This window comes from Stenotrophomonas sp. DR822 (assembly GCF_019793815.1).
GTDB lineage: Bacteria > Pseudomonadota > Gammaproteobacteria > Xanthomonadales > Xanthomonadaceae > Stenotrophomonas > Stenotrophomonas indicatrix.
The window spans coordinates 1481282-1594337 of the sequence record NZ_CP081826.1; the positions used below are offsets into that span (position 1 = coordinate 1481282).

Genomic DNA, 113056 nt, shown 5'->3' on the forward strand with positions numbered 1-113056 from the left:
GTTCGCGCCGACCATCACCCTGCGCCGCAGCAGCACTGCATTGGCAAACATCGATTTCGATGCCGTGCCACGGGTGACGCAGGCCCTGCAGCAACAGCGCAATGCCCTGATGCGTTCGCCGGCCGACGTCGGTCATGTGTATGTGGTCATCCGCAAGGGCGGCAAGCTGGTGTGGTTGCCGGATGAAGTGGCCGGCGACCGCCAGACCGTACGCCTGCGCTACGACGCCAAGGGCAACCTGCAGTAGAAAAAGGGCTATCTCACCGAGCGGGCGATGGCGTACTGCGCAGCGTAGTAGGTGGACAGCACCAGCAGGCTGGCCATCGGCAGGCCACCGCCGAAGCGATCCCACGCCAGCAGGGAATCACTGGCCACGAACAGCAGTGCGCCAGCGGCAGCCCAACGCGCGCTGCCCGCTTCCAGTGCGTCGACGTGTGGCCGCTTCCAGTAGCGGGCCAGTGCCAGCACTGCCATCAGCGCCAGCACCACGACATAGGCCAGCACCGGAACCCGCATCGGCAGCGGTAGATGCGGCCACAGGCCGGTTACGTTGATCGCAGCGAATGCGGCCAGCAGCACGAAGGCTGCGAGCAGTCCGCGACCCGCGCGCAGGCCGGCTCGGAACGCGGCGATGTAGCACAGATGCGCCAGCAGGAAGGCCACCAGGCCCGGCACGAACGCGTCGAACGGCAGCATCAGTGCGATGTCGCCCACGCAGGACAACAGCATGCCGGCCAGCACCACGCGTCGATAGAACGCATCGGCCGCCGGCGTCGCCTGCCAAGCGACGGCGGCGATCAGCAGCGTGGTTGCCGGTTTGGCCAACCAGTGCAGCCAGCGCCCGTCGCCGTCCAGGTAGGCGCCGATGATGGCCAGCACGGCCACCACCAGGATCAACCCATCGCGCGTGCGCAGCTTCATCGTGCCTTCCACAGCTCTGCAAGGCGATCCGGGCGGCCGGCGATGCGCTCCAGCACCGGATACTGCAGGCCGCCGTGGTAGTCGATCTTCATCGTGTCGATGCGGTCGAACTGCTTGACCAGCAGCGTGACCGGGGCCTTGTCAGTGGCGGCTGCAGCCACCGCATCCTTCAAGCGCTGGCTGCTGTATTCGCGACCACCAACGGCGATCACCTTCATGCCCGGCGCCAGGCCGGCATTGAACGCCGGGCTGTCCCAGACCACGTCACCGACCACGCCACTGTCGAGCACCGTCGCTCCCAGCGAGTAAGCCAGCAGCGCTGCCTTCGCGCGCTTTTCCTGCGCCTTGTAGGCCTCGTTCGGCGCATCGCGGTAGACCAGCTTCCAGCCCGCCAGTTCCAGGCCGCCGGTCAGCGATCCGTGCCCGTCCAGGCGCTGGCGCAGGAAGCTCGCCCAGTCGTACGGCGCGATGCCGTTGAGGGTCGCCACCACGTCATCGAAGGTGTACGGATTGACGTCCCAATCGCCGTTGCCGACGCCGAAGAAGGCACGCGCGAAGTCATCCAGGCTGCGCCGGTTGCCGGTCAGACCACGCAGCTTGCCCTCCACCTCCAGCCACAGCATCTGCCCGCCGGAGTAGTAGTCCTCGCTCATCTGGTAGTTGCGGTACGGCAGGGTGCGACGCTGGGCGATGGTCGGGTCGTTGGTGGTGTCCTGCAGCGGGCGCCAGGCCAGGCCCGGGCGACCACGATCATAGGTGGCCGCCACGTTGGCCAGCATGTCGCGCGCCTGCTCGCTGGACCACAGCCCCGAACGTGCGGCCAGTACCTGGCCCCAGAACTGGGTCTGCCCTTCGTACACCCACAACAGGCTGTCGCCCATCGGTGTATTGAAGTTGGCCGTGGCCAGGTCGGCACCGCGACGGTACTTGCCGTTCCACGAGTGGGTGTACTCATGCGGCAGCAGGTCGCGCATCCACGCGTTGCTGTCCCACTCGGTGAAGTAGCCCGGGTCGGCGCTGTTCTCGCTGGAACGATGGTGTTCCAGGCCGATGCCGCCGAGGCGATCGGTCAGCGCAAGCAGGAACTCGTAGTGGTCAAAGTGGCGCGCACCGTACAGCTTGTCCGCCTGCTGCACCAGCGCTCGGTGCGCCTTCAACTGCGCGTCGGTCGGCTTCAGCGATTTGGCATCGTCGGCGAAGACGTTCAGATGCACCGGCGCCTTCGCGCCCGGGTCGAGGTCGATGCGCTGGTGATGCTCACCGGCAAACAGCGGCGAATCGACCAGGTGGTCATAGGAAATCGGCTTGAACACCACGGTGTCGCCATCGCGGCGTGCGGTTTCCAGTGCCGTCGCGTAGGCCCAGCCCTTGGGCAGGGTCACGCTGGCCTGCGCCTGCAGGTTGCGCGCGTCCACGCCGGCCGGATACAGCGAATTGGCGTTCCACTGCAGGTTGAGCATTTCCGGGGTCATCACCACCCGGCCCTGGCTGCCGCCCTGCGAAGACAGGAAATCGAAGTGGGCGACGATCTCGCTCACGCCCGCCGGCACATCCACCTTGAACGCGTACACGTTGTACTGGTCGCGCTGCCAGGCCAACGGCTTGCCGTTGGCGGTCACCCGAAGGCCGGCCAGTTTGTCGATCGGGCCGGTGGGCGAATGGTTGCCGGGAATCCACTGCGGGTACAGCAGGGTCAGCGGGCCGGGCTTGGCCGGTACGGTGGCAGTCACCTTGAAGATGCGCCGGGCCAGGTCGCGTGCATCGACGTCGATGCGCAGCAGGCCGGGGGCGGCGGTATCACCCGGTGGCGGAGTCTGCGCCAGCGCGGGCGTGGTCGCCAGCGCGAACAGCACGGACATCACCAGGGCACGGGTTTTCATCGGCGACTTCCAGCAGTGAAGGATTCTCCGATGCTAGGCCTGTGAGATGCCGAGCCCCATGGCCGAAGGTCATGGTCAGTGGCGCATCGACCAGATGCGGCAAAGCCTCATCGGAGCGTTGGCGATGACTGACAGCATCCACGCATGGCGTGGAACTACTGGAAAGCAGAGCAGTACCGGGTAGATCCACGCCATGCGTGGATGACGTACAGCCGACAATGCGAACCAGGGTTCGCATCCACCCGCAGCGCTGTCACTCAGTCGACCAGACGCAGGCGCAGTTCCTTTGGCAGCGCGAACACCATCGATTCCGGCTCGCCATCCAGCTCGCCCACGCCGGTCGCGCCCAGCTCGGCCAGACGCGCCAGCACGCCATCGACCAGCACCTGCGGTGCCGAGGCACCAGCGGTCACGCCGATATGCTGCTTGCCCACCACCCAGGCCGGGTCGATCTCGTGTGCACCGTCGATCAGGTAGCTCTCCACGCCTTCACGGCGAGCCAGCTCGCTCAGGCGGTTGGAATTGGAGCTGTTCGGCGAACCGACCACCAGCACCAGGTCGCAGCGCTTGGCCAGGTCGCGCACGGCGTCCTGGCGGTTCTGCGTGGCGTAGCAGATGTCGTCGTTCTTCGGCCCCTGCATCGCCGGGAAGCGCTCGCGCAGCGCATCGATGATGCCGCGCGTGTCATCCACCGACAGCGTGGTCTGGGTGGTGTAGGCGAAGTTTTCCGGCTGGTTGATCTGCAACGTGGCCACCTGCTCCACGTCCTCGACCAGGTAGATCTGGCCGGTGCCCGCTTCGCGGTTCCACTGGCCCATCGTGCCCTCCACTTCCGGATGGCCGGCATGGCCGATCAGCACCACGTCACGGCCGGCACGGCAGTGGCGGGCGACTTCGAAGTGGACCTTGGTCACCAGCGGACAGGTGGCATCGAACACCTTCAGGCCACGCCGCTCGGCTTCCTGGCGCACGGCCTGGGACACGCCATGGGCGCTGAAGATGACGGTGTTGTTGTCCGGCACTTCGTCGAGTTCCTCGACGAAGATCGCGCCGCGCTGCTTCAGGTCATCGACGACGAATCGGTTGTGCACCACTTCATGGCGGACATAGATGGGCGCGCCCAGCGTTTCGATCGCGCGCTTGACGATCTCGATCGCACGATCGACACCGGCACAGAATCCACGCGGGTTGGCGAGCAGCACATCCATCAGTTCAGTCTCCCGGCAGCGGCCGGCTTACGGTTTCGGATTGGCATTATCCGCCTTTTTGGCGGACTTGCCGTCGAACAGGCCGAACAGGGCGATGCCGACGGCACCCACCACGATGGCCGAATCGGCGATGTTGAACGACGGCCAGACATGCTCGCCGACGTACCACTGGATGAAATCCACCACGTGGCCATGCACCTGGCGGTCGATCACGTTGCCGATGGCGCCACCGATGATCAGCGCATACGGCACGGCGGCTTTCCAGTTGCCACGCGCCGTAGCGCGCAGCCACCAGGCCATCAGGCCGCTGATGGCGATCGCCAGTACGGTGAAGAAGTGCTTCTGCCAGCCACCGGCATCGCTCAGGAAGCTGAACGCCGCACCGGTGTTGTAGGTGCGGTACCAGTTCCAGAAGCCGTCGATGACCACCACCGGCTGGAACTCCGGCAGGCTCGACAGCACCCAGGCCTTCGACCACTGGTCCAGGCCGATGATGACTGCCGACAGCAGCAGCCAGACCAGCGCATTGGGATGCGGGCGCGCGGCGGCCATCAGAACCAGCTCCGCACTTCGCCGGCACCGGCGACGTTGGTCACGCAGCGGCCGCACAGTTCCGGGTGGTCGGCACTGCTGCCGACGTCGGCACGGTGGTGCCAGCAGCGCACGCACTTGGCTTTCTGCGTCGGCTGCGCGCTGACGAAGACCTCGTCGGTGGTCGCCGGGCGCACCTGCACGTCACCGCTAATGAACAGGAAGCGCAGTTCATCGGCCAGCGGCTGCCAGCGGGTCGCCTGCTCTTCGCTGGCGGCGATGGTGATCTCCGCTTCCAGCGCGGCGCCGATCGCACCATTGGCGCGCATCGGCTCCAGCACCTTGGCCACCTGCTCGCGCAGGGCCAGCAGCTGGTCGAAGTCGGCCGCGTTGAGCTGTGCGTCGGCCGGCAGCGGAGCCAGGCCCTCGTACCAGGTGGTGAACAGCACGTGGCCGGCACGGTCGCCCGGCAGATACCCCCACAGCTCATCGGCGGTGAAGGTCAGGATCGGCGCCACCCAGCGGGTGAACGCTTCGGCGATGTGGTACATCGCGCTCTGCGCCGAACGACGGCCATCCGAATCGGTCGGCATCGTGTACAGGCGGTCCTTGGTCACGTCCAGGTACAGCGAGCCCAGGTCCACGCTGCAGAAGTTCAGCAGCAGCTGCACGATCTCGGCCATGTCGTAGTTGTCATACGCCGCCTTGATCTTCTCCTGCAGTTCCCAGGCGCGATGCACGATCCAGCGGTCCAGCGCGACCATCTCGTTGAGCGGGCGCAGGTGCTGGGCCGGATCGAAACCGTCGAGGTTGCCCAGCAGGAAGCGGGCGGTGTTGCGCAGGCGACGGTAGGCGTCGGCGGTGCGCTTGAGGATTTCCTGCGACAGCGACATCTCGTTGCTGTAGTCGGCCGAGGCGATCCACAGGCGCAGGATGTCCGCGCCCAGCTTGTTCATGATTTCCTGCGGCTCGATGCCGTTGCCCAGCGACTTGGACATCTTGCGGCCATGCTCGTCCACGGTGAACCCGTGGGTGAGGCACTGCTTGTACGGCGCGCGCTTGTCGATGGCCACGCCGGTCAGCAGCGAGGACTGGAACCAGCCGCGATGCTGGTCCGAACCTTCCAGGTACAGGTCGGCCGGCTTGCCGAAGCCACGGGCAGCCAGCACCGCTTCGTGGGTCACGCCCGAGTCGAACCAGACATCGAGGATGTCGGTGACCTTCTCGTAGTCGGCCGCTTCAGCGCCCAGCAGTTCGGCCGCGTCCAGCGAGTACCACACGTCGATGCCTTCGGCCTGGACGCGGTCGGCCACCTGCTGCATCAGTTCCACCGAACGCGGGTGGATCTCGCCGGTCTGGCGATGGGTGAACAGTGCGATCGGCACGCCCCACGTGCGCTGGCGCGAGATGGTCCAGTCCGGGCGGCCGTCGACCATGCTCTGGATGCGCGCCTTGCCCCACGTCGGGAACCAGCCGACAGTGTCGATGGCGGCCAGCGCATCGCTGCGCAGGTTGGCCTTGTCCATCGAGATGAACCACTGCGGGGTGGCGCGGAACACCACCGGCGTCTTGTGCCGCCAGCAGTGCGGGTAGCTATGGCGGATCTCGACGAAGGCCAGCAGCGCGCCGCTGTCGCGCAGCACCTGCACGATCGCCTCCTGCGCCTTCCACAGGTGCTGGCCCGCCAGCACCACCTCGCCTGCCGGCGGGGTCGATTCCAGGTAGACGCCACGGCCATCAACCGGGGTCACCTGGCCGGCGTTGTACTTGTCCAGCAGGCCGTACTTCTGGCTGACCACGTAGTCTTCCTGGCCGTGGCCGGGGGCGGTATGCACCGCACCGGTACCGTCCTCGTCGGACACGTGTTCGCCGTTGAGCACGAGGATCTCGCGCTCGGGGTAGAACGGATGGATCAGCAGCTGGTTTTCCAGCGCCGAACCTTCGGCCTCACCGTGCAGCACCACCGCGTCCACGCCGTAGCGCTGCAGCGAGCGCTCGGCCAGTGCAGCGGCCAGCACCAGCCAACGGCGCTTGCCGTTGTGCGCCGGGCCTTCGGCCAGCACGTAGCGGATGTCCGCGCCCAGCGATACCGCCAGCGAGGCCGGCAACGTCCACGGGGTGGTGGTCCAGATCGGCACGGCCACTTCCACGTCGGCCGGCAGGCTGACGCCGAACGCCTGCGCCACCGCCTGTGCATCACGCGCGGTGTAGGCCACGTCGATCGCCGGCGAGGTCTTTTCCTGGTATTCGATCTCGGCCTCGGCCAGCGCCGAACCGCAGTCGAAGCACCAGTACACCGGCTTGGCGCCGCGCAGCAGGTGGCCGTTGGCGATGACCTTGGACAGCGCGCGGATCTCGTTGGCCTCGAAATCGAAGCTCAGGGTCTTGTACGGGTTGTCCCAGTCGCCGGTGACGCCCAGGCGCTTGAAGTCGGCGCGCTGGATGTCGATCTGCTCCTCGGCGAACTCGCGGCACTTCTGCCGGAACGCGACCGCATCGAGCTTCACCCCGACCTTGCCCCACTTCTTTTCCACCGCGATTTCGATCGGCAGGCCATGGCAGTCCCAGCCTGGCACATAGGGCGCATCGAAGCCGGCCAGGTAGCGCGACTTGACGATGATGTCCTTGAGGATCTTGTTGACCGCATGGCCCAGGTGGATGCGCGCATTGGCGTACGGCGGGCCGTCATGCAGCACGAACAGCGGGCGGCCGGCGGCGTTGTCGCGCAGCTGCTGGTAGAGCCCCTGCTCTTCCCAGCGCGCCAGAATGCCCGGCTCGCGCTTGGGCAGGTCGCCGCGCATCGGGAATTCGGTGGCCGGCAGGTTGAGGGTGGTCTTGTAGTCCTGGCTCACGCAGTGGCTCGCAATCTATGTTCGGAAAGGATGGCACGCGCCTGTTCGGCGTCGCGGTGCATCTGGTCGGTCAGCGCCGCCAGATCGTTGAATTTCTCTTCGTCACGCAGTTTGGCAACGAATTCGACTTCGATGTGGCGCCCATACAGGTCGCCCTGGAAATCAAACAGGTGCGCTTCCAGCAGCGGCTCCACGCCGTCCACGGTCGGCCGGGTACCGAAACTGGACACTGACGGCCACGGCTGGTCGAACACCCCGTGCACCCAGGTCGCGTAGATGCCCGACAGTGCCGGGGTCTTCGGGAAGCGCAGGTTGGCGGTGGGGAAGCCCAGCGTACGGCCGAGCTGACGCCCACGCACGACGCGCCCGCTGATCGAGTAGGGGCGACCGAGCAGGTCGCCGACGCGGGCGAAGTCGCCTTCCTGCAGCAGCTGGCGGATACGGGTGCTGGAGATGCGGTCACCATGCAGGTCGACCGCTTCGATCTCGCCGGCGCTGAAACCGAGCTCGGCGCCGAGCGCCTGCAACAGGGCCAGATCGCCACGGCGACGGTTGCCGAAACAGAACTCCGGCCCGATCCACACCTCGCGGGCGTTCAGGCGCTGGGCCAGCAGCTGGCGCACGAAGGTTTCGGCGGGCATCGCCGCCATCGCCGCGTCGAAACGCAGCAGGCCGATCGCATCGACGCCCAGTTCGTGCAGGATCTCGACCTTGCTGCGTGCCAGGGTCAACCGCGGCGGCGGCGTACCCTGGGCGAAGAACTCACGCGGCAAGGGCTCGAAGGCCACCGCCACCGCAGCCACACCCAAGGCGCGCGCACGCGCGACCGCGTGCCGCACCAGCGCACGATGGCCCAGGTGGAGGCCGTCGAATGCACCGATGCAGACCACGCTTCCGTTGGGGAACAGCTCCCCGCCCTCGACGCTTCTGAACAGCCTGCTCATCAACTCTCGTTCCGGCCGGCCGAAGCCCGCCGTTTCAATGGTGTAACCCTGAAGTATAGCCGCCGGGAGCCGCGATCAATGCCCACGCAGGTCGCGCGGGCGGAAGCCCATCGCCACCATCGCCAGCAGGTAGGTCAGCCCGCCACCGCCGACCAGCAGGCCGAGCGCGCCGATCCGTTCCCACACGCCCATGGAGGAGAAGCCCGGCAGCCAGTACCGCAGGGCCAGCAGCACGCCGACCATTGCCGTGCACGCCAGCAGCAGGCGCAGCAGGTAGCCGCCCCAACCCGGACGCCGCTGGTAGACATCGGTCCTGCCCAGCCAGTACCAGAGCAGCCCCAGGTTCAGGTAACTGGACAGCGCACTGGCAATGCCCAGCGCCAGGTGCAGGCCGGGTTGCTTGCCGATGGCTGCCATTACGCCCTGCGCCTTCAGCTCGTCGGGCACCATCACCTGGTACAGCACCGCCAGCAGGGCGAAGTTGAACACCATGTTGGCCACCAGCGCGGCGACGCCGGCGCGCACCGGCGTCCTGGTGTCCTGGCGCGCGTAGAACGCCGGCAGCACCACCTTCAGCAGCGCGAACGCCGGCAGGCCGAAGCTCAGGCCGTACACCGACAGCGCCGTCATGCGGGTGTCGAAGGCGGTGAACTGGCCGTGCTGGAAGATCGTGGAGATCAGCGGTTCGGCCAGCAGCAGCAGGCCGAGCATGGCTGGCACCGAGATCAGCAGGGTCATGCGCAGGCCCCAGTCCAGCGAGCGCGAGAAGCCTTCGCGGTCGGTGCTGACGTGGTGCCGTGCCAGCGCCGGCAGGATCACCGTGCCCAGCGCCACGCCGAACACGCCCAGCGGCAGTTCCAGGAAGCGATCGGCCAGCGACAGCCAGGACTGCGAACCGTCGGTCAGCTTGGCGGCGATGACGGTGTCCAGCAGCAGGTTGATCTGCGCTACCGACGAGCCGAACAGGGTCGGCACCATCAGCGTCATCACCTTGCGCACGCCCGGATGGTTCCAGCCCCAGCGCGGCAGGGTCAGCAGGTCGATGCCCTTCAACGAAGGCAGCTGGAACAGCAGCTGCAGCAGGCCGGCGGCCAGCACCGCCCAGCCCAGGGCGAGGATCTGCTTTTCCGGGGTACCACCCAGCCGCGGCGCCAGCCACAGCGCGCCGGCGATCATGCACAGGTTGAGGATGACCGGGGTCAGTGCCGGCATCGCGAAGCGCTGGAAACTGTTCAGCGCGCCGCCGGCCAGGGCGGTCAGCGAGACGAACAGCAGGAACGGGAAGGTCAGGCGGAACAGGTCGACCAGCAGGCCCTGCTTGGCCGGGTCGGTGTCCACGCCACTTGCGAAGACCGATGCCAGCTGCGGGGCAAAGATCAGCGCCAATGCGGTGACCAGCATCAGCACGCCGCCCAGGGTGCCGGCGGTGCGGGCCATCAGTTCACGCAGCTCGGCATGGCTGCGGGTTTCCTTCACCTCGGTGAACACCGGCACGAAGGCGGTGGCAAAGGAGCCCTCGGCGAACAGCCGGCGCAGGAAATTGGGTATCCTGAAGGCGACCCAGAAAGCATCGGTGATGGCGTTGGTGCCGAAGGTCGAGGTCACCACCTGGTCCCGGACCAGGCCGAGAACCCGCGAGACCATGGTCATGCTGCTGAACGACAGCAGGCCCCGCAACATCTTGGGTGAACTCACTCAACGTCCCTCTTGACAATCGACTTGACGTACATTTCTTACGCCATCATACTAGCTAGCTTGCTGTTCCCATAACACCGATTTTTCAGGAAACCACCACCGTGGCCAATATCAAGTCCGCCAAGAAGCGCGCCAAGCAGACCGTCGTGCGCAACGCGCGCAACGTGGCTCAGCGCTCGATGCTGCGCACCGCTGTCAAGAAAGTGATCAAGGCGCTGGACGCCAACGATGCCGCCGGCGCCCAAGCCGCCTTCGCCGTTGCCCAGCCGATCCTGGATCGTTTCAGCGCGCGTGGCCTGATCCACAAGAACAAGGCTGCTCGCCACAAGAGCCGCCTGAACGACCGCATCAAGGCCCTCCAGGCCGCCTGATCCGGTTGGTTGCTGGAGCCCCGGCTCCGGCAGCACGCAAAAGCCCGGCCTCGGCCGGGTTTTTTGTTGCCTGCAATCCGGCGCCTGGCGCTACCGATGCCCGGGGTCGGATCCCTTTTCCCGCAGAAAAGGGATCCGACCCCATTCGGCCGCCAACAAAAAACCCGGCCGAAGCCGGGTTTTTCGCGGGAACCACAACGGCATTACTGCGCGTTGCGTGCCGCCTCGAGCTCGTCTTCCTTCTGGCGATCGAAGAACGCCATGATCCGGCTCATGATCGGGAAGGTGCCTTCGCGACCCAGTGCGGACACTAGGAACCACGGCTCCTTCCAGCCCAGCTCGGCGACGATCTTCTCGGCAGCGGCCTTGGCCTCGTCCTCGAACATCAGGTCGGCCTTGTTCAGCACCAGCCAGCGCGGCTTGGCCAGCAGCTCCGGATCGTGCTTTTCCAGTTCGCGCTCGATGGCACGCACCTGCTCGACCGGCGACACACCTTCCACACCACCTTCCATCGGCGAAATGTCGACGAGATGCAGCAGCAGGCGGGTGCGCTGCAGGTGGCGCAGGAACTGCGCGCCCAGGCCGGCACCGTCGGCAGCACCTTCAATCAGGCCCGGAATATCGGCGATCACGAAGCTGCGGTAGTTCTCCACCTTCACCACACCCAGGTTCGGGTACAGCGTGGTGAACGGGTAATCGGCCACCTTCGGCGTCGCCGCCGAAACGGCGCGGATCAGGGTGCTCTTGCCGGCGTTGGGGAAGCCCAGCAGGCCGACATCGGCCAGCAGCTTCAGCTCCAGCTTCAGCGTGCGCTCCTCACCCGGCTCACCCGGCAGCGCCTGGCGCGGCGAGCGGTTGGTGGAGCTCTTGAAATGCATGTTGCCCAGGCCGCCGCGGCCGCCCTTGGCCACCAGCAGGCGGTCACCATGCTGGGTCAGGTCACCGATGATTTCATCGGTGGCCACGTTGATGATCACGGTGCCGACCGGCACGGTGATGACCAGGTCTTCGCCACCCTTGCCATAGGCCTGGCGGCCCATGCCGTTCTCGCCGCGCTGCGCCTTGAAGATGCGGTCATGGCGGAAGTCGACCAGGGTGTTGAGGTTTTCGTCGGCGCGGATCCACACGCTGCCGCCCGCACCGCCGTCGCCGCCGTCCGGGCCGCCGAGCGGAATGAACTTCTCGCGACGGAAGCCAATGCAGCCGTTGCCGCCGTTGCCGGCGAACACTTCGATTTCTGCTTCGTCTACCAGTTTCATTGTTTCGATGCCTGCGATGGGCGCGGCATGCACGCCGCCACCTTGATGTAGTGCCGGCCGCTGGCCGACAACCGGGCGATGCCCGTTTTACCATTGATTCCAACGAAAAGCCCCGCCGAAGCGGGGCTCTTCATGCAGCGAGCTCTTCATCCAGCACGGCCATGCCGAGGCATGGGCGCCGGACGCAGCCTTATCAGGCTTCGACCGAGACGACGCTGACGGTGCGACGCTTCTTCGGGCCCTTCACCGAGAACTCCACCTTGCCGTCCGTCAGGGCGAACAGGGTGTGGTCACGGCCGAGGCCGACGCCGGTACCCGGGTGGAACTGGGTGCCGCGCTGACGCACGATGATGTTGCCTGCTTCGATGGCCTGGCCGCCGAAGATCTTGACGCCGAGGTACTTCGGGTTGGAGTCGCGACCGTTGCGCGAAGAGCCTACGCCTTTTTTATGTGCCATGACCTATCTCCTTACTTGCTGCCACCGGCAATGCCGGTGATCTCGATTTCGGTGTAGTACTGACGGTGACCCTGGCGCTTCATGTGGTGCTTACGGCGACGGAACTTGATGATCCGGACCTTGTCGGCACGACCCTGGGACAGGACGGTGGCAGTGACCGCAGCGCCGCTCAGGGCGTCGCCGATCTTGATGCCATCGCTGTCGCCGAGCAGCAGGATGTTGTCGAACTTGATCTCGCTGCCGACGTCGGCTTCGAGCTTTTCAATGCGGAGCTTTTCGCCCTGCGCCACGCGGTATTGCTTACCGCCGGTGACCAGTACTGCGTACATGACCAGACTTCCTCTGTAGTTATTGTGGTCTATGGACTGCCGCCGTCGAGGGCGGACAGGAGCGGAATTGTACGTGGACCACCGGGGACGGGTCAAGTCAACCCCTGAACGGCTCTGGAGGCCGGGCCGGAACGGGGTCAGATCCCTTTTCACCACGTGAAAAGGGATCTGACCCCTGCCTGACAGGCGGTCTCACCGGGTGAGACACCGGGCTGGCATTGTCGCCCATTGCCCCCATCTGGTCACCTCGGTAGGCTGACCGATTGCCGCCCTTTCGCTGGCCCGGCGGCCCAGCCACGCCCCCACAACCGGATTCCCCATGGCGATGGATTTCATCCGCATCCGCGGCGCGCGGACGCACAACCTCAAGAACATCGACCTCGACCTGCCCCGCGACAAACTGATCGTGATCACCGGCCTTTCCGGCTCGGGCAAGTCGTCGCTGGCGTTTGACACCATCTATGCCGAGGGTCAGCGGCGTTACGTCGAGTCCCTGTCGGCGTACGCGCGGCAGTTCCTGAGCGTGATGGAAAAGCCGGACCTGGACCACATCGAAGGGCTGTCGCCGGCGATCTCGATCGAGCAGAAGTCGACCTCGCACAACCCGCGCTCGACGGTCGGCACCATTACCGAGATCTACGACTACCTGCGCCTGCTGTATGCGCGCGTCGGCACGCCGCGTTGCCCCGACCACGGCTATCCGCTGGAGGCGCAGACGGTCAGCCAGATGGTCGACCATATGCTGACGCTGGACCCGGAACAGCGCTACATGCTGCTGGCGCCGGTGATCCGCGACCGCAAGGGCGAGCACGCGCAGGTGTTCGACCAGCTGCGCGCGCAGGGCTTCGTGCGTGTACGCGTGGATGGCGAACTGTACGAAATCGATGCGGTGCCGCCGCTGGCGCTGCGCCAGAAGCACACCATCGAAGCGGTGATCGATCGCTTCCGCCCGCGCGAAGACATCAAGCAGCGCCTGGCCGAGAGCTTCGAAACCGCCCTGAAGCTGGGCGATGGCATGGCGTCGGTGCAGTCGCTGGACGATGCCGCTGCGGCCCCTACCCTGTTCTCGTCCAAGTATTCCTGCCCGGTCTGCGACTACTCGCTGCCGGAACTGGAGCCGCGCCTGTTCTCGTTCAACGCACCGATGGGCGCCTGCCCCGGCTGCGATGGGCTGGGCATGGCGGAGTTCTTCGACCCCTCGCGCGTGGTGGTGCATCCGGAGCTGTCGCTGGCGGCCGGTGCCGTGCGTGGCTGGGATCGCCGCAATGCCTATTACTTCCAGCTGATCGCCTCGCTGGCCAAGCACTACAAGTTCGACGTCGACGCGGCGTGGAACTCGCTGCCGGCCAAGGTGCAGCAGGCCGTGCTGTACGGCAGCGGCGAGGACGCGATCACCTTCACCTACTTCACCGAGGCCGGTGGCCGCACCCAGCGCAAGCATCGCTTCGAAGGCATCATTCCCAACCTGGAACGCCGCTACAAGGAAACCGAATCGGCGGCGGTGCAGGAAGAACTGGGCAAGTACATCAGCGAGCATGCCTGCCCCGAGTGCAATGGCGCACGCCTGAACAAGGCCGCGCGCAACGTGTTCGTGGCGGATCGACCGCTGCCGGAACTGGTGGTGCTGCCGATCGACGAAGCGCTGAAGTTCTTCAGCAGTCTGAGCCTGCCGGGCTGGCGAGGCGAGATCGCCGCGAAGATCGTCAAGGAGATCGGTGAACGCCTCGGCTTCCTGGTCGACGTCGGCCTGGATTACCTGACCCTGGAGCGCAAGGCCGACACCCTGTCCGGTGGCGAAGCCCAGCGCATCCGCCTGGCCAGCCAGATCGGTGCGGGGCTGGTCGGGGTGATGTACGTGCTCGACGAGCCCTCCATCGGCCTGCACCAGCGCGACAACGAGCGCCTGCTGGGCACCCTCACCCGCCTGCGCGACCTGGGCAACACGGTGATCGTGGTCGAGCACGACGAAGATGCGATCCGCCTGGCCGACTACGTGCTGGACATCGGTCCGGGCGCGGGTGTGCATGGCGGCGAGATCGTCGGCCAGGGCAGCCTGCAGGACATCCTGGATGCGCCGCGCTCGTTGACCGGCCAGTACCTGTCCGGCAAGCGCGCGATCGAGATCCCGGCGCGCCGGCACAAGCCGAACCCGAAGATGACGCTGCACCTGCGTGGCGCCACCGGCAACAACCTCAAGGGCGTGGACCTGGCCATTCCGGCCGGGCTGCTGACCTGCGTGACCGGCGTGTCCGGCTCGGGCAAGTCGACGCTGATCAACGACACCCTGTTCTCGCTGGCCGCCAACGAGATCAACGGCGCCTCGCACCCGATCGCGCCGTACAAGGAGATCGACGGCCTGGATCTGTTCGACAAGGTGGTGGACATCGACCAGTCGCCGATCGGCCGTACCCCGCGCTCGAATCCGGCCACCTACACCGGCCTGTTCACTCCGCTGCGCGAACTGTTCGCACAGGTGCCCGAAGCACGCGCGCGCGGCTATTCGCCGGGCCGTTTCAGCTTCAACGTGCGTGGCGGCCGCTGCGAGGCGTGCCAGGGCGACGGGCTGATCAAGGTCGAGATGCACTTCCTTCCGGACGTGTACGTGCCCTGCGACGTCTGCCATGGCAAGCGCTACAACCGCGAAACGCTGGAGATCCTGTACAAGGGCTTCAACATCAACGACGTGCTGGAAATGACCGTCGAAGATGCGCTGAAGCTGTTCGAACCGGTCCCGTCCATCGCCCGCAAGCTGGAGACCCTGGTCGATGTCGGCCTGAGCTACATCAAGCTGGGGCAGAGCGCGACCACGCTGTCCGGTGGTGAAGCGCAGCGCGTGAAGCTGTCCAAGGAACTGTCGCGCCGCGATACCGGCCGCACCCTGTACATCCTCGACGAGCCGACCACCGGCCTGCACTTCCACGACATCGAGGCACTGCTCGGCGTGCTGCACAAGCTGCGCGACGAGGGCAACACGGTGGTGGTGATCGAGCACAACCTGGACGTCATCAAGACCGCGGACTGGATCGTCGACCTGGGTCCGGAAGGCGGTCATCGCGGCGGCACCATCCTGGTGACCGGTACGCCGGAAGACGTGGCCGCATGTCCGGCTTCGTACACCGGCCAGTTCCTCGCACGGATGCTGCCGTCCACCAGCGCGCGACCGGACCAGCCCGCCGCCGTGGCCAACAAGCCCGATGCGCGCCCGCCGCGCAAGGTCAAGCCGGAAAAGCCGGCAAAGAAGGCGGCTGCCGCCAAGAGCACCGGCAAAGCCAGCAAGACCGCCACGGCGGGCACCAAGAAGAAGAAGGACGCCTGATGAGCAGCGAACACAAGATCCTGGCCCGCATTCCGATCAGCGTGCGCTGGCGTGACATGGACAGCATGGGCCACGTCAACAACGCCAAGTACATCTCCTACCTGGAAGAGGCGCGCGTGCGCTGGATGCTGGGCGTGGAAGGCGTGTCGATGACCGACCGCATCGCACCGGTGGTGGCCGCCACCAACGTCAACTACCGGTTGCCGATCGTGTGGCCCAACGACATCCTGGTCGAGCTGTTCGTCGAACGCCTGGGCAACAGCAGCGTGACCATCGGTCATCGCATCGTCGACCAGCAGGACGAGTCGAGGCTGTATTCGGACGGCAACGTGGTGGTGGTCTGGATGGACACGCAGACCGGCAAGAGCGCGCCGCTGCCGGACGCGATCCGCAGAGCGTCCACCTGAAGGTAGTGCCGGCCGCTGGCCGGCACTCTCCCCACCGGGCATGGCCCGGCGCCACCGTTCCACATCAAAGGACTGACATGATCCACCAGACCGAACTGCGCGACCTGCTGCCCGGCATGGTCCCCTTTCCCGCCGACGTGTTCCCGGATGACCAGGCCTGGCTTGGCCAGCACCTGTTGCCGCTGCTGAAGATCGACCTGGGCGTACTGCGCCCGGAACTGGCCGGCAGCGTGGCCACGATGCTGTGCCCGATCGAGCCCTACGACGGCTGCATCGGTGAAACCACCGAAGAACACCACAACGCGTTCACCGGCACCAACTGGATCGCCTTTGAACTGACCAGCGACAACCGCATGCGTTTCCTCGGTGAGGAGGGCTACTTCATCGGCGACCAGGTGCAGGACAAGCACGCGCTGAAGCACATCACCGAGATGCGCGGGAGCTACAGCAAGGCAGGTGCGTACTTCCAGCAGCATGGACGCCTGGCCAGCTATTCGCGCTATGGCGACGGCGAGCCCGGCGAGCAGGCCTACCTCGATGTGCTGGGTGGGCAGATCTCGACCGGCAACTGGATCGAAACCGCGGAGATTCCAGCCGCCTTCGCGCTGGCGTTCACCGAGGCTGCCGACGACCGTCATGCGCCGGACGATGCCGAGCGCGCGATCATCACCCGCGATGGCCACAAGTTCTTCGCCGTGGCCGAAGTGGCCGGCTACAACTGGTGTGCAACCGGTGCCGATGCGATCGTGATGCTGTACGAGCCGGAAAGCCGCACGGTGCTGTTCTCGTACGACTGGTCGTAAGCCCCACCGCGCTGCACGCTCGCCGGGCATGGCCCGGCGCTACCGATTAAGCCCCAACGCGCTGCGCGCTCGCCGGGCATGGCCCGGCGCTACCGATGTGGATTCGGCAGTGATGCCTGGGTAGCGCCGGGCCATGCCCGGCGGAACGAGCGCCGCGTTACGGTGCGGCCTTGCGCACTATCAGGGCCGTGCTGACTTCGCTGCCCCCCTCCAGTTGCACCTGCAGCCACACGGGCTGCCCCTCCGCCAATACGCGCCTGCCGTCCATCAACATCAGGTGCAGGCCGCCGGGCTTGAGCACGGCGCGTTCGCCCGGCGCCAATGGCAGGCGCTCGACAGCACGCATGCGGCTGACCCCGTCGACGATCCGGGTCTCGTGCAACGACACATCACCGAAACCCGCACTGCGCGCACCGATGATGGTTACCGCGGTGGAGCAGCCGTTGCGGATCACGCCATAGCCGGCAGTCATGGGCGTCGCCGTCGGGCTGGGCGGCAGACGTACCCAGCCCTGCGAGACGGTGACGCACTCCGGCACAGCGGCCGCCGCCGATGCTGCGCCCGCACACATCATCAACAGTACGCCAACGAATGGTTTGGTTATCATCGCCCAGGTTCCTTCTTCGCAACGAGACCCGCAGCATGACGACGCTCATCGAGGTGATCAACCATGGCCCCATCCGCGAGCTGCGGCTGGCGCGTCCGCCGGTCAATGCACTGGACACCGAGCTGTGCCGGCAGTTGATCCATGCCATCGAACTGGCGATGGCCGAGGACGCGCACGGCATCGTGCTGTCGGGTAGCGAGCGCATCTTCACCGGCGGCATGGACGTGCCGCACCTGCTCTCGCATGGCGATGACAAGCACAAGCTGCTGGACACCTGGAACGCATTCTTCGGCGCGGTACGCACGCTGGCCGAGAGCCGCATCCCGGTGGTTGCGGCGATCACCGGCCATGCACCGGCGGGCGGCTGCGTGCTGGCCCTGTGCTGCGACTACCGGGTGATGGCACGCAGTGCCGATCCGGCGCGCCCGTATGCCATCGGCCTGAACGAGGTGCAGGTTGGCCTGATCGCACCGGAAGGCATCCAGCGCCTGTTGCGCCGTGCGGTGGGCGCGCACCGCTCCAGCGTGCTGCTGGCCACCGGCGCGCTGGTACCGGCCGAACAGGCGCTGCAGATCGGGCTGGTCGACGAACTGGTGGATGGCGAACTGGTGGCGGCCCGTGCGGTGGCCTGGCTGCAGGACCTGCTGAAGCAGCCGCGGCAGCCGATGCTGCTGACCCGTGCCATCGCCCGCGCCGAGCTGCACGACGCCCTGCATCCGGACCTGATCCAGCTCGACCGCTTCGTCGAGGCCTGGTTCGCCCCGGATGCGCAGAACGCACTGCAGGCACTGGTGGCGCGTCTCGGCAAGTAAACGGTATTGCCGGCCGCTGGCCGGCAGCCTGGCAATCCTGCCGGGACGCCTGCGGATGCCGGCCAGCGGCCGGCACTGCCGAAGATGGGGCATCCGGCCTACACCGGTATAATCGACCCCTCTTTCATCGCTGTGGCCGCCCCCTTGAACGACATGCCCGAACCCGTCGTCTCCGAGCTGATCGATCTGCTCACCCTGGAGCGGCTGGAGGACAACCTGTTCCGCGGCCAGAGCCGCGACATCGGTACCAAGTACGTGTTCGGCGGGCAGGTGCTGGGCCAGGCCCTGGCGGCCGCGCAGGCCACGGTTGACAATGGTCGCCATGTGCACTCGCTGCACGCCTATTTCCTCCGCGCCGGCAACATCGACCATCCGATCGTCTACGACGTCGACCGCACCCGCGACGGTGGCAGCTTCTCGGTGCGCCGGGTGACCGCGATCCAGCATGGCAAGGTGATCTTCTTCTGCGCGGCCTCGTTCCAGCAGGCCGAATCCGGTGCCGAGCACCAGCACAAGATGCCCGAAGTGCCGCAACCGGAAGACATCGAACCGAACCGGCCGTTGCCGGCGGAGGTGCTTGAGCGCCTGCCGATCAAGGTGCAGCGCTGGCTGTCGCGCGGCGGTCCGTTCGAGTTCCGCCATGTGTATCCCCGCGATGAACTGAACCCGCCCAAGCGCCCGCCCTACCACCAGGTCTGGCTGCGCCTGAGCGAGCGCGTGGGCGATGCTCCCGAGCTGCACCAGGCACTGCTGGCCTACGCGTCGGACTTCCACCTGCTGGGCACGGCCACGTTCCCGCACGGTATCAGCTACTACCATCCGCACGTGCAGATGGCTTCGCTGGACCACGCGATCTGGTTCCACCGCCCGTTCCGCGCCGACGATTGGCTGCTGTACTCGCTGGACAGCCCCAGTGCGCAGGATTCGCGCGGCCTGGCCCGTGGCCAGTTCTTCACCCGTGATGGCGTGCTGGTTGCCAGCACCGCCCAGGAAGGCTTGATCCGCGTGGTTCCGGACCAGGCAGCAGCGGCCGCCGTGCCAGCCAAGGATTGACCGATGCGTCAGATTTTCAGCAGCCAGCGCGTGGAAACCGTAGAAGGCGTGGCCGAGCTCCTGCGCAGCCACGACATCCAGGTGAAGGTCACCAACGGGCGCTCGTACAAGACCCGTCGACGTGGCCAGTTCAGCTATACCGACCTGGGCAATGCCGGCGCCTACCCGGCGGTGTGGATCGTGCGTGCCGACGACCAGCCACGCGCGCGCGAAATCCTGCGCGAGGCGCGCCTGCTCGACACCACCCGCCGTGACCACCCGACCGCCGAGTTCGCCTTCCGCGATGACGTGCAGGAAAGTACCGGCGGTCGTGGCTGGGCCTGGCGCATCCGCATTGCCCTGCTGGTGGTGATCGCCGGCGTGGCGCTGGTGATCGGCCTGCGTCATCGCGGTGCCCCCGCCCCAACCGTGCCGGTGCCCGCCCCGCAGGCACAGCCGCAGCAAGCACAGCCGACCGCGCCGGCACCGCCGGAAGAAGAGGAAGTGCGGGTCCGCATCCAGCCGTCCACGTAACGCGCAGGTAGCGCCGGGCCATGCCCGGCGAGCGCAGCGGCCTGACAGAGACGCCGCCGGGCAAGGCCGGCGCTACCGGGACGCGAACCGGTCACATTCGGCGCGCGCCTCCGTCATGGGACACAATCCCTGCAGGAGCCCGCCGCCATGACGATCTTCGCCGCAAGCATCGACGAAACCCTGGAACGCGAACTGCCGGCCGCCAGCAGCGGTTGCCAGCATGCCTATGGCCGCATCGTGCTGGCCTGCCAGAACACGGTCACCGCCATCGCCCTGGCCATCACCGGCGACCGCCAGGCCAGCGAGGACATCGCCCAGGAAGCGTTCGTGAAGGGCTGGCAGCAGCTGCACCAGCTGCGCAGCGCGAGCAGCTTCCTGCCCTGGCTGCGGCAGATCACCCGCAACCTCGCCCGCGACTGGCTGCGCGCACAACGTGGTCGACCGCTGAGCGGCGAGGCTGCCGAAGTGGCGCTGACCATGGCTGCGGATCCGACCCCGGGCGTGGCCGATCGCCTGCAGCGGCTGGAAGAGGAGATCGCCGCCGAGAACATCATCTCCGCCCTGCCCGCCGACAGCCGCGAAGTGCTGCTGCTGTATTACCGCGAGGGCCAGCATTCGCAGCAGGTCGCCGACCTGCTCGGGCTGAGCGACGCGGCGGTACGCAAGCGCCTGTCACGTGCCCGTGCGCAGGTGCGCGAGGGCCTGCTGCAGCGCTTCGGTGAATTCGCACGCAGCAGCGCGCCCAGTGCTGCGTTCGCAACGGCGGTGGTGTCGATGGTGATGATCGCCGCGCCCGGCACCGCCAGCGCGGCGATCCTGCTGGGAACCGGCGTCGGCGTGGGTGGCAGCAAGCTCGGCCTCGGTGGCGCCAGCGCTGCCGGCGGCACCGCGCTCGGCTCGTTGACCGCCACGCTGGGCCAGCTGCAGATGCTGCCTGCGTCAAGCTGGGCCGCGATCATCGGTGGCGTCGTCGGTGGCGCGCTCGGCAGCTATCTCGGAGGGCGTTTCCTGCTGTCCTACGCAGAGACCGGTGCCGAGCAGGTCCAGGTCCGCCGCTTCGTCAACCTCAGCACCGGCACCAGCCTGGGCTGGTGCCTGGCCATCCTGTTCACCGTGCTGCTGCAGGCGCCGATGTGGGCGCAGCTGCTGGTGCTGGCACTGGGCCTGGTGGCGGTCAACTACCAGTGCCTGGTGACGCTGCGGCGAATCATGGCGCCGCTGCTCGCGCGTGATGCAGCCCGGCGTGGGCGTAACGGGATCAACTGGAAGTACGAATCCATGTACGGCCTGACCGGCATGATGGCGGTGAACCTGGTCGTCATCGGTGCCCTGGCCTACACGATGACGCTCAGCGGCCGCCTGTAACGGACAACGCCGGCAGTGCGCCGGCGTTGTCGTCGATCACTGCATTGAAAATCAGCGCTGCGGCTTCGGCGCGGCGCCGTCACGCGGGCCGCCGTGGCGCGGGCCACCGTGCATCGGGCCCTTGGCGGCGTCGAACTCGGCCTTGCTCAGCTGGCCATCCTTGTTGGTATCGGCCGCGGCGAACCAGGCGTCACGATGCTGCTTCATGCGCAGCTCGCGGTCGGCCTTGTCCAGGTAGCCATCCTTGTTGAGGTCGAGCTGGTCGAAACGCTCGGCCAGGCGCGGATCGGCCTTGGCTTCCTCACGGCTGATGCGGCCATCCTTGTTCGTGTCCAGCTTGGCCCAGCGCTCGCCACCGCGACCACCGTGGCGTCCATGCTTCCAGCGCGGCAGTTCATCACGCGAGAGCTTGCCGTCCTTGTTCCTGTCCAGCTCGTCGAACTTTGCGGCCAGGCGCGGGTTGGCCGCCGCTTCGCTGCGGTCGATGACGCCGTCGCCATTGGTATCCAGCTTGGCCGGACGCTGCGCCGGTGCAGCCGGGGTGTCGGCAGCCAAGGCAATGCCGGTCGCGGAGGTGCCGAGCAGCAGGGCCAGCAGCAGGGGGGTACGGATCATGGGGTCACTCCTGGGAATGGGATTGGCATCGGGGTGAACACCTCACCCTCGGAGGACAACAACGCCTGACCACGACCTCGGTTGACGCAGCCGCCCATTCCATTCATCCAGCGGACAGTCGCCGCCATTGCGACAGGCTGGAGCTATGCTGTGCCCATGGCGAGACACGGCGACAGAGACGACGAACTGCGACTGTTCCAGACCGGCGAGCACCCCTGCGGGTACTGGCCGGACCGGGTTGCACGCGACCTGGTGCTGGACCCGCAGGACCGTCGCCTCGGCGGGCTGTACCCGCTGGCCCTGAGCTGGGGCTTCCGACGCAGCGGTGATCTGGTCTATCGCCCGCATTGTGCGAACTGCCACGCCTGCGTCGCCGTGCGCATTCCGGTGGCCCGCTTCGCCCCGGATCGCAGCCAGCGCCGCTGCGCCGCCCGCAATGCCGATCTGGAAGTGCGCATCACCGCGGCCATGCCACGCGAGGATCTGTTCGAGCTGTACCACCGCTACCTGGTGCATCGTCATGCCAAGGGCGGCATGGACGACCACGGCCCGCACGAGTTCGAACAGTTCCTGATCGGCAGCTGGTCGCACACGCGCTTCATGGAAATGCGCCTGCCCGGCCACGACGGGCAGCCCAGCCAGCTGCTGGGCGTGGCAGTAACCGATGTGACCGAGCACGGGCTGTCGGCGGTCTATACCTTCTTCGACCCCGCCCATGCCGCGCGCGGGCTGGGCACGTTCGCGATCCTGCAGCAGCTGGAGTGGGCCCGCCGCGAGGGCCTGCCCCATCTGTACCTGGGCTACTGGATACGCGAGCACCAGAAGATGGACTACAAGCGGCGCTATCGCCCGCTGGAGGCCTACGATGGCCGCCGCTGGCATGATTTCGATGACGAACTGGACGGACGCTGACAAACCACTGACACCGGGCCAGGTGCACAATAGGGCCCATGAACGCCAAACCCCTGATTCTCGGCCTGGCCCTGCTCTGTGGCGCCGCCGCTCCCGCCTTTGCCACGTCCCCCGCGATGACCGAAAAACCGTCTGCAGCGCTGCGCCTGGCCACCTACAACACCTCGCTGTATTCGGACGAAGCCGGCGGCCTGATCGCCGAACTGGAAGGCGACAGCGAACATGCGCGCAAGATCGCCGCGGTACTGCAGCAGGCGCGCCCTGACCTGGTGCTGCTGAACGAGTTCGACTTCGATGACGCCCATCGTGCCGCCGACCTGTTCCAGAAGCGCTACCTGGAAGTGGCCCAGCCCGGTGGCGGCAAGCCGCTGCACTTCGCCTACCGCTACCTGGCGCCGGTGAACACCGGTGTGCCCAGTGGCCTGGACCTGGACAACAACGGCGTGGTCGGCGGTGAAGGCCGTGGCCGCGGCAACGACGCCTGGGGCTACGGCCTGCACCCGGGCCAGTACGGCATGCTGGTGCTGTCGCGCTACCCGATCGACGAAGCCAAGGTGCGCAGCTTCCAGCTGCTGAAGTGGAGTGCGATGCCCGGCGCGATCCGCCCGGTCGATCCGCGCACCGGCAAGAGCTTCTACAACGACACCGTCTGGTCGCAGCTGCGGCTGTCGTCGAAGTCGCACTGGGACGTGCCGGTGAAGACCCCGGCCGGCGTGGTCCACGCGCTGGTCTCGCACCCGACGCCGCCGGTGTTCGACGGCCCGGAGAAGCGCAACGCCGCGCGCAACCATGACGAACTGCGCTTGTGGCAGGAGTACCTGTCCAAGGGCGACAAGCCGTGGCTGTGCGACGACAAGGGCCAGTGCGGCGGCCTGGCCCAGGATGCGCGTTTTGTCATCCTTGGCGACCTCAACAATGATCCGGTCGATGGCGATGGCCGCCACGAGGCGATCGTCGAACTGATCGAGAACGCCCGCGTGCTGCGCTACCCCACCCCACGCAGCATCGGCGCCGAGCAGACCAGCCTGGCCTATGCGGCCAAGGGCATCACCCGCAAGGGTGCACCGTTCCATGCCACCGGCGATTTCGGCCCGAAGTCCGGCACCATGCGCCTGGACTACGTGCTGCCCTCGACCGGTTTCGAGTACCTCGGCAGCGGCGTGTTCTGGCCGGCCAATGAGAGTGCCGAAGCGAAGATCGCCGATGGCAGCGACCACCACCTGGTATGGGTGGATGTGAAATAAGCCGGTAGCGCCGGGCCATGCCCGGCGGCTTTTCCGGCCGCGTCGCGCGCCCTATGGGAAGCGGCCGGGCATGGCCCGGCGCTACCGTTTTACGAGCGCAGCTCGACGCCGATCGCTTCGGCGGCCTCACGCGCGATGGCGCGCGCTTCGTCGATGGATTCCGCGCGCGCCAGAGTCACGCCCACGCGGCGATGGCCATGCACGCTCGGCTTGCCGAACAGGCGCACGGCGGTGTCCGGCACCTGCAGTGCGGCGGCCACGTTGTTGAAGTACGGCACGCCTTCGCCATGCGCCAGCAGCGCGCACGAGGCCGATGGGCCATTCTCGCGGATCACCGGGATCGGCAGGCCGAGGATGGCCCGCGCATGCAGCGCGAACTCGCTCAGCTCCTGCGAGACCAGCGTCACCAGGCCGGTGTCGTGCGGGCGCGGCGATACTTCGCTGAACCACACCTCGTCGCCCTTCACGAACAGTTCGACGCCGAACAGCCCCCAGCCACCGAGGTCATCGGTGATCGCGCGCGAGATCTCTTCGGCACGCGCCAGCGCCTTGTCCGACATCGGTTGCGGCTGCCAGCTTTCGCGATAGTCGCCCTCCTTCTGCAGGTGGCCGATCGGTGCGCAGAACGACGTGCCGCCGGCGTGGCGTACAGTCAGCAGGGTGATCTCGTAATCGAAGTCGATGAAACCCTCGACGATGCAGCGGCCGGCGCCGGCACGGCCACCGGTCTGCGCGTATTCCCATGCGGGGGCGATGTCCGCCTCGCTGCGCAGCGTGCTCTGGCCCTTGCCCGAGGACGACATCACCGGCTTGACCACGCACGGCAGGCCGATCGCCGCCACGGCGGCGCGGTACTCGGCCTCGGTGTCGACAAAGCGATACGGCGAGGTCGGCAGGCCCAGCGTCTCGGCGGCCAGGCGGCGGATGCCCTCACGGTCCATGGTCAGGCGCGCAGCACGCGCGGTCGGGATCACCCGCAGGCCGTGCTCCTGCTCCAGCTGCACCAGGGTCTCGGTATGGATCGCCTCGATCTCGGGCACCACCAGGTGCGGCTGCTCCTGTGCGATCAACTGGCGCAGGGCCATCGCGTCCAGCATGTCGATCACGTGCGAACGATGTGCCACCTGCATGGCCGGGGCATCGGCGTAACGGTCGGCAGCGATCACTTCCACGCCCAGACGCTGCAGTTCGATGGCCACTTCCTTGCCAAGTTCGCCCGAGCCCAGCAGCAGCACACGGGTGGCGGAGGGGGACAACGGGGTTCCAAGCTTGGCCATGGCGGGGTTCCAGCAGCAATGTGAAGGCGGGTGGGCATTCTAGCCGGTCCAGCCGCAGCGCCTGGGCACGCCCAGCCGACGAACGGTAGCCCGAATGTGATATCACTTTGATATCTTCAATTCGAACCCTCAAGGACGTACCGCCATGAAAGAGAAGTCGCTGCCCTCCCTCAACGGCCTGGGCGCGCTCGCCGGGTCCCTGGTCGTAGCCCTCGCCGGCGGCGCCCTGTTCGTGGCCGGGGTCGCAGCGAAGGCCAGCACCGGCTCGCCCAACGTGCTGCTGATCCTGGCCGGCCTGCTGATCGCTGCGCTGGCGCTGGTCGCGCTGGCCGGTCTGTACACCGTGCAGCCCAACCAGGCGGCGGTGGTCAGCCTGTTCGGCAAGTACGTCGGCACCGTCAAGGACAACGGCCTGCGCTGGAACAATCCCTTCTTCAGCAAGCGCCGCGTGAGCCAGCGCGTGCGCAATTTCGAGAGCGGCAAGCTGAAGGTCAACGAGCTGGACGGCAGCCCGATCGAGATCGCTGCGGTGATCGTCTGGCAGGTGGTCGATGCCTCCGAAGCGGTCTACAACGTGGACGACTACGAGAGCTTCGTGCACATCCAGTCCGAATCGGCGCTGCGCGCGATGGCCACCAGCTACCCCTATGACCAGCACGAGGACGGCCAGCTGGCGCTGCGCAGCCATGCCAGCGAGATCTCCCAGCACCTGAAGAACGAACTGGCCGAGCGCCTGGCCGATGCCGGCGTGCAGGTGATCGATGCGCGCATCAGCCACCTCGCCTACGCCGCTGAAATCGCCCAGGCGATGCTGCAGCGGCAGCAGGCCAATGCGGTCATCGCCGCACGCACGCGCATCGTCGCCGGTGCGGTCGGCATGGTCGAGATGGCGCTGGCCGAGCTGCAGAAGAACGGCGTGGTACAGCTGGACGAGGAGCGCAAGGCGCACATGGTCAGCAACCTGTTGACCGTGCTGTGCTCGGACCGCGGCACGCAGCCGGTCGTCAACACCGGCTCGCTGTACTGAGCCACCCTCGCAACGGGGCGCCCCACCGCCCCGCCAGGAGTCTGCATGAGCGAGAAAAAAGCCTATCCGCTGCGCATCAACGCCGAGGTCCTGGCGGCCGCACAGCGCTGGGCGGACGATGAACTGCGCAGCCTCAACGCACAGATCGAATACGTGCTGCGCGACGCACTGCGCAAGGCAGGCCGCCTGCCGAAACCCAAGCCATCGCCGGAGGACAAGGAATGAGCAAGCGCTGGAGCTACCTGACCGTCGAGGTCAAGACATCCATGATGGGCCTGCAGAAGGCCGATGACATCCAGGCCGAACTCAGCCGCCAGGGCCAGCTGGGCTGGGAACTGGTCAACATCATCGTCCCGGCGCCAATGCGCCCGGCCCTGCTGGTCTTCAAGAAGGAGCTGTGACCATGAGCGCACGCCGCTCGTTGCTTGCTGTTTCCCTTGCCCTGTTGGCCTCCAGTGCATCCGCTGGCGAACCGCAGCAGGTCGCAGCACGCCTGCTCGATCACCTGCAGGCAGGGCGCACCGCCGATGCCGAGTCCATGCTGACACCGCAGATGGCCGCGGCCGTGCCTGCCGACAAGCTGCAGGGCCTGTGGCGGTCGCTGGGTGAACTGAAGCAGCGCGGCCCGGCGCACAGCAGCGAGCAGCAGGGCATGCACCTGGTGGAAGTACCGTTGCAGTTCGCCAGTGGCGCGGTGATCGCGCAGGTGGCGGTGAACGGGCAGGACAAAGTAGCGGGCCTGCTGCTGCGCCCGGCCCCGGCCGCCAAGGCACCGCCACCGCCGGCCGACGCGGACTACAGCGAGGCCGATTTCAGCGTGCCACAGGCACGCGGTGCGCTGCCCGGCACATTGTCCCTGCCCAAGGGCAAAGGACCGTTCCCGGCCGTAGTGCTGGTGCACGGCTCCGGCCCACAGGATCGCGACGAAACCATCGGTGGCAACCGCCCGTTCCTGGACATCGCCCGCGGCTTGGCCGCCCAGGGCATCGCCGTGCTGCGCTACGACAAGCGCACCCATGCCCGTCCCCAGGACTTCCAGAGCGGCAGCTTCAACGTTGATGACGAGACCGCCGACGATGCCATCGCAGCGTTGAGCGCGTTGGCGGCGGACCCACGCATCGACGGCAAGCGGATCTTCGTGCTCGGCCACAGCCAGGGCGGCATGCTCGCCCCGCGCATCGCCAGCCGCTGGCCACAGGCGCGCGGCGCGATCCTGTGGGCCGCGCCGGCGCGCACATTGCTTGAACTGCTGCCGGAGCAGAACCGCTACCTGCTGTCGCTGGACGGCTCGATCAGCGCCCCGGAACAAGCGTTCCTGGACAAGCTCGACGCGCAGATCGCCGCGGCCCGCAGCGAAACTCTTGTGCCAGCCAGCGAACTGCCACTGGGCGTGCCGCAGACGTTCTGGAAAAGCATCGAAGCGGTGAACGCACGCGGCGACGCGGTGGCGCTGAAAAAGCCACTGCTGATGCTGCACGGGGGCCGTGACTTCCAGGTACCGGAAACGGATTGGGCACTGTGGAAAAAAGCCCTGGCCGATCGCCGGGACGTGCAATGGAAGGCCTACCCTGCCCTCAACCACATCGGCATCGCCGGCAGCGGCCCCAGTTCATTGAAGGAATACGCGCAACCGGGCCACGTCGATGGGCAGCTGATCGATGACGTTGCGCGTTGGCTGGAGGCGCAGCGATGAGCGGCAGTGATGCACGCCCCTTCGAGGTTGCCGAGAGTTCTTCGCTGCGGGTGCTGTGGGTGCTGCTGCCATTGCTGGCGGTACTGGGCGTGGGCATGTGGGCACAGCTGCACGACAATCGCAGCGAGGCTCCCTGGATGGAGGTCACCCTGTCGCCGCCGTTCTTCCTGATGGGCGGCAGCGCGGCATGGAGCCTGGCGGTGATCGTGCTGATGGGCATCGGCCTGGGCTGGGCGTTCTTCCGTCGCCGGGTGGAGCTGGCAGGCAACGTGCTGGACGTGCGTTCGACGTTGTACCGTCGCCGCACGCCGGTGGCCGACCTGCTGCTGGACCAGGCCGAGGTGGTCGACCTGAGCCGTGATCGCCGCTATGGCATCCGTTTCAAGACCAACGGCTACAGCATGCCCGGCTTCTACTCCGGACACTTCCGCCTGCAGAGCGGCGGCAAGGGCTTTGCCCTGGTCACCGACCGCGCACGCACGCTGGCGATTCCGGTGCGCGGCGGCAGCACCCTGCTGCTCAGCCTGGAGCGCCCGCAGGCCCTGCTCGAGGCGCTGCGCAAGGTGGCCGCCACAGCGCCACGGCAGTAAGCTGGATCGATGCACCGTAGCACTCCGCTGATGATCAACACCGAGACCGTCGAACTGTGGCCTGCGCCACTGCTGCGCGCGCGCAGCAATCTCGACGCCCGCCTGCTGGCCCGCGCGCAATGGGTACTGCGGCGCAAGCGCGATGGCCGCTACCTGGCGGCAGTACTGGCGCACGGTGTGCACTCGCTGGTGCCGCGCCTGCCACGCGAGCCCGGCGTGGAGGAAGCGCTGGCCCTGCTGGATGGCGCACGGTCACGACCGTTCGGCGCTGCACTGGAAGACCAGTGGCTGCCGCTGGTTGGCCTGCAGCAGCGCCTGCAGCAGCTGGGCCTGGATGCACAGCGCTATGCGCACGACAGCGGGCTGGCACTGGAAGCCGAGCCGTCCGTGCTGCACTTGGCCGGACGTGATCGCTTCGCCCGCCCGTTGTGGCTGCGCCGCGGTGCCGCGCAGGGCTGGCGACGGATGCGCCTGCATGCCGCCCGGGATGGAATTGCACTGGACGCGATCTCCGGCTTCCGCAGCCATGCGTATCAGCTCGGCATTTTCGAACGCAAGCTGGCGCGCGGGCAGAGCGTGCCGCAGATCCTGACGGTCAATGCCGCCCCTGGTTTCAGCGAACACCACAGTGGTCACGCGCTGGACATCGGCACACCGGGGGATGCGCCGGCAGAGGAAACCTTCGAGGCGACGGCTGCGTTTGCGTGGCTGCAGGCCAATGCCGCGGCGCACGGGTTCCATCTGAGCTATCCGCGCGACAACCCGCATGGGATCGTCTACGAACCGTGGCACTGGTGCTGGAAACCGGCCAACGGCTGAGCCGCTCGTGGCGGCTGCAAGGCGAAATCCCTGGAGCTGCCCGGGCGGATTTCGCATGCGTCCACTACGGGATGGCAAAGACAAAAGCCGGTCGCTTCGCTCGAAGCCTCCATGACGGGTCAGCGCGCGGCTGTTGGGTCCGCCTTCAAGCGAGCCGAGCACCGCAGGCCCGGCTAGGGCGAAGAGGTGCGGGTGTCTGAGCGCAGCGAGTTCCCGCACCGTCCCTCGACGGGCCGAGGAGCGCAGGGCATCGGTGCGCCGCACCGGCTCGCGGCCGGCGGCGCGTTTCTTTTGGTTACTTTTCTTTTCGCGCGAAAAGAAAAGTAACGCCCATGAACGCTGCAGATCGCATCAGCACGGATTGAAGCGACAATTTCGACGCAGTCACCGCCGCAGCGCGTTGATCGCCAGCAGTACCCACCCGGCCATCAGCGTGGTGCCACCTACCGGCGCCAGCCGGGTCGGCCACTGCCACAGCGCACCGCCCACCAGGCTGCCGGAGAACAGCAGCACGCCCAGCAGCAGCACGTACAACGACAGATGCGCGATCGCGCCCTGCGCGCGCGGGCCGAGGGCGGTCAGTACCGCTCCGTGGGCAAAGGCGTACAACGCCGCCATGTTCAGGTGCTGCTGCGCCAGCGGATCGGACACGCCATGCGCGGCATAGGCCGAGAGGCCGATCGAGGCGGCTGCCAGCAGCGCCCCCAGGCAGGCCAGCAACGACGGTTTACGCGCGCGTCGTTCGGAATTGAACATGACAGCTCCTTGCGCAATGCCCGACACCGGGCTCGGGATGAAAAAAAACGCGCCGCAGGAAGCGGCGCGTTTTCGTGTCCAGCACTACATGGGTCAGCCGAGGCTTACTTGACGGCCCAGTAGATGTCGTACGTCGCTTCCGGGGTGAACGACTTGTCCACGCCGTCCTTCCAGGTTTCGTACGGACGGTCGATCACTTCGTTGCCCGAGGTCACGGCCCAGGCGCGCAGGGCGCTGCGGGCAACGTCCAGGCCTGCCATGTGACCGGTGTAGGCCGCATGCGCCGAACGGTGCGGAGCAACGCGGACGTACTTGACCGGAGCGCCACCGTCGATCTTGACGGTCAGCTGTTCGGCCGGCACGCCTTCGGCACCCTTCTTCTTCACCGGCTGGGCGATGTCGAAGGCGTACTTCTCAGCACCGAAATCGGTGGTGATGATACGCAGCGGACCGGCGGCTTCCAGGCCATTGGCCTCGATCACGCGCTTGATCCACTCCTGGTTGTCCTTGATGGACTTGGTGATGGAATCCTGGCCACGGTCGACATTACCGGCGGTGACGACCAGCAGGTCTTCGGCCGGGACATCGACGATGCCCAGATCGGTCAGCGGGGCTTCGGAGGTGCGGTAGTCGACATTCGGCACGGTGGCCAGCATGTTCGCCAGGCGCGACAGGCCCATCTTGATGTCATCGCCGATCTGGCGGCTGACATACAGGCCTGCGTAGCGGCCGAACAGGTCGAAGCCATACTTCACCGAGTAGTCCTGGGTGATCTTGACGTTGCGACCGCCCTTGCCGGTCGGCTCCAGGGTGAAGGTGGTGACCTTGTCGTGACCCTTGGAGGCATCGTCGACGGCGATCACAACACGCTTGTTCTCTTCGGCTTCGGTCACCTTCCAGGAACCGGTGCCCAGGTCCTTGGAGGTGTAGTCGAGAGTGGCACCGACGCCCGAGGCCGGGCCGGACAGCTTCAGTTCAACGGCGGGATCGCGCAGTACCAGCGGGTTCCAGTCCTTGAAGCGGCGCAGACTGCTGACCGTGTCGTACACGATCGTCATCTTGCGGTTGGTCTCGATGCTTTCGGTGATGTGACGCTCGCCCGGCAGACAGACGCCAATGATGACGAACAGGCCAGCCACGATCCCCAAGGCGATCAGGAACTCGATAATACGGGTCATTCAGAGAGTCTCCGGGGCCGATCCCACGGCCGGGTTGATTGAAGCGAAGCGCCAATCCTAGCAGGCTTCGCGGGCATTGGTTATCGGGATTGGCGCACCGGTTTCCGTGCCGGCTGCGCATTTGTATGCACAAAGAATTCGAAGGGTAACGCATCCGCGTACCCGGCATGTAGGGGGCAAGTGGGGGGCAACCCTGAATCCGGGCCCAGGCTGCGTGCCAAGTCTTTGTCGCTAAAGGATTTTCCTCACACCAACTGGAGTTCAAACGCTTTCAGGACTGCACGCGTACGGTCACGTACGCCCAGTTTGGAAAGGATGTTGGACACATGGTTCTTGATCGTGCCCTCGGCGACCCCCAGCGAATTGGCGATCTCCTTGTTGGAGAAACCGCTGGCCATCAGCCGCAGGATCTCGGTCTCACGGTCGGTCAGCGGGTCGGGCCGGTCCAGGCTGACGAAGTCGTTGCGCATGTGCTCCAGCCCGGACAGCAGCCGCTGGGTCACCGCCGGCTGCACCAGTGAACCGCCATCGGCCACCGTGCGGATCGCCCCGACCAGCTGCGCCAGGGTCACGTCCTTGAGCAGGTAGCCCTTGGCACCGGCCTTGAGCCCGGCCAGCACCAGCTGGTCATCGTCGAAGGTGGTCAGGATGATGGTCGGCGGCAGCTGTTCCTGCCGTGACAGCACCTGCAGCGCCTCCAGCCCGGACATCACCGGCATGCGCATGTCCATCAGGACCACGTCCGGGCGGATCTGCGGGATCAGCTCGACCGCCTGGCGGCCATCGGCGGCCTCGGCCACCACTTCGATGCCGTCGTCGAGCGCCAGCAGCGAGCGGATCCCCTGCCGCACCAGGGTTTGGTCGTCGACCAGGCAGACGCGAATCATCAACGCACTCCTTCAGGAACCTGGGTAAGGGCTGCCAGCACCGTTGCCGGTACCGTCGCCCGCAGCCGGAAGCCTTCGCCGGGGCGGGTCTCCACCTGCAGCTGGCCTCCACATTGTTGCAGGCGTTCGCGCATGCCGCGCAAACCATTGCCCACATTGACCGTTTCCGCCCCGACGCCATCGTCGCGGGCCTCCACCACCACCTGGTCCGGGACCTCACGGTACACCCGCAGCCACAGGTGGCGGGCGCCGGCATGGCGCACCGTGTTGGTGATGATCTCCTGGGTGCAGCGCAGCAGCACGTGGGCCCGCTGCGGGTCTTCCACGTTCAGCGGCTCCTCGATCTCCAGCTGGATGTCCAGCGACGGCACGTGCTCGGTGAGCGGACGCAGCGCAGCGGCCAGGTCGATGGCGCCGGTTTCGCGCAGCTGGCTGACCACCTCGCGCACGTTGCCCAGCAGCAGCTTGGCCAGGGCATGCGAGCGCTTCACGTGCTCCAGCGCCTGCCCTTCGGCGAGGTGGCCGGCCACTTCCAGATTCAGGGTCAACGCGGTCAGCTGGTGGCCCAGCAGGTCATGCAGTTCGCGCGAAATGCGGGTGCGCTCGTTCACCCGCGCGCTTTCGGCCAGCAGCGCACGGGTGGCGCGCAGCTCTGCATTCAACCGTCGCTGCTCCTCGCGGGCCTCGGCCTGGCGGCGGGCGACCAGCGCGATCACGAACACGAAGCTGGAAAAACCCATGTAGCCGACGGCCTGCAGCACGGCGATGACCGGCGGGAAGCCCAGCGGCTGGATGTAGACCGGCAGCACCGCCAGGTTGCTGGCCACCAGCCACACCACCCCGATGCGCGGGCCCAGCAGCCATGGCAGCAGGCCTGCCACCACCATCAGCAGGATGCTGCCCAGTGCGGTGCCGGAGAAGTAGCTCACGCCGATCGCGCAGGCCGTCAGCAGGATCAGCGCGGCATGGTCGAAGAAGCCGGGCCGGCTTTCGCCCAGCGAGCGCGTCAGCACCCAGTACACGAAGCCGAAGGCCAGGTAGGCCGAGGCCCAGGGAATGATCCGGAAGCCGGCCTCGCCGTCCAGGCTTTCCAGTGTCAGCGACACCGGATCGATCAGGTAGATCGCAAGCCAAAGGCCGACGGTGCCCCAGGTGAACAACCCGGAGTAGCGCAGCATCGCATTGTGGTTGAGTCGGGCCAGCATGGCCCATCGTAGCCTGTGCGCGTCAGGGCCCAAGGGCATAAAGTCATGTTCGGTGCGGTCCCCTGTTCATGCCGCAGCCCACCCCGGGCATGCAATAATCATGCGCAGGGTCCGTACATGGGACCAACCGCGTTACCCCACGGAGTCACAATGTCGATTGTCATCCGCGACGTGCGCGAGCACGAGCTCGATTCCGTCCTGGCTTTGAACAACAATGCTGGCCTGGCCATCCTTCCCCTGGATGCCGAGCGCCTGCGCCTGTTCTATGCAACCGCTGAATATTTCCGCGTCGCCGAGCGCGACGGCAACCTGGCCGGCTTCCTGATCGGCTTCGGCAGCGACAGCCAGCACGACAGCAGCAATTTCGCCTGGTTCAAGCAGCACCTGGACACCCCCTTCTTCTATATCGACCGCATCGTGGTCGCCAGCCGCCGTCGCGGTGGTGGCGTCGGCCGTGCGTTCTATGCCGACGCCCAGAGCTTCGCCGAGCTGCGCTACCCGCAGATGACCTGCGAGGTGTTCCTGGACCACGGCGCCGATGCCGCCCTGCTGTTCCACGGCAGCTTCGGCTTCCGCGAGCTGGGCCAGAACACCATGCCGCAGGTGGACGTGCGCGCGAGCATGCTGGCCAAGGAACTGTGCAGCTTCCCGTGGGTGAATGACACCTATGGCGGCAAGCTGCCTGATGTTGCATGGGCGCGCGACCGGCAGCTGCCGGCGCAGGCACAGCGGTCGACGGGGACCTGAGCGTGGCAGTGAATTTCGATTACGAACAGGCCGGTGAACTGAAGATCGGCCAGGTGGGCATTGCCAACCTGCGCATCCGCACCCTCGATGTTGAACGCCTCGTGCAGGAAATGCAGGAGCGGGTGAGCCGTGCGCCGAAGCTGTTCGGCCGTGCAGCGGTGATCCTGGACTTCGGCGGCCTCAGCCAGGTGCCCGACGTGGCAACGGCGCAGGCGCTGGTCGATGGCCTGCGCGGTGCCGGCGTACTGCCGGTGGCACTGGCCTATGGCACCAGTGCGGTCGACCTGCTCTCGCAGCAGCTCGGCCTGCCGCTGCTGGCCAAGTTCCGCGCCCAGTACGAGCGCGCCGAGGCAGAACCTGCCCCGCCGCCGGCCCCCGCACCGGAACCGCGCCGTGCCGCGCGCGCCGAAGCGAAGGCCGCGCCGGCTCCGGCTCAGGCCACGCCGATGGGCAAGACTGCCGATGCCGCCGCGCCACAGCCGGGTCGCATGCAGCTGGGCAACGTGCGTTCGGGGCAGCAGCTGTATGCGGAAAACTGCGACCTGACCGTGATGGCCACCGTCGGCGCCGGCGCCGAGGTCATCGCCGATGGCAGCATCCATATCTACGGAACCCTGCGCGGCCGTGCGCTGGCGGGGGCCCAGGGCAACACCGCGGCACGCATTTTCTGCCGTGATTTCCATGCGGAACTGGTCGCCATTGCAGGCCACTACAAGGTACTGGACGATGTACCGGAAACCCTGCGCGGCAAGGCCGTGCAGGTGTGGCTGGAACAGGACCAGATCAAGATCGCTGCGCTGGACTGATGCAGCACCTCAAACAGAATCATCAGGAGAAGTCCTTTGGCTGAAATCATCGTAGTCACCTCCGGCAAGGGCGGCGTCGGCAAGACCACTTCCAGCGCAAGCCTGGCCTGCGGCCTGGCAAGGCGTGGCAAGAAGGTGGCGGTGATCGACTTCGACGTCGGCCTGCGCAACCTCGACCTGATCATGGGCTGCGAACGCCGCGTGGTGTACGACTTCGTGAATGTCGTGCACGGCGAAGCCACCCTCAAGCAGGCCCTGATCAAGGACAAGCGCTTCGACAACCTGTTCGTGCTGGCTGCCTCGCAGACGCGCGACAAGGATGCGCTGACCCAGGAAGGCGTGGGCAAGGTCCTGAAGGACCTGGCTGCCGACGGCTTCGATTACATCATCTGCGACTCCCCGGCCGGCATCGAGAAGGGCGCCTTCCTGGCGATGTACTTCGCCGACCGCGCCGTGGTGGTGGTGAACCCGGAAGTGTCCTCGGTACGCGACTCGGACCGCATCATCGGCCTGCTCGATTCGAAGACCCACAAGGCCGAATCCGGCCAGGACGTGCCGGCCTTCCTGCTGCTGACCCGCTACACCCCGGTGCGCGTGGAAAGCGGCGAGATGCTCAGCATCGCCGACGTCGAGGAAGTCCTTGGCCTGAAGGCGATCGGCGTGATCCCCGAATCGGGCGACGTGCTCAATGCCTCCAACAAGGGCGAGCCGGTCATCCTGGATGGCGAATCCGCTGCCGGCCAGGCCTATGACGACGCCGTCGCACGCATCCTCGGCGAAGAACGCCCGATGCGCTTCACCAACGTCGAGAAGAAGGGCTTCTTCAGCAAGCTGTTCGGAGGGTAAGCATGGGCCTGTTTGATTTCCTCAAAGCGAAGAAGACCACCGCCGAAACCGCCAAGAACCGCCTGCAGATCATCATCGCGCAGGAGCGCAGCCACCGTGGCGGTCCCGACTACCTGCCGCTGCTGCAGCGCGAGCTGCTGGAAGTGATCAAGAAGTACGTCAACATCGACGTCGATGCAGTGAAGGTGGACCTGGTCAAGGATGGCCAGCACGACGTGCTGGACATCTCCGTGGCGCTGCCTGAAGGCCCGGACAAACCCTGACCCCCTGCCCCGCCCGTGCCTGCATGGGCGGGGCTGCCTGACCCGCATGACTGATAACACGCCCGAACCGAACGTTACCCGCGTCGGCGACATCGCCTTCGCCGATGCCCAGCGCCTGCTCGCCGCGCATGAGCTGCGCCTGCATCACGTTGCGCCTGGCGAGCCGATCCCGGGCAGTTACTGGGGCGAGCCCGAGGCGGGCATCATCGCCAGCGACGTGTACGTGCGCGATGACACACCGGTGCATTCGATGCTGCACGAAGCCTGCCACCTGATCGTGCTGCCACCGGAGCGGCGCGCGCAGGTGCATACCGACGCCACCGATTCGGTACCCGAAGAAGACGCCACCTGCTACCTGCAGATCGTGCTGGCCGGGCACCTGCCCGGTGTCGGCAGTGAGCGGCTGATGGCCGACATGGATGCGTGGGGGTATACGTATCGATTGGGGTCGACGAAGGCGTGGTTTGAACAGGATGCCGAAGACGCAAAGGCGTGGCTGATCGAACGCGGCTTGCCGGTGGCATGACGCATCGGTAGCGCCGGGCCATGCCCGGCGGCATGCACATCCGCCGCCGCGACGCGGTTCGCCGGGCATGGCCCGGCGCTACCGTGGGTCACGTGGCCAGCGCGCGCAGGGTGATGCCGACCACATACGCCAGATAGGTGCCGGTGGCATAGCCCATCGTGCCCAGCAGCACGCCTACCGGCGCCAACGCTGGATGGAACGCAGCGGCCACCACCGGTGCCGAGGCCGGGCCGCCGATGTTCGACTGCGAACCGATGGCGAAGTAGAAGAACGGCACCTTCAACAGCTTGCCCAGGCACCACAGCAGCACGATGTGCACGCTGATCCAGATGATGCCGAGCAGGAACAGCCACGGGCGATCCAGCAACGCCAGCAGATCCATCTGCATGCCGATGCAGGCGATCAGGAAGTACAGCAGCAGCGAGCCCAGGCGCGAGGCGCCCGCGCCTTCCAGCGTACGTGCACGGGTGAAGCTGAGGCCCAGGCCGAGCGTGGTCGACAGCACCACCACCCACACGAACGGCGCGTCCAGGCTGAACTGCGATGCCCAGCTGACATTGACCTTGAACCAGGCTGCCAGCGGCGCGCCGATGGCGTGGGCCAGGCCGACGCCACCGAAAGCCACGGCCACGATCAGCATCAGATCGGTCAGGCTGGGAATGCGCTCGTGCTCGGCCTGGAAGCGAGCGATGCGCTCCTTCAGCTCGTCGATGGCGGAGGTATCGGCACCGCTGCGCACATCGATCTTCGCCGCGCGCCCAGCCATGAAGATCAACGCCGCCATCCACACGTAGCCAACACCCACATCGACCACCGCGAACTGGCCGAACGTGGTTGCGTTGACGTCGAACACTTCGCGCATGGCCAGCATGTTGGCACCGCCGCCGATCCAGCTGCCGGCCAGCGCCGCCATGCCGGCCCAGGTATCGCCGGCGACGGTGTCCGGATGGATGGCACGCATGACCAGGAACGCGACCACCGCACCCAGCATGATGCTGGCCGAGGCGCCCAGGTACATCAGCACCAGCTTGGGCCCCAGCCGCAGGATGCCCTTGATGTCGACCGCCAGGGTCAGCAGGATCAGCGCTGCCGGCAGCAGGATGTCGCGTGCGATCGGGTTGTACAGCTTGGTGTTCTGCCCGTCGATCAGGCCGAACGTGTTGTAGATGCCCGGCAGCAGATAGCACAGCAGCAGCGCCGGCACGAAGGTATAGAAGCGCTTCCACAGGCCCTGCTCGCGCGAAGCGGTCCAGAACACGGCGCCGAGGGTGGCGGCGATCAGGCCGAAGACGACGATGTCGTTCTGGATCAGGGCAGTCGAGGGCATGCAGGCATCCTGGTAGTGCCGGCCGCTGGCCGGCAACCCCATGTAGGTAGGTCGCAACGTGCAGTTGCCGGCCAGCGGCCGGCACTACCGGAAAGCCGGGCGCCGCCACAAGGGCGGCGCCGGTATCGCTTATTCGCCGATGTGCTGCTTCAGCCAGGCGTTGACGGTGTCATGCCACAGGATGCTGTTGTTCGGCTTCAGCACCCAGTGGTTCTCGTCCGGGAAGTACAGGAACTTCGACTCGATGCCCTGGCGCTGGGCCGCGGTGAACGCAGCCAGGCCCTGCTCGACCGGAATGCGGAAGTCCTGCTGGCCATGGATCACCAGGATCGGCTTCTTCCAGTCAGCCACGTGGTTGACCGGGTTGAACTTCTCGTAGTTCGCCGCCTTCTGGTACGGGGTACCGCCCTGCTCCCACTCGGTGAACCACAGTTCTTCGGTGGCATAGCCCATCATGCGCTGGTCGAACACACCGTCATGGTTGACCAGGCACTTGAACGGGCTGTTCCAGTTGCCGGCGATCCAGTTGACCATGAAGCCGCCGTAGCTGGCGCCCAGTGCGCAGGCCTTGTCACCGTTGAGGAAGTCGTACTTCTTCAGCGCCGCGCTCCAGCCCTTCTGCAGGTCTTCCAGCGGACGGTCACCCCAGTGCTGGCTGATCGCATCGGTGAAGGCCTGGCCGTAACCGGTGGAGCCGTGGAAGTCGATCATCACCACAGCGTAGCCCTGGCCTGCGTACGTCTGCGGGTTCCAGCGGTAGCTCCAGCCATTGCCGAAGCTGCCCTGCGGGCCGCCATGGATAAGGAACGCAACCGGGTAGGACTTGCCTTCCTGGTAGTTGTGCGGCTTGACCACATAGCCGTGCACGGTGTCGTTGTTCCAGCCCTTGAACTCGAACTGCTCGTAGTCGCCGAAGCTCACATCCTTCAGCACTTCGCCAGCGGCCGGGGTCAGTGCGCGCAGCGCGCCGATCGGCTCGCCAGCGGCCGGCAGCAGGCCGACCAGCACCTGGTCGTTGCTCTTCAGGCTGTTGCGGGTGATGGCGACACTGTTGCCGGCCACGTCGACGGCGGTGACGCTGCCATCGCCGATCAGCTTGGTGGCCTTGCCGCTGGCCACGTCGATCTGGAACAGCGGGTGTTCGCCGAGGTCGTCGGCAGTGGTGTAGATGCTGGCGCCGTCGGCGGACAGGGTGATGCCGCCGGCAGAACGGTCCCACTGCGGCGCGATCTCGCGCGTCTTGCCGCTGGCCAGGTCCATCGCCATCAGGCCGAAGCGGTCCGCCTCGAAGCCCGGGCGCTTCATCGCGCGGTAGAACAGGGTCTTGCCGTCGCCGCTGAACACCGGGCCGGCATCCCAGGCCGGGTTGGACGCGGTCAGGTTGACCGGCGCCTGCTTGCCCGCAGCATCGAAGCGGTACAGGTCGAAGTTGGTCGACCACGGCTCCTGCTTGCCGGCCACGCGGATGCTGGCGACCACGCTGCTGCCATCCGGCGACCAGGCGAAATCGTCATTGCCACCGAACGGCTTGGACGGAGCGTCGCCGTCGATGGTCGCGCTCAGCGCCGAAGCGCCCTTGACCGCACCGGCCTTGGCTGCCGGCAACGGGGCGACGAACAGGGTGTTGCGGCGGCCGTCGTTCCAGGTATCCCAGTGGCGCACGAACAGCGAATCGAAGACCTTGCCGCTGGCCTTGGCGCCTTCCACGTCCTTCAGCTTCTTTTCGGTGCAGGCCAGGTCCGAGGCACAGGCCTGGAACACGCCGGCGCTGAACAGCACGCGGTCGTCCTGCGGCGACACGTGGTAGCTGTCCACGTCCACCGGGAAGTCGGTCAGCTGGCGCGGGGCGCCGCCACTGATCGGCTGTGCGTACAGCTGCTGGCTGCCGTTCCTGGCGCTGAGGAAGTACACGGTCTGGCCATCGGCCGACAGCGATGCGGAGTTGACGTTCCAGCCAGCCGGCGTGATCTGCTTCGGCGGTGCCGCGTCGCGGGTGCGCAGGTTGCGCGCGAACAGTGCGGTGCTGGCCTTGAGGTTGGCATCGGTGCTGCGCTTGGCGAACACCACGGTGCCGCCGTCGGCGGTCAATACCGGCGCGGAGACGCGGTCCATGGCCACCATGTCGCGGACTTCCAGGCCACGGGCAGCGGCGACGCTGGGCAGGGCAGCCAGCAGGCTCAGTGGCAGCAGGGCATGACGCAGTTTCATCGGGGTCTCCGCAGGACGGCAAAAAACCGATGGTAGGCCTGCGCGGCCGGGCCTGCCAAGGCCATCGGTCATGGCCGTGGCTGAGCTGCCACCAGAAAGAGCAAACCGCGCCGTAGCGCGGTTTGCTGGGGACACCGGTAGTGCCGGCCGCTGGCCGGCAACCATGGGGCGTCACGGGTTCCAGGGTTGCCGGCCAGCGGCCGGCACTCCCCCATCCCTTACGCCACGGCGCGCTTGCCGGTGCGGTAGATCAGCCAGCCGACCAGGAACAGCACGGCCAGGCCGATCCACTGCGCGGCCGGCAGGTGGAACGGCACGGCCAGCACGTCGGCACGGCTGCTGACCACGATCGGCACGGCGATGGCGATACCCATCAGCGCCTCACCGGTGATCAGGCCGGCAGCGAACAGCACGCCCGGCTTGTGCACGCGGTCGCGGCCCTCTTCGTCATCGGCGCGCACCTTGTGGAAGCGCTCGACCAGGTAGGAGATCAGGCCACCGAGGAAGATCGGCACCATCAGTTCCAGCGGCAGGTAGATGCCGATCGCCGCGGCCAGCACCGGCACGCGGAAACGCGAGTTGCGCGACTTCAGCCAGCTGTCGAACGCGATGATGGCGGCACCGACCACGGCACCGATGCCGATGAAGGTCCACGGCAGCTCGCCACCGAACAGGCCCTTGGCCACCGACGCCATCAGATTGGCCTGCGGTGCGGCCAGCGCATTCGGGTGCAGCTCGGACTTGACGCCGATGCCGTAGGCGGTGGCCAGCAGGTTCAGCACCGGGGCCATGATCAGCGCGCACGAGAACGCGCCGATGCCCAGCATCAGCTGCTGCTTCCACGGGGTGGCACCGACGATGTAGCCGGCCTTGAGGTCCTGCAGGTTGTCGCCACCGACGGCGGCGGCACAGCACACCACCGCGCCGATCATGATCGCGGCCACCGCACCCAGCGGCGCACCGAAGGCACCGACCGGCTGCAGGCCATCCTTGCCCAGCAGCAGCACCAGCACCGCCGAAGCGAACAGGATGGTGGAGATGGTGATGCCCGAGACCGGGTTGTTGGACGAACCGATCAGGCCGGCCAGGTAGGCCGACACCGAAACGAACAGGAAGCCGGCGACGATCATGATGAGGGTCATCGGGATCGACACGTGCCACTGGCCGACGATGGCCTGGTACAGCGCCAGCAGCGGCAGGGTGAACACCACCAGCGCCACCAGCATCCACTTCATCGGCAGGTCGCGCTCGGTGTGCGCCAGCACCGGGCCACCGCTCTTGCGCGCGGCCGCAAAGCCACTCTTGACGCCGTTGAGCAGCGACTTGCGCAGCGAGATCAGGGTCCAGATGCCGCCGATCAGCATCGCGCCGACACCGAGGTAGCGCATCTTCGCGCCCCAGATCGCGAACGCCGCTTCGGTGGACGAGGCGGTGGCGATCGAGGCGGCCAGCGCCGGATCGGTGTTCATGAAGAACGCCTGGTAGATCGGGATGGCGATGTGCCAGGTCAGGATCGAGCCGGACACCACCACGATGCCGACGTTGAGGCCGACGATGTACCCCACGCCCAGCAGTGCGGGCGACAGGTTGGTGCCGATGAAGGCGGTGACCTTGGAGCTGCCGACATAGGCCGAGGTGGCCCAGGCGTCCGGGATCAGGCGCATGCCGCTTTCCGCGGCCAGCTTCACGAACGCACCGATCACCGCCGACAGGCCGAGGATCTTCAGGCCCGGGCCCGGGTTCTCACCGGCCTTGAGCACTTCGGCCGCAGCCTTGCCTTCCGGGAACGGAAGCGGATCTTCGACGATCATCGAACGGCGCAGCGGCACCGAGAACAGCACGCCCAGCAGGCCACCGAGACCGGCGATGCCCAGCACCCACCAGTACTTGAAGTCCGGCCAGTAGCCCATGATCACCAGCGCGGGGATGGTGAAGATCACACCGGCGGCGATCGACGAACCGGCCGAAGCGCCGGTCTGCACGATGTTGTTCTCAAGGATCGAACCGCCCCCCAGCAGGCGCAGCACGCCCATGGAAATGACCGCGGCGGGAATCGCGGTGGCGATGGTCAGGCCTGCGAACAGACCGAGGTAGGCGTTTGCGGCCGACAGCACCACCGCCAGCACGATGGCCAGGACCACCGCGCGGAAAGTGAGCTGCTTGGGCGCAGCGTCATGGTTCATGAAAGCCCCTGCTGGCAAAAAATCCCTGTCACGCTAGCGTTCAGGGGGCAGCAAGTCCAGCGTGCCAAAGGATGGGGGTTGCAGTTGGAACACGCACGGGCCCGCATCGGCACCGCGAGCCAGCCGATGCGGCAAAGCCCGCGTGGGCACCTCGCAAACGATATGTTATAACTTTCCGTTGACCTGTACCCACCCACCGCATGTCCTCCTTCCCCTCCTCCCGGCTGGCCTCCATCGACCAGCTGCGCGGCACCGTGATGCTGCTGATGCTGCTCGACCACGTGCGCGAGACGTTCTTCCTGCAGCATCAGGTCAGCGATCCGATGGACGCGGCGACCGTGTCCCCTGCCCTGTTCGCCTGCCGCCTGCTGGCCCACCTGTGCGCGCCGGTGTTCGTGCTGCTGACCGGCCTGTCGGCCTGGCTGTACGGCCAGCGCCATGCCGATCCGCGCCGTGCCATTGCGGCGTTCCTGCTCAAGCGCGGCCTGTTCCTGGTGGTGCTGGAACTGACCCTGGTCAACCTCGCCTGGACCTTCCAGTGGCCGCCGGAGACGCTGTACCTGCAGGTGATCTGGGCGATCGGCCTGAGCATGATCGCGCTGGCCGGCCTGCTGTGGCTGCCGCGGCCGCTGCTGGCCGTTCTGGCGGTGACGCTGGTGGTCGGCCACAACCTGCTGGACGGCATACGGGTGCAGGGCGACGGCGCCCTGGCGGTGCTGTGGAAGGTGCTGCACCAGCGCGACTGGATCGAGGCTGGGCCGTTGAGCCTGCGTACCTCCTATCCCGTGCTGCCGTGGATCGGGGTGACCGCGCTGGGCTACCTGATGGCGCCGTGGTTCGCTGCCGGTAGCGACCCGCAGCAGCGCCGGCAGCGGCTGCTGTGGGCCGGGCTGGGCGCACTGGCCACCTTCGCCCTGCTGCGCTTCGCCAACGGCTATGGCGACACGCCGTGGCAGTACCAGCAGAGCACGCTGCGCACGTGGATGAGCGTGTTCAACCTCACCAAGTACCCGCCCTCGCTGCAGTTCCTGCTGCTGACCCTGGGCGTGGGCCTGCTGCTGTTGCGGCTGTACGAGTGGCCGCCGCTGGCGCGTGCGCTGCGGCCGCTGGCCGATATCGGCGCAGCGCCGATGTTCTTCTATCTGCTGCACCTGTACGTGCTGAAGCTGCTGTACCTGGCGGCGCTGAAGACCTGGGGCCCGACCCATGGTTGCCTGTATGCCCTGGACTCGGTGGCCGGGCTGCTGCTGGTGGCCTGTGCATTGGCGGTGGTGCTGTACCCGCCGACGCGGGCGTTCGCGCGGTTCAAGGCGCGCCGACGTGACCTGGCCTGGCTGCGATACCTGTGAACGGTAGCGCCGGGCCATGCCCGGCGTTGCACAGGACCGCCGGGCATGGCCCGGCGCTACCCGGCGCGCGCCTGCAGTGCACGCCTATAATTCCGCGATGAATTCCACTGCTATCGCTTCCGACGACTTCCTGGGCCATCCCAAGGGCGTCTACGTCTGCTTCTTCACCGAAATGTGGGAGCGCTTCTCCTTCTACGGCATGAAGGCGCTGCTGCTGCTGTACCTCACCAAGTACCACCTGTTCGGCGACAAGGCCGGGCTTGACCTGCTCGGCGCCTACGGCGGGCTGGTGTACTGCATCCCGGTGTTCGGCGGCATGTTGGCCGATCGCTGGCTGGGCATGCGCCGGGCAGTGCTGTTCGGCGGCATCCTGCTGGTGCTCGGCCACCTTGGCATGGCCTTCGAGGGCCACGCCGCATACCGGGTCAACGGCGAAGTAGTGCGCGACACCTCGGCACTGGCCGTGACCTACCTGTCGCTGGCGCTGATCATCATGGGCGTCGGCTTCCTCAAGCCGAACATCTCCACCATCGTCGGCAAGCTCTATCCGCAGGACGATCCGCGCCGCGATTCGGGCTTCTCGCTGTTCTATGCCGGCATCAACCTGGGCGCCCTGTTCTCTTCGCTGGTGTGCGGTTTCCTGGGCGAGGTCTACGGCTGGAAGTACGGCTTCGGTGCGGCCGGCATCGGCATGCTGGCCGGCCTGGCGATGTTCCTGTGGGGCCAGAAATACCTGCAGGGCCACGCCGAGCCGCCGCAACCGGCGACCTTGAAGCAGAAGGTGCTGGGCCTGCCGCGCGAATGGCTGATCTACCTGTGCGCGGTGATCGGCGTGCTGCCGGTGGCCTGGCTGATGTGGGCGGCCGGCAACGGTGCCTTCGCGCTTGGCGGTGAAATCAGCCTGGCACTGATGCTGATGCTGGTGGTGCTGGGCGGTGTGCTGGTCTGGTTCGCCTGGTTCACCGGCACCCAATGCACGCCGGTGCAGCGCCAGCAGATGGTCGCGCTGATGGTGCTGATCTTCATGGCGCTGGTGTTCTTCACGATGTACGAGCAGTCGTATGGTTCGTGGGTGACCTTCACCGACCGCCTGCTGACCAAGGACATCGTGCCGGCGCTGGTGATCCGCGAAGGCTCACCGCTGCCGTGGTCGATCCTCTCGCTGCTGCTGGCGCCGCTGGGCTTCGTGGTCAGCGCGCGCCTGTCCGAGCGTCGCCCCGGCTCGCCCGCGCCGCGCACGTTCTTCATCGCCATCGTTGCGCTGATGCTGGTGCTGCTGGTGCGCGACTGCCTGGTGATCCCGCAGACCGCCGGTTCGCTGACCTACCTCGGCGGCCTGTTCCTGGTGCTGCTGGCGCCGGCCTTCGCCGCGTTGTGGACCTGGATGGACCGCCGCGGCTGGGAACCGGGCAAGCCGGTGAAGTCGGCCTGGGGCCTGGTGATCGGTGCGTTGTCGTTCGTACCGCTGGCGCTGGCCGCGCAGCACGTTGGTGCCACCGGCGAGATGGCCAGCGTGTGGTGGCTGGTGCTGGCCTACTTCCTGCTGGCCAGCGGCGAGATGTGCCTGTCGCCGGTCGGCCTGTCGGCGGTCACCCAGCTGGCGGTGCCCCGGGTGATGAGCCTGATGATGGGCACCTGGTTCCTGGCGACGGCCTTCTCCGAAACGCTGGCCGCGCTGTTCGGCAAGCTGGCGGCGATCGACGTGCCTGAAGGCGAAACGCTGGACATGGCCGCGGCGGCCGGTGCCTATGCGCACCTGTTCTGGCTGCTGATGTGGATCGGCCTGGGCTGCGCGTTGCTGGCCTTCATCGCTGCGCCGCTGTTGAAGCGGATGATGCATGGGGTGAAGTAACGCCCGGCGGCAGGATGCTGCGGCGGCCACCACGTCGGTCGCCGCCGCGCGTGTTTCAGGGCGCCTTGCCCTTGTCGGAAGACGTCGCGGCGGCAGCCGTGCCACCGCCCAGGCTGCGTGACAGGAAGGCAAGCAATCGGCTGTAGTAGTCGCGCTGGTTGGCCTCGCCGTACAGGCCATGCCCCTCGCGCGGGTAATACAGCGCTTCCACGGGCACGCCGGCCTGTTTCAACGCCGCTTCCATGCGTTCGGTGTGCTGCACCGGCGCGCGCAGGTCTTCGCGACCAGCGGCCAGCAGCACGGGTACCTTGATGCTCGCCGCAAGATTCACCGGCGACACCGCCGCCAGCGTGGCCGGATCACCCAGCCACTCCTGCAGATAGGTCACGCCGGAGGCGCGATCCTGGATGTCGCCGCGTTTGAACATCAACGGCAGGTCGTACACCCCCACATAGCCTGCCGCGCAGCGGTACAGCCCCGGCTCGCGCACAACGCCCATCATGGCCGAGTACGCACCGTAGCTTGCACCGTAGATGCAGATGCGTGCGCTGTCGGCGATGCCTTGGCTGATCGCCCAGCGGGTGGCGTCGGTCACATCGTCCTGCATCGCGCGGCCCCATTGCCGGGCAGCGGCCTGGGTATGTGCACGGCCGTAGTTGCCCGAGCCGCGGAAGTTGACCTGCAGCACCGCGTAGCCGGCGTCGGCCAGCAACTGGTTCTCGCGCTCGAAACCACCATCATCGAACACGCCGATCGGGCCACCATGCGGGACCACCACCATCGGCAGGTTGTGGCCATCACTGCCCCTGGGCAGGGTCAGGAAGCCATGCAGCGGCAGGCCGTCCCGCGCAGCCAGGGTGACCGGGCGAACGCTGGCACCGCCATCGCGATCGAACCAGCGATGGCGGCTGGTGAGGAACGCGGCGTTGCGGGTGGAGGTGGTGTACAGGAAATAGTCGCCGGGATTGGTCGCAGAGCTCACCTTCACCAGCAGCCGCGCGTTGTCGCGGGTGCCGGTGAGCAGGCTCACGACCTGCCCGGGAAACGCCTTTTCAAGCCTGCGCTGGGTGCTGGCGGTCGGCGACTGCTCATCGAAGAAAGCGGTACGCGTGACCGCGCCGACGAACTGGATACCCACAGGCACGCGCGTGCCGGGCTGGCAGACCACGCGGGTGGGATCGACGGTGTCGTCCTGCAGCAGCGTACGCCGCTCTCCGCTGACCGGATCCCAGCTGACCACCGTATCGGGGCCACGGGCCTGCTCCACCACCAGGTACGCCAGCCGGTTGTCGGCGGAGAAGCCGATCGGGCGTTCGATGCGATGGCTGCTGCCTTCGTCGTTGACCAGGGTCCACTGATCGCGGTCCTGGCGATAGTAGAGCTTGTTGACGTTGTCGGCGGCGGCGCCATGGGCGAAGCGCAGTTCACCTTGGTTGTCGGTGGTGAACGTTGCGCGCTGCACCGGCGAGCGCGAAACCAGGACGCGGCGTCCGGTGATGACATCCATCCGTTCCAACCGCGTATTGGTGTCGTTGGCAAATGGCCACAGCGAGATCAGCACGTTGCGCTCGTCGGCAGCCAGCGGATCGGCCAGGAATGCAGCCACCTGCTCGGCCACCCGTCCGGTCACGAAGCCGGGCTCGTCCGGGCGCGCACGATAACCGACCAGCAGATCACCACGCTTGCCATTGGCATCGATGGCATACAGTTCGCCGGTCGGTCGTGGCTGGTCCAGTGGCCCCCATTTCTCGGCCAGGCCGATGAGCAGGCGGTTATCACTCACCCAGTCGACCTCGGCGGCATGATTGTTGCGTGGCGGCCGGAAATTGCCGACCAGTTCCATCGTGTCGGTACGCAGCACCGCCACGGCGGTCGCGCCGTCCAGCGGCAAGGTCATGGCCAGGTACTCGCCGGTGGGCGAGAGCTGGATGTCATTGAACTCCGCGCGGCGCACGTAGCCGTCCAGCGAAACCTCCGCAGCCTCAACCCCACCCACGCCGCAGATGGCCATCAATGCAGCCAGCACCGTTGCATGCTTCATCACGTTCTCCTTGAAGCCGGGCATCCCCCTGCCCGGCACCGGGTCCGCGGCGCGCGGCTCGCCTGCCTTACGGCGCCTTGTCGGCGCCTGCGGTCGCGCTGGTGCTGGCGGTGCTGCCGCCCAGGCTGCGTGACAGGAAGGCCAGCAGCCTGCTGTAGTACTCGCGCTGGTGCTCAGGCCGGTGGAAACCGTGCCCTTCGGTGCGGTAGTACAGGCTCTCCACCGGTGAGCCGGCCGCCTTCAGCGCTGCCTCCATGCGCTCGGTGTGCTTGATCGGCGCACGCGTGTCTTCGCCGCCAGCGGCCAGGAACACCGGCACTTTCAGCTGCGCGGCCAGGTTCACCGGCGAGCGGGCTCCCAGGGTCTTCGGATCGCCTACCCATTCACGCTGCCAGGCCATGGCCGAATCGCTCAACTGTGCCTCACCACTGAACATCAGCGGCAGGTCGTACACACCGACGTAGCCGGCCGCGCACTGGTACAGCCCGGGTTCGCGGATCGGCCCCATCATCGCGGCATACGCACCGTAGCTGGCCCCATAGATGCAGATGCGGTTGCTGTCGGCGATGCCCTCTGCGATGGCCCAGCGGGTGGCGTCGGTCACATCGTCCTGCATGGCCGCGCCCCACTGCTTCGCACCCGCCTGGGTGAACGCGCGGCCATAGTTGGCCGAACCACGGAAGTTGACCTGCAACACGGCATACCCTGCTGCTGCCAGCATCTGCGGCTCGTTGCTGTAGCTGCCCTCATCGAATACGCCGAAGGGGCCACCGTGCGGCAGCACGACCAACGGCAGATTGCGCCCTTCGCTGCCCGGCGGCAGGGTCAGGAAGCCGTGCAGCGGCAGTCCGTCGCGCGCCTTCAGCGAGAACGGACGCACGGTGGCGGCCAGTTTCGGGTCGATCCATTCGCTGCGGCTGAGCAGATGCTCGGCCGCCTTTGCGCGGGTGTCGAACAGGTAGAAATCCCCGGGGTTGCTGCCCGACCACGTCTGCACCACCACCTTGCCGCCATCGCGGGTACTGGAGGTGATGAACACCGGGCCGCCGAACGCCGCCTCAAGGCTGCGGTACTGACGGGCATCGACGCCCTTCTCATCGAAGAACCGCGTGCGCGGTGCATCGCCGGCAAACAGCGCGCCCACCGGCACGCGGGTGCCCGGGCGGAAGATGATCGCGTAGGGATCGACCACGCCATCGCGCAGTACCTCGCGCCGCTGGCCGGTCTGCGGGTTCCAGCTGACGATGGCATCGGGCCCGGTGGGCTGCTCGACCTGCAGATAGGCCAGCGCGCCATCTTCGGAGAAGCCGATTGCGGTTTCTATCCGGTGGCTCAGCGATTCGTCATTGACCAGCGACCACTGGGCATTGGTCCCGGCGCGGTAGTAGAGCTTGTTGACGTTGTCCGACGCTGCGCCGTGGGCGAAGCGCACTTCACCCTGATGATCGGTAGTGAAATCGGCACGCTGCACGGGTGAACCGGAAACGCGCACGCGACGCCCACTGACCACGTCAAGCCGCTCGACCCGGGTGTAGGGGTCCTCGGCGAAGGGCCATACCGCGATCAGCACATTGCGGTCGTCGCCCGCCAGTTCGTCGGTGAGGAAGGCCGCGACGTCCTCCACCTTCTTCGGCTGGATGCGCGTGCCCAACCCGCGCCCCTGCACGCGGTAGCCGACCAGCAGTTCCCCGCCCTTGCCATCGACGTTGACCCCATAAAGTTCACCGGTGGGCTGCGGCGTATCCAGTACCCCAAGCTTCTCGGCCAGACCGACCAGCAGGCGCTCGTTGCTCACCCATTCAAAGGTGTTGGCGTGGTTCTTGTCCTGCGGGCGGAACACGCCGGCAGGCTTGCGGTCGGACGTGCGCAGGATGACCAGCGCGGTGGAATCGTCCAGCGGTACGGTGCCGGCAACGTAGTCGCCGCCGGGCGAGAGCTTGACGTTGGAAAACGACTCCGGTTTCAGGTACTTCTCCAGGTCCACCCCGCCGGTACCCGCCGACGTCCCGCCCACCACCGCGCACAACAGCGCGGCAAGTACAGTCCTGCGCATCCTTCCCCCTCCCTGCCCGGACACCCTGTCCAGATTCTCCGATTCTAGGCAGGCCCGCGATGGCTCCGCCAGTGGCGAGGGCGCCATCGCCGGACTCAGGGCGCCTTCTCTGCCTTGCCAGCGGCCGTCACCTGTGCCGTTGCTCCGCCCAGGCTGCGCGACAGGAACGCCAGCAGGTGGCCGTAGTAGTCGCGCTGGTTGGCCAGGTTGTACAGCCCATGCCCTTCGTTCTTGTAGTACAGGGCCTGCACAGGTGTTCCGGCCTGCTTCAATGCCGCCTCCATCCGCTCGGTATGCACCACCGGTGCGCGCTGGTCTTCGCGGCCGGCAGCCAGCAGCACCGGCACGCCAACCTGCGCGGCCAGGTTGACCGGCGAGCGTTCGACAAGATCCTTGGGCCGTCCCAGCCACTCGCGCAGGTAGATCAACCCGGATTCGTCACTCTGGATATCCCCGCGCGCATACATCAAGGGCAGGTCGTAGATGCCAACGTAACCTGCCGCACAGCGGTAAAGACCCGGCTCGCGCACCGTCCCCATCAGCGCCGCATAGGCGCCGTAGCTGGCCCCATAGATGCAGATGCGCTCACGGTCGGCAATTCCCTGCTCGATGGCCCAGCGCGTGGCATCGGTCACATCATCCTGCATCGCCGCGCCCCACTGTTTGCGCGCAGCCTGCGCATGTGCGCGCCCGTAACCGGCCGAGCCACGGAAATTCACCTGCAGCACGGCATAGCCGGCGGCCGCCAGCATCTGCGTCTCGGTGGAGTACGTGCCATCGTCCAGGACCCCGATCGGGCCACCATGCGGCACCACCACCATCGGTAGCGCGCGCATCGGCACCCCCGGTGGCACGGTAAGGAACCCATGCAGGGGGCGGCCGTCGCGGGCCTGCAAGGTGATGGCGCGTACGTCGGCACTCTGCGCCGGGTCGATCCAGTCGCTGCGGCTGATCAGGTGCCGGGCGCGCTTGCCCAGCGTGTCATACAGGTAGAAATCACCCGGATTGCGGCCCGACCAGGATTCCACCAGGACAGTGCTGCCGTTGCGGGTGCTGGAGGTGATGTATACCGGAGCACCCAGCGCGGTTTCCAGGCTGCGATAAAGCCGGGCATCCTCCGAGGTCTCATCGAAGAAGCGCGTGCGTGGGGTAGTGCCCATGAACAGCGCGCCCACCGGCACCTGCGTACCGGGGCGGTGGATGATGCGTGCAGGGTCGGCGATCTCATCACGCAGAACCGTTCGCCGCTCGTTGCTCTGCGGGTCCCAGCTGACGATCACGTCGGGGCCTTCGGCCTGCTCCACCTGCAGATAGGCCAGGCGGCCGTCGGCCGAGAAGCCGATGGCCGCTTCGTTGCGCGGGTTCAAGGCCTCATCGTGCAGCAGTACCCATTCGCTGCTGGCACCGGCGCGGTAATACAGCTTCTTTTTCTGGTCAGGTCCGACGCCGTAAGCGAAGCGCACTTCGCCCCGGGCGTCGGTAGTGAAGGCGGCCTGCGCGATCGGCGCGCGCGCGACCGCGTTGCGGCGACCGGTGCTCACGTCCATGCGTTCGATCTGGGTGGCCGCGTTGTCGGTGAACGGAGTGACCGCCACCAGCACGTTGCGATCGTCGTCCTTCAACTCATCGGTGAGGAAAGCCGCCACCATTCCCGCAGGCTTGACCTTGATGTTGGTGCCCAGTCCGGTTTCAGCGGTGCGGTAGCCGACCAGCAGTTCTCCCCCCTTGCCGTTGGCGTTGATGCCGAACAGCTCGCCGGTGGGCGCCGGTCGATCCAGCCCACCCAGCTTCTGCGCCATGCCCACCAGCAGGCGTTCATTGCTTACCCAGTCGAAGGTATGGGCGTGGTTGTTGCGGGGTGGGCGGAAGGTGCCGACCATCTTCATGTCGGCTATCCGGTAGATCGCCAGCGCCGTACCCGCCTCGATCGGAACCGTGGCAGCCACGTACTCGCCGCCCGGCGAAATCTTGATGTCGGCGAATGCTTCCTGCCGCAGGTAGCGGTCCAGGTCCACCCCGCCGGTACCCGCCGACGTCCCGCCCACCACCGCGCACAGCAGCGCGGCAAGCACAATCCTGCGCATCCTTCCCCCTGAGAACGGACTCCCTGCCCGCGGTCTCGATTCTAGGCAGGCAAGCGGCCGCGCCGCCAGTGGGCAGAAAAAACGACGGCACCGTTGCCGGTGCCGTCGTTGCCACTACCTTGGAGAGAGAGTAAGGACGTGGGTTCGGGGGGCGTGCGCTGGGTCAATGGACCCCGCGCACCGCCAGAGTGAGGGCCAGGATGCTGAGGATCACCGCGATGGTGCCGTCCAGCACGCGCCAGGTGCTGGGCTTGGTGAACAGCGGCGCCAGCAGGCGCGCGCCCAGGCCCTGCGCGGTCAGCCACAGGCAGCTGGCGGTGACCACGCCGGCCGCGAAGGCCATGCGTGCATTGCCGAAGTTCTCGGCGATGGAGCCGATCACCATCATGTCCAGCCAGAAGTGCGGATTGATCAGCGAGAAGCCGACTGCCGCCATCAGCACTGCGCGACGACTGCCGTCATCGCTGTCGGCTTCGCCCATGCCACCGCCACCGGCGATCGCACGGCGTGCCGACTTCATCGCATACCACGCCAGGAAAGCCACACCGGTCCAGAGGACGGCGGTGGTCAGCCACGGCAGCGCGGTGGTGAGCGTGCGCAGGCCGGCCACGCTGGCGAAGATGAAGATTGCATCGATGGCCGCGCAGGTGGCGACCACCGGCACGATGTGCTTGCGCAGGATGCCCTGGCGCAGGATGAAGGCGCTCTGGGCGCCGACCACGGCAAACAGGCCGATGCCGGTAGCCGCACCACTGAACCAGGCACCAAGGCCGGTGCTGGCGGAGATGACCGAGAACATGGGATTCACTACCTTGTCTTGCTTGGGGGGGAGCGGTGCCTCGCGAAGGCGGACAGCACCGGAACGGGCGCCATTGTCGCGCCGCAACATAGAAAAGACGAGCTAAACTTACTAAATCAACATTAGCGGAGCTTAATCGCCATGCGAATCGACCATGCCCAGCTGCGGGCCTTGGCTGCGGTCATCCGCGAAGGCAGCTTCGACCGTGCCGCGCAGTCGCTCAACGTCACCCCCTCGGCCATCTCGCAGCGGGTCAAGGCCCTGGAAGACCGCATCGGCCGCCTGCTGGTCAAGCGCGGCACGCCTGCGACCGCGACTGCCGAGGGCCAGTTGCTGGTGCAGCTGGCCGAGCAGACCGCCCTGCTGGAGCACGACGCCCTGCACCGCATGGGCCTGGCCGACGAGGACCTGCCGCAGGCCAGCATCCCCGTAGCGGTGAACCACGACAGCCTGGAGACCTGGTTCCCACAGGCCGCCCAGCAGTTCGCGCAGGGCACCGGCACTACCCTGGACCTGCGGGTGGAGGACCAGGACCACACCGTCGAACTGCTGCGCCAGGGCACTGTGCTGGGGGCGGTGACCACCCTGGACGAGCCGGTGCAGGGCTGCCAGATCCACGCGCTGGGCAGCATCCGCTACGCCGCCACCTGTACGCCGGAGTTCCGCGAGCAGCACTTCGCCAAGGGCGTGACCGCACAGGCGCTGGCGCAGGCACCGGTGCTGGTGTTCAACCGCAAGGACGACATGCAGTCGCGCTTTGCCCGGCGCATGGCCGGCGCCGACCTGCCCAGCACCGCGCCGACGTGGTGGATTCCCTCCACCCGCGCCTTCGTGCAGGCCAATCTGGGCGGGCTGGGCTGGACGATGAACCCGCTGCCGCTGGTCAAGCGCCATCTGGACGCCGGGCGCCTGGTCTACGTGCGGCAGCGCGCGTGGGAAGACGTGCCGCTGTACTGGCAGCACTGGAAGGGCGACGTGCAGACGATGGCCCTGCTGACCCGGGCGGTGCTGGACGCCGCCTCGGCACTGGTGCAGCGCAGGCGCTGAAGAGGGGATGGAGGGGATCAAGTCGCTTGTGGCATAAACGGCTTGATCCCCTCCGTCCCCTTTTCATGCAAGCATCGGTGCAACCGACGATGGGGCCGACCGATGGAAACCGAACCGGTATTCCTGCATATCCGCGTGGTGATGGGGATCATCCTCGGCCTGTCCATCACCACCCTGTTGAAGGGGCTGGCGCAGATCATCGAACACCCGCAGCGGCGTGGCTGTTCGGCGCTGCACCTGTGCTGGGTGGTGTGGACGCTGGTATCGCTGGTGACCTTCTGGTGGTGGGAGTTCCGCCTGGTTGAAGTACACCGCTGGACGTTTGAAACCTATCTGTTCGTGATCACCTACTGCGCCACCTGGTTCCTGCTGTGCGCGCTGCTGTTTCCCGAAGACCTGCGCGAGTACGGAAGTTACGGCAACTACCTGATGCAGCGTCGACGCTGGATCTTCGGGGTGATCGCGATACTGACGCTTCTGGATCTTGTGGATACCGCGATCAAGGGTGAAAGTCGATGGCGGCTGCTGGGTACGGCCTACCCACTGCATACCGCCCTGATGCTCGTCGTCGCTGCGCTCGGCTGGCGCCTGCACCGCGCGCGTTCGCAGTTGGTGCTGGCCGCAGCAACGCTGGCCTACCAGCTGCTCTACTTCGCGGCGGAATACTTCACCATCGGCAGTGAGTGAGGAGCGCCGCCGGTCTCCATCCAATCTCCATGGGCGTCGGCCACAATCGCCCGGTTCCATTCGACCGCAGGTTTCCCAGATGACGATCCACTACCGCAATGCCCGTCCCGATGACGCCGCCGCCTGCATCGACCTGCGCGGGCGCACCCGCGAGAACGCCTTCAGTGCCGCGAAACTGGCCGAGCTGGGCATCACCGAAGAAAGCTGGGCCGCAGGTATCGCCGATGGCGATTCGATTGGCCGCGTCGCCTGGGAGGGCCAACGGATGGCCGGTTACTGCTTTGCCGACCGCGAAAGCGGCGAGGTGCTGGTGCTGGCCCTGCTGCCGGAATTCGAGAACCGTGGCATCGGCCGGCAACTGCTGCAGGACGTGGTCAGCCTGAGCCGCGAGGCCGGCCACAGCCGCCTGTTCCTGGCCTGCTCGGCCGACCCACGCTCGCGTTCCCATGGCTTCTACCGTCACCTGGGCTGGAAGGCGACCGGCAAGATCGATGAGGCCGGTGACGAGATCCTTGAGCTGGCGTGATCGAGGGCATCGCCGGGCATGGCCCGGCGCTACCGGGTGAGGGTGCCGCGAGCCGTCGGATGCTGCGTTGCATCAAAATCGGACCGGAAGCGGTTAAAATTGCCACAGGAATGCTGCAAGGCGTTGTTTCTTCACGCTCTTTCCCTGTTTCTTGCGCATCCTGACCCCCTTCCCCGCCAACGATCCCGCCCCCATGAAGAAATTTGGCAAGGCCCTGCTCGCCCTGCTCGTGCTGCTGTTGCTGGTGGCCGCGCTGTTCCTGTACTGGCCGCTGACCCAGCGCTCGGTGCCCGCCGCGAACAACGACAAGCCCGTCGATGTCGTGCTGGTCGGCGCCGGCATCATGAGCATCACCCTGGCCACCTACCTGCAGGAACTGCAGCCGGACTGGAACATCCAGGTCTACGAGCGTCTCGACGGCGTCGCCGGTGAAAGCTCGGACGGCTGGAACAACGCCGGCACCGGCCACTCGGCATTCGCCGAACTGAACTACACCCCGGAACTGCCCGATGGCAGCATCGAGACCAAGCGCGCGGTCGGCATCGCCGAATCGTTCGAAGTCTCGCGCCAGTTCTGGTCGCACCAGGTGAAGGAAGGGCGGCTGAGCCAGCCCAGCGACTTCATCAACCCGACCCCGCACATGAGCTTCGTCTGGGGCGATGACAACATCGCCTACCTGCACAAGCGCCAGCAGGCGCTGGTGAAGAACCCGCTGTTCTACGGCATGCAGTACTCCGAGGACCCGGCGCAGATCAAGCAGTGGGCACCGCTGCTGATGGAAGGCCGCGACCCGAAGCAGAAGGTTGCCGCAACGTGGATGCCGCTGGGCACCGACGTCAACTTCGGCGTCATCACCCGCCAGCTGACCGCCGGCCTGCAGCACAGCCCGAACTTCGGTCTGCACCTCAACCACGAGGTCAGCGCGCTGCGGCAGAACGCGGACAAGAGCTGGAACGTGACGGTGAAGGACCTCAAGGCCGGCACCGAATCGACCACCCACGCCCGCTTCGTGTTCATCGGTGCCGGTGGCGCCGCGCTGAAGCTGCTGCAGATGTCGGGCATCCCGGAATCGAAGGACTACGCCGGCTTCCCGGTGGGCGGCCAGTTCCTGGCCTTCCAGGGCCAGGACGTCACCTCGCGCCATGGCGTGAAGGCCTATGGCATGGCCGAGACCGGTTCGCCGCCGATGTCGGTGCCGCACCTGGATGCGCGCAAGCTGGATGGCAAGCCGGTGGTCCTGTTCGGGCCGTTCGCGCTGTACAGCACCAAGTTCCTCAAGCACGGCTCGTGGTGGGACCTGTATTCCTCGGTCAACCACAACAACGTCGGCCCGATGCTGGAAGTGGGCAAGGACAACCTGGACCTGGTGCAGTACCTGATGGGCCAGGCACGCCTGAACGATGCCGATCGCCAGGCCGAACTGGTCAAGTACTTTCCCAATGCCAAGCCGGGCGACTGGAAGCTGATCACTGCCGGCCAGCGCGTGCAGATCATCAAGCGTGATCCGCTGAAGGGCGCGGTGCTGCAGTTCGGTACCGAGATCGTGACCGACAAGGACCACACCCTCGCTGCGCTGCTGGGTGCCTCGCCGGGCGCTTCGACCTCGCCGCCGATCATGCTGGACCTGATGGCCAAGGCCTTCCCGGAACAGATGAAGGCCGGTTGGGAAGCCCGCCTGCGCGAGATCGTGCCGTCGTACGGCCGCAAGCTCAACGAAAGTGCCGCGCTGACCAACGAGATCCGCACGTTGACCAGCCAGACCCTGCACCTGCCCTACCTGGAGGTTCCGGTGGAAGCAGGTACGACGCCAGCACTGGCACCGACGGCCGCGCCGGCCCCGGCCAAGGAAAAGCGCAACGCCAACGAAGAGCTGCAGGCGCTGTAAGCCTGCACTTGGCGGATGCCTGCGGACGGCCACCTTCGGGTGGCCGTCTGCGTTTGCGCGCGGCGACGGATCGAATTTCTTCCGCACGGGAGCGCTCTGACCCGTTCCGGGAGGCCGCTCGCAGGGTCAGAGCCCAGCGCCTGCGGCAATGGGATCCGACACGTCCTGACGCTTGCTGCCCGCCTGAAAGCCCCTGCGCGATGACGAGAATTGTAATGTTGTTAAGAATTATTTACATTTGCATCCTGCGCAGTGACCGCGCCCTCACGGATGGACCTGATGTGCCCGAAGCCGCCGCCGGGTGCTGGACGACTGTTGCCGCCCCTTCCCCGCCTCCACGCTTCGAGCCCGCCATGACCCAGAGTTTCTCCAACCGCCTGCCCCGCCGTGCGCTGCTGCCCGCTGCACTGTTGTCCTGCCTCACCCTGGTTGTGCCGTCGGCATTGGCCGAGGTCGCTGCCGATGTCTCCGACGCCAAGACCCTGGACCGGGTGAGCGTGCGCGCCGAGCAGTCCGCGCCGCCATCGAGCACTACCCGCCTGCCGATCACCCTGCAGGAAACGCCGCAGTCGTCCACGGTGATCGGCCTGCAGCGCCTGCAGGACGAATCGTTGTTCAGCCTCAACGACGTGATGCGCAATGTCACCGGCGTCAGCGTGTCCTTCTATGACACCCAGCGTCCGCTGTACTACGCGCGTGGTTTTGCCATCACCGATTTCCAGGTGGATGGCATTCCCACCTACAGCGGCTCGACCAACCAGGAATACGACACCGCCTTCTATGACCGGGTGGAAGTGATCCGCGGCGCCAACGGCCTGCTCAGCGGCGCGGGTGTGCCGTCGGCCACGGTGAACCTGCTGCGCAAGCGCCCGGGCAAGGAGTTCGACGCTTCGTTCTCGGTCAGCGCCGGCAGCTGGGACTACCGCCGCATGGAAGCGGACGTGACCGCACCACTGACCGCCGACGGCCGCTTCCGCAGCCGCGTGGTCGCCGCCTACACCGATCGTGATTTCTATTACGACCGCTACAAAGAGAACAAGATGGCCGGCATGGCCGTGCTGGAAGGCGATGTGACCGACAGCACCACGGTGACCGTCGGCTACCAGACCCAGGACAACAACCCGGTGGGCTCGACCTGGGGCACCGTGCCGTTCTTCGACAGCCAGGGCAACTTCGCACATCTGCCGCGCTCGACCAACCTGGCACCGAAGTGGAGCTACTGGCAGCGCGAGACCAGCACGGTGTTCGCCAACCTGGAGCAGCGCTTCGGTGACAACTGGCTGCTGAAGATCAACACCGCCCATACCCGTGGCAACGTGCAGAACATGCGCCTGTACGGCACTGGCAATCCCGACCCGGTGACCGGCGCGGGCATCTACCTGCGCACCGCCGCCGGCGATTCGGAAGACACCCGCCGCAACGTCGACGCCTACCTGACCGGCACCTTCAACCTGTGGGGCCAGCAGCACGACGTGACCGTGGGCGCGCAGTGGGCCGACCTGGAAGGCACCACCAACACCCTGGCGCTGAACTACCCGCGTGACTGGGCTCGTTGCGGCAGCGAGCGCTGCTACTACATTCCCAACGTGCACACCTGGGATGGCGACATCTCCGAAGTGACCTACACCCTCACCGGCGCACGCCGCGTGGCCAAGACCACGCAGAGCGGTTTCTACCTGGCCACCCGCCTGCGCCTGGCCGATCCGCTGGCGCTGATCGCCGGCGCACGCCTGAGCCGCTGGCAGACCCAGACCCGCGCCTACAACGCGGCCGGCGCTTACACCGCCACCAGCGGCGCATACAAGGTGAGCGATGAAGTCACCCCGTACGTGGGCCTGGTGTACGACATCACCCCGAACGTAGCGGCCTATGCCAGCTACACCGAGATCTTCAACCCGCAGAACTACAAGGACCGCAACGAAAACCTGCTGGCGCCGGTGCAGGGCTCCAACCTGGAAGCGGGCCTGAAGACGCAGTGGTTCGACGGTCGCCTGACGGCCAACGCGGCGGTGTTCGAAGCCAAGCAGGACAACTACGCAGTGCGCGACATGAGCGTGCCGGAAGGCTCACTCAGCGACGGCAGCTCGGCCTACATCGGCGTCAACGGCACCAAGGCGCGCGGCTGGGAAGTGGACGTCAACGGCGAGATCCTGCCGGGCTGGACGGTCAATGCCGGCTATACCCACGTCAAGGTGACCCGCGCGGCCACCGACCTGCTGTACGCCAATCCGGCCGAAAACCTGCTGCAGCTCAACACCCAGCTGCAGCTGCGCGGCGCGCTGGAACGCCTGAGCATCGGCGGTGGCGTGCAGTGGCAGAGCAAGGTGCAGGGCTACAACATCCCCTACCCGCTGGGCGGCACGGTGACGGTGAACCAGCCGGCGTATGCGCTGGTGCAGTTCAACGCCAACTACCGCATCAGCGACAACTGGACGGCGACGCTGAGCGTGCGCAACGCGCTGGACAAGACCTACTGGGCCAACCTGGACTACAACAACTACGGCGAACCGCGCTTCGTGGCGGCCAGCCTGCGCTGGAAGTTCTGAGCACCCCGGGAACGGTGGGTGCCGACCATTGGGGGGGGTGCCCACTGTTGGGGTGGGTGCCGACCGTTGGGGGGGGGCCCACTGTTTGGGTGGGTGCCGACCGTTGGGGGGGTGCCCACTGTTTGGGTGGGTGCCGACCATTGGGGGGGTGCCCACTGTTTGGGTGGGTGCCGACCGTTGGTCGGCACGCTTCTGACGCTCCGCCACGACCCACGGTCGTGCCCCACCTGAATGGGCCCGCCTTCGCGCGGGCCTTTTCTTTGCTGCACTGCGGGTTGCACACCCTTCCGTAATTATGGCGTAATTATTCCAACGCCATTCGGAAGTCCGTCGATGAACCCGAGTTGGGACACGCTGGAGCGGGGCCGCCAGGCGCGGCTGGAACGCGCCGCGCCATGGGCCAGGGGCCACGAGGTGGCGGCCGGCGATGTCGCCGAGCTGCTGCACGCGCTGCTGGAGCCGGGCGACAAGGTCTGCCTGGAAGGCAACAACCAGAAGCAGGCCGACTTCCTCGCCCAGACGCTGGCCGACCTCGACCCGGCACGGGTGCATGACCTGCACATGGTGCAGTCGGTGCTGTCGCTGCCCTCGCACCTGGATGTGTTCGAACGCGGCATCGCCTCCAGGCTGGACTTCTCCTTCTCCGGGCCGCAGTCGGTGCGGCTGGCCAGCCTGGTGGCCGAAGGGCGCATCCAGATCGGTGCCATCCACACCTACCTGGAACTGTTCGGCCGCTACTTCATCGACCTCACTCCGCGTGTGGCACTGGTCGCGGCGCAGGCTGCCGACCGCCACGGCAATCTCTACACCGGCCCCAACACCGAAGACACGCCGGTGATCGTGGAGGCCACCGCATTCGGTGGCGGCATCGTCATCGCCCAGGTCAACGAGATCGTCGACACCCTCCCCCGCGTCGATATTCCTGCCGACTGGGTCAACTTCGTGGTGCAGGCGCCGCGCCCGAACCATATCGAACCGCTGTTCACCCGCGATCCGGCGCAGATCTCCGAGATCCAGGTGCTGATGGCGATGATGGCGATCAAGGGCATCTACGCCGAGTACGGGGTGAACCGGCTCAACCATGGCATCGGTTTCGATACCGCAGCAATCGAACTGCTGCTGCCGACCTACGCCGAGTCGCTGGGGCTGAAGGGAAAGATCTGCCAGCACTGGGCGCTCAACCCGCACCCGGCGCTGATTCCAGCCATCGAATCGGGTTTTGTCAGATCGGTGCACTCGTTTGGCTCGGAACTCGGCATGGAGAAGTACATCGCCGCGCGCGGTGATGTGTTCTTCACCGGCGCCGATGGTTCGATGCGCTCCAACCGCGCGTTCTCGCAGACCGCAGGGCTGTATGCCTGCGACATGTTCATCGGCTCCACCCTGCAGATCGACCTGCAGGGCAACAGCTCCACCGCAACGCGCGACCGCATCGCCGGCTTTGGCGGTGCACCCAACATGGGGTCGGATGCACGCGGCCGCCGCCACGCCAGCGACGCCTGGATCAAGGCGGGCCAGCAGGCCGCGCGGCCCGGCGAGATGCCACGCGGGCGCAAACTGGTAGTGCAGATGGTGGAAACCTTCCGCGAGCACATGGCGCCGGCCTTCGTCGACCGCCTCGATGCCTGGGACCTGGCCGAGCGCGCGAGCATGCCGCTGCCGCCGGTGATGATCTACGGCGACGACGTCAGCCATGTGCTGACCGAGGAAGGCATCGCCAACCTGCTGCTGTGCCGCAGCCCGGAGGAACGCGAGCAGGCGATCCGCGGCGTGGCCGGCTATACCGCCGTGGGCAGGGGACGGGACCGCGCCATGGTGGAAAACCTGCGCGACCGCGGAGTGATTCGCCGCCCGGACGATCTCGGCATCAACGTGCGCGATGCCAGCCGCGATCTTCTTGCCGCGCGTTCGGTGAAAGACCTGGTGCGCTGGTCCGGCGGTCTATATGACCCGCCCAAGCGCTTCCGCAACTGGTAAGGGCCACGCCATGGAAACCCTCGACTATCGATTCAATGGCACGACGCCCGTGTGCTTCCCCACCGATGCGGTGCTGGTGGGCGTACTGGCCTCGGGCAACCTGGAAATCCTGCTGGAGCCGGCCGAGCTGGACGGTGCGATGACCGTGCGCATCATCACCGCTGCACGTGGCTTCGGCACGGTATGGCAGGCAGTGATCACCGACTTCGCACAGCGTCATCCCCTGCGCGATGTACGCGTGTCGATCAACGATGCCGGCGCCACACCGGCGGTGGTCAGCCTGCGCCTGGACCAGGCCGTCGAGACCCTGCTTGCCGGAGGCCAGCCATGACGCTCGCACAGCGCACCAGCTACTACGAAGCCGATGCCCGCGCGCGCATCGCGGGACTGATTGATGCAGGATCGTTCCGCGAATTTCTCGGCCCAGCCCGGCGCGCCATCAGCCCGCATCTGGCGCAGCTGGACCAGCCTGCCGCGTTCGACGATGGCATCGTCGTCGGCGAGGGACGCCTGCGTGGCAAGCGCGTGCTGGTGGCCGCGCAGCAGGGTGAATTCATGGGCGGCGGCGTGGGCGAGGTGCATGGCGCCAAGTTGACCGGCCTGCTGCGCCGCGCGGCGGACACCCATCCCGATGGCGTGCTGCTGCTGCTCGATACCGGCGGTGTGCGCCTGCATGAAGCCAATGCGGGATTGATCGCGATTTCCGAAATCATGCGCGCCACGCTCGGCGCGCGTGCCGCCGGGGTACCGGTGGTGGCGCTGATCGGCAGCGGCAACGGCGCCTTCGGTGGCATGGGCATCGTCGCCCGCTGCTGCAGCACGGTGATCATGTCCGAGGAAGGACGGCTGTCGCTGTCCGGCCCCGAAGTGATCGAGACCGTGCGCGGCGTGGAGGAATTCGATTCGCGCGACCGCGCATTGGTGTGGCGGGTGACCGGTGGCAAGCACCGCTACCTGATCGACCAGGCGCAGGTGCTGGTGCCCGATGCGATCAGCTCATTCGCCGAGGCCGCCTTTGATGCGCTGCAGCCTGACACCGCCAGTGCCGACCCCGACGCGGCACTGGCCGCGCTGCAGGCACGCCACGCCGCGTTGAAGGCGCGCGTGCAGGCGTGGGGCGACTGCAACGATGGCCTGCAGATCTGGACGCGCCAGGGCATTGCGGATCCAGAACGTCTGGCGCTGCTGGAAACCGATGCCTTCCTTGCCGCCACCGCGTACCGGAGCCTGCCATGAGCCTGCCATTGAATACGCTGCTGGATGCGCTTTTCCCGCGTGGCCATACGATCGCGGTGAACGACTCGGTACTGACCGGAACGGCGACTACCGACGACGGCGAGGTGACGGTGATCGGCACCACCGACAGGATCGAAGTCGGTGTGGACCACGCGCTGGTGCTGGCCGACACCGTGCTTGCGAGCACCGCTGCACATCCGCAACGTCCCATCGTGATGCTGGTCGATACCGCCGGCCAGCGGCTGGCGCGCCGCGATGAGCTGCTGGGCATCAACGGCTACTTCGCCCACCTCGCACAGACCCTGGACCTGGCCCGCCGCCGTGGCGCGCGCCTGGTCACGCTGGTCTACGGCGAATCGGTCAGTGGCGGCTTCCTGTCGTTCGGGCTGATGGCCGACCTCATCCATGCCCTGCCCGATGCGCAGGTGCGGGTGATGGATCTGCGCGCGATGGCACGGGTGACCAAGCAACCGTTGGAAAAACTGCAGGCGCTCAGCCTGGCCTCGCCGGTGTTCGCACCGGGCGTGGAGAACTACGTGGCGATGGGCGCAGTGCAATCGCTGTGGGATGGCGATCTGGCGCATCACCTGCTTGAAGCACTGCGTGCAGCCGTCGACGGTGACCATCGCGCCGCACTGGGCGCCGAACGGGGTGGCCGCACGCTGGCTGCGCAGGTAGCCACTGCTGTGAGCCAAGGCAATGCCTGAGCGGCCGGCCCGGCACACGCTGGTCTGGCTGTCGGCCGATGCCGATTGGCGGGCCGACCTGCCCGCGCACGAGCCGCGTCTTGCCGCCTGGTTCGCGCAGGGTTTCCCTGCAGTGGCGGCGCGTCGTGCCGCGGATGATGCCGATACGCGCCTGCGATTGGGCGTTCCGTTGCCACCGGCCGAAGGCAAGCAGCGCCTGTCGTTGCGCGTACCGCTGTGCGACGTCGCGCACATGCGCGCTCCGCCGGCGTTGAGCGAGCTGCTGGCAGCAGGCGACGCAGGTGTTCCACAGCCGTGGCAGGAATCACTCCACGACCTGCAGGCACTGGCCCCGGCCCGTGTGTTCGGCGCCTTCGCCTGGCAATGGCTGACCGCCCTGCCCTATGTACATGAGCGTTCGGACATCGACCTGCTGTGGCAGGTGACCGATGCCGCGCAGGCCGAGGCGCTGATCGCGCAGTTGCTGGCATGGCAGACCCGCCATCCGCATCGCCTTGATGGCGAGCTGTGCCTGCCCGATGGTGGCGCAGTGAACTGGCGCGAACTTGCCGGCCGCAGTCGCCAGGTACTGGTGAAACGCCTTGATGGAGCCGCATTGGAAGCGCGTGATGCACTGTTCGCCACGCGCGAGGCGATCGCATGATCGCCGCCCCGAAGCCGTTGCCGGCACGCGACGCGGTGGTCGACAGCGCACGCCTGGGACGGCTGGCCATTGCCAGCCTGCACGCCGAGCTGGCGTGCGCCCCGAAGCCGGGCCTGGTCACCCCGTTCGACAGCGGCAGCCATGACGACATGGATGCCGGCACCCTCCTGCGCAGTCTTTTCGCCCTGCGCCACTACTTCACGGCGGTGGCCAGGGCCGGTGCCGCCGGCGCCCCCTTCACGGTGCTGCGCGATCACGGTATTGCCGCTGAAGCGGCCATGCTGGTCGCCACCGCCGGCATCAACACCCATCGCGGTGCGATCTTCAGCCTTGGCCTGCTGGTGGCCGCCGCCGCTGAGCGCAGGCGCGTGCATGGCCATGCCGTGTCGGGCGCGCATGTGTGCCTGGCGGTTCAGCAGTGGAATGACGCACTCATCGCTGCGCCGCTGGACCCGCACAGCCCGGGACAGCGCGCACGTGCGCGTCATGGGGTCTGCGGCGTACGCGAACAGGCTGCCGCCGGCTACCCGGTGCTGCGCGAGCTGGCCCTGCCTGCCCTGCGCCATGCGCTGGACAGCGGCCTGCCGCGCGACGCCGCGTTGTGCCAGACGCTGATGCAGCTGGTGGCACAGGTGGACGATCTGAACCTGCTGCATCGCGGCGGTACCGAGGGCCTGCGCTGGGCGCAACAACAAGCGGCCACATTCCTTTCCGCGGGTGGCGCCTTCGCGCCGGACTGGCGCATGCGCCTGCAGTCCCTCGGCGATGCGTTCGTGAGGCGTCGGCTCAGCCCGGGTGGCAGTGCCGATCTGCTGGCCTGCGCCTGGTTCCTGCTTCAGCAGGAGGGCGCATGAGCCTGGCCCTGCTCTGCCCCGGCCAGGGTGCGCAGCATCCGGCGATGTTCGACCATGTGCGCGGCATGGCCGCTGCACGCGCGGTACTGGATGCGGCGAGCGACGCGCTGGGGCGCGATGTGTTCGCGGCCGCGGCCGACGACGACCGCTTCGACAACGCACAGGCGCAGCCGCTGCTGTGCGCCGCCAGCATCGCGCACTGGCATGCCCTGCGCGGCGCCGTGCCAGACCCGATCGTGGTGGCCGGGTACAGCATTGGCGAACTGGCGGCACATGCCATCGCCGACAGTTTCAACGTGACCACCTGCCTGTCCCTGTCGGCGCAGCGTGCACGATTCATGGACGCCGCCAGTCCGGTCGATGCCGGAATGCAGGCGATGCTGGGGCTGGATCGACAGACGGTGCAGACATTGTGCGAAATCCACGGCACGCACGTGGCGATCGCCAACGGCACAGATCATTTCATCGTCGGCGGCACGCTGCCGGCACTGCGTGCGCTGGCCGCTGCCGCGCACGCACAGGGTGCCGAGGTGCGCGTGCTGCCGGTACATGTGCCGGCGCATACGCCACTGCTGTCGGCGGCGGCCGCACCGTTTGCTGCCGCACTGCAGGCCACCATGTTGCACGCGCCGTGCCTGCCGCTGCTGGCCGGCATCGACGCACGGCCGGTGCGCGACACCGCAGCGGTGGTGCACACGCTGTCCGCGCAGCTGGCACAGACCATCGAATGGGCACAGGTGATGCGCCAGGCCTTCGAGCGCGGCGCGCGCGTGTTCCTGCAACTGGGCCCTGGCAACGCACTGGCACGCATGATCGCGCCGGCCTATCCGTGCTGCGAGGTACGCGCGATCGAGGAATTCCAGAGCCTGGACGGCGCGGCGGCGTGGGTCCGCAGCGCGCTGCAGCGGCTGCAGTAACGGGTTTGAGCAGTACGTAACGCGCAGTACGTAACAGGCCATACCCCGGGATGGCGGGCTTCCATCCGTGCAACACGCGAATCAGGTGTCTGGGAGGGCGCATGACTCCACAAATTGCAACGATCATCGGTCTGGTGATCATGTTCATCGTCGCCACCGCGATGCCGATCAACATGGGCGCCGTCGCCTTCGCACTGGCCTTCATCGTCGGCGGGCTCTGGGTCGACATGGGGGGCAAGGAGGTGCTCGCCGGCTTCCCGGGTGACCTGTTCCTGACCCTGGTCGGCATCACCTATCTGTTCGCCATCGCGCAGAAGAACGGCACCATCGACCTGCTGGTGCACTGGGCGGTGAAAGCGGTACGCGGCCATATCGTGGCCATCCCGTGGGTGATGTTCGTGATCACCGCCGTGCTGACCGCCTTCGGTGCGCTGGGCCCGGCCGCGGTTGCGATCATCGGCCCGGTCGCGCTGCGCTTTGCCAAGCAGTACAACATCAATCCGCTGATGATGGGCCTGCTGGTGATCCATGGCGCGCAGGCGGGTGGCTTCTCGCCGATCAGCGTGTACGGCAGCATCACCAACGGCGTGGTGCAGAAGGCCGGGCTGGAAGTCACCGAAATGGCGGTGTTCCTGACCAGCCTCGGCTTCAACTTCATGATGGCCACGATCTGCTTCTTCGCCTTCGGCGGCATCGCGCTGCTGCGTCGTGGTTCGATCACTGCGGCGGGCACGGTGGGCACCGCGGAGCTGGCGATGGCCGGTGGCCCGCAGGCTTCATCGCGGCAGTTCGCCATCGAAGGCCACGGTGCCCTGGTCGCAGCCGGTGGTGGCACCCTGTCCAACGATCCGGTGGCCCTGGATGCGGTGGGCCTGACGCGCGAGCGGCTGTTCACCCTGATCGGCCTGCTCGGCCTGGGTGTGGCCGCGCTGATCTACAACCTCAACGTCGGCCTGGTCTCGATCACCGTTGCGGTGGTGCTGGCCCTGCTGTCGCCGCAGAGCCAGAAGGGTGCGGTGGACGGCATCAGCTGGTCCACCGTGCTGCTGATCTGCGGCGTGGTCACCTACATCGGCGTGCTGGAACATGCCGGTGCCGTGGACTTCATCGGCCACGGCGTCTCCAGCATCGGCATCCCGCTGCTGGGCGCGCTGCTGGTCTGCTACGTGGGCGGCATCGTCTCCGCATTCGCCTCGTCGGCGGCGGTGCTGGGCGCCACCATTCCGCTGGCCGTGCCATTCCTGATGCAGGGCCATCTCAGTGCCGCAGGCGTGATCTGCGCGCTGGCGGTGTCCTCCACCATCGTCGATGTCAGTCCGTTCTCGACCAACGGCGCACTGGTGGTGGCCTCGGCCGCGAAGGAAGAACGCGAAACGCTGTTCCGCCGCTTCCTGGTCTACAGCGGCCTGGTGGTGGCATTCGGCCCGCTGCTGGCGTGGCTGGTGTTCGTGGTGCCGGGCTGGATGTAAATGCCTGCGGTAGTACCGGTCGCTGGCCGGCAACCTCGTGCATCCGTCGAACGATCACGGGTTGCCGGCCAGCGGCCGGCACTACCTGGCGTTACACTTTCCGCATGGCCATCGCTCCCGCTCCGCGTCCTCCGAAGAAGCGCGCCCCTCTGTATGAGGAGGTGGCCGAACACGTGCGCGAGCGGATCTACGACTACCGCCTGCCGCCGGGCGAGTGGATCGACGAACCGGCGCTGTGCGAGGAACTGGCCATCAGCCGTACGCCCCTGCGCGAAGCATTGAAGCTGCTCGCCGCCGAAGGCCTGGTGCAGATCGATGCCGGCCGCGGCGCACGGGTAACCCGGCTTACCCTGGAAGACCTCAACCAGCTGTTCCCGGTGATGGCGATGCTGGAAGGCCGATGTGCGCATGAAGCGGTCAAGCACATCGACGACGCCGGCGTGCAGCAGCTGGAAGACCTGCACGCGGCGATGGAAGCGGCCGCCGCCGAGGGCAACATCGCCGAGTACTACCGCAACAACTACCTCATCCACGAGACGGTGCAGCATTACGCCGGCAACCCGTGGCTGATCCGCATCACCCACGACCTGCACCGCATCCTGAAAATGCATCGCGGCCGCCAGCTGCTGGCGCCGGGCCGCACCGCGCAGTCGCTGGCCGAACACCGCGAACTGATGGACTGCTTCCGCCAGCGCGATGCTGCCGCCGCCGAACGCACGATGGAACGCCACCTGCTCAGCCAGGGCCAGGCCTTGGCTGCGTATGTGGCCAATGGCGGATTGTTGAACGTGCCTGCGCCGTTGCCGACCGAAGGCGGAAGCTGAGCTCATGGGATTGCCGGCCAGCGGCCGGCACTACCCCGGCGAGGCCCGGTCACGGTAGTGCCGACCGCTGGCCGGCAACCTCGATAGGTCACGTCCGGGTAGTGCCGGCCGCTGGCCGGCAACCTGGAATCTCTCCTCAATCGCCGCCGCCGCAGCTGCCGCCGTCTCCGCCCCCACCGCTGTCGCCACTGCTGCAGTCGGAACTGCTGTAGCTGTGGTGGCTGTTGCTGTCCCCGGAATAGCCCCCGGAGAAATCGGCCGGTCCACCGCCGCTGCCATCGGCGCGCGCGGGCGAACCATCGGCGGTGGCCATCGCCATGCACACGATCGCGCCGACCAGTGGCAGCAGCCACACCACCAGCAGCTGTCCGGCGCGGCTGCTGGCGGGAAGGTCGTCGCGGCCCAGCACCACGAAGCTGGCCACCAGGTTCAGCCCCAGCACCAGGGCAATCAGGACGAGGGTCACAGCCAGCATGGCGCAGCTCCTTGCGACGGGTTCGGGCCCGCAGACGATACCACCGCCGCCGGTTCGCCCTGCCTGTCATGAAGATGGGACAATGTGGGGCGCGCCGGCCTGCCCTCAGGGCCGCCGGCCCCCCTGCACCAGACGGAAGAAGAAGAACAACAACATGCTGAAAGTCATTTTCGATACCGACCCGGGCGTCGACGACGCGCTGGCGCTGCTGTACCTGCACAAGCACCCGCAGATCGACCTGATCGGCGTCACCACCACCTTCGGCAATGCCTCGGTGGAGTCGACCACCCACAACGCGCTGTACCTGAAGCAGGCCTGGGGCCTGTCCGCGCCGGTCGCGCGCGGCGCCGAAGGCCCGCTGCAGCCCGAAGCCACCCCGGAAGCCTGGCCGGTGCACATCCATGGCCACAACGGCCTGGGCAACCACCCGGTGCCGGAAACGCTGGATGCAACCGCCGACGGCCGTCCTGCCCACCAGCTGATCATCGACCTGGTGCGCGCCCATCCGGGCGAAGTGACCCTGGTGGCGGTCGGCCGCATGACCAACCTGGCGCTGGCCCTGCAGCAGGCCCCGGACATCGCCGGCCTGGTGCGTGGCGTGGTACTGATGGGCGGTGCGTTCCACGTCAACGGCAACATCACCCCGGCGGCCGAGGCCAACATCTGGGGCGACGCGGAAGCGGCCGACATCGTGTTCACCGCCCACTGGCCGGTCACCGCAATCGGCCTGGACGTGACCACCCGCGTCGAGATGAACCGCGACGGCCTGGACAAGCTGGCCGCGATCGGCGGCGCCGATGCCGAACTGGTGCGCGCCCTGTCGCAGGACTACGTCGACTTCTATCTGCAGGCCGGCCACAAGGGCATGGTCGTGCACGACTGCTGCGCCTGCATCGCCCTGACCCGCCCGGAGCTGTTCCAGTTCGAGCGCGCCAGCGTGCGTGTGGCCACCGACGGCGTCGCCCGTGGCATGACCATTCCCAAGCCGGAAGGCATGGGTTTCGGCCCCAGCGTGTGGGACGGCCATGTCCTGCAGTCCATCGCCATCGGCGTGGATGCGGCCGCGGTGCTGGCCGACATCGAGCAGACCCTGAAGGTCTAAGCGCTCACTGCCCGCCCCGGGACACGGGGCGGGTCTTCGGCACGGTCTCCGGCAGCGTCCACAGCACCGGCAGCACCAGCACCGCCACCAGCGCGATCATCGCCCCCGGCGCCGCCGCCCAACCGCTGCGTTCCACCCACCATTGCGCCAACCACGGCGTCGCCCCGCCAAACACTGCGGTGGCCATGGTCACCCCCAGCGCCAGACCACTGACCCGGCCCTCGCCGGGGAACTGCTCGGCCGTGGCCGGTGCCGCCACCGCACTGATACCGCCAGCCACACAGGCCAGGCTCACCGCTGCCAGCACGATGCCCAACGGCGCAGCAGCGGCCATCCAGCCAAACATCGACAGCGGCAGCAGCGCCGCCAGCACCGTCAGCCCCAGCAGCAGCGGACGCCGCCCGAAGCGATCGGACAGCGCCCCGCACAGCGGGGTGATCGCGATCACCGCCACCGCCGCAATCGTCGACAGCCACAGCGCATCACCTTCGTCGTGCCCCTGTGCGTGCAGGAATGCTGGCACATAGGTGATGCCCACGTAGTAGGTGATCGAACCCAGTGCGGAAATCGCGAACGTGCGCGCCACGGCACCGGGATGGTTGCGCAGCACGTGCCGCAGCGGCGTAGCCGGAATGCTGCCTTCGCGCCGCTGCCGTTCGAACTCCGGCGATTCGTGCATGCCCGAACGCGCGATCAGGATCACCAGTGCCAGCGCCGCGCCGAACAAGAACGGGATCCGCCAGCCCCAGCTGTCCAGCTGCGGCGCAGGCAGCAGGGCCACAGTGAGCGCGGAGATGGCCACTGCCAGCAGCGCGCCGACTTCGCTGGCCGCCGAGGCCAGTGAGGTGACCAGGCCACGTCGTCGCGCCGGCGCGCTTTCCAGAAGATAGGCGACCACGCCGGTGTATTCGCCGCCCACGGAAAAGGCCATCACGCAGCGCAGGATCAGCAACAGCACGCCAGCAGTCGCACCGGCGGTGGCCGCGGTCGGCAGCAACGCGGTGGCCAGCATGGCCGCGGCCATCAACGCCATCGAGGCCAGCAGCATCCAGCGCCGGCCGAGCCGGTCACCCAGGTGGCCGAAGCACAGCGCACCGAGCGGACGCATGAGGTAGGACACCGCAAAGCCGGCCAGGGTGACCAGCATCGCCTCTTGGCCACCGCCGAAGAACACGCGCGACAGCACCGTGGCGAAGTACAGGTACAGGGTGAAGTCGTACCACTCCACCACCGTGGACAGGCCGGCCACCCACATCGAGCGCTGCCGTCCTGCGGTCATTGCGTGCTTTCCTTCATGGCCGCAGCGTGTCATGAAGGCGGTGACGATGCGGTAGATCCACGCCATGCGTGGATGGCTTGCCCTCTGGTAATCGGGGGCAGAGCCCTTTGCTGTCTGCAAAGGGATCCGACCCCACCGCATCACGGCGCCCGGCGCAGGGTGATCAACGTGATCTCCGGCGGCACGCCGATGCGCGCCGGGAACCCGGCCCACAGGCCGGCACCGTTGCTCACGTACAGCGTCATGCCATCCACCGCGTAGCGACCGGAGACGAAGCCGCCGTTGGCGCGCTTCACCAGCTGGTCCATGCCGATGATCTGTCCGCCATGGGTGTGCCCGGACAGCTGCAGCTTCACCCCGCGTGCAGCGGCCTCGCGTGCATTGCGTGGCCGATGGTCGAGCAGGATCACCGGTGCGCTGGGCTCGGCACCGGCCAGGGCGGCCTCCAGGTCGGGCAGCGGCAGGCCATAGCGTGCGGCGACCGGGTCGGTGACGCCGGCGATGGTCAGTGCCGCACCGCCACGGCGCACCTGGGTGTGGCTGTTTTCCAGCACCTGCATGTGCAGCGCGCGGAACGCCTGCATCCATTCGCTGTACTGCGCGTAGTACTCGTGGTTGCCGGTAATGGCGATCACCCCGTCCGGCGCACGCAGGTCCGCCAGTGGCGTGTAATCGTTGCGGCGCGCCTGCACGCTGCCGTCGATCAGGTCGCCGGTGATCACCACCAGATCCGGCTGCAGTGCATTGCTTGCAGCCACGACCTGGCGCACCCAGTCGCCGGTCAGCAGGCGGCTGGCGTGGATGTCGGTGAGCTGCAGCACACGGTAGCCATCGAAGGCCTGCGGCAGGCCGCTGATGGCCACCTCGATCTGCCGTGGCTTGGGCACGGCCATGCCCTGGCTGACACCGAAGGCACTGAGCAGCAGCGCCAGCACCGCGGCAGACGGGCGCAGCGCCTTGCTGCGCAGTACGGAAAGGGCACGCGGTGCGCGCAGCAGGCGCGCGGCCAACAGGCTGGCGTCCAGCACCAGCAACGCCAGGGCCAGCAGCAGCACGGCGGTGGAACCGGTGGCCAGCGTGGCAATGGCCAACTTCGGAATTTCCGGTGAGGCCATCGTGCCCCAGAAGCTGGCGACGATGCGCAGCTGCACGGCAATGCCCACCAGCAGCACCGACAGCACCAGCTTCGACCAGACAGGCAGGCGCAGCGGCCAGAAAAGGCGCCAGGCCACATACAGGCCCATCAGAAAACCAATCGTACTCAGCACTACGACAATCCAGAACGGCGAACAGGCCCGCCATGGTGACGGCAGAAGATGGCAATGGATAGAGCCGGGCATGGGCCCAGCCCCGACATCGTCACGCTTCCGGCAGGCGTTCCACCCGCAACCGGGTGATGCGCCGCTTCTCCATCGCCAGCACGGTGATGCGGATACCGGCCACCTCCAGCGTGTCGCCGATGTCGGGCAGGCGCCCCAGTTGCTCCAGCACCAGCCCGGAAATGGTCATGTAGTCCGCGCTGCGCGGCAGCGACACGCCGGCCAGCCGCTGCAGGTCGTCCAGGGTCAGCGCGCCGTCGGCGTCCCAGCAGTCCTCGCCCTGTGCAACCACGCCATAGCGCTCGTCCTGGGTATCGGCCAGATCACCGGCGATCGCCGCCAGCAGGTCGTTGGCCGTTACCAGGCCTTCCACGCTGCCGTACTCGTCCACCGCCACTGCCAACGGCACCGGGTGCTGGCGGATCAGCTCCAGGGCCTGCAACGCACTGGCGCTGGACAGCACGTACTGCGGCTCGCGCAGGTTGCCTTCCAGTTGCAGTGGCTTGCCCTGCAGCAGGTCGGCCAGCAGGTCACGGCTCTGCACCACGCCTCGCAGGCTGTCCAGATCGCCCTCGCCCACCAGCATCCGTGTATGCGGCGACGCCACCAGGCGTGCGACCACATCGTCGTGACCACGCGCCATGTCGATCCACTGCACGTCGGCACGCACCGTCATCACGCTCGATACCGGACGGTCGGCCAGGCCCAGCACACTGCGGATCATCTCGTGCTCGGCGGGCTGCAGGCGTTCTTCGGTGCTGCCGCGCTCATCGGCTTCATCTTCATCGTGGCCATTGGCCTGGCGCGCACCCAGCAGCCGCAGCACGGCATCGGCAGTACGCTGGCGGAACGGCTGGCGCTGCTCGTTGCGCTCGCGGTTGAAACGTATCCACTGGTTGAACGCTTCCACCAGGATCGAGAACGCGATGGCCGCGTACAGGTACCCCTTCGGAATCCTGTAGCCCAGGCCCTCGGCCACCAGGCTGAAACCGATCATCAGCAGGAAGCCCAGGCACAGCACCACCACGGTCGGGTGCTTGTTGACGAAGCGGGTCAGCGGCTTGCTGGCCAGCAGCATCAGCGCCATCGCGATGGTCACCGCCGCATACATCACGCCGAGGTTGTCGACCATGCCGACCGCGGTGATCACCGAATCCAGCGAGAACACCGCATCGAGCACCACGATCTGCGCCACCACCATCGCAAAGCTGGCATAGACCTTCTTGCCGTCCTCGTGATGCTCGCGGCCTTCAAGCCGCTCGTGCAGCTCCATGGTGCCCTTGAACAGCAGGAACAGGCCGCCGCCGAGCAGGATCAGATCGCGGCCGGAGAAGCTGTGCTGGAACAAGGTGACCAGTGGTTCGGTCAGTTTCATGATCCAGGCCAACGCAGCCAGCAGCACCAGCCGCATCAGCAGCGCCAGCGCCAGGCCGATCACCCGCGCGCGGTCGCGCTGGTGCGGCGGCAGCTTGTCGGCCAGGATCGCGATGAACACCAGGTTATCGATGCCGAGAACGATCTCCAGCACGACCAGGGTTGCAAGGCCCATCCATATCGAGGGGTCAGCCAACCATTCCATTTCAGGTCCGTTTCGTCAGTAAGGGAAAAGTGGTGCGGTGCAGGCGTGCGGCGCGGCCAGGCTCAATCCGCATCCTGCGCCTGCGCAGGGTCATGCCCGAGCAGGTCGCCAGGGCTGCATTGCAGTTCGCGGCAGATCGCATCGAGGGTGGAAAAGCGGATTGCGCGTGCCTTGCCGGTCTTCAGGATCGACAGGTTGGCCAGGGTGATGTCGATGCGCCCGGCCAGCTCGGACAAGGTCATGCCGCGTTGCTGCAGCATGCGGTCGAGGGTGATGACGATCGCCATCAGATCATGCCCATCAAATCACACCGTCCAGATCGTCGCGCATCGCTGCGCCAACGGTGAACACCCGCGCCAGCACGAACAGCATCAGTACGGCCACCAGGCCGGTGATCGACATGCCACCGCCAACTTCCATCCACGCAAAGTCCGGCCCCATCCAGCTGGCATACAGACCGATCACGATGGACAGCACCTCCATCGCCAGCATCAGCCAGGCCATGCGTTGCAGGCGTACGGCATTGGCATGGGTAAAGGGGCGTTCGTTGGCCGCAGAACGCAGCAGCCGCGCCAGGTGGCGCAGGAACACCAGGCACAGCACCAGCAGCGCAACGATGGCGGCCAGGCCCACGCAGAAATGCAGGAACAGATGCGAACCGTGCACGGCCGCGGCCTGCGCGTCGTGCACGCTGTCCAGCAGCCAGCTGCGGTCGTAGGCCACCAGCGGCACCGCCAGCAGCGCGGCCAGGATGCCCAGCCAGCACATCGCGCGCACCGCCTGCACGGCGGTCTGGGCCAGGGTGAACAAGCCGCGCGCAGGAAGGACGCGGGCGGGACGAGCGGTCAAGCAGCCTCCGATGTGGAGCGGCCCTGCCGCCCCAGGGTGGATTTATCGATAAACGATATATCACATCCCCGGGCTGTTGGCTGAATCGCGTGTACTCCTGCAGCGCTACCGGGCGGGTGCCGGTGCAGGCGGCGCGGCCTGTTCGCGCATCGCTTCGCCCGGCGTGGCCGAGGCCATCGCCTGCACCCCGGCCTCGGCGGCCTGCCGGGTGACCAGCCGGAAGCGCACGCGCAGCTTGCTTTCGCCCGGCGTTGCCCAACCGTACTGGATCGCCACCTGGTCGCCGGACAATGGACCGCGCGAGGGCAGCGAGCGGATCTGCAGCGGCTTCGGTGCGGCCTGCATCAGCCGCGCGAAGCCCTTCTGCACCACCGCCGGGTCGGCCTTCTCGGCATACACGGTGCAGGTGCCATCGTCGGCCCAGCTGACCGCATAGCGGCCACTGGCCAACGGCACCATCCATGCCATGCCCGGCTGGCCCTGCAGCAGCGTAGCGGCCTCGGCCGGCTGCAGCGGCGTCAGGCCATTGGCATCCATCAGCGACTGCAGCCGCGCCGGCGCGCCGATGTGCTGCATGCAGGCCGTGTCGAACAGTTCGCTGAAGGGATCCTGCGCCGGTGCCTTCGGCGCACGCGCAGGCTGGGCCATCACCACGATCGGCAGCAGCAGGCCAGCGATCAGCCAGGGCGCAGGGCGCATCGGAACTCCACGGAACGGAAAACAGCGGGGAGGATGACAAAGCCGGGAGGCAGTACGCAACGGGCACGCCCGCGCTTGACATCACCTGCCACCAGGGGGAACATCAGTTAACGAATTAGTTAACTGCAACCATGGACCGCATCTTCGAAGCCCTGGCCTCCACCGCACGCCGGCAGATCCTGGCCTACCTCAGCGCCGGCGAACTCAGCGCGGGCGAGCTGGCCGAGCGCTTCGATTTCAGCAAGCCGGCACTCTCCAGCCACCTGCGCATCCTGGAAGACGCCGGCCTGATCGAACGCGAGAAGCGCGGCCAGTTCGTGTACTTCCGGCAGGTGCCCGACCGCCTGGCCAACACGCTGTTTTCCTGGGCTGCCGAAGTCTGTCCGGTCGGCGGCCCGCTGAAGCGCGAAGCGCGCGCACGCCGCAAGACACCCGCCCGCTGAGGAGCACTGCGATGCCCGGTTCGACCCGCACCAGCCGTTCGTTCCCGAGTATCCAGCTTCCGGCACACGACGGCGGTGGCCCGGTGGAAGTCACCCTGATCGCGCAGCTCGGCATTGGTGCCGGCGATGCGCTGGTAAGCGATGCCAGCCAGCGCCAACGTCACCACCCGGCCTTCATCGATGCGCTGGACGAGCCCTCGGCACGGCTGGGTGGCATGCACCTGCAGCACGGCGATCCGTCATCGCTGTACAGCTTCGTGGTGGGTGCCGGCGGCCATCCCTTCCACCGCCATGCCGGGCCGCGCATGTTCACCGCCATCGCCGGCAGTGCCGGTGCCGAGCTGCGGTTTGCCAGCGCATCCGATCAGCAGCTGGCGGACGATCCGTCGCACTTCCTGCGGTCGCTGCGTCGTGTCCGCATCCCTCCCGATTGCCTGTTCACCGTGCGCTTTGGTGGTGGCACCTGGCACCAGTTCGCCTCGAACAGTCCGGCCCACCCTGCCCTGTTCGCGCTCTCGTGCCACAGCAATGAACTGGCCGGGGCAATGAGCGCGCAGGCACGCGCCCAGGCACAGGCAAACGCCGCGGATATTCCCAGCCTGACCGACGTGCTGCCAGCAGCGCACTGGCCCGGCGCAACCACACTCGCCGCCACGCCGTTGCTGCAACTGTCACTGCAGGCGGCAGCGCCCAGCCTGCGCGCGCGCCTGTGCGTGCAGACGCGCACGTTGCTGGGGCCGCTGCGTCGCTTCAGCCTGGAGCCACTGCGCGGATTCGTGGAGCGGGCGACACCGGCGTACCCGGTCTGCAGCAGCGCGTCGTCGCCTCCAGCGGGAATGCTCGCCAGCGCCCTGCCGCACAGTCACTACAACGACACGACCACGCTGACCCTGCACGGCGGGCAGACCCGCCATCGCTCGGCCTCCGCCCTGCTGGCCGACATACTGGACGGGTTCCTGCGCAACCCGCCGGCGGGCGTCGGCCGCTTGATGGCCCTGCGCAATCGTCTGGTTGCACCACTGCGTCTGCGCACCTCGCCGCTGGGCTGCCCGGTGTCGTCGCTGCTGTCCACCGATCGCAGCCGCGTGTTCGGCGGCCGTTTCCCGGTGCTGGATGCGCGGGTGGATGCGGAAGACCGGTGTGCCGAAGTGCTGCTCGGCGCAGACGACCGCCATCTCCGCTTCCGCAGCAGCGTGCATGTGCAGTTCTGCGAGGACGGCCAGGTCCACATCAGCCTGGGCTCGCGCGTGCAGACGCTCAATGCGTTTGGCCGCTTCTACATGGCCATGATCGACAGCGCCCATCGTCATTACGTGGCCCCGGCACTGCTGCGCCGCGCCGTTGAACATGCGCTGGCACCGGAACTGGCCGCGTGGTCCGGCACGCCTGCACACTCCTGAGCTGCGGCAGCAATGTGCAGGGGCCCTGTGCGGCCCCCGCGATCAGACCACGATCTCGCCTTCGTCCTCGCCATCCCAATAATGGATGCGGCTGGCGTGTACGTGGATCAGCACCAGACCCGGCGTATCCACGCCCTGCTCGAACCACCGCTCCAGGTCCTTCACCCAATGCTGGGCCATCGTGGCGCGATCGCGGATCAGCGCCGCCCTGCCCTGCACGTGCACGAACAGCGGTGGCTTGCCCAGCAGCGACTTGCTGCCGGTCAGGCCCAGCGCCACGTTCGGGTCGGCGCTGATCTCGCGCACCATGTCGGTGTTTTCCATGGTGAAGAACCAGCTGTCGCCGTCGTAGTCCACATCGCCGTTGTTGCTCATCGGGCGGCCAGCGATCTGGCCGCCGGCATGGGTCTGCAGCATGGTGAAATCGATGCCGGCCATTTTCTTGGCCAGTTCGGGAAGGGTGAGCGTGGTCATGGGCAGTTCCTTCAACAGATGGGTGTCCAGCGTCTGCCCGACGCGGTGACCGATGCGTGGATGGCTGCTGGCGCCTTCTTCACGCAGTGGCTGCAGTTGGCCTTCCCGCGTGCAGCGCCCCCGCGCCGCGGTGACCGTCACTCATCAGCGTAGATAGCGGAACACCAGGTCATCCGGATCGCTGCGCGCCGCCTGCGCGTCCAACACGCCGCCGAGGCGGACCGCCACTGCCTGCGAGGCGTGGTTGTCCGCTGCCATGTAGCTCACCAGCGTCGGCAATCCGCGCACGACGAACGCCCAATCACGCAGCGCCGCCGCCGCTTCGCTGGCGAAACCCTGCCCTTCCTGCCCGGCATACAGCAACCAGCCCAGTTCCTGTTCCGGAAACAGCGGGCCATGGTTGATGCCGACCTGGCCGATGCACTCGCCCGTGTCGCGGCGCTCGATCATCAACGCGCCGTGGCCGAACAGATGCCAGCTGGCCAGGTCGTGGCAGAACTGCCCCCACGCGGCGACCTCAGCGAACGGCCCGCCCATGCCGCGTGCACGGGGCGAGGCCAGGAACGCGGCATACACCGGGAAGTCATCCAGGCATTGCGCGCGCAGGCGCAGGCGCGGTGTCTCCAGCACAGGGATGTGGATCATGCGTGTGCCAGTCAGTACACGGCCAGGAAGCCGCAGCCGCGGCGTTGTGGTTGGCCCTCGACAGTCACCTGCACGCTGGCCGACGTATCCACGCCTTCGGCGTTGCGGCAGGGCTCGCGCTTGATCTCGACGATGGTGGGCTGCTTGCCCAGCGTACCGTTGAGCACCGTCAACGAACTGGGCGCACCGGCCGGCTGGCCGAGGTAGCGCAGCGTTCCAGCGCTGCTGCGGCCAGCAACGGTGAGCGTGGCATCGTGGTTGCCGTTACCGGTGGAGGCGATCTCGATGGACCAGCCGGCGCCCCCGCCGGTGAAGGCAGGCACCGGGCTGGCATCAGCGGCGATCGACGGATGACGCGGCGCATCGGCGCCCGGATCGGGCCGCGGTGTGCTGCTGGCGCAGCCAGCGAACAGGCCCGCCAGCAGCGTGGCAGTCACAACGGAACGCAGGGTCATGGCGTACTCCTGGGACGGGCGAGTGGCCAGTCTAGGCAGCAGCGCGTGCGCTGGCGATGAACGAGGCTGCCCTCAGCGTGCCGCACGTCCAGCAGGGGACACCTGCACCCGGTCGCGGCCCAGCGCCTTGGCCTGGTACATGGCGGCGTCGGCGGCACGCACCAGCGCGTGCCAGCCGATCGGGTCAAGCGCGCCCTGGGCAACACCGAAGCTGGCCGTGACCCGCAGGATGTCACGGCTGCCCAGCACGATGTCGTGCGCACGCAATGCCACCCGCAGCGACTCGGCCAACCGCCGGCCACTGGCCAGATCACCATCGGCCAGCAGCACCAGGAATTCCTCGCCACCGTAACGGGCGATGCTGTCGTTGCGGCGCAGGTGGCTGCGCAGCAACTGCGCCACCTGCACCAGCACGTCATCACCGGCCGCGTGCCCCTGGCCATCGTTGATCGCCTTGAAATGGTCCACGTCCAGCAGAATCACCACCGCCTGCGTGCTTCCCTCGGCACGCCGCTGTCGTACCCGTTCCTCCAGCGAGCGCCGGTTCAACAGGCCGGTCAGTTGATCGGTATCGGCCAGCTCACGCAGTTCACGGGTCAATGCCGAGCGCTGGTGCGACTTCGCCCGCAGTACCTCGATGGCATCGAACAGGCGCTGCATTTCCGCCATCGGGTGGGTGGCATGCTGCTCTGCACCCGGCGTGTCCGAGGCGATCTGGATCACCTGCGCCTGCGCCTGCAGCAACGGCCGCAGGATCTGCACGTGGGCGATGCGCAGTGCCAGCGCAAGCAGCAGCAGCGTACCCAGCACAGTGGCACCCAGCACGGCCAGGCGTACCGCTTCCTTGTTGCGGGTGTGCTGGAAGCGCGCGATCGAAACGCCGAGGTAGCCATCACGCAGCGCTTCCAGCGATTGCAGGGTGGGCACATAGCGCGCGGTGAACTCGGCCGCCGTCCACGGTGCAGGCGCGCCGCGCCGGCCATCGTCGATCAGCTTTTCCACCATCGGCAGCGACTGGCCGAAGAACTGCCGGCGCGCCATGTCCCAGTGCAGGGACAGCGCCGGCTCGCTGCGGAACACCGATTCGTGGCTGGCGGCCAACCGCCACAGCTCCAGCAGGCGGCCCTCGGTCTGCTGCGCAGCGCGCACCTGCGACTCCCGCCACGCGCCGGGCACGGCCAGCGGCGCCATCACGTTGGATGCCAAGCGGCCACCGTGCTCGCGCAGGTCGATCAGGATCTGCCCCTGCATGGCAGGAATCGCGGCTTCGCGATCAGCCGCGACCAGATCGCTGATCTGCACCGAGGTCAGCGCCTGCAGCCGGTCGTACACCGCGAACATGTTGTTGATCGCGTGCTCCACCTCCTCTGCCGAGCGCTCGCCTCTTGGCAGCGCGGCCACCCGGTCGACCGCGGCGCGCGCAGTCTGCAACCGGCGCCGCGCTTCGTGCAGGCGCGGTGTTTCGTCCACCACCCGCGGGTCGTTCTGGAACACGCTCTGCAGGTGCTGCGTCGCTGCGTCCACCCGCTGCCGTGCGACCGCCAGCTGCGCGGCCAGTCGGCGCTGCTCCTGCACATCGGTGCTGTCGGCGCCGAGCAGGCTGTTGGCCGGTCCACGCTCGGCCGACACCAGATTGGCCAGTTCGAAGGTCTGCCGCAGCTGCTGCAGGCTGACCAGGTTGGCCTCGGCTTCGGTGTAGCGCTGCGTGCCCTGCACCAGCGCGATGGCCATCAGCGGCAGCGTGCACAGCACGAACAGGCCACCGAGGATCCAGAGCCAGGTCTGCAGTCCGTTTGGCGATGCCCTGCGGCCCATCGATGTGTCCCCTGGGGTGCGGATCAGTGTAGCGCTCTGCCCCGGGTAAAGGCGGGTCAGATCCAGCGCTGGTCCACCAGTTCGCGCTTCACGTAGGCGTAGAACACCGGCGCGGCTACCAGTCCGGGCAGGCCGAAGGCCGCCTCCATCACCAGCATGGCCAGCAGCAGCTCCCAGGCGCGCGCCTGGATCTCGCCGCCGACGATGCGCGCGTTGAGGAAGTACTCCAGCTTGTGGATCACCACCAGGTACAGCAGCGCAGCCACGGCCACGTAGAACGACACCGACAGCGCGACGATGGCGATGATGGTGTTGGAGATGATGTTGCCCACCACCGGCAGCAGGCCCGCCAGGAAGGTGATCAGCACCAGCGTCTTCGACAACGGCAGGTGCACGCCGAACAGCGGCAGCACGCCCAGCAGGAAGATGGCGGTGAACACGGTGTTGAGCAGCGATATCTTCACCTGCGCGAACACCACCTGGCGGAACGCGGTGGCCAGGCGGCTGGTGCGGCCGATCAGTTCCTGCGCCAGCGGGCCCATCTTCGGCAGCGGCAGTTCGTCGTACAGCGCGATCATCGCGCCCAGCACCATGCCGATCAGCACCCGCACGCCCACCTGCACCACCGATGTGCCGGCCACGCCCAGCTGGCGCTGGTGCTCGGCGGCCCATTCGTTCACGGCGGCGCGCAGCGCCGTCAGATCCTCGGGAATGTAGGGCTGCAGCAGGGCCGGCACCTGGTGGCGCGAGGTGTTGAGGATGTCCATCAACCGCGCCAGCAGCACGTCCGGGCCACCGGTCTCGTTGCGGAAGAACGAGGCCACGCCGATACCGGCCAGCACCAGCACGCTGATGATCACCGCCGACAGCACGATCACCGCGATCGCCCGCGCCCGGCCGGGACGCAGCTTGCCTTCCACGGTGGAGGCCAGCACATGGGTCAGCTGGAACACCAGCAGGCCCGACAGCAGGGTCACCACCAGGCCAAGCTTCAGTGCCAGCCACATGCCCAGCAGCATCATCAGCCAGGCGGCGATGCGTGCGGCGGGAGGCCTGGGCAGGGTCGGGATGACGAGGGACATCGGGGCACATCCTGGTGGGGTGGCCCATGGTAGTGGATTGAGGTGATGCGCCCGCGCATGCGCGTCCCTGTGGCGGTCGCGTGCCGTCAGCGTGCGGCCACCGCCCCTGCCGCACGCGCCAATGCGGCCGCCTCCTGATCACCCTTGCGCTCGCTGTAGCGATCCACCAGGTAGTCCGCGCGATCCCGCGTGAGCAGGGTGAACTTGACCAGTTCCTCCATCACATCCACCACCCGGTCGTAGTACGCGGAGGGTTTCATCCGCCCGTTCTCGTCGAACTCCTGCCATGCCTTGGCCACCGAAGACTGGTTGGGGATGGTCAGCATGCGCATCCACCGCCCCAGCACGCGCAGCGTGTTGACCGTGTTGAACGACTGCGAACCGCCACTGACCTGCATCACCGCCAGCGCCCTGCCCTGCGTCGGGCGCACGCTGCCGTCTTCCAGCGGCAGCCAGTCGATCTGGTTCTTGAACACGCCGGTGACCGTGCCATGGCGCTCCGGGCTGATCCAGACCTGGCCTTCGGACCAGTGCGACCACGCGCGCAGGCGCTGCACTTCAGGGTGATCGGCGTCGACGCTGTCGAGCATGGGCAACCCATGCGGATCGAACACCCGGGTCTCGCAGCCGAGGTGGCGCAGCAGGCGCTCGGCCTCCAGCGCCAGCTTGCGGCTGAACGACTGCGGGCGCAGCGAGCCATACAGCAGCAGGATCCGCGGCGGGTGTGCGCGGCCGGCGCCCAGCAGGGTCGGGTCGGGCTGGGGAAGCGAGGCTTCGGCCAGATTCGGAAGGGTGGCACTTGCGATGGATTCATTCATTCGACTATTCTAGAAATATGGAAACAAAGAATGCAATCGCCGCCCTTACCGCCCTCGGCCATGCCACCCGGCTGGCCGCGTTCCGGCTGCTGGTCGAAGCCGGCCCGGCCGGACGCATGGCCGGTGACATCGCCGCCGCCCTGCAGGTGCCGCCGGCCACGCTCAGCTTCCACCTGAAGGAGCTGCTGCAGGCCGGGCTGGTCGAGAGCGAGAGCCAGGGCCGCAATGTCTGCTACCGCGCCAACTTCAGCGCGATGACCGGCCTGATCGACTACCTCACCCACAACTGCTGCGCGGGCTCGCCCGATCCAGCCTGCAGCCCCCCCCCCCTGATTGCGCCTGCTGACCGGAGATCTGCTTCGTGACCACCCAACGCGTCCTGTTCCTGTGCACGGGCAATTCGGCCCGCAGCGTCCTCGCCGAAGCCACGCTGCGGGCGTGGGCCGGTCATCGCTTCGAGGTCTTCAGCGCCGGCAGCCAGCCCACCGGCGAAGTCAATCCGTTCGCACTTGCGCAGTTGCAGGCCGAGGGCATTGCAACGGCAGGCCTGCGCAGCAAATCGTGGGACGAGTTCGCCGACGGCGCGCCGATGGACCTGGTGATCACGGTCTGTGATGCCGCGGCCGCCGAGGCATGCCCGGTGGTGTTCGGCGATTTCGTGCGCGCGCACTGGGGCCTGCCTGATCCGGCTGCCGTCGATGGCAGCGCGGAGGACAAGGCGGCTGCGTTCGCGCAGGCCCACGCCATCATCAAGGCACGGTTGCTGGCCCTGCTGGCATTGCCCGCAGACACATGGTCCGATCGTGTGCGGTTGAAGGATGCACTGGATCGCATTGGTTTCGTGCAGCCCGGGGACGGCCAGGCGTGAGCGCACCAGCACCGATGGGATTGTTCGAGCGCTACCTGACCCTGTGGGTGGCGCTGTGCATCGTGGCCGGCACCCTGCTTGGCCACGCGCTGCCGCAGCCTTTCGCTGCGCTGGCGTCGGCGGAGGTGGCCAAGGTCAACCTGCCCATCGCGGTGCTGATCTGGCTGATGATCATCCCGATGCTGCTGCGGGTCGATTTCAGTGCGATGCGCCAGCTCGGCCAGCACTGGAAAGGCATCGGCGTAACGCTGTTCATCAACTGGGCAGTCAAGCCTTTCTCGATGGCGTTGCTGGGTTGGTTCTTCCTGCGCCACGTGTTCGCCGACGCGCTGCCCGACGCGCAGATCGACAGCTACATCGCCGGGCTGATCCTGCTGGCAGCAGCGCCCTGCACCGCGATGGTCTTCGTGTGGAGCAACCTCTGCCGCGGCGATGCCAATTTCACCCTCAGCCAAGTGGCGTTGAACGACGCGATCATGGTGGTGGCCTATGCACCGGTGGTGGCGCTGCTGCTGGGCCTGTCGGCGATCAGCGTGCCGTGGGACACGCTGCTGCTGTCGGTGTCGCTGTACATCATCGCGCCGGTGCTGGTGGCGGCACTGCTGCGGCGCTGGATGCTGGCCCGTCGCGGCCAGGCTGGCCTGCAGTCCGCGCTGCGCACGCTGGGCCCGGTCTCGCTGCTGGCCCTGCTGCTGACGCTGGTGCTGCTGTTCGGTTTCCAGGGCGAGCAGATCGTGCAGCAGCCGCTGGTCATCGCCATCCTGGCGGTGCCGATCCTGATCCAGGTCTACTTCAACTCCGGGCTGGCCTACCTGCTCAACCGGCGCCTGGGTGTTGCCCACTGCGTGGCCGGTCCCTCGGCGCTGATCGGCGCCAGCAACTTCTTCGAACTGGCCGTGGCCACCGCCGTGGGCCTGTTCGGCGTGCATTCCGGCGCGGCGCTGGCGACCGTGGTCGGCGTGCTGATCGAAGTGCCGGTGATGCTGTCTGTGGTGCGCGTGGTCAATGCATCGCGCGGCTGGTACGAGCGGCGCTGAGGCAGGCACGCACCGCGCAGGTCGGCAGGCTGCCGGCGCCATCGCTCTCAACATCCACTTCACCCGTGATGGGATTCGATGGCCGGACAGGAGCTCCTGCTGCAGCGCCCGGTCGGTTGGGCAAGGGCATACCGCCCAGCATCGTTGTTGATCATCCCCCGCCCTGCCCACCCTGAGGACGTTGCCGTGGACACATCGCTTCACTCCCTTGCGAAGCTGGCCGCCCGCGTGTTGCTGATGTTGCTGTTCCTGGTATCGGGCCTGGGCAAGCTGTCCGACCCGGCGGCAACACAGGGCTACATGGCGGCGATGGGTCTTCCCGGCATCCTGTTGTGGCCCACCATCCTGTTCGAGATCGGCACGGCCCTGTGCATCCTGCTCGGTTTCCAGACCCGGGCAGTGGCCGCGCTGCTGGCCGCCTTCAGCCTGGTCACGGCCTTCATCTTCCACCACCAGCTCGCCGACCCGGTGCAGCAGATCATGCTCCTGAAGAACCTGGCCATCGCCGGCGGCTTCCTGCTGTTGGCCTGCAGCGGGCCTGGCCGCTTCAGCGTGGACGCCAGGCGCGGCAAGCCCTGATGCGGGCAAAGCGCGGCGTCCCGCCGCCCTGCCCTTGCCTCAGCGTCCCTTGGGCGGGGCCGTCGAACCCCGCAGCATCACGCTGAAATCCAGCGTCTGCTGAAGCGGTACATCGACCTGTTCGATGATGGCGAGCAGCAGGTTGACCGCGCGCTCACCGATCTCGCGCATCGGTTGCCTGATGGTCGTCAACGGAGGCGTGAGGTAACGCGATGACGCCAGGTCGTCGAAGCCGACGATGGAGACGTCATCCGGCACGCGGATGCCCAGATCCCGGCAGGCTGCCAACGCACCCAGCGCCATCTGGTCACTGAAGCAGAAGATCGCGGTGGGTGCGGTTGCGGGCGGCAGCAGCGCCATCGCGGCCGCATGGCCGGACTCCACGGAAAAGTCACCCGGCACGACGCTGAGGTGGCGCAGGCGGCCACGCGCCCTGCCGGCGGCGCGCACGCCTTCCAGCCGTTGCGTGTGCAGGGGATTGTCGGGCGGTCCGCCCACCACAGCGATCCGCTCGTGCCCCAGTCCGTACAGATGCTCCATCACAGCGCGCGCGGCGGCCGCGTTGTCGATGTGGACGCTGGGGATGCCCAGCGCGGGATCGAATTCGCAGCCATTGACCACCGGTGCAGCGGTACCTCGTTGCTGGACAATCTCGCGCGCCGTCGGCGGCAGGCGATGCCCCAGCACGATCAGACCATCGGCCTCGTTGCGTCGGAGCATCTGCGCGTAGCGCTCCTCGCGCTCGGGCAGGTTCTGGGTGTCGCCCAGCAGGACGGCGTAGCCCACGGCCTGCGCCGCATCCTCCGCGCCCTGCAGGATCTGCGCGAAGAACGGGTTGGCGATGTCCGGCACGGTGACCAGGATCTTGCCGCTGCGCTGGGTCTTGAGGGTCCTGGCCACCGTGTTGGGCACGTAGCCCAGCGCAGCAGCGGCCTGCTCAATGCGCGCGCGTGTAGCCGGCAGCACTTTGTCCGGCCGGGAAAGCGCTCGCGACACCGTGCCTGCGGAGACGCCGACGTGCCTTGCGATGTCGTAGATGGTGGCCATGGCGTTACCTCTTCCTTCCGCTGTGCAGTGCACAACGGGTCTTTCGAATGCCCCTGCTAGGATAATGCAATCGATTGCATCTAGGGCGAATCAACGTGAAGACGCTCAAGGGTCCAGCGCTGTTCCTGGCGCAGTTCATCGGCGACACACCTCCCTTTGATCGGCTGGACACGCTGGCCGGATGGGCCGCGGGGCTGGGCTATTCTGGCGTACAAGTGCCGACCAGCGCGCCCCACCTGTTCGATCTGGCCGAGGCGGCGCGCAGCCAGGCGTACTGCGACGATGTCAGCGGCATGCTGGGCGGACATGGCCTGCAGATCACCGAGCTGTCCACCCACCTGCAGGGGCAGCTGGTTGCCGTCCATCCGGCCTATGACAGCCTGTTCGACGGATTCGCGCCGCCGGAAAAGCGTGGCGATCCGGCCGCCCGCCAGGCCTGGGCGGTGCAGCAGCTGCTGCTGGCCGCCAAGGCCAGCCAGCGCCTGGGGCTGACCGCGCATGCCACGTTCTCCGGCGCACTGGCCTGGCCTTACTTCTATCCCTGGCCGCAGCGGCCACCCGGGCTGGTGGACGAAGCCTTCGCCGAACTCGGCCGACGCTGGCGCCCGATCCTGGATGCCTTTGACGCCTGCGGCGTGGACCTGTGCTTCGAGATCCATCCCGGCGAGGACCTGCATGACGGCGCGACCTTCGAGCGCTTCCTCGACGTGGTGGACCACCATCCCCGCGCGAAAATCCTGTACGACCCCAGCCACCTGCTGCTGCAGCAGATGGACTACCTCGGCTTCATCGACCGTTACCACGATCGCATCGGCATCTTCCACGTCAAGGACGCGGAATATCACTCCAGTGCCAGCAGTGGCGTGTATGGCGGCTACCAGGACTGGATCGATCGTCCGGGGCGGTTCCGTTCACTCGGCGATGGGCAGATCGACTTCAAGGCGATCTTCTCGAAGTTCGCCCAGTACGACTTTCCCGGCTGGGCAGTGCTGGAATGGGAGTGCTGCCTGAAGCACCCGGAAGACGGCGCACGGGAAGGAGCCGCCTTCATCCGCGACCACATCATCCGCGTGACCGAACGCGCCTTCGACGACTTTGCCGACAGCGGCACCGATCCAGGATCACTGCGCCGCATGCTCGGGATCTGAGACATCACTGCCTGGGAGGGCAAGCCATGACGCACACCATGTCGCGCTTGGGCGCGATGATGTTTCTGCAGTTCTTCATCTGGGGGGCATGGTTCGTCACCCTGGGAACCTATCTGGTGCAGGGCCCGCTGCAGGCCAGCGCAAGCCAGGTGGCGACGGCCTTCCTCAGCCAGTCCATCGGTGCCATCGTCGCGCCTTTCCTGGTCGGTTTGATCGCTGACCGCTACTTCGCGGCGCAGCGCATCCTTGCGGTCCTGCACCTGGCTGGCGCAGTGCTGATGTGGCTGGCGTCCACCGCAACCAGCTTCAGCATGTTCTCCGCCTGCGTCATGGGCTACATGCTGCTGTTCATGCCGACGCTGGCACTGGCCAACAGCGTGGCGATGCGGCACATGCAGTCGCCCGAGAAACAGTTCCCGCTGGTGCGGGTGGCCGGCAGCGTCGGCTGGATCGTGGCAGGCGTGCTGATCGGCTGGCTGGGCTGGGAACAGGCGCACCGGCTCGAGCTGACCTTCCGGATGGCGGCGATGGCGTCGCTGGCGCTGGGCCTGTATGCGTTCACCCTGCCGCACACCCCGCCGCTGGCACAGCAGCGCGACGCCGGGCTGGGGCAGATCCTGGGGCTGGATTCGCTGCGCCTGCTGAAGTCACGCTCGTACCTGGTGTTCTTCCTGGCGTCCATCGCGATCTGCATCCCGCTGGCGTTCTACTACAACTTCACCAACCCGTATCTCAACGACCTGGGCGTGCGCGGCGCGGCGGGCCTGCAGTCGCTGGGACAGGTCTCCGAAGTCCTGCTGATGCTGGCCATGCCGTTCCTGTTCGTGCGCCTGGGGGTGAAGACGATGCTGGCGGTGGGCATGGCCGCATGGGTCGTGCGTTACGTCATGTTCGCCTTTGGCGATGCGGGCGGCGGCTTCTCGCTGCTGGTGATCGGCATCGTGCTGCACGGCATCTGCTACGACTTCTTCTTCGTCACCGGCCAGATCTACACCGATGCGCATGCCGGCCCGGCCGCGCGCAGCAGCGCGCAGGGATTCATCACCCTGGCCACGTATGGCGTGGGCATGCTGATCGGCACGTTCCTGTCCGGCGCGGTGGTGGAGCACTTCACCACGGCAGCCGGTCCGGACTGGCAGCAGATCTGGCTGTTCCCGGCAGGGGTCGCGCTGCTCGTGCTGATCGCCTTCCTGCTGCTGTTCCGCGACCGGCCAGTGGTTGCGGCCGCAGCTTCCACGCCCTGAGGACCCTACCTGATGCCAAAGCCTGGAATCGCCATCGTCGGCACGGGAATGATCGGTGCCGTGCACCGTCGCGCGGCGCTGCTGGCGGGCGCCGACATCCGTGGCGTGGCCGCCTCTTCTCCGCAGCGCGCACGCGACGTGGCGCAGGCGTGGGGTGTCCCGCGTGCCTATCGGGACATCGAGGAGGTGGTCGCCGATCCACAGGTGCAGGTCGTGCACGTATGCACGCCCAACCACCTGCACCGCCCCATGGCACAGGCCGCACTGGAAGCCGGCAAGCACGTGGTCTGCGAGAAGCCGCTGGCCACCACGCTGGAGGACGCCCGGGCGCTGGCGGCGTTGGCTACCGCCAACGCGCTGGTCGCCACGGTGCCCTTCGTCTACCGCTACCACCCGGTGGTCCGCGAGGCGCGCGCGCGCATCGCCCACGGCGAACTGGGGCCACTGCACCTCATCCACGGCAGCTACCTGCAGGACTGGCTGCTGGACCCGGCCAGCAACAACTGGCGCGTGGACCCGGCGCTGGGCGGCGCCTCGCGCGTGTTCGCCGACATCGGCTCGCACTGGTGCGACCTGGTGGAATGGGTCAGCGGCGAGCGCTTCGCCGAGGTCAGCGCGGCATTCGACACGGTGATCGCCGAACGCAGCACCGACACCGGGCAGAGCTTCAGCACAGCAGCGGCCGGTGGCGCGATGCAGGCGGTCACCAGCGAGGACGTGGCCGCGGCGATGTTCCGCACCGGCGCCGGGACGCTGGCATCGTTGACGGTCAGCCAGGTATCGGCCGGACGCCACAACCGTCTCTGGTTCGAGATTGATGGTGCCAGGGCCAGTGTGGCGTTCAACCAGGAAGATGCCGAGCGGCTGTGGATCGGCCTGCCCGACCAGCGCGAGGAAGTCTTCGTGCGCGGGCCGGGCGCCGGCAGTGCCGAACAGCGCCGGCTGTCGCTGTTGCCGGCCGGGCACGCGCAGGGCTACGGCCACTGCTTCGAGGCATTCGTCGCCGACACCTACCGCGCCATCGAAGGCGAGCGACCGGATGGCCTGCCCACCTTCGAAGACGGCGTGCGCTCGGCGCTGATCGTCGACCGCGTCATCACCTCGGCCAGGACCCGTGCCTGGACCGCCATCGGTTGAACCCCGGGAGCCTCCCTTGATGAACACGCCTGCCCGCAGAACTGCCACCCTCGCCCTGCTGCTGTTCGCTGCCCTGCCCGCCTTCGCCAACGAAGCCGTTACCCCGCACAAGCCCATCGCCGTGCAGATGTACACACTGCGCAACGCCGGCCCGCTCGACCAGCAGTTGAAGATCGTCCACGACGCCGGCGTGGATGCGGTGGAAACGGTGGGCACGCAGGGCGTCAGCGCGGCCGAACTCAAGCAGTTGCTGGACCGGTATTCGATCAGGGCGATTTCCTCCCACGTGCAACTGGCCGAGCTGCGCAAGGACCTGGACGGCGTGGTGGCCTTCAACCGGTCGATCGGCAACACCACCCTGGTGGTGCCTTACCTGGACGCGAAGGATCGGCCGACCGATGCCGCAGGCTGGACCGCGCTGGGCAAGGAACTGGGCGCGATCGCCAAGCAGGTACGGGCCAAGGGCATGCGCCTGGCCTACCACAACCATGACTTCGAACTGGTCGACTTCAATGGCCGGACCGGCCTGGAACTGCTGTTCGCAGCGGCCGGGCCGGACCTGCAGACCGAGCTGGACCTGGCCTGGGTCGCGCGTGCGGGCCTGGACCCGGCGGTGATGCTCGGCAAGTTCCGCGGCCACCTGTTCGCGGTACACGCCAAGGACAATGCAGCCAAGGGCCAGGCCGAAGACGAGGGCGGCTTCGCTGCCGTCGGCCAGGGTGTGCTGGACTGGCGCGCGATCCTGCCAGCCGCCGCAGCGGCCGGCGTGCACTGGTACATCCTCGAGCACGACCAGCCACGCGATCCGGCCAAGGTCATCCAGACCGGCGCGGACTACCTGCGTGAACACCTGTCCCCCCGCCTGCCAGCCAGCGCGCAGCGCTAGTACGCGAAGGAGTCCTGATTGAAAACGATGCTGAAAATGGCTGTGATTCTCTGTGCGGCGATGCTGGCAACCACGGCATGGTCCAAGGACGACCCTGCAGCCGGCGCAAAGCTCTACACAGCGAACTGCACGGCCTGCCATGGTGCCGATCGCGCCGGCATGCCAGGCGCATTCCCCGCGCTCACCGACATCGGCAAGCGCCTGGATGCCGCGCAGATCAAGGACAAGATCAGGAAGGGCGGCGGACTGATGCCGCCGTTCTCCCAGCTGTCGCAACAGGAGATCGACGACATCACCAGCTATCTGGCGAAATAGGCCGCCAGCGTTACAGTTCGCGCACCCATATGTTGCGGTAGCTGACCTTGGCGTCGTGCTCCTGCAGATGGATCGGCGCGCACGCATGCGGTGAATACGAGGGCGGGCCGATGTACTCGGTCCTGCCCGCCAGCACGGTGTCGTCCTGCACCAGCACACCGTTGTGCAGCACGGTGATGCGCGCGGGCGAGATGAGCCCGCCGCCCGGCGAGAAGCGCGGCGCCTTCCAGAGGATGTCGTAGGCCTGCCACTGCCCCGGTGCGCGCGAGGCGTTCACCAGTGGCATGGCCTGCTTGTAGATGGAGCCGGCCTGGCCGTTGGCATAGGTCGGGTTGTTGTAGCTGTCCAGCACCTGCAGCTCATAGAGTTCCTGCAGGAAGATGCCGCTGTTGCCCCGGTTCTGGCCGTCGAAACCCTTGGTCTCGACAGGTGTGCGCCACTCGACATGCAGCTGGATATCGCAGAAGCGCTGCTTGGTGCGGATGCCCTTGCTGCCCGGCACGATGGTCATGGCGCCGTCGGCGACGGTCCAGGGCACACGCCCGCCCTGCTCCGACTCCCACGCGGAAGCATCCTTGCCATCAAACAGCACGATGGCGTCTGAAGGAGCCTTGCCCGGCGGCGTGGCCACGATTGCAGGCACGGGCGTCCACACCTCGGTCTTTGCCGGGTCGCGCGCAGGATCGGTGTTGGCCTGCGCGGACGCCGGTGCCGCGGCCAGTACGCCGGCGGCGATCAATAGCGGCGCGATCTTCATGGCGTGATCCATCAGCTGGTCCCCCATGCGGGCGTGCCGGGCACATAGGCCAGGTCGCCGTCGTAGCGGCCCGGCACGGCGACGTAACGCAGCACTTCGGTCGCGCCAACCTTGGAGGTAAAGAAACCGAAGATGGTGAGCTGCTTGAACATCGTGAAGTAATGCGGCATCGGCTCTCCTGCTTCGGCGGTGCCGGTTTCGGTCACCTCGACCGCGTGCTTCCTGGCCTCTGCATCCAGCGCGCGCAGCAGTTCGGTGCGGGCCTGCGGCGCAAGTGAAACGAAGCGGCCGCCGGCGCGTTTGTCGATATCGGCGAGGCCAGCGCGGAACGTCGCCTGCTGCCGGGCGGTGTAGCAGTCGCTGACGAACGTCGCCATGAACGCACCGGCGCCTGCGTCTTTCGCCCCCGGCGTTTTCGTCCGCGGCAAGATGGTCTCGGCGATCTCGTCCAGCGTGCCGACCTCCGCGTCGGTAAAGCGCGTCTTCGCCCCTGCGGCGGGAGCCTGTGCCTGACCGAGCGCAGGCAGGCCGATCATCGCCGCGCCGGTGGCGGCGACGATCATCTTCAGCAGTTCGCGGCGGTCCATCAGAGGTTCCCCGCTTTCAGTTCGCGCACGGCATGGTCAGCAGCCCGCGCGGTCAGTGCCATGTAGGTCAGCGACGGATTCACGCACGCGCTGGAGGTCATGCAGGCACCGTCGGTGACATAGACGTTGGGCGCATCCCAGACCTGGTTGTGCTGGTTCAGCACGGACGTCCTGCGGTCACGGCCCATGCGCGCGGTCCCCATCTCATGGATGCCCTTGCCCGGGGCGTAGTCGTTGTCGTGCATCTCCACGTCCTTGACGCCGGCGGCCTCGAGCATCTCGGCGGCATCGGCGGCCATGTCCTTGCGCATGGCCAGTTCGTTGGCGCGCATCGCTACGTCCATCGCCAGCACCGGCAGTCCCCACTTGTCCTTGCGGTCCCGGTCCAGGCGGATCGTGTTGTCGTGGTGCGGCAGCATTTCGCCGAAGCCGGTCATGCCGATGCGCCAGTCACCGGGCACGGTCAGCGCCTCCTTCAGGTCGGCGCCGATGTTCAGCTCGGCAATCTCGCGCGACCACCCCGTGCGGCTGGCACCGCCCTGGTAGCCGAAACCACGCAGGTAGCCGCGCTTGTCAGCGGCCACGTTGCGGAAGCGGGGAATGTAGAAGCCGCAGGGACGACGGCCGAAGTAGTACTTGTCCTCGAAGCCTTCGACCCGGCCGGAGGCACCCGCGCCGAAATGATGGTCCATCACGTTGTGTCCCAGCTCACCCGACGATGAGCCCAGCCCGCCGTCCCAGACATCGGTGGCCGAGTTCATCAGCAGCCAGGTCGAATTGAAGGAGGAGGCGTTGAGGAAGATGACCTTGGCCGTGTACTGGTAGGTCTGGCCGGTCTCTGCGTCGATGATCTCCACGCCCCGCGCCCGCTTGCGGTCCTTGTCGTAGAGCACTTCCTTGACGATGGAGAACGGCCGCAAGGTCAGGTTGCCGGTCTTCATCGCCGCTGGCAGTGTCGCCGCCTGGGTGGAGAAATAGGCACCGAAGGGACAGCCGAGGATGCACTTGTTGCGGTACTGGCAGTTGACGCGGCCCTGCTCGGGCATCGGCTTGGTGATGTTCGCCGTGCGCGAGTGGATCATGTGCCGGGTTCCGCCGAAGGCCTTCCTGATCCGCGCGGCCACGTCCTTTTCGACGATGTTCAACGGGATCGGCGGCAGGAACTCGCCGTCCGGCAGCACGTCCAGCCCTTCGCGCGTACCGGCGATGCCGGCGAACTTCTCCACATGGTCGTACCAGGGTGCGATGTCGGCGTAGCGGATCGGCCAGTCGGTGGCGATGCCGTCCTTCAGGTTCGCCTCAAAATCCAGGTCGGAGAAGCGATAGCTCTGACGGCCCCACATCAGCGAACGGCCACCCACGTGGTAGCCGCGGAACCAGTCGAATCGTTTGGTCTCGATGTACGGCGATTCCTGTTCGTCGGCCCACATGCCCTGCAGGTTCTCGGCCAGCGCGTAGTCGCGCATCAGCACCGGGAAGGCGGCCTTCATCGCCTGTGTAGGCCGGTTGCGATGCGGGAAATCCCACGGCTCCTTCATCGCGTTGACGTAGTCCTTGACGTGCTCGATGTTGCGTCCGCGTTCCAGCATCAGGACCTTGAGGCCCTTCCCGGTCAGTTCCTTCGCCGCCCAACCGCCACTGATTCCCGAGCCAACAACGATGGCGTCGTAATGATTGTCTGCCATGGATCTCTCACCTGGTGGATATCGTTTCAGACGTCGCAGAGGCGGATGGCCTCGCGCAGCGAACCGACGGGATCCGGTGCCACAGGCATGAATTCCTGCGCCAGATACCCATCGAAACCGGTGTCGCGGATCGCGCGACAGATGGCGGGGTAATTGAGTTCCTGCTGGTCCCCGATCTCGTGCCGGCCCGGCACGCCCGCGGTGTGGTAATGCTTGAAACAGGCGTGATGCCTGCCGATGGTGGCGATGATGTCGCCCTCCATGATCTGCATGTGATAGATGTCGTACAGCAGGCCGAAGTTGTCCGAGCCAAGCCGCTGGCACAGCTCCACGCCCCAGGCGGAGTGGTCGCACAGGTAGTCGCGATGATCGACCCTGGAGTTCAGCAGCTCCATCACCAGCACCACGCCGCGTTTCTCGGCGTGCCCGAGGATGCGCTTGAGGCCGGCCTCGGCATTGGCCATGCCCTCCTGCGGGTCCATCCCGTTGCGGTTGCCGGAAAAGCAGATGAGGTTGCGGTAACCGGCATCGGCCACCAGGTCGATATGCCGCGTGTAGCGCTCCACCAGCTGATCGTGGAACTCACGGGCGGCAAAGCCCTTGGTAAGGCCCAGCTCGGCGCCGTTGCACATCGAGCTGTATACGCCATGGGCCTTCAACGTGGACCAATCCTCCGGGCCCACCAGGTCAATGGCGGCAAAACCGATGTCCTTCACCGTCGCGCAGAGCTGGGCGACCGACAGCTGCGGGAAGGTCCAGCGTGCGACGGCGTGCTTCAGGTTGCCCTTGAGCGGCGCCGTGGCGGCAAACACAGGCAGAACGCCCGCCGCCCCCAAGCCAAGGCTCGCAGCGGCCGCCATGCGCAGCGCATCGCGCCGCGTGAGGCCCGGGGCCGGTCTGATCGAATGGATGGACATCCACCTGCCGGCCTCCCAACCGGTATCAAACGCAACGATTCACGGCAATGCAATCGATTGCACCATAGGGGAGGAAATTGTCTGTTTGCAAGTCGCGGTGCACGAAAATCAATGCTGCGAGGCACAACTCCGCAGCCGTGAAACCTGGAAAAGAAAAGCCCCGCATAGGCGGGGCTTTTGTTCTTCCTGCAGACGAGCGTTCGATCAGAACGGAATATCGTCGTCAGCGAAGTCATCCATCGGCGGCGCCGACTGCTGCGGCTGCTGCTGCGGACGCTGCTGGCCGTAGCCGCCGCCCTGGTTGCCGCCCTGGTTGTAACCACCGCCCTGGCCGCCACGCGGGTTGCCACCGCCGCCGCCGCCGTATTCCTGGCGCGGGGCCTGCTGGCGCTGCGGGCGCTCGCCGCCAGCGAAGTTGCCACCGCCGCCACCGCCGCCTTCACCGCGGCCGCCCAGCATCTGCATTTCATCGGCGACGATGTCGGTGGAGTACTTCTCCACGCCGTCCTGGCCGGTGTACTTGTCGTAACGCAGGCTGCCTTCGACGTACACCGAGCTGCCCTTGCGCAGGTACTCGCCGGCGATCTCGCCGAGCTTGCCGAAGAACACCACGCGGTGCCATTCGGTACGTTCCTGCTGGTTGCCATCCTTGTCCTTGCGGACGCTGGTGGTAGCCAGGCTGATGCGGGTGATCGCCATGCCGCTCTGGGTGTACTTCACGTCCGGGTCGTTGCCGAGGTTGCCGACCAGGATGACTTTGTTGATGCCGCGCGCCATAGGTACCTTCGTCCGTTGTCCAGGGGCAGGCCGCCAGTGATAGCACGTCCCCGGGCGGGGGTGCAGAGCGCTGGGGTCGCCCCCGGGAAATTTGGGGGAATACGAGAACGGGTCATCTTACCATCCCCTCGGCCGACACCTGGGTCGGGAAAGCCCCCGGCCATGGCCGGAATCCGGCCTGCAGCCCCCTGGGCAGGGCACTGCGCGCGCCCTGCCCCGGCGCGCGGCGCCAGCCCATCGGCGCCCCATGGCATCATTCCCCGATCATTTCCCTGCCGGCCCCCATGACCATCAAAGGCAAAGCCACCTCCCTGGACATCGCCCACCTGGCCGGGGTCTCCCAGCCCACGGTGTCGCGGGCCCTGCGCGGCAGCCCGATGGTCAACGCCGAAACCCGCGAGCGCATCCTGCGCATCGCCCGCGAGCTGAACTACAAGGTCGACAAGAATGCCTCCAGCCTGCGCCTGCGCAATGCCGGCACGCTGGCCCTGCTGTTCTTCGAGGACCCGACCAACGACGACTCGCTGATCAACCCGTTCTTCCACTCGATGCTGGGGTCGATCACCCGCGCCTGCGCGCTGCATGGGCAGGACCTGCTGGTGTCCTTCCAGCAGCTGTCCACCGACTGGCAGGCCGATTACGAAGACAGCAACAAGGCCGATGGCATCATCCTGCTGGGCTATGGCGACTACCACCAGTCGCGCGACCGCCTGCAGCGGCTGGTGGAACAAGGCACCCACTTCGTGCGCTGGGGCGCGGCCCTGCCCGGCCAGCCGGGGGTGTCGATCGGCAGCGACAACTTCCAGGGCGGGCATGACATCACCGCCCACCTGCTGGAACAGGGCTGCCGCCGCATCGCCTTCCTCGGCCATGCCTCCAGCCATTACCCGGAATTCCAGGAGCGCTATCGCGGCCACGTCGAGGCGCTGCGTGCGCATGGCCTGACCGCCGACCCGGCGCTGCAGCACGATGCGATCACCACCGAGGCGTCCGGGCATGAGGCGTGCCTGTCACTGCTGGCCCAGGACCGTTCCATCGATGCGGTCTGCGCGGCCAGCGACCTGATCGCCATCGGCGCGGTGCGCGCGCTGCGCGAGCAGGGCCTGCGGGTCCCGCAGGACGTGGCGGTGACCGGCTTCGATGACATCCCGCTGGCAGCCTCGGTGTCGCCGCCGCTGACCACCGTGCAGCAGGACACCAAGCAGGCCGGTCAACTGCTGGTGGAGAAGCTGCTGGCGCTGATCGGCCGGCAGCCGGTGGAAGGCCAGAGCATTCCGGTGAAGCTGGTGGTGCGCGAGTCGTCGCTGCGCACGTAGCCCTTCGGTGGCGCCAGGCCATGCTCGGCATGCATGCGTGGGACGCAAGGCCGACGACAGCCGGGCATAGCCCGGCTCTACAGGACCTGCATCGCTACGCGCCGCCCGGCATGGCCGTGCGTACCGCCATGCTGAATTCATCCAGCAGGAAGGGCTTGGCGATCATCGCCATGCCTTCGTCGAGGAAGGCCGCGCGCTCCTGTGCCTTTTCCGCATAGCCGGTCATGAACAGGATCGGCAGCGCCGGCCGCGTTTGCCGCGCGATCTCCGCCAGCTGGCGCCCGTTGAGCCCCGGCAGCCCGACATCGGTGACCAGCAGATCGATGCTCTGCGCCGAAGTGAGGATGGGAATCGCCGCATCGGCATCACCCACCACCTGGGCGTGGTAGCCCAGGTCTTCCAGCACCACCGTCACCAGCATCCGTACCTGCTCGTCATCCTCCACCACCAGGATGGACTGGCCGGCGCCGCGCCGGATCGGCTGCGAAGGTGCAGGCACGTCTTCCACAACGGCCTCCGACAACGGAATGAACAGCAGCACCGTCGTCCCCTCGCCGACATTGGACTGGATGGCGATGTGGCCACCGGACTGCTGCATGAAGCCGTACACCATCGACATGCCCAGCCCCGTTCCCTTGCCGATGGGCTTGGTGGTGAAGAAGGGCTCGAAGGCGCGCTCGACCACTTCCGGCGCCATGCCGGCACCGGTGTCGGCCACCTCCACCAATGCGTAGTCGCCAGCAGGCACGGCCGTGTACTGGCCTTCCCTTACGCTTACCGACGAGGCGCGCAGGGTCAGATCGCCGCCATGCGGCATCGCATCGCGCGCGTTGATGGCCAGGTTCAGCAGCGCACTCTCGAACTGGTTGGCATCCAGCGTGGCGTGCAGGGGCAGCGGCGAGGGTTCGGCGCGGATGCGCACCGCCTCGCCCAGGGTGCTGTGCAGCAGGTGCTGCACCGAAACCAGCAGCGTGTTGAGCTCCACCGGACGCGCATCCAGCGACTGCCGCCGGGAGAACGCCAGCAGGCGCTGGGTCAGTGCCGCCGCGCGCTGTGCCGAGGCGGTGGCGGTGTCCAGGAAACGCTCGAGGTCGTCGACCCGGCCCATGTCCAGGCGCAGCCGGACGATGTCCAACGCGGACAGGATGCCGGTCAGCATGTTGTTGAAATCGTGGGCGATGCCGCCGGTCAGCTGGCCGATCGCCTCCATCTTCTGTGACTGCCGCAATGCAGCGTCGCTGGCCTCGCGCGCCGCCATCTGCGCTTCCAGTTCACGGGTGCGCTCGGCCACCATCGCCTCCAGCGCGTGCGCGTGCTGTTGGCTGCTGGCAAGGGCCAGCTTGGCCGCGGTGATATCGGTGACGAACACGTGGAAACCATCGATGCGCCCCTCACCATTGCGACGCGGCGAGTAACGCACCTCGCAGTCGCGACGGCCGTACACGCGATGTGGCCAGACGATTTCGAACACCGCCTCGCGACCGGCCAACGCAGCCTCCATCGCCGGGCGACGTTGCTGCCATACGGCTTCGCCGATGACCTCGCGCACGTGTCTGCCAATGACTTCGCCGGTCGCCAGTTCGAACCAGCTCTCGTACGCCTTGTTGGCGAAACGGAAGCACAGCGCGCGGTCCATGAACGCGATCAGCACCGGCATGGCGTCGGCGATCAGGCGCAGTTCGGACTCGCTGCGTGCCAGCGCCGCACGGCCATCGGCCAGTGCGGTGAGCTGGTCACGCACCACGAACTGCTTGCCGCGCGCGCGCAGTGCGCCCTGTACCGCACTGAGCAGTGACATGCTGCCCAATGGACGGTCCATCTCCACCACGTTGATCGAGGCGGGCAGGAGGGGTTCGCGCGTTGAACGACGGTAGGAACGCGCCGAGCGCAGCAGGATGAACGGAATGTCCGACCAGGCCGGCTGCTGCTGCAGCGCCTGCAGCAGTACCTCGCTGCCGCGTGCCACCGCTTCCTGGGTGACCACCACCAGCCCGGTGCAGTCATCCAGCTGGCTCGCCAGTTCGTCGAGCGCAGGTGCGATGCGCGTTGTCAGACCCGCGTTGGCCAGCACCGCAGCGATGCTGTCGGCATCACGGCCGAAAGGAGCGACGATACGGACAACGGTGCCGCCCTCGTCGCTATCGGACATCGGACTGGCCCAGCAGCGCTGCGCTGTCGCCGACGAACTCCGGCGTGCCGGTGAGGATGCCCTGGAAATCGGCCAAAGCGGCACTGACCGTGATGCCGCGCCCGTCGATCTTCAGTTCGCGGATGGTGTCTTCATGCGCACCGCCGCGGTTCTTGATCACCGAGATCGCCTTGCGGATGCGCCCCTTGGCTTCGAAGAAGCGGAACAGCACCACCGCATCGGCGATGTAGGACACGTTGAGGCTGCCGGTGGACATGGTGCCGACCAGCCCATGCTGCGGGTTGATCATGAAGGTCGCCACACCCTTCTGGTTGAGGTAGGACAGCATCTCGTGCAGCTGCAGCATCAGCTGTTTTTCCTGCGGCATGGCGGTCACGTAGCCGTTGAGGCTGTCGATCACCAGCACGCGGCAGTCGCGCTCTTCCACGGACTTGCGCAGGTTCCAGGAGAACTCCCCGGGCGACACTTCAGCCGGGTCGATCTGCAGGATCTCCAGCAGGCCGGAGCGCAGGTGCTTTTCCAGGTCGATATCCAGCGCCGAAGCGCGTGCCAGCAGCGTGCCCACGCGCTCGTCGAACTCGAAGATGCAGCTGCGCTCGCCGCGCTCGCAGGCCGCCCACACATACTGCAGCGCCACGTTGGTCTTGCCGCTGCCGGCCGGGCCGGTCAACAGGGTGGAGGTACCGCGCAGCGGACCGCCGCCCAGCAGCCGGTCGATCTCGGCCACGCCGCTGCTGATGGGCGTTCCGACGAACCGCCCGTGATGCTCGGAGGCGATCAGGCGGGGGAAGATCTGCACGCCGCCGCGACGGATCACCATGTCGTGGTAGCCGGCAACGAAATCGACGCCCCGCAGCTTCTGCACCTGCATGCGGCGCCGGGCAGGGCCGAAGTCCAGGGTCAGGCGCTCCAGCGAGACCACGCCGTGGCACAGGCTGTGCAGCTGGCCGTCGCGCTCATCGCCGCTGGACGTCAGGTCGTCCACCAGGAAAACCGTCGCACTCTTGGGCGCGAAGAACTGCTTCAATGCGAGGATCTGCCGACGATAGCGCAGCGAATCCTGCGCCAGCAGGCGCAGTTCCGACAATGAATCGAACACCACCCGGGTCGGCCCGATGCTGTCCACCTTGGACATGATCAGGTTGACCGTCTCGTCCAGCTCCATTTCCCACGAATGCAGCACCGACTGCAGGCGGCCATTGCCCATCGCCCCTTCGGCCGAACCCAGCTCGAACAGGTGCAGACCGTCCAGCGACCAGCCGTGGGCCAACGCGACTTCGCGCAGTTCCTCGGCGGTCTCGGACAGGGTGATGTAGAGGCAGCGCTCGCCGCGCCGCAGGCCTTCCAGCAGGAACTGCAGGGACAGCGTGGTCTTGCCGGAGCCCGGCGGCCCCTCAAGCAGGTACAGCCGCGCCTGCGGCAGCCCGCCGCCAATGATGCTGTCCAGTCCTTCAATTCCGGTTGTGATCCGCATGCGTGCCTGCATCGACGTCGACGTTTGAGGGGGAAATCCTATCGGCGCCCCTGTCGACGGGTTGTGTGATCCAGTGCACCGCTGTTAACGCATTCAGGAAGCTTTCACGACGCCAGCTCTGCCCCGCCACCAAGTGCGCCCCCTGCGCCAGCTCCACGCCAGCATCACCACTGCATGGAGCGCCAGCAGCAGTTGCAGCGCTGGTTTGACGATAAACAGCAGCCACAACCAACCGTAGTCCGCGTCAGTCACTTTCATCTGAAAGCCCGGTTCCAGGCCCAGTGTCGCGGTTTCTCCGCGCAGCCCAGGCCCGACCTCCACAACGGTGATCTTCAGGTGCAGGTTGCCTGCACCCAGCGTAAGCGGCGAGGCCAGTGGCGGCCACTGGAAATCGGTGGGCGATGCGCCGGGTTCGTCCGGCGTAAATTCGCGCGTCACCTCACCCGAGCCATGCGAACTGACCGGCATGGCCCGATAGATCGCGTGCCGACCGTCATGCTCGACTTTCAGCCTGATCGGCTCGCCGGGCGTGCGGAAGCGCAGGAAACCGGCGTGCTGACTGTTCTGCCAGTTGCCAAGCACGGGATCCGGCTGGTCGTAGTCCGGCGGGGGCCGCTGGAACGTCAACGACAACTGCGGCCGCCCCGGCAACAACCGCTCGGTTTCCAGCGTCAGCTGCGTGCCCGGTTCCAGCAGCAGCGGTGCGGATGCGTAATGCGTGGCAGTACGGAAATCGGCCAGCGCCAGCGCCAACCCGATACCGAGGGAGATCAACAGCAACCAGCTTGACCAGAATGCGATGCGCACCGGATGTCCTTTTCCGCGTCGGGGCGTGAACGAGTATATCCAGCCCCCACCCGTTGGGACGGCCATCGTCTGGGGCACCATGACCAAAGGGGCATGACGCCGCCCCCGTTCAGCGCGATAAACAGCAGATCAACACACGGAAAGGTGTACGTCGCATGCTGAAGATCGATTCGCTGTCCAAGACGTACGCCAACGGCGTACACGCGTTGAACGGCGTCACCCTGGATATTCCCCGCGGCATGTTTGGCCTGCTCGGGCCCAACGGCGCGGGGAAATCCTCGCTGATGCGCACGCTGGCCACCCTGCAGGAGGCCGACAGCGGCAGTGCCACCCTGAGCATTCCGGGTGAATCGCCGATCGACGTGCTGCGCGACAAGGATGCGGTGCGCCGCCGCCTGGGCTACCTGCCGCAGGATTTCGGGGTGTACCCGAAGGTCAGCGCGCTGGACCTGCTGGAACACTTTGCCGTACTGAAGGGCTTGACCCAGCGCGGTCAGCGCCGCGAGGTGGTCGATGGCCTGCTGCAGCAGGTGAACCTGTGGGATGCACGCAAGCGCAAGCTGGGCACCTACTCCGGCGGCATGCGCCAGCGCTTCGGCATCGCCCAGGCGCTGTTGGGCGACCCGCGCCTGGTGATCGTCGACGAACCCACCGCAGGCCTCGACCCGGAAGAACGCAACCGCTTCCTCAACCTGCTGGCGGCCATCGGCGAGAACGTGGCGGTGATCCTGTCCACCCACATCGTCGAGGACGTGACCGACCTGTGCCCCACCATGGCGATCATGAACAAGGGCCAGGTGTTGCTGACCGGTCGTCCCACCGATGCCATCGAGGCATTGCAGCAGCAGGTCTGGCGCAAGCAGGTGGAGCCTTCCGAACTGGCCGACCACGAGGCGCGCTACACGGTGCTGTCCTCGCGCCTGGTCGGCGGCCGCCCGGTGATCCACGTGCACAGCGCCAGCGACCCCGGTGATGGCTTCACTGCGGTCGCCCCCGATCTCGAGGATGTGTACTTCCAGCGCCTGCGCCTGCAGGCGCGTGCCCGTGCAGCCTGAGCGGAGCACACCATGATCCTCACCTTCTTCCGCTTCGAGCTGCGCGAGCAGCTGCGTTCGCCGCTGCTGTGGCTGCTGGCGTTCCTGTTCGCCGCGCTGGCCTTCGCCGCCGCCTCCTCCGAAGCCGTACAGATCGGCGGCGGCGTCAACAACGTGCACAGCAATGCGCCGATCGTCATCGCGCGCTTCATGGGCATCTTCACCATGATGGGCATGCTGGTGTCCACCCTGTTCGTCAGCAATGCGTTGCTGCGCGACTTCGAGCTGGGCACCTCGGAGCTGATCTTCGCAAGCCCGATCAAGCGCCGCGACTACCTGGCCGGACGCATCCTGGCAGCGATCTGCGCCAGCCTGGTGGTCTACCTGATCATCGCGCTGGGCATCTTCCTGGGGCCGTTCATGCCCTGGGTGGACAAGGCGCGCGTCGGCCCGGTTTCGCTGGCCAGCTACGCCTGGACCTTCACCTGGATCGTGCTGCCCAACGTGTTGTTCACCACCGCCCTGCTGTCGCTGCTGGCGGCGCTGACGCGCTCGATCCTGTGGGTCTACATCGGCCTGGTCGGCTACTTCGTGCTGTATGGCGTGAGTGCCTCGCTGCTGAGCGATATCGACAACGTCTGGATCGCCACGTTGACCGAGCCACTGGGCATGCGCGCGCTCGGCCGCACGGTCCGCTACTGGGCCGCCGAGCAGAGCAACACCCGCCTGCCCGAGGTGGCGGGCTACCTGCTGGCCAACCGTGCCCTGTGGCTGGGCGTGGCCGCCGTCTTGTTCACCGCCACCTTCGCTCTGTTCCGCACCGAGCGTACCGGCAGTGGACGAAGGCGTTGGGGCCGTCGCCAGGCCGTGGCCAGCGCCGATGCGCCGCGACCGGCGGCGATCACCGCGCCGCGCGTGCGCCCCCGCTTCAGCGCGGCAACCGGCTGGCACCAGTTCGTGCGCCAGGTGCGCTTTGACACCCTCGGCGTCCTGCGCGGGGTGCCGTTCATCGTGCTGCTGGTGCTGGGCCTGGCAAACTTCATCCCCGCCGCCCTGCACCAGAGCGCGGTCTATGGCACGCCGATCTGGCCGGTCACCACCGAAATGCTGTCGGCCCTGCAGGGCGCCTACAGCTGGCTGCTGGTGATCATCGTGCTGTTCTATTCCGGCGAACTGGTCTGGAAGGAGCGCGCGGTCCGCTTGAACGAAGTCAACGACGCCATGCCCGTACCCAACTGGGTACCGCTGCTGGCCCGGCTGACCACCCTGGTGGTGATCGTCGCCTGCTTCCAGGCCATCGGTGCGGTGGTGTCGATGGCGATGCAGCTGGTGCAGGGATATACCCACCTGGAGCCGCTGTTGTACCTGAAGGTGCTGGCCCTCGGTTCGGTGTTCTATGTGCTGATGGGCGGCATGGCGCTGGTCCTGCAGGTCCTGACCAACAACAAGTTCTTCGGCTACGCGCTGTTGATCGTGGTGATGATCGCGCAGGTCGCGCTGGGCCTGCTGGACTTCACCCAGAACCTGTACAACTTCGGCAACTGGCCCAACGCCCCGTACTCGGACATGAACGGCTACGGCCACTTCCTGCCTGGGCAGCTGGTCTTCCAGGCCTATTGGGGCCTGCTGCTGGCCGCGCTGCTGTTCCTTGCCTCCGCGTTCTGGGTGCGCGGCGTCGGCGCCAGTGCGCGTGACCGGTTGAAGCTGGCGGCACGCCGCCTGCGCGGTCCGACCGGCGCGGGCTTTGCCGTATCCCTGCTCGGCTTTGTCGCGCTCGGCGGATGGTTGTACTGGAGCACCAACATCCGCAATGAATTCCTGTCTCCCGACCAGCAGCGCGACCTGCAGGTGCGCTACGAGCGCGAGCTGTCCAAGTACAGGAACCTGCCGCAACCGCGCATCGTCGCCGTCGACAACCGCGTGGACCTGCAACCGGAAACCCAGTCGATGGTCATCGATGCCGACTGGACGGTGCGCAACACCCACGCTGCCCCGATCAGTGACATCCACATCGCGATGGGCGATGACCGCAATCTGGTCAAGGTCGACCTGGGCGGGCAGACCCTGGCCTTCCATGACGTCGACCTGGGTTACCGCATCTACCGCCTGGCCACGCCATTGCAACCCGGCGAGCAGCGCCAGGTGCATTTCCGTGTCGAACAACGACCCAAGGGCATCACCGCCGGCCAGGCACCCAGCAACATCGTGGACAACGGCACGTTCTTCAACAGCACCCTGCTGCCGTCATTCGGCTACGACCCGCGCGGCGAGCTGGAGGACCGCAACGAACGGCGCAAGCGCGGGCTGGGTGAGCCGACCCGCATGCCGAAGCTGGAGGATGAAGCAGCACGTGCCAACACCTACATCTCCGACGACGCCGACTGGCTGGACTTCCGTACCACCATCTGCACCGCACCGGACCAGGTCGCGCTGGCCCCGGGCTACCTGCAGCACGAGACCACCGTGAACGGTCGCCGCTGCTTCAGCTATGCGATGGACCGGCCCATGCTCAACTTCTACGCCTACCTGTCGGCGCGCTGGCAGGTGAAGAAGGGCATGTACAAGGACATTCCGATCGAGGTGTACTTCGACCCGGCCCACGCCTACAACGTGGATCGCATGATCGAGGCGGTGCAGAAGTCGCTGGCCTACTACGAGGCCAACTTCACGCCCTACCAGCACCGCCAGGTGCGCATCATCGAGTTCCCGGGCTACCAGAGCTTTGCCCAGTCCTTCGCCAACACCATCCCCTACTCCGAGTCGATCGGCTTCATCGCCGACCTGCGTGACCCGGACAAGGTGGACTACGTGTTCTACGTCACCGCGCATGAGATCGCACACCAGTGGTGGGCGCACCAGGTGATCGGTGCCAACGTGCAGGGCGCCACGGTACTGTCCGAATCGCTGTCGCAGTACTCGGCGCTGATGGTGATGGAAAAGGAGTACGGCCGCGCGCACATGCGCCAGTTCCTGAAGACCGAACTGGACCGCTACCTGGCCGGCCGGGGCGGCGAGCGCATCGAGGAACTGCCGCTGGAACGGGTGGAGAACCAGCAGTACATCCACTATCGCAAGGGTTCGCTGGTGTTCTACCGCCTGCGTGAGGAAATCGGCGAACAGGCGCTGAACCGTGCCCTGCAGCGCTTCCTGCAGGACAAGGGCTACCAGCAGCCGCCGTACACCACCTCGCGGGAGCTGCTGGACTACCTGCGTGCGGAGACCCCGGCCGACCGCCAGCAGCTGCTGACCGATCTGTTCGAGAAGATCACGCTGTACGACAACCGGCTGGAGACCGCCAGCGCGCGCAATCGTGCCGATGGCCGCTACGACGTCACCCTGAAGCTGCACGCCGCCAAGGTCCATGCCGATGGCCAGGGCAAGGAAACGCCGGCCACGCTGGACGACTGGGTCGAGATCGGTGTGTTCGCCAATGGTCCCTCGGGCAAGGAACGCGACCAGAAGGTGCTGTACCTGCAGCGCCATCACATCACCACGGCAGCGCCGACGATCACGATGACGGTGGATGCCAAGCCGGACGAGGCCGGTTTCGATCCGTACAACAAGCTGATCGACCGGGTGAGCGAAGACAACCGGCGCAAGGTGACGATGTGATGTGAGTGGCGGTGCCGGCCTTCGGGCCGGCACTGATCTGCTGCGGCATCCACGCATGGCGTGGATCTACGGGAATGCATCCACGCATGGCGTGGATCTACTGGAATGCATCCATGCGCGGCGTGGATGCCGTACTGACCGGTTGACGCCCTGGGCTACGCTGCGGGGCCCTACGAACCGGCCTTCGGCCCCAGCACCGCCAGCAGCACGTAGATCACGATCGACGCCACGGTGCCGAGTGCAGCCAGCAACATGAAGGCAAACTGCGAACGGCCCTGCAGCCCTGCCCAAACGCCCAGATGCCAGGCCGCGCCAAGATTGATCAGCCAGGCGATGACGAACACCGGCCACTGCACGATTCCGACCGCGCGCAGCAATGGCATGGCGATGAGGGCTGCGACGATGGCGCCGATCAGGAAGGCCAGGGCAAGACGGGAATGGCGGGCCGAGGCGGTGCTCATGCGCTCAACCCGCGGACCATCACCAGCACAGGGAAGCCACGCGTGTCGGACTCGACAACGGGCTTCCACCCCAATCGCGCATACAGACCACCGTCCAGCGACTCGGTCTGCAGGTAGAGCTGCGATATGCCCATCGACCGGGCGTGCTTCACCGCGTGTTCGACAAGCGTGCTGGCCAACCCTCGCCCGCGTTGGCTGTCGGCCACATACACGCTTCCCAGCCAGTGCTCATACTCGGGAAAACCGGGCATCTCACCGCGCTTGAGCTGCACGGCGCCGGCCACCTGCCCATCGTCGATTGCCGCCAGCAGATGCGGGAATCCCTGCGCGTCCTTGGGCTTGCGCAGCCGCAGACGCTCATCTTCCAGAGTGAAGCCTGCATCCTTTCCCCACTGCGCGTGATACCACTGCGCCAGCTGCTCGCACTCCGGCGCTGCCGGCGCCAGCATCCTGAACTCCATGGGTAACCTCGCTGTCCTGATCGTCCTTCAGGCAAGCATGCTTCACGTCTGCAGCCACTGCAAACTGCTGACCCGCCGACACCGGGCATGGGCTCGTGCTACAGCGGGCGGGCAATCAGCCTTGCGCGAAGTCCTTCAGGATCTCGCCGACGCCGCTGGGCGAGATCTCGAAGCCCAGCGTAGTACCCGGGTTGATCACCACGCCGTAGCCGCCCGGCACGCGGCGCAGCACGTCCAGCATCAGCCAGCGGACCTGATGCTCGGCCTGCTGGCTGTAGATGCCCACCCGCGCCGGATCGGTGAACACGGCCACGTGCAGGGTGCCCTGCTTGTCGAACAGCAGCGGATCGAAGCCACTCCCATCGGGCGTGACCAGGCTGCCGGTCAGCAGCACCACCTGGGAAGCAACGAAGGCCTCCATGAACGCGCGGATGGGCACCGTTCCGTCCATCGCGGCCTTGAGCAGGGTTTCGATCGGGGTCTGCGGGGCAAGGTCGGTCATGGCAGTACGGCGCGGCATCAGGGGGGTGCCTATTGTGCCGGATGCCGCCGGACCGGGTAGTGCCGGCCGCTGGCCGGCAACTGCATTGGGTCCAACGACGAAGAGGCTGCCGGCCAGCGGCCGGCACTACCGTTTCCGAAGCCGCTGGTCGCGTGCCTGCTGATCGGCCATGGCCTTGTCCAGTTCGGCCTGCAGGGCCGGCTGCTGCACGTCCGCATCCAGCACAAACACCTTCACCCCGTGCGCCGGCACCTCCGCCTTCAGGCTGCCCTTCACCGTCACCTGGCCGCCGTCCAGCGACGCGTCGCGCCAGAGGCCGGGCTGCAGGTAGCGGTCCACGCTGAAGGTCTTCGCGGCATCGCCCTTGTTCAGCAGCACCAGCGCGGTCTGCGCCACGTCGCCATGCTGCAGCACACGGAAGAACACCGCTTCATCGCCCTGCAGACGTTCGTTCACCTGCAGGCCGCGCTGCAACGCCGGCGTACTCCCGCGCAGCGTGGCGATGCGCTGCAGCGGGGCGAAGATCGGGCTCTGCGGGGCTGCATCCACCCGCGGCTGGCCAAAGTAGGCACGGTTGCCGGCGTGCTCCGCACGGCCGCGCATGAAGCCGGTTTCCGATCCGTAATAGACCACCGGAATGCCGCGCGCGGTGAACAGCCAGTTGTGCGCGTCGATGAAGCCGCTGTCGCTGGCCTGCAGGCGCGGCATGTCGTGGTTGTCGTAGAAACTCATCAGCTCATACGGGTTGGCGTACGGGCCACCGGTCAGGTGCAGCGGCTCAGCCAGCGTTTCAAAGCCCTTGCCGGCGCTGCCGAAGGCCTGCTCCAGCGCGCCGCGCAGCGGGAAGTCGAGCACGCTGACATTGGCGTTGGCCGGCCAGGTGTGTTCGGCGATGCTGGCGGCGTTGTAGTCGAACGCTTCGCCGAACATGAACATGCCCGGATGCTGCGCGCGGATGCGGTTGACGAACTCGTGCCACCACGGATGCGGCAGCCAGCCGATGGTATCGATGCGCAGCGCATCCACGCCCTGCGCGGTCCACTGCAGGTACGCCCCTACCAGGTACTCCATCACTGCCGGGTTGTCCTGGTTGAAGTCGCCCAGCTCGGCCAGGTTGCCATCGAAGATCGAGCCGTCCTTGCTGTCGACCGGACCGACGTTGTTGTAGAACGCGTGCAGCGGATTGTGCTTCGGGTCCAGCTTCTGTGGCGGCAGGTTCTGGTGGTCGGCAATCAGCCTGCCGTCCTTGTCGAAGATCTGGCCGAACTGCGGCTGCCGCTTGGGCATGGTCCAGGCCGGCGAACCATGGTTGCCGACGATGTCCAGCACCACCTTCAGGCCGGCGCCGTGCAGGCCCTTGGTCAACCCGGCAAAATCCAGGTCCCTGCTCGGCAGGTGCTCGTCCAGCGTGTAGAAGTTGATGCCCCAGTAGCCGTGGTAGCCGGTCTTGCCACGGTCGGTCAGGGTGCTGGTACAGCTGATCGGCTTGCTGCCGGTGAAGGCTTCGTCCGGGTTGTCGACGATGGGCGTGATCCACACCGCGCCGAAACCGAGGTTGCGGATGTAGTCGGCATTGTCGAGCACGCCACGGAAATCGCCACCGAGATAGCCGATGTTGCCGTCCACCCTGTCCGGGCATGGCACCGGAATATCGAAGGTACGGTGCTTGCCGCCCTGGTCGCGATGGTCGTTGGACGGATCGCCGTTGACGAAGCGGTCGGTGACCACGAAGTACACCGCGTCACTGGCGAACGGCTCGGTGGTACCAACATAGGCCGGGCGTGGCGCAGCCGAAGCATGGCCAGCGAACAGCACAAGGTATACAGCAGCAGACAGGGCACCACGCATCACACCACCTCCGGACGGGACGGAACCCGCAACACGCACAGACCGGCAATCAACAGACTGCAGCCACCCAGCACCAGGACATGCATCGGCTGGCCCCCCAGCCATGCACGCAGGGCGAAACCGAGCGCGCTGGCCGCGACCAGCTGCGGGATCACGATGAAGAAATTGAAGATGCCCATGTACACGCCCATCTTCGCTGCCGGGACGCTGTCCGACAGCAGCGCATAGGGCAGCGACAGGATCGAGGCCCAGGCAAAGCCGACGCCGACCATCGACAGCAGCAGCCACTGCGGATCGTCGATGAACATCATCGAGATCAGCCCTGCCCCACCCAGCCACAGGTTGACCAGGTGGCTCCAGCGCAGGCCGATCGCCCGCACCATCGGCGGGATCAGCAGCGCGGCCAGTGCGGCGAAGCCGTTGTAGGCACCGAACAGCACGCCCACCCAGTTGGCACCTTCGTTGTAGGCCGCCGATTCAACATCGGTGGAACCGAAATGCATGCCGGCCACCGCACGCGTGGTGAAGATCCACATCGCGAACAGGGCGAACCAGGAAAAGAACTGCACCCAGGCCAGCCGGCGCATGGTGATCGGCATCGCGCGCAGGTCGCCGACGATGGCGGCCAGCATGTGCGTGCCCGGTAGTACCCGCGCCGCCGCCAGCAGTGCGCCGTAACCCGCGCACAGGCCGGCCAGCACGTACAGCATCTTGTCGCCGTGGCGCCACGCGATCAGTACCGCCAGCAGCGCACCGAGACCGAGCCACAGCGCAACCTGGGTCCACGGCGCGGGCCCGGTGACCGCGGCCCCGGCGTGATGCGCCGGTGGTTCGGCATCATCGAAGCTGGCCAGCTCGTCGGGCGAATACTCACGGGTGCTGACCACCGTCCAGGTGATCGCCGCCAGCAGCACCACCGCGCCGAAGTAGAACGCATAGCGCACGGTATCGGGCACCTCGCCCGCCGCTGCCGTGTTGGCAACGCCGAAGTGGGCCAGGATGAAGGGCAGGAAGCTGGCAACGATCGCGCCGACGCCGATGAAGAAGCTCTGCATGGCATAGCCCGCCGGGCGCTGCCGCGGTGCCAGCTGGTCGCCAACGAAAGCGCGGAACGGCTCCATCGACACGTTGATCGAGGCGTCCAGCACCCACAGCGTGCCAGCCGCGATCCACAGCGTCGGCGAGTTCGGCATCACCAGCAGGGCCAGCGTGGTCAGCACCGCGCCGATCATGAAGAACGGGCGGCGCCGTCCCCAGCGTGTCCACGTGCGGTCGGACAGGTAGCCGATCACCGGCTGCACCAGCAGGCCGGTCAGCGGTGCGGCGATCCACAGTCCGGGCACCGCGTCCATGTCCGCACCCAGTGTTTCGAAGATGCGGCTGGCGTTGGCGTTCTGCAGGGCAAAGCCGAACTGGATGCCAAGGAAGCCAAAGCACATGTTCCAGATCTGCCAGAACGACAACTGCGGTTTTGCAGGACGGCTCATCGTGCGTCCTCTGCTGCCGCCACCGGCGCAATCTTCAGCGCCTGCACCTGGGCCTGGTTCAGCACGCCATCACGACCGCCCTTGCCGCCGGTGTAGTGCGCGAAGTGCTGCAGCGCGCTCATGTTGAAGCCCTCTTCCAGCGTCACCGTGCAGCGGCCCTTGGGTACCGCGAAGGTTGCCGCGGTCGAGTCCTGCGCCGCCACGCTGTGCGGCAGCGTTACCGTGTGCCGCTGCGGAGGCTGGCCCTTGCACTGCACGGCCAGCTGCTTCACCGCCGCGGTCACACCGGTGTTGATCGGGCCGTTCGGGTTGCTGTACTGCAGGCGCAGGCGCACGTGGCCCGCCCTGGCTGCATTGAACTGCCATTGCCGGCTGCCCCGCAGCACCTGCTGCGGGCCGACGCAGACCATCGGGCTGTGCAGGGATTCCAGCGCACCTTCGCGCCGGGTCAGGCTCAGGCAGTGCTGCAGGCCATCATCGCCGACGCGCACCTGGCCCTTGCTGGCCGTGGCCGCGACACCGTCCTGCCAGAGGACCTGGCCGGCAGCCACCGCGACCGACCAGCCCTTGCCACTGCGCTTTGCCTGCGGTGCCAGCGGCGTGGCCGGTGCTCGTGCATTGGCATCGGCACGCGGCACATCACGGCTCACGGCTGCCGGCGCAGCGACCAGCTGCACGGTGGTCGTGGTGCCGCGCGTACGCGTTTTTCCCGCGATCAACAAGCCAGCGCCCAGCTGCCTTGGGCGCTCCAGCACATAGCGCTTGCCGCCCGCCTCCAGACTGATCCGCTTCTGCTTTCCGAACAGCTCCGGCACCAGCTCGGCCGGCAGCTTGGGCTGCACGCGACCGTCGTCCTGCACGCCGAACACGCCCTCGGTGACCATCGACAGATAGCCGGCCACCGACCACAGCTGGCGCTCGGAGTTGACCACCGGCCCGCTCAACGCGCCTTCGTCCACGTGCACGGCCTGGCTGACCAGCTCGTAGTTCTCCATGATGGAACCTGCCAGCGCCGCCCCCTGCATCAGCGAGCGGATCTCGGCAGCAATGCGCGGCGCATCGTCCACCTTGCGCGCCGCGCGCAGCGAGTACGCGCTGACGAACGGCCAGATCGCACGGTTGTGGTAGATCGGCTGCTGCGCTTCCTGCGGCCACACCACCGGGCTGCCGGCAGCGCCCATCGGATAGCCCGCCAGCGCCCGACGCGCACGCTCAGCAGGCAGCACGTCGGCGAGGATGCCCAGCGACAGGCCGAGCAGATCGATCTTGGCGTACGGCACCGGGTGCGCCGCTTCGCCGATGTAGCTCATGTACTGGCCCATGTCTTCGCGCCAGAAGCGCGCGTCGATCTGCACCGCCAGTGCATCGGCCCAGGCCATGTACTGCTCGCTGCGCTCGTCGCCCAGCTGCGCGGCCATCTGCTGCGCCAGGCGCAGCGCCTGGTAATGCAGCACATTGGTGGACAGCGCGTAGGAATCACCGATGAAGCGCACGTCCTGGCGCGTCCAGTCCGGATAGGTCTGCTCGCGCCAGTCAAGGAACGAGGTCTCGCCGCGATACAGGCCCACCTGCGGGTCGAAGACCATCGCCCGGTCCTGCGCCAATGTGCCCTGCAGGGCCTGCCAGACCTGCTCGGCAAACGCAGGATCATCCAGCAGGTGTCGGGCAGCGAGGAACCACACCACGCGGTCGCTGCTGATCGGCCAGCTGCCACCGGAGCCGGTGTCCTGGGCCACGAACAGGCCCGGCGTATGCCCGTCGCGCGCCGCCGACAACTTGAACTGCAGCGACTGACGGGTGCGCTTCGGGTCCAGCTTGGCCAGCGCCAGATCGGCTGCAAAGCTGACGTCACGCGTCCACACATACGGCCAGCGCGCGCCGGTCTGGAAGCACTCGCACGGTACCGGACGGCCTTCGTCGAAGGCCGGATCGCGGATGGCATCCACCCGGTCCTGGTCCATTTCCTGCTGGGCCAGCGCGAACAGCGCATCGAACATCACGCTGCCGGTCTGGCTGCGCATGGGCGCGGCGGCGATGCGCACCTCACCCTTCGGCGCATGCAGCACAAAGCTACCCTTGGCAGCGGATTCGGCGCGCGCCTGGCGGCCGTCGAATGTCAGGTCGGCCGCGTGCGCGGCCGTCCCCAGCGCTGCCCCCAGGGCAGCGGTCAGGCAAATGATCTTCAGCATCGAAGCGGCAGACCGGCTTGCGCCCGTCGACCTCCCTCCCTCTCTGCACCGTTGTGGGTCCGCACTGCCGTTGCCGGCGTGCGGGCGCGGCACCTCCCTCAAGGTGCCCTGGCCCCATGGTAGACGCGGGGCTGTCGACTGCGTCCAGCTGCATACGTATTCATGGCGTGCAGTACCGGCAGGCCTGTCGGCCTGGCTTATGGTCCGGGTCTGTCAACGGCGCCTTGGGAGGGGAAATGCCGACGTCACCCACAACGGTACGCGCAGTGTTCGCGCACGCTTTCGGCCTGGCCCTGCTGGGATTGGCCGCGCTGGCACAGGCGGCGGCGCCGCAGGTCGCCAGCGTCGAATCACCGGACAAGGTGCTGAA

107 protein-coding genes (2 of these 107 cut by a window edge) are annotated in these 113056 nt (G+C 66.9%); 54 read left to right on the forward strand and 53 right to left on the reverse strand.

The features are described 5' to 3' along the window. On the forward strand, positions 1-247 hold the 3' portion of the coding sequence (locus K5K93_RS06825; protein ID WP_222390302.1) for a hypothetical protein. 458 nt of this gene lie to the left of the window's left edge; the window shows 247 of its 705 coding nt (coding positions 459-705); its start codon lies off the left edge, out of view; the stop codon is at positions 245-247. Positions 248-255: 8 nt separating this feature from the next. Here the strand turns inward: K5K93_RS06825 and K5K93_RS06830 are convergent, their stop codons facing one another. The 7 genes from K5K93_RS06830 to murJ all read right to left on the reverse strand — a co-directional run bounded on the left by K5K93_RS06830 (position 256) and on the right by murJ (position 10016). Further along, positions 256-921: a lysoplasmalogenase gene (locus K5K93_RS06830; protein ID WP_222390303.1), complete on the reverse strand. Its 666-nt coding sequence runs from the start codon at positions 919-921 to the stop codon at positions 256-258. Then, a complete protein-coding gene (locus tag K5K93_RS06835) occupies positions 918-2801 on the reverse strand; it encodes a peptidase M61 (RefSeq protein WP_222390304.1) in 1884 nt (627 codons plus the stop codon). Before K5K93_RS06835 ends, K5K93_RS06830 begins: the two co-directional genes overlap by 4 nt. 257 nt (positions 2802-3058) lie before the next feature. Further along, on the reverse strand, positions 3059-4009 hold the full coding sequence (ispH, locus tag K5K93_RS06840) for a 4-hydroxy-3-methylbut-2-enyl diphosphate reductase (RefSeq protein ID WP_093817647.1): 951 nt from the start codon (positions 4007-4009) through the stop codon (positions 3059-3061). A 27-nt stretch (positions 4010-4036) separates the two neighbouring features. After that, on the reverse strand, positions 4037-4561 hold the full coding sequence (gene lspA, locus K5K93_RS06845) for a signal peptidase II (protein WP_222390305.1): 525 nt from the start codon (positions 4559-4561) through the stop codon (positions 4037-4039). Beyond that, positions 4561-7392, reverse strand: coding sequence for an isoleucine--tRNA ligase (ileS, locus tag K5K93_RS06850; RefSeq protein ID WP_222390306.1), 2832 nt, complete (start codon positions 7390-7392; stop codon positions 4561-4563). The genes lspA and ileS overlap by 1 nt, the downstream gene beginning before the upstream one ends. Then, entirely contained in the window at positions 7389-8336 is a 948-nt protein-coding gene (locus tag K5K93_RS06855; RefSeq protein ID WP_025873849.1) for a bifunctional riboflavin kinase/FAD synthetase, read from the reverse strand. The genes ileS and K5K93_RS06855 overlap by 4 nt, the downstream gene beginning before the upstream one ends. A gap of 75 nt (positions 8337-8411) precedes the next feature. After that, entirely contained in the window at positions 8412-10016 is a 1605-nt protein-coding gene (murJ, locus tag K5K93_RS06860; RefSeq protein WP_222391001.1) for a murein biosynthesis integral membrane protein MurJ, read from the reverse strand. Positions 10017-10132: 116 nt separating this feature from the next. Between murJ and rpsT the strand changes: the two genes are divergently transcribed. Beyond that, positions 10133-10402 (forward strand): 30S ribosomal protein S20, encoded by a 270-nt coding sequence (rpsT, locus tag K5K93_RS06865; protein ID WP_025873851.1) that lies wholly within the window; start codon positions 10133-10135, stop codon positions 10400-10402. A 203-nt stretch (positions 10403-10605) separates the two neighbouring features. Here the strand turns inward: rpsT and obgE are convergent, their stop codons facing one another. Genes obgE through rplU form a run of 4 tightly spaced genes read right to left on the reverse strand, consistent with a single transcriptional unit; the run spans position 10606 to position 12447 of the window. Then, complete coding sequence (gene obgE, locus K5K93_RS06870) at positions 10606-11661, reverse strand: GTPase ObgE (RefSeq protein ID WP_032975970.1); 1056 nt, start codon at positions 11659-11661, stop codon at positions 10606-10608. After that, the gene (locus K5K93_RS06875; protein WP_157804331.1) at positions 11658-11795 is read right to left on the reverse strand and encodes a hypothetical protein; all 138 of its coding nucleotides are present in this window, start codon (positions 11793-11795) and stop codon (positions 11658-11660) included. Before K5K93_RS06875 ends, obgE begins: the two co-directional genes overlap by 4 nt. Positions 11796-11854: 59 nt before the next feature. Further along, positions 11855-12118, reverse strand: a complete 264-nt coding sequence (rpmA, locus tag K5K93_RS06880; protein WP_049467623.1) for a 50S ribosomal protein L27 — start codon at positions 12116-12118, stop codon at positions 11855-11857. 11 nt (positions 12119-12129) lie between these two features. Next, complete coding sequence (rplU, locus tag K5K93_RS06885; RefSeq protein ID WP_093817644.1) at positions 12130-12447, reverse strand: 50S ribosomal protein L21; 318 nt, start codon at positions 12445-12447, stop codon at positions 12130-12132. A 319-nt stretch (positions 12448-12766) separates the two neighbouring features. On the opposite strand from rplU, the gene uvrA reads away from it, so the two are divergent. The 3 genes from uvrA to K5K93_RS06900 all read left to right on the forward strand — a co-directional run bounded on the left by uvrA (position 12767) and on the right by K5K93_RS06900 (position 16973). Continuing rightward, positions 12767-15763 carry an excinuclease ABC subunit UvrA gene (gene uvrA, locus K5K93_RS06890; RefSeq protein WP_093817643.1) on the forward strand — a complete coding sequence of 999 codons (2997 nt, stop codon included), beginning with the start codon at positions 12767-12769 and terminating at the stop codon, positions 15761-15763. Further along, positions 15763-16170, forward strand: a complete 408-nt coding sequence (locus tag K5K93_RS06895; RefSeq protein WP_093817642.1) for a thioesterase family protein — start codon at positions 15763-15765, stop codon at positions 16168-16170. The genes uvrA and K5K93_RS06895 overlap by 1 nt, the downstream gene beginning before the upstream one ends. 77 nt (positions 16171-16247) lie before the next feature. Beyond that, positions 16248-16973, forward strand: a complete 726-nt coding sequence (locus K5K93_RS06900; RefSeq protein WP_222390307.1) for an enolase — start codon at positions 16248-16250, stop codon at positions 16971-16973. A gap of 157 nt (positions 16974-17130) precedes the next feature. Here the strand turns inward: K5K93_RS06900 and K5K93_RS06905 are convergent, their stop codons facing one another. Beyond that, the gene (locus K5K93_RS06905; protein WP_093817640.1) at positions 17131-17580 is read right to left on the reverse strand and encodes a copper chaperone PCu(A)C; all 450 of its coding nucleotides are present in this window, start codon (positions 17578-17580) and stop codon (positions 17131-17133) included. Between the two features lie 35 nt (positions 17581-17615). On the opposite strand from K5K93_RS06905, the gene K5K93_RS06910 reads away from it, so the two are divergent. From K5K93_RS06910 to K5K93_RS06925, 4 genes are all read left to right on the forward strand, one after another. After that, positions 17616-18392 carry an enoyl-CoA hydratase/isomerase family protein gene (locus K5K93_RS06910; protein ID WP_093817639.1) on the forward strand — a complete coding sequence of 259 codons (777 nt, stop codon included), beginning with the start codon at positions 17616-17618 and terminating at the stop codon, positions 18390-18392. Between the two features lie 153 nt (positions 18393-18545). After that, positions 18546-19445: an acyl-CoA thioesterase II gene (tesB, locus tag K5K93_RS06915; protein ID WP_032951563.1), complete on the forward strand. Its 900-nt coding sequence runs from the start codon at positions 18546-18548 to the stop codon at positions 19443-19445. 3 nt (positions 19446-19448) lie between these two features. After that, positions 19449-19958, forward strand: a complete 510-nt coding sequence (locus tag K5K93_RS06920; protein ID WP_222390308.1) for a pathogenicity-like protein — start codon at positions 19449-19451, stop codon at positions 19956-19958. 153 nt (positions 19959-20111) lie between these two features. Then, positions 20112-21323, forward strand: a complete 1212-nt coding sequence (locus K5K93_RS06925; protein ID WP_222391003.1) for an RNA polymerase sigma factor — start codon at positions 20112-20114, stop codon at positions 21321-21323. 51 nt (positions 21324-21374) lie between these two features. Here the strand turns inward: K5K93_RS06925 and K5K93_RS06930 are convergent, their stop codons facing one another. Beyond that, positions 21375-21938, reverse strand: coding sequence for an EF-hand domain-containing protein (locus K5K93_RS06930; RefSeq protein WP_222390309.1), 564 nt, complete (start codon positions 21936-21938; stop codon positions 21375-21377). A 156-nt stretch (positions 21939-22094) separates the two neighbouring features. On the opposite strand from K5K93_RS06930, the gene K5K93_RS06935 reads away from it, so the two are divergent. Together K5K93_RS06935 and K5K93_RS06940 are read left to right on the forward strand one after the other, a co-directional pair. Then, a complete protein-coding gene (locus K5K93_RS06935; protein ID WP_032975961.1) occupies positions 22095-22850 on the forward strand; it encodes an arginyltransferase in 756 nt (251 codons plus the stop codon). 38 nt (positions 22851-22888) lie between these two features. Continuing rightward, entirely contained in the window at positions 22889-24094 is a 1206-nt protein-coding gene (locus tag K5K93_RS06940; RefSeq protein ID WP_099783234.1) for an endonuclease/exonuclease/phosphatase family protein, read from the forward strand. 89 nt (positions 24095-24183) lie between these two features. Here the strand turns inward: K5K93_RS06940 and purT are convergent, their stop codons facing one another. Continuing rightward, positions 24184-25371 (reverse strand): formate-dependent phosphoribosylglycinamide formyltransferase, encoded by a 1188-nt coding sequence (gene purT, locus K5K93_RS06945; protein ID WP_222390311.1) that lies wholly within the window; start codon positions 25369-25371, stop codon positions 24184-24186. Between the two features lie 145 nt (positions 25372-25516). Between purT and K5K93_RS06950 the strand changes: the two genes are divergently transcribed. From K5K93_RS06950 to K5K93_RS06975, 6 genes are read left to right on the forward strand one after another with little or no spacing between them, the layout of a single operon-like run. Continuing rightward, complete coding sequence (locus tag K5K93_RS06950) at positions 25517-26398, forward strand: SPFH domain-containing protein (protein ID WP_222390313.1); 882 nt, start codon at positions 25517-25519, stop codon at positions 26396-26398. 45 nt (positions 26399-26443) lie between these two features. After that, positions 26444-26623 (forward strand): hypothetical protein, encoded by a 180-nt coding sequence (locus tag K5K93_RS06955; protein ID WP_005412615.1) that lies wholly within the window; start codon positions 26444-26446, stop codon positions 26621-26623. Then, entirely contained in the window at positions 26620-26799 is a 180-nt protein-coding gene (locus tag K5K93_RS06960) for a DUF4177 domain-containing protein (RefSeq protein WP_025873867.1), read from the forward strand. Before K5K93_RS06955 ends, K5K93_RS06960 begins: the two co-directional genes overlap by 4 nt. A gap of 2 nt (positions 26800-26801) precedes the next feature. After that, a complete protein-coding gene (locus K5K93_RS06965; RefSeq protein WP_222390316.1) occupies positions 26802-28091 on the forward strand; it encodes an alpha/beta fold hydrolase in 1290 nt (429 codons plus the stop codon). Further along, positions 28088-28681, forward strand: a complete 594-nt coding sequence (locus K5K93_RS06970; RefSeq protein ID WP_222390319.1) for a PH domain-containing protein — start codon at positions 28088-28090, stop codon at positions 28679-28681. The genes K5K93_RS06965 and K5K93_RS06970 overlap by 4 nt, the downstream gene beginning before the upstream one ends. 9 nt (positions 28682-28690) lie before the next feature. Next, complete coding sequence (locus tag K5K93_RS06975; protein ID WP_222390322.1) at positions 28691-29500, forward strand: M15 family metallopeptidase; 810 nt, start codon at positions 28691-28693, stop codon at positions 29498-29500. A 384-nt stretch (positions 29501-29884) separates the two neighbouring features. Here K5K93_RS06975 and K5K93_RS06980 read toward each other — a convergent pair whose 3' ends face one another. The 4 genes from K5K93_RS06980 to K5K93_RS06995 form a co-directional block, all read right to left on the reverse strand. Beyond that, entirely contained in the window at positions 29885-30256 is a 372-nt protein-coding gene (locus tag K5K93_RS06980) for a DUF423 domain-containing protein (protein ID WP_222390325.1), read from the reverse strand. Positions 30257-30360: 104 nt separating this feature from the next. Then, positions 30361-31434, reverse strand: a complete 1074-nt coding sequence (locus tag K5K93_RS06985; protein ID WP_049467700.1) for an SRPBCC family protein — start codon at positions 31432-31434, stop codon at positions 30361-30363. A gap of 245 nt (positions 31435-31679) precedes the next feature. Continuing rightward, complete coding sequence (locus K5K93_RS06990; RefSeq protein WP_025873873.1) at positions 31680-32321, reverse strand: response regulator transcription factor; 642 nt, start codon at positions 32319-32321, stop codon at positions 31680-31682. Next, a complete protein-coding gene (locus tag K5K93_RS06995; RefSeq protein WP_025873874.1) occupies positions 32321-33526 on the reverse strand; it encodes a sensor histidine kinase in 1206 nt (401 codons plus the stop codon). The genes K5K93_RS06990 and K5K93_RS06995 overlap by 1 nt, the downstream gene beginning before the upstream one ends. A 150-nt stretch (positions 33527-33676) precedes the next feature. Between K5K93_RS06995 and K5K93_RS07000 the strand changes: the two genes are divergently transcribed. The 5 genes from K5K93_RS07000 to K5K93_RS07020 are packed head-to-tail and all read left to right on the forward strand — an operon-like array spanning position 33677 to position 36714. Beyond that, the gene (locus K5K93_RS07000) at positions 33677-34273 is read left to right on the forward strand and encodes a GNAT family N-acetyltransferase (RefSeq protein ID WP_093817630.1); all 597 of its coding nucleotides are present in this window, start codon (positions 33677-33679) and stop codon (positions 34271-34273) included. After that, positions 34219-35079 carry a septum site-determining protein MinC gene (gene minC / locus K5K93_RS07005; protein WP_093817629.1) on the forward strand — a complete coding sequence of 287 codons (861 nt, stop codon included), beginning with the start codon at positions 34219-34221 and terminating at the stop codon, positions 35077-35079. Before K5K93_RS07000 ends, minC begins: the two co-directional genes overlap by 55 nt. A gap of 36 nt (positions 35080-35115) precedes the next feature. Further along, the gene (minD, locus tag K5K93_RS07010; protein WP_025873877.1) at positions 35116-35925 is read left to right on the forward strand and encodes a septum site-determining protein MinD; all 810 of its coding nucleotides are present in this window, start codon (positions 35116-35118) and stop codon (positions 35923-35925) included. Positions 35926-35927: 2 nt separating this feature from the next. Further along, positions 35928-36188: a cell division topological specificity factor MinE gene (gene minE, locus K5K93_RS07015; protein WP_005408532.1), complete on the forward strand. Its 261-nt coding sequence runs from the start codon at positions 35928-35930 to the stop codon at positions 36186-36188. A gap of 46 nt (positions 36189-36234) precedes the next feature. Beyond that, entirely contained in the window at positions 36235-36714 is a 480-nt protein-coding gene (locus K5K93_RS07020; protein ID WP_093817628.1) for a hypothetical protein, read from the forward strand. Positions 36715-36802: 88 nt separating this feature from the next. On the opposite strand, the gene K5K93_RS07025 is transcribed toward K5K93_RS07020, so the two are convergent. The 3 genes from K5K93_RS07025 to K5K93_RS07035 all read right to left on the reverse strand — a co-directional run bounded on the left by K5K93_RS07025 (position 36803) and on the right by K5K93_RS07035 (position 42432). After that, positions 36803-38041, reverse strand: coding sequence for a DUF819 family protein (locus tag K5K93_RS07025; protein WP_093817627.1), 1239 nt, complete (start codon positions 38039-38041; stop codon positions 36803-36805). 129 nt (positions 38042-38170) lie between these two features. Next, entirely contained in the window at positions 38171-40249 is a 2079-nt protein-coding gene (locus K5K93_RS07030; protein WP_222390328.1) for a S9 family peptidase, read from the reverse strand. Positions 40250-40467: 218 nt separating this feature from the next. Continuing rightward, on the reverse strand, positions 40468-42432 hold the full coding sequence (locus tag K5K93_RS07035; RefSeq protein WP_025873881.1) for an oligopeptide transporter, OPT family: 1965 nt from the start codon (positions 42430-42432) through the stop codon (positions 40468-40470). Between the two features lie 200 nt (positions 42433-42632). Here K5K93_RS07035 and K5K93_RS07040 point away from each other — a divergent pair, with 200 nt between their 5' ends. Together K5K93_RS07040 and K5K93_RS07045 are read left to right on the forward strand one after the other, a co-directional pair. Next, on the forward strand, positions 42633-43781 hold the full coding sequence (locus K5K93_RS07040; protein ID WP_222390331.1) for a heparan-alpha-glucosaminide N-acetyltransferase domain-containing protein: 1149 nt from the start codon (positions 42633-42635) through the stop codon (positions 43779-43781). Positions 43782-43878: 97 nt separating this feature from the next. Beyond that, on the forward strand, positions 43879-45633 hold the full coding sequence (locus K5K93_RS07045; RefSeq protein ID WP_222390334.1) for an oligopeptide:H+ symporter: 1755 nt from the start codon (positions 43879-43881) through the stop codon (positions 45631-45633). A gap of 55 nt (positions 45634-45688) precedes the next feature. On the opposite strand, the gene K5K93_RS07050 is transcribed toward K5K93_RS07045, so the two are convergent. From K5K93_RS07050 to K5K93_RS07065, 4 genes are all read right to left on the reverse strand, one after another. Then, positions 45689-47674, reverse strand: coding sequence for a S9 family peptidase (locus K5K93_RS07050; RefSeq protein ID WP_222390337.1), 1986 nt, complete (start codon positions 47672-47674; stop codon positions 45689-45691). Positions 47675-47741: 67 nt separating this feature from the next. Next, entirely contained in the window at positions 47742-49727 is a 1986-nt protein-coding gene (locus K5K93_RS07055) for a S9 family peptidase (protein ID WP_222390340.1), read from the reverse strand. Between the two features lie 95 nt (positions 49728-49822). Continuing rightward, entirely contained in the window at positions 49823-51811 is a 1989-nt protein-coding gene (locus K5K93_RS07060; RefSeq protein WP_222390342.1) for a S9 family peptidase, read from the reverse strand. 163 nt (positions 51812-51974) lie between these two features. After that, positions 51975-52610 (reverse strand): LysE family transporter, encoded by a 636-nt coding sequence (locus tag K5K93_RS07065; RefSeq protein WP_025873889.1) that lies wholly within the window; start codon positions 52608-52610, stop codon positions 51975-51977. A gap of 141 nt (positions 52611-52751) precedes the next feature. Between K5K93_RS07065 and K5K93_RS07070 the strand changes: the two genes are divergently transcribed. The 14 genes from K5K93_RS07070 to K5K93_RS07135 all read left to right on the forward strand — a co-directional run bounded on the left by K5K93_RS07070 (position 52752) and on the right by K5K93_RS07135 (position 67928). Continuing rightward, positions 52752-53657 carry a LysR family transcriptional regulator ArgP gene (locus K5K93_RS07070; protein WP_025873890.1) on the forward strand — a complete coding sequence of 302 codons (906 nt, stop codon included), beginning with the start codon at positions 52752-52754 and terminating at the stop codon, positions 53655-53657. Between the two features lie 102 nt (positions 53658-53759). Continuing rightward, complete coding sequence (locus tag K5K93_RS07075; protein WP_222390345.1) at positions 53760-54344, forward strand: hypothetical protein; 585 nt, start codon at positions 53760-53762, stop codon at positions 54342-54344. 79 nt (positions 54345-54423) lie between these two features. Beyond that, complete coding sequence (locus tag K5K93_RS07080; RefSeq protein WP_222390347.1) at positions 54424-54870, forward strand: GNAT family N-acetyltransferase; 447 nt, start codon at positions 54424-54426, stop codon at positions 54868-54870. A 193-nt stretch (positions 54871-55063) separates the two neighbouring features. Continuing rightward, on the forward strand, positions 55064-56755 hold the full coding sequence (mqo, locus tag K5K93_RS07085) for a malate dehydrogenase (quinone) (RefSeq protein ID WP_222390349.1): 1692 nt from the start codon (positions 55064-55066) through the stop codon (positions 56753-56755). Between the two features lie 353 nt (positions 56756-57108). Continuing rightward, positions 57109-59301: a TonB-dependent siderophore receptor gene (locus tag K5K93_RS07090; protein WP_222390351.1), complete on the forward strand. Its 2193-nt coding sequence runs from the start codon at positions 57109-57111 to the stop codon at positions 59299-59301. A gap of 333 nt (positions 59302-59634) precedes the next feature. Next, positions 59635-61278 (forward strand): malonate decarboxylase subunit alpha, encoded by a 1644-nt coding sequence (gene mdcA / locus K5K93_RS07095; protein ID WP_093817615.1) that lies wholly within the window; start codon positions 59635-59637, stop codon positions 61276-61278. A 10-nt stretch (positions 61279-61288) separates the two neighbouring features. Next, positions 61289-61609, forward strand: coding sequence for a malonate decarboxylase acyl carrier protein (gene mdcC / locus K5K93_RS07100; RefSeq protein ID WP_222390353.1), 321 nt, complete (start codon positions 61289-61291; stop codon positions 61607-61609). Next, complete coding sequence (locus K5K93_RS07105; RefSeq protein ID WP_222390356.1) at positions 61606-62514, forward strand: biotin-independent malonate decarboxylase subunit beta; 909 nt, start codon at positions 61606-61608, stop codon at positions 62512-62514. Before mdcC ends, K5K93_RS07105 begins: the two co-directional genes overlap by 4 nt. A gap of 2 nt (positions 62515-62516) precedes the next feature. Further along, positions 62517-63221, forward strand: coding sequence for a biotin-independent malonate decarboxylase subunit gamma (mdcE, locus tag K5K93_RS07110; protein WP_222391006.1), 705 nt, complete (start codon positions 62517-62519; stop codon positions 63219-63221). Then, the gene (mdcG, locus tag K5K93_RS07115) at positions 63214-63864 is read left to right on the forward strand and encodes a malonate decarboxylase holo-[acyl-carrier-protein] synthase (RefSeq protein WP_093817612.1); all 651 of its coding nucleotides are present in this window, start codon (positions 63214-63216) and stop codon (positions 63862-63864) included. The genes mdcE and mdcG overlap by 8 nt, the downstream gene beginning before the upstream one ends. Beyond that, the gene (gene mdcB / locus K5K93_RS07120) at positions 63861-64718 is read left to right on the forward strand and encodes a triphosphoribosyl-dephospho-CoA synthase MdcB (RefSeq protein WP_222390358.1); all 858 of its coding nucleotides are present in this window, start codon (positions 63861-63863) and stop codon (positions 64716-64718) included. Before mdcG ends, mdcB begins: the two co-directional genes overlap by 4 nt. Beyond that, a complete protein-coding gene (gene mdcH, locus K5K93_RS07125; protein ID WP_222390360.1) occupies positions 64715-65635 on the forward strand; it encodes a malonate decarboxylase subunit epsilon in 921 nt (306 codons plus the stop codon). Before mdcB ends, mdcH begins: the two co-directional genes overlap by 4 nt. A gap of 101 nt (positions 65636-65736) precedes the next feature. Next, the gene (locus K5K93_RS07130) at positions 65737-67104 is read left to right on the forward strand and encodes an SLC13 family permease (protein ID WP_071305649.1); all 1368 of its coding nucleotides are present in this window, start codon (positions 65737-65739) and stop codon (positions 67102-67104) included. Positions 67105-67208: 104 nt separating this feature from the next. Further along, complete coding sequence (locus K5K93_RS07135) at positions 67209-67928, forward strand: GntR family transcriptional regulator (protein WP_088101547.1); 720 nt, start codon at positions 67209-67211, stop codon at positions 67926-67928. Positions 67929-68064: 136 nt separating this feature from the next. Here the strand turns inward: K5K93_RS07135 and K5K93_RS07140 are convergent, their stop codons facing one another. Beyond that, entirely contained in the window at positions 68065-68403 is a 339-nt protein-coding gene (locus tag K5K93_RS07140) for a hypothetical protein (RefSeq protein ID WP_088101548.1), read from the reverse strand. A gap of 154 nt (positions 68404-68557) precedes the next feature. Here K5K93_RS07140 and K5K93_RS07145 point away from each other — a divergent pair, with 154 nt between their 5' ends. Beyond that, positions 68558-69505, forward strand: coding sequence for a nucleoside hydrolase (locus tag K5K93_RS07145; RefSeq protein ID WP_222390361.1), 948 nt, complete (start codon positions 68558-68560; stop codon positions 69503-69505). 4 nt (positions 69506-69509) lie between these two features. Here the strand turns inward: K5K93_RS07145 and K5K93_RS07150 are convergent, their stop codons facing one another. The 6 genes from K5K93_RS07150 to K5K93_RS07175 all read right to left on the reverse strand — a co-directional run bounded on the left by K5K93_RS07150 (position 69510) and on the right by K5K93_RS07175 (position 75230). Further along, positions 69510-70784, reverse strand: a complete 1275-nt coding sequence (locus K5K93_RS07150) for an MFS transporter (protein WP_093817608.1) — start codon at positions 70782-70784, stop codon at positions 69510-69512. Between the two features lie 140 nt (positions 70785-70924). Then, positions 70925-72061 (reverse strand): metallophosphoesterase, encoded by a 1137-nt coding sequence (locus K5K93_RS07155; RefSeq protein WP_222391008.1) that lies wholly within the window; start codon positions 72059-72061, stop codon positions 70925-70927. A gap of 82 nt (positions 72062-72143) precedes the next feature. Next, positions 72144-73682, reverse strand: coding sequence for a TerC family protein (locus K5K93_RS07160; RefSeq protein ID WP_222390363.1), 1539 nt, complete (start codon positions 73680-73682; stop codon positions 72144-72146). Positions 73683-73744: 62 nt separating this feature from the next. Then, the gene (locus K5K93_RS07165) at positions 73745-73969 is read right to left on the reverse strand and encodes a helix-turn-helix transcriptional regulator (RefSeq protein WP_025873919.1); all 225 of its coding nucleotides are present in this window, start codon (positions 73967-73969) and stop codon (positions 73745-73747) included. Positions 73970-73982: 13 nt separating this feature from the next. Then, positions 73983-74450, reverse strand: coding sequence for a DUF2975 domain-containing protein (locus K5K93_RS07170; protein WP_025873920.1), 468 nt, complete (start codon positions 74448-74450; stop codon positions 73983-73985). A gap of 186 nt (positions 74451-74636) precedes the next feature. Beyond that, positions 74637-75230 carry a hypothetical protein gene (locus K5K93_RS07175; RefSeq protein WP_032975907.1) on the reverse strand — a complete coding sequence of 198 codons (594 nt, stop codon included), beginning with the start codon at positions 75228-75230 and terminating at the stop codon, positions 74637-74639. A gap of 131 nt (positions 75231-75361) precedes the next feature. On the opposite strand from K5K93_RS07175, the gene K5K93_RS07180 reads away from it, so the two are divergent. Together K5K93_RS07180 and K5K93_RS07185 are read left to right on the forward strand one after the other, a co-directional pair. Continuing rightward, entirely contained in the window at positions 75362-75673 is a 312-nt protein-coding gene (locus K5K93_RS07180) for a metalloregulator ArsR/SmtB family transcription factor (RefSeq protein WP_025873922.1), read from the forward strand. 11 nt (positions 75674-75684) lie between these two features. Then, positions 75685-77073, forward strand: coding sequence for a DUF2867 domain-containing protein (locus tag K5K93_RS07185; RefSeq protein WP_222390365.1), 1389 nt, complete (start codon positions 75685-75687; stop codon positions 77071-77073). Positions 77074-77115: 42 nt separating this feature from the next. On the opposite strand, the gene K5K93_RS07190 is transcribed toward K5K93_RS07185, so the two are convergent. From K5K93_RS07190 to arsH, 6 genes are all read right to left on the reverse strand, one after another. Next, on the reverse strand, positions 77116-77547 hold the full coding sequence (locus K5K93_RS07190) for a pyridoxamine 5'-phosphate oxidase family protein (protein ID WP_025873924.1): 432 nt from the start codon (positions 77545-77547) through the stop codon (positions 77116-77118). A gap of 144 nt (positions 77548-77691) precedes the next feature. Next, positions 77692-78192, reverse strand: a complete 501-nt coding sequence (locus tag K5K93_RS07195) for a GNAT family N-acetyltransferase (RefSeq protein WP_093817605.1) — start codon at positions 78190-78192, stop codon at positions 77692-77694. Between the two features lie 11 nt (positions 78193-78203). Further along, positions 78204-78647 carry a hypothetical protein gene (locus K5K93_RS07200; RefSeq protein WP_222390367.1) on the reverse strand — a complete coding sequence of 148 codons (444 nt, stop codon included), beginning with the start codon at positions 78645-78647 and terminating at the stop codon, positions 78204-78206. Positions 78648-78719: 72 nt separating this feature from the next. Further along, a complete protein-coding gene (locus tag K5K93_RS07205) occupies positions 78720-80462 on the reverse strand; it encodes a GGDEF domain-containing protein (RefSeq protein WP_222390369.1) in 1743 nt (580 codons plus the stop codon). 56 nt (positions 80463-80518) lie between these two features. After that, positions 80519-81484, reverse strand: coding sequence for an AI-2E family transporter (locus K5K93_RS07210; protein ID WP_229655702.1), 966 nt, complete (start codon positions 81482-81484; stop codon positions 80519-80521). Positions 81485-81630: 146 nt separating this feature from the next. Further along, positions 81631-82362, reverse strand: a complete 732-nt coding sequence (gene arsH, locus K5K93_RS07215; protein ID WP_222390371.1) for an arsenical resistance protein ArsH — start codon at positions 82360-82362, stop codon at positions 81631-81633. 17 nt (positions 82363-82379) lie between these two features. On the opposite strand from arsH, the gene K5K93_RS07220 reads away from it, so the two are divergent. The 4 genes from K5K93_RS07220 to K5K93_RS07235 all read left to right on the forward strand — a co-directional run bounded on the left by K5K93_RS07220 (position 82380) and on the right by K5K93_RS07235 (position 84846). After that, positions 82380-82727, forward strand: coding sequence for a metalloregulator ArsR/SmtB family transcription factor (locus K5K93_RS07220; RefSeq protein ID WP_222390373.1), 348 nt, complete (start codon positions 82380-82382; stop codon positions 82725-82727). Further along, positions 82724-83230, forward strand: coding sequence for an arsenate reductase ArsC (locus K5K93_RS07225; protein WP_222390375.1), 507 nt, complete (start codon positions 82724-82726; stop codon positions 83228-83230). Before K5K93_RS07220 ends, K5K93_RS07225 begins: the two co-directional genes overlap by 4 nt. A gap of 14 nt (positions 83231-83244) precedes the next feature. Next, positions 83245-84267: an ACR3 family arsenite efflux transporter gene (gene arsB, locus K5K93_RS07230; protein WP_222391010.1), complete on the forward strand. Its 1023-nt coding sequence runs from the start codon at positions 83245-83247 to the stop codon at positions 84265-84267. Positions 84268-84453: 186 nt separating this feature from the next. After that, positions 84454-84846 (forward strand): DoxX family protein, encoded by a 393-nt coding sequence (locus tag K5K93_RS07235; RefSeq protein WP_314819809.1) that lies wholly within the window; start codon positions 84454-84456, stop codon positions 84844-84846. A 39-nt stretch (positions 84847-84885) separates the two neighbouring features. Here K5K93_RS07235 and K5K93_RS07240 read toward each other — a convergent pair whose 3' ends face one another. Then, on the reverse strand, positions 84886-85893 hold the full coding sequence (locus K5K93_RS07240) for a LacI family DNA-binding transcriptional regulator (protein WP_025873934.1): 1008 nt from the start codon (positions 85891-85893) through the stop codon (positions 84886-84888). A 95-nt stretch (positions 85894-85988) separates the two neighbouring features. On the opposite strand from K5K93_RS07240, the gene K5K93_RS07245 reads away from it, so the two are divergent. From K5K93_RS07245 to K5K93_RS07265, 5 genes are read left to right on the forward strand one after another with little or no spacing between them, the layout of a single operon-like run. Continuing rightward, positions 85989-87041: a sugar phosphate isomerase/epimerase family protein gene (locus K5K93_RS07245; protein WP_222390381.1), complete on the forward strand. Its 1053-nt coding sequence runs from the start codon at positions 85989-85991 to the stop codon at positions 87039-87041. Positions 87042-87067: 26 nt separating this feature from the next. Next, positions 87068-88285 (forward strand): nucleoside permease, encoded by a 1218-nt coding sequence (locus K5K93_RS07250; RefSeq protein WP_093817598.1) that lies wholly within the window; start codon positions 87068-87070, stop codon positions 88283-88285. A 12-nt stretch (positions 88286-88297) separates the two neighbouring features. Then, positions 88298-89422 (forward strand): Gfo/Idh/MocA family oxidoreductase, encoded by a 1125-nt coding sequence (locus K5K93_RS07255; protein WP_222390384.1) that lies wholly within the window; start codon positions 88298-88300, stop codon positions 89420-89422. A 19-nt stretch (positions 89423-89441) separates the two neighbouring features. Next, on the forward strand, positions 89442-90308 hold the full coding sequence (locus K5K93_RS07260; protein WP_208081889.1) for a sugar phosphate isomerase/epimerase: 867 nt from the start codon (positions 89442-89444) through the stop codon (positions 90306-90308). An 18-nt stretch (positions 90309-90326) separates the two neighbouring features. After that, the gene (locus K5K93_RS07265) at positions 90327-90623 is read left to right on the forward strand and encodes a cytochrome c (RefSeq protein WP_235204635.1); all 297 of its coding nucleotides are present in this window, start codon (positions 90327-90329) and stop codon (positions 90621-90623) included. Between the two features lie 10 nt (positions 90624-90633). On the opposite strand, the gene K5K93_RS07270 is transcribed toward K5K93_RS07265, so the two are convergent. From K5K93_RS07270 to K5K93_RS07290, 5 genes are all read right to left on the reverse strand, one after another. Further along, positions 90634-91407: a DUF1080 domain-containing protein gene (locus K5K93_RS07270; protein ID WP_222390387.1), complete on the reverse strand. Its 774-nt coding sequence runs from the start codon at positions 91405-91407 to the stop codon at positions 90634-90636. Beyond that, positions 91392-91967, reverse strand: a complete 576-nt coding sequence (locus tag K5K93_RS07275; RefSeq protein ID WP_093817594.1) for a gluconate 2-dehydrogenase subunit 3 family protein — start codon at positions 91965-91967, stop codon at positions 91392-91394. Before K5K93_RS07275 ends, K5K93_RS07270 begins: the two co-directional genes overlap by 16 nt. Beyond that, entirely contained in the window at positions 91967-93652 is a 1686-nt protein-coding gene (locus K5K93_RS07280; protein ID WP_222390390.1) for a GMC family oxidoreductase, read from the reverse strand. The genes K5K93_RS07275 and K5K93_RS07280 overlap by 1 nt, the downstream gene beginning before the upstream one ends. Before the next feature lie 26 nt (positions 93653-93678). Next, on the reverse strand, positions 93679-94569 hold the full coding sequence (locus K5K93_RS07285) for a TIM barrel protein (protein WP_222390392.1): 891 nt from the start codon (positions 94567-94569) through the stop codon (positions 93679-93681). Between the two features lie 204 nt (positions 94570-94773). After that, positions 94774-95346 carry a single-stranded DNA-binding protein gene (locus K5K93_RS07290; protein ID WP_093817592.1) on the reverse strand — a complete coding sequence of 191 codons (573 nt, stop codon included), beginning with the start codon at positions 95344-95346 and terminating at the stop codon, positions 94774-94776. Between the two features lie 284 nt (positions 95347-95630). On the opposite strand from K5K93_RS07290, the gene K5K93_RS07295 reads away from it, so the two are divergent. Next, positions 95631-96662 (forward strand): LacI family DNA-binding transcriptional regulator, encoded by a 1032-nt coding sequence (locus K5K93_RS07295; RefSeq protein WP_025873949.1) that lies wholly within the window; start codon positions 95631-95633, stop codon positions 96660-96662. Between the two features lie 94 nt (positions 96663-96756). Here K5K93_RS07295 and K5K93_RS07300 read toward each other — a convergent pair whose 3' ends face one another. The 3 genes from K5K93_RS07300 to K5K93_RS07310 form a co-directional block, all read right to left on the reverse strand. Further along, the gene (locus K5K93_RS07300) at positions 96757-98811 is read right to left on the reverse strand and encodes a PAS domain-containing sensor histidine kinase (RefSeq protein WP_222390395.1); all 2055 of its coding nucleotides are present in this window, start codon (positions 98809-98811) and stop codon (positions 96757-96759) included. Continuing rightward, on the reverse strand, positions 98801-100297 hold the full coding sequence (locus K5K93_RS07305; RefSeq protein WP_093817589.1) for an ATPase domain-containing protein: 1497 nt from the start codon (positions 100295-100297) through the stop codon (positions 98801-98803). The genes K5K93_RS07300 and K5K93_RS07305 overlap by 11 nt, the downstream gene beginning before the upstream one ends. A gap of 81 nt (positions 100298-100378) precedes the next feature. Beyond that, positions 100379-101092: a hypothetical protein gene (locus K5K93_RS07310; RefSeq protein ID WP_222390396.1), complete on the reverse strand. Its 714-nt coding sequence runs from the start codon at positions 101090-101092 to the stop codon at positions 100379-100381. 155 nt (positions 101093-101247) lie between these two features. Between K5K93_RS07310 and K5K93_RS07315 the strand changes: the two genes are divergently transcribed. Both K5K93_RS07315 and K5K93_RS07320 read left to right on the forward strand, forming a co-directional pair. Continuing rightward, positions 101248-102147, forward strand: coding sequence for an ABC transporter ATP-binding protein (locus K5K93_RS07315; RefSeq protein ID WP_059063355.1), 900 nt, complete (start codon positions 101248-101250; stop codon positions 102145-102147). 12 nt (positions 102148-102159) lie between these two features. Then, complete coding sequence (locus tag K5K93_RS07320; protein ID WP_222390397.1) at positions 102160-105738, forward strand: M1 family aminopeptidase; 3579 nt, start codon at positions 102160-102162, stop codon at positions 105736-105738. A gap of 170 nt (positions 105739-105908) precedes the next feature. Here the strand turns inward: K5K93_RS07320 and K5K93_RS07325 are convergent, their stop codons facing one another. The 6 genes from K5K93_RS07325 to K5K93_RS07350 form a co-directional block, all read right to left on the reverse strand. Continuing rightward, entirely contained in the window at positions 105909-106199 is a 291-nt protein-coding gene (locus tag K5K93_RS07325) for a hypothetical protein (protein ID WP_222390398.1), read from the reverse strand. Next, positions 106196-106660, reverse strand: coding sequence for a GNAT family N-acetyltransferase (locus K5K93_RS07330; RefSeq protein ID WP_222390399.1), 465 nt, complete (start codon positions 106658-106660; stop codon positions 106196-106198). Before K5K93_RS07330 ends, K5K93_RS07325 begins: the two co-directional genes overlap by 4 nt. A gap of 115 nt (positions 106661-106775) precedes the next feature. Continuing rightward, positions 106776-107162 (reverse strand): SseB family protein, encoded by a 387-nt coding sequence (locus K5K93_RS07335; RefSeq protein WP_032975874.1) that lies wholly within the window; start codon positions 107160-107162, stop codon positions 106776-106778. A gap of 126 nt (positions 107163-107288) precedes the next feature. Beyond that, on the reverse strand, positions 107289-109010 hold the full coding sequence (locus K5K93_RS07340) for an alpha-amylase family glycosyl hydrolase (protein WP_222390400.1): 1722 nt from the start codon (positions 109008-109010) through the stop codon (positions 107289-107291). Beyond that, positions 109010-110497 (reverse strand): MFS transporter, encoded by a 1488-nt coding sequence (locus tag K5K93_RS07345; RefSeq protein ID WP_093817582.1) that lies wholly within the window; start codon positions 110495-110497, stop codon positions 109010-109012. The genes K5K93_RS07340 and K5K93_RS07345 overlap by 1 nt, the downstream gene beginning before the upstream one ends. Beyond that, positions 110494-112686, reverse strand: a complete 2193-nt coding sequence (locus tag K5K93_RS07350; protein ID WP_222390401.1) for a Six-hairpin glycosidase-like protein — start codon at positions 112684-112686, stop codon at positions 110494-110496. Before K5K93_RS07350 ends, K5K93_RS07345 begins: the two co-directional genes overlap by 4 nt. Positions 112687-112922: 236 nt before the next feature. Between K5K93_RS07350 and K5K93_RS07355 the strand changes: the two genes are divergently transcribed. After that, positions 112923-113056: the beginning of a glycoside hydrolase family 97 protein gene (locus tag K5K93_RS07355; RefSeq protein ID WP_222390402.1), read on the forward strand. 1921 nt of this gene lie beyond the right edge of the window; 134 of the gene's 2055 nt are visible here — the first part of the coding sequence; it begins with the start codon at positions 112923-112925; its stop codon lies off the right edge, out of view.

Bases quoted from the DNA above. Each gene is read 5' to 3' on its own strand.
- K5K93_RS06955 (WP_005412615.1), top strand. From the start codon at position 26,444: ATGAGCGAGAAAAAAGCCTATCCGCTGCGCATCAACGCCGAGGTCCTG.
- K5K93_RS07090 (WP_222390351.1), top strand. From the start codon at position 57,109: ATGACCCAGAGTTTCTCCAACCGCCTGCCCCGCCGTGCGCTGCTGCCC.
- K5K93_RS07205 (WP_222390369.1), bottom strand. From the start codon at position 80,462: ATGGGCCGCAGGGCATCGCCAAACGGACTGCAGACCTGGCTCTGGATC.
- K5K93_RS07350 (WP_222390401.1), bottom strand. From the start codon at position 112,686: ATGCTGAAGATCATTTGCCTGACCGCTGCCCTGGGGGCAGCGCTGGGG.
- K5K93_RS06900 (WP_222390307.1), top strand. From the start codon at position 16,248: ATGATCCACCAGACCGAACTGCGCGACCTGCTGCCCGGCATGGTCCCC.
- K5K93_RS07170 (WP_025873920.1), bottom strand. From the start codon at position 74,450: ATGTGCTGGCTGGGCATCCTGGCCGCGCTGCTGGCGGTGCCGCTGGTG.
- K5K93_RS07270 (WP_222390387.1), bottom strand. From the start codon at position 91,407: ATGGGGGACCAGCTGATGGATCACGCCATGAAGATCGCGCCGCTATTG.
- K5K93_RS07020 (WP_093817628.1), top strand. From the start codon at position 36,235: ATGACTGATAACACGCCCGAACCGAACGTTACCCGCGTCGGCGACATC.
- K5K93_RS07050 (WP_222390337.1), bottom strand. From the start codon at position 47,674: ATGAAGCATGCAACGGTGCTGGCTGCATTGATGGCCATCTGCGGCGTG.
- K5K93_RS07255 (WP_222390384.1), top strand. From the start codon at position 88,298: ATGCCAAAGCCTGGAATCGCCATCGTCGGCACGGGAATGATCGGTGCC.
- K5K93_RS07190 (WP_025873924.1), bottom strand. From the start codon at position 77,547: ATGACCACGCTCACCCTTCCCGAACTGGCCAAGAAAATGGCCGGCATC.
- K5K93_RS07285 (WP_222390392.1), bottom strand. From the start codon at position 94,569: ATGTCCATCCATTCGATCAGACCGGCCCCGGGCCTCACGCGGCGCGAT.
- obgE (WP_032975970.1), bottom strand. From the start codon at position 11,661: ATGAAACTGGTAGACGAAGCAGAAATCGAAGTGTTCGCCGGCAACGGC.
- K5K93_RS07040 (WP_222390331.1), top strand. From the start codon at position 42,633: ATGTCCTCCTTCCCCTCCTCCCGGCTGGCCTCCATCGACCAGCTGCGC.
- K5K93_RS07315 (WP_059063355.1), top strand. From the start codon at position 101,248: ATGCTGAAGATCGATTCGCTGTCCAAGACGTACGCCAACGGCGTACAC.
- K5K93_RS07180 (WP_025873922.1), top strand. From the start codon at position 75,362: ATGGACCGCATCTTCGAAGCCCTGGCCTCCACCGCACGCCGGCAGATC.
- K5K93_RS07065 (WP_025873889.1), bottom strand. From the start codon at position 52,610: ATGTTCTCGGTCATCTCCGCCAGCACCGGCCTTGGTGCCTGGTTCAGT.
- K5K93_RS07075 (WP_222390345.1), top strand. From the start codon at position 53,760: ATGGAAACCGAACCGGTATTCCTGCATATCCGCGTGGTGATGGGGATC.
- K5K93_RS07305 (WP_093817589.1), bottom strand. From the start codon at position 100,297: ATGCAGGCACGCATGCGGATCACAACCGGAATTGAAGGACTGGACAGC.
- mqo (WP_222390349.1), top strand. From the start codon at position 55,064: ATGAAGAAATTTGGCAAGGCCCTGCTCGCCCTGCTCGTGCTGCTGTTG.
- K5K93_RS07165 (WP_025873919.1), bottom strand. From the start codon at position 73,969: ATGGCGATCGTCATCACCCTCGACCGCATGCTGCAGCAACGCGGCATG.
- K5K93_RS07295 (WP_025873949.1), top strand. From the start codon at position 95,631: ATGACCATCAAAGGCAAAGCCACCTCCCTGGACATCGCCCACCTGGCC.
- K5K93_RS06980 (WP_222390325.1), bottom strand. From the start codon at position 30,256: ATGTTCAATTCCGAACGACGCGCGCGTAAACCGTCGTTGCTGGCCTGC.
- K5K93_RS07240 (WP_025873934.1), bottom strand. From the start codon at position 85,893: ATGGCCACCATCTACGACATCGCAAGGCACGTCGGCGTCTCCGCAGGC.
- K5K93_RS07135 (WP_088101547.1), top strand. From the start codon at position 67,209: ATGGCCATCGCTCCCGCTCCGCGTCCTCCGAAGAAGCGCGCCCCTCTG.
- K5K93_RS07300 (WP_222390395.1), bottom strand. From the start codon at position 98,811: ATGTCCGATAGCGACGAGGGCGGCACCGTTGTCCGTATCGTCGCTCCT.
- K5K93_RS07280 (WP_222390390.1), bottom strand. From the start codon at position 93,652: ATGGCAGACAATCATTACGACGCCATCGTTGTTGGCTCGGGAATCAGT.
- K5K93_RS07200 (WP_222390367.1), bottom strand. From the start codon at position 78,647: ATGACCCTGCGTTCCGTTGTGACTGCCACGCTGCTGGCGGGCCTGTTC.
- K5K93_RS07320 (WP_222390397.1), top strand. From the start codon at position 102,160: ATGATCCTCACCTTCTTCCGCTTCGAGCTGCGCGAGCAGCTGCGTTCG.
- K5K93_RS07160 (WP_222390363.1), bottom strand. From the start codon at position 73,682: ATGGAATGGTTGGCTGACCCCTCGATATGGATGGGCCTTGCAACCCTG.
- K5K93_RS07140 (WP_088101548.1), bottom strand. From the start codon at position 68,403: ATGCTGGCTGTGACCCTCGTCCTGATTGCCCTGGTGCTGGGGCTGAAC.
- K5K93_RS06910 (WP_093817639.1), top strand. From the start codon at position 17,616: ATGACGACGCTCATCGAGGTGATCAACCATGGCCCCATCCGCGAGCTG.
- K5K93_RS06875 (WP_157804331.1), bottom strand. From the start codon at position 11,795: ATGAAGAGCCCCGCTTCGGCGGGGCTTTTCGTTGGAATCAATGGTAAA.
- K5K93_RS06985 (WP_049467700.1), bottom strand. From the start codon at position 31,434: ATGACCCGTATTATCGAGTTCCTGATCGCCTTGGGGATCGTGGCTGGC.
- K5K93_RS06960 (WP_025873867.1), top strand. From the start codon at position 26,620: ATGAGCAAGCGCTGGAGCTACCTGACCGTCGAGGTCAAGACATCCATG.
- K5K93_RS07290 (WP_093817592.1), bottom strand. From the start codon at position 95,346: ATGGCGCGCGGCATCAACAAAGTCATCCTGGTCGGCAACCTCGGCAAC.
- K5K93_RS07105 (WP_222390356.1), top strand. From the start codon at position 61,606: ATGACGCTCGCACAGCGCACCAGCTACTACGAAGCCGATGCCCGCGCG.
- arsH (WP_222390371.1), bottom strand. From the start codon at position 82,362: ATGAATGAATCCATCGCAAGTGCCACCCTTCCGAATCTGGCCGAAGCC.
- K5K93_RS07055 (WP_222390340.1), bottom strand. From the start codon at position 49,727: ATGCGCAGGACTGTACTTGCCGCGCTGTTGTGCGCGGTGGTGGGCGGG.
- K5K93_RS06920 (WP_222390308.1), top strand. From the start codon at position 19,449: ATGCGTCAGATTTTCAGCAGCCAGCGCGTGGAAACCGTAGAAGGCGTG.
- K5K93_RS07070 (WP_025873890.1), top strand. From the start codon at position 52,752: ATGCGAATCGACCATGCCCAGCTGCGGGCCTTGGCTGCGGTCATCCGC.
- K5K93_RS07000 (WP_093817630.1), top strand. From the start codon at position 33,677: ATGTCGATTGTCATCCGCGACGTGCGCGAGCACGAGCTCGATTCCGTC.
- K5K93_RS07175 (WP_032975907.1), bottom strand. From the start codon at position 75,230: ATGCGCCCTGCGCCCTGGCTGATCGCTGGCCTGCTGCTGCCGATCGTG.
- K5K93_RS07325 (WP_222390398.1), bottom strand. From the start codon at position 106,199: ATGAGCACCGCCTCGGCCCGCCATTCCCGTCTTGCCCTGGCCTTCCTG.
- K5K93_RS07260 (WP_208081889.1), top strand. From the start codon at position 89,442: ATGAACACGCCTGCCCGCAGAACTGCCACCCTCGCCCTGCTGCTGTTC.
- K5K93_RS07185 (WP_222390365.1), top strand. From the start codon at position 75,685: ATGCCCGGTTCGACCCGCACCAGCCGTTCGTTCCCGAGTATCCAGCTT.
- K5K93_RS07330 (WP_222390399.1), bottom strand. From the start codon at position 106,660: ATGGAGTTCAGGATGCTGGCGCCGGCAGCGCCGGAGTGCGAGCAGCTG.
- mdcH (WP_222390360.1), top strand. From the start codon at position 64,715: ATGAGCCTGGCCCTGCTCTGCCCCGGCCAGGGTGCGCAGCATCCGGCG.
- ispH (WP_093817647.1), bottom strand. From the start codon at position 4,009: ATGGATGTGCTGCTCGCCAACCCGCGTGGATTCTGTGCCGGTGTCGAT.
- K5K93_RS06935 (WP_032975961.1), top strand. From the start codon at position 22,095: ATGGCGAGACACGGCGACAGAGACGACGAACTGCGACTGTTCCAGACC.
- K5K93_RS07045 (WP_222390334.1), top strand. From the start codon at position 43,879: ATGAATTCCACTGCTATCGCTTCCGACGACTTCCTGGGCCATCCCAAG.
- K5K93_RS07275 (WP_093817594.1), bottom strand. From the start codon at position 91,967: ATGGACCGCCGCGAACTGCTGAAGATGATCGTCGCCGCCACCGGCGCG.
- mdcB (WP_222390358.1), top strand. From the start codon at position 63,861: ATGATCGCCGCCCCGAAGCCGTTGCCGGCACGCGACGCGGTGGTCGAC.
- K5K93_RS07195 (WP_093817605.1), bottom strand. From the start codon at position 78,192: ATGATCCACATCCCTGTGCTGGAGACACCGCGCCTGCGCCTGCGCGCG.
- K5K93_RS07210 (WP_229655702.1), bottom strand. From the start codon at position 81,484: ATGATGCTGCTGGGCATGTGGCTGGCACTGAAGCTTGGCCTGGTGGTG.
- K5K93_RS07030 (WP_222390328.1), bottom strand. From the start codon at position 40,249: ATGAAACTGCGTCATGCCCTGCTGCCACTGAGCCTGCTGGCTGCCCTG.
- arsB (WP_222391010.1), top strand. From the start codon at position 83,245: ATGGGATTGTTCGAGCGCTACCTGACCCTGTGGGTGGCGCTGTGCATC.
- rpmA (WP_049467623.1), bottom strand. From the start codon at position 12,118: ATGGCACATAAAAAAGGCGTAGGCTCTTCGCGCAACGGTCGCGACTCC.
- K5K93_RS07340 (WP_222390400.1), bottom strand. From the start codon at position 109,010: ATGCGTGGTGCCCTGTCTGCTGCTGTATACCTTGTGCTGTTCGCTGGC.
- uvrA (WP_093817643.1), top strand. From the start codon at position 12,767: ATGGCGATGGATTTCATCCGCATCCGCGGCGCGCGGACGCACAACCTC.
- lspA (WP_222390305.1), bottom strand. From the start codon at position 4,561: ATGGCCGCCGCGCGCCCGCATCCCAATGCGCTGGTCTGGCTGCTGCTG.
- K5K93_RS06895 (WP_093817642.1), top strand. From the start codon at position 15,763: ATGAGCAGCGAACACAAGATCCTGGCCCGCATTCCGATCAGCGTGCGC.
- rplU (WP_093817644.1), bottom strand. From the start codon at position 12,447: ATGTACGCAGTACTGGTCACCGGCGGTAAGCAATACCGCGTGGCGCAG.
- K5K93_RS07220 (WP_222390373.1), top strand. From the start codon at position 82,380: ATGGAAACAAAGAATGCAATCGCCGCCCTTACCGCCCTCGGCCATGCC.
- K5K93_RS06855 (WP_025873849.1), bottom strand. From the start codon at position 8,336: ATGAGCAGGCTGTTCAGAAGCGTCGAGGGCGGGGAGCTGTTCCCCAAC.
- mdcC (WP_222390353.1), top strand. From the start codon at position 61,289: ATGGAAACCCTCGACTATCGATTCAATGGCACGACGCCCGTGTGCTTC.
- K5K93_RS06905 (WP_093817640.1), bottom strand. From the start codon at position 17,580: ATGATAACCAAACCATTCGTTGGCGTACTGTTGATGATGTGTGCGGGC.
- K5K93_RS07250 (WP_093817598.1), top strand. From the start codon at position 87,068: ATGACGCACACCATGTCGCGCTTGGGCGCGATGATGTTTCTGCAGTTC.
- K5K93_RS07035 (WP_025873881.1), bottom strand. From the start codon at position 42,432: ATGAACCATGACGCTGCGCCCAAGCAGCTCACTTTCCGCGCGGTGGTC.
- K5K93_RS06940 (WP_099783234.1), top strand. From the start codon at position 22,889: ATGAACGCCAAACCCCTGATTCTCGGCCTGGCCCTGCTCTGTGGCGCC.
- K5K93_RS07060 (WP_222390342.1), bottom strand. From the start codon at position 51,811: ATGCGCAGGATTGTGCTTGCCGCGCTGCTGTGCGCGGTGGTGGGCGGG.
- K5K93_RS07130 (WP_071305649.1), top strand. From the start codon at position 65,737: ATGACTCCACAAATTGCAACGATCATCGGTCTGGTGATCATGTTCATC.
- K5K93_RS06830 (WP_222390303.1), bottom strand. From the start codon at position 921: ATGAAGCTGCGCACGCGCGATGGGTTGATCCTGGTGGTGGCCGTGCTG.
- tesB (WP_032951563.1), top strand. From the start codon at position 18,546: ATGCCCGAACCCGTCGTCTCCGAGCTGATCGATCTGCTCACCCTGGAG.
- mdcG (WP_093817612.1), top strand. From the start codon at position 63,214: ATGCCTGAGCGGCCGGCCCGGCACACGCTGGTCTGGCTGTCGGCCGAT.
- K5K93_RS07145 (WP_222390361.1), top strand. From the start codon at position 68,558: ATGCTGAAAGTCATTTTCGATACCGACCCGGGCGTCGACGACGCGCTG.
- K5K93_RS06835 (WP_222390304.1), bottom strand. From the start codon at position 2,801: ATGAAAACCCGTGCCCTGGTGATGTCCGTGCTGTTCGCGCTGGCGACC.
- K5K93_RS06975 (WP_222390322.1), top strand. From the start codon at position 28,691: ATGCACCGTAGCACTCCGCTGATGATCAACACCGAGACCGTCGAACTG.
- K5K93_RS06965 (WP_222390316.1), top strand. From the start codon at position 26,802: ATGAGCGCACGCCGCTCGTTGCTTGCTGTTTCCCTTGCCCTGTTGGCC.
- minC (WP_093817629.1), top strand. From the start codon at position 34,219: ATGGGCGCGCGACCGGCAGCTGCCGGCGCAGGCACAGCGGTCGACGGG.
- K5K93_RS07345 (WP_093817582.1), bottom strand. From the start codon at position 110,497: ATGAGCCGTCCTGCAAAACCGCAGTTGTCGTTCTGGCAGATCTGGAAC.
- K5K93_RS06930 (WP_222390309.1), bottom strand. From the start codon at position 21,938: ATGATCCGTACCCCCCTGCTGCTGGCCCTGCTGCTCGGCACCTCCGCG.
- mdcA (WP_093817615.1), top strand. From the start codon at position 59,635: ATGAACCCGAGTTGGGACACGCTGGAGCGGGGCCGCCAGGCGCGGCTG.
- purT (WP_222390311.1), bottom strand. From the start codon at position 25,371: ATGGCCAAGCTTGGAACCCCGTTGTCCCCCTCCGCCACCCGTGTGCTG.
- K5K93_RS06995 (WP_025873874.1), bottom strand. From the start codon at position 33,526: ATGCTGGCCCGACTCAACCACAATGCGATGCTGCGCTACTCCGGGTTG.
- K5K93_RS07335 (WP_032975874.1), bottom strand. From the start codon at position 107,162: ATGACCGACCTTGCCCCGCAGACCCCGATCGAAACCCTGCTCAAGGCC.
- murJ (WP_222391001.1), bottom strand. From the start codon at position 10,016: ATGTTGCGGGGCCTGCTGTCGTTCAGCAGCATGACCATGGTCTCGCGG.
- K5K93_RS06970 (WP_222390319.1), top strand. From the start codon at position 28,088: ATGAGCGGCAGTGATGCACGCCCCTTCGAGGTTGCCGAGAGTTCTTCG.
- K5K93_RS07025 (WP_093817627.1), bottom strand. From the start codon at position 38,041: ATGCCCTCGACTGCCCTGATCCAGAACGACATCGTCGTCTTCGGCCTG.
- K5K93_RS07150 (WP_093817608.1), bottom strand. From the start codon at position 70,784: ATGACCGCAGGACGGCAGCGCTCGATGTGGGTGGCCGGCCTGTCCACG.
- K5K93_RS07080 (WP_222390347.1), top strand. From the start codon at position 54,424: ATGACGATCCACTACCGCAATGCCCGTCCCGATGACGCCGCCGCCTGC.
- K5K93_RS06990 (WP_025873873.1), bottom strand. From the start codon at position 32,321: ATGATTCGCGTCTGCCTGGTCGACGACCAAACCCTGGTGCGGCAGGGG.
- K5K93_RS06950 (WP_222390313.1), top strand. From the start codon at position 25,517: ATGAAAGAGAAGTCGCTGCCCTCCCTCAACGGCCTGGGCGCGCTCGCC.
- minE (WP_005408532.1), top strand. From the start codon at position 35,928: ATGGGCCTGTTTGATTTCCTCAAAGCGAAGAAGACCACCGCCGAAACC.